Source organism: Amycolatopsis sp. NPDC024027, assembly GCF_040638975.1.
Classification (GTDB): domain Bacteria; phylum Actinomycetota; class Actinomycetes; order Mycobacteriales; family Pseudonocardiaceae; genus Amycolatopsis.
This window is the reverse complement of sequence record NZ_JBEZYY010000001.1, coordinates 443,313-552,742: the sequence shown is the minus strand read 5'-3', so window position 1 is coordinate 552,742 and position 109,430 is coordinate 443,313. Positions and strand designations below refer to the sequence as shown.

Below are 109,430 nucleotides of genomic sequence, written 5' to 3'. Positions count from 1 at the left end.
GTCTGCACGGAACTGCCCACTGTTCATTTTGCGTCCTTCGCATCCTTGCTCAGGCAGGTCAGCGGCAAAGGGGTGACACGCCGGGCACGCAAAGTCACGATCGAGTGGATCAAGAAGGCGGTCGGCGCGGCGGGGCGGGGCGGCGGCCCGGCCGGGCCGAGTTCGGCCGCTGTAGGGCGGGGTTGGGCTGCGCCAGACGAGCTGGGCCGGCTGCGCTGCGCCCGGCGGGCTGCGCCAGGCGGGCTGGGGCAGGCGAGGCGGGGTGCTGGGACTTGGCGTGGTCGGGGTGGGGCCGGCCGGGCTCGGCTTCGGCGCGGTTGGCCCGGGTACGCAAAGTCACGATCGAGTGGATCAAGCAGGCGGCAGCCGGACCGTCACGGTGAGGCCGCCGCGCCGGCCGGGCTGGGCCTCCGCGTAGCCGCCGTGGGCCTGGGCCACCGAGCGGACGATCGACAGCCCCAGCCCCGCGTTGCGCGTGTCCCCGGTCCGCTCCGCGCCGGCCAGGCGCCGGAACGGCTCGAACAGTGTCGGTACCGCCTCGGGGGGCACCGGCGATCCCGAGTTCCGCACCTCCAGGGCCGGGTCGCCGCGGACCTCGACGTACGCCCAGCCGCCCGAAGCGTTGTACGTGATCGCGTTGACCACCAGGTTCGTCAGCAGCCGCTCGAGGAGCACCGGGTCACCCGCCACCGTCCGCGGGCGCAGCCGCGTCTCGACCGTCACCCCCGCCGCCGAAGCCTGGGCCGCGGTGGCCCGGACGACCGAGGCCGCGATCTCGTCGAGGCGCACCGGTGTCCGGGAGTGCAGCCCGCGGTCGCTGCGGGCCAGGACCAGCAGGCCCTCGATCATCCGCTCGCTGCGCTCGTTGGTGTGCAGCAGGTGCGTGCCGAGCTTGCGCAGCTCCGGCGGCACCTCCGGGTCGGCCATCGCCACCTCGATCAGCGTCCGCTGCACCGCCAGGGGCGTCCGGAGCTCGTGGGACGCGTTCGCGACGAACCGCTTCTGGCTGTCGAACGACTCCGCGAGCCGGTCGAGCATGCCGTCGAACGTGTCCGCCAGCTCCTTCAGCTCGTCCGGTGGTCCTTCGAGGTTGATCCGGCGGTCGAGCTTGCCCGCCTCCAGCCGGCGCGCGGCCGAGGTGATGTCGTGCAGCGGCCGCAGCGCGCGGCCCGCCATCAGCCAGCCGAACAGCACCGCCAGCGCCGCCGTCGCCACCAGCGCGATCGCCGAGCCGACCAGCAACGTCGACAGCGTCGAGGAGCGGTACTCGTCGAGCGAGCCGCGGAGCAGCTGCACCGCGACCCCCGGAGATCCTCCGATGGCCGTGCCGCCCTGGACGCCGTAGACGGCGTCGGCCGTCCCGATCGTCGTCAGCGCGGCGCGGGCGGGGTCCGGCAGCGTGCTCTGCACCAGCAGGTAGTTGATCACCACGAGGACCAGCCCGGCGAGCAGGAACAGCCCGCCGTACCAGGCCGTGAGCTTCGTCCGGACGGAAAGGCCGTTCACGGCGTGCCGAACCGGTAGCCGGCGCCCGGCACGGTCTCGATCACCGGCGGGTCGCCCAGCTTGCGCCGCAACGTCATCACCGCGACGCGCACCGCGTTGGTGAACGGGTCCGCGTGCTCGTCCCACGCCTTTTCCAGCAGGTCCTCGGCGCTGACCACGGCACCCTCCGCCCGCATGAGCACCTCCAGCACGGCGAACTCCTTCGGCGAGAGCAGCAGGAACCGCCCGTCGCGGGCGGCCTGGTGCCGCGGCAGGTCGAGCACGACGCCGTCGCGTTCCAGCACCGGCGGCAACGCCGGCCGCGCGCGCCGCGACAGCGCCTGGACCCGGGCGACCAGCTCGGCGAACGCGAACGGCTTCGTCAGGTAGTCGTCGGCGCCGAGGCCCAGGCCGGCGACCCGGTCGGTGACGTCGGCGGACGCGGTCAGCATCAGCACCCGCGCCTCGCCGCCCGCCCGGACCACGGCGGCGCAGACGTCGTCGCCGTGCACCTTCGGCAGGTCGCGGTCGAGCACCACGACGTCGTAGCCGTGCACGCCGACGCGTTCCATGGCCTGCTCGCCGTCGTAACAGACGTCGACGGCCATCGAAAAGCGCCGCAGCCCCTCCGCGACCGAGTCGGCCAGCAACCGCTCGTCCTCCACCACCAGCACCCGCACCCGCCCAGTCTGCGCAGGCGGGCCATAAGGAGCGCATAAGCGACGTCGCTTAGCGCGCCCGAATGCCCCGATCCGTAGACCTGGCACTCATCCGGACGAAAGGAATTCGAGCCATGCGGACACGGATAGCCGTCGCGGCGCTCGGGACGGCCCTGCTGCTCGGCGGTTGCGGCGCGAAGCCCGATGACGGGTCGAAGGTCGCTTCGATCTCGACGCCGCCGAAGTCGGGCGGCCCCGCCGCCGCCGACAACAGCGGCAAGAGCGACGAGGACAAGATGCGGGACTTCGCCAAGTGCATGCGCGAGCACGGCGTCGACATGCCCGACCCGAAGCCGGCCGGCGACGGCGGCGGCATGGCGATCACCTTGGGTAGTAAGGACGGCGACACCGCGAAGCTCGACGCCGCCCAGAACGCGTGCAAGCACTTCATGCCCAACGGCGGCGAGATGAAGCCGCCGAGCGCCGAGGACCTCGACAAGATGCGCAAGGAAGCCAAGTGCATGCGCGAGCACGGCGTCGACATGCCGGATCCCGATCCGAGCGGCAAGGGCGCGATGCGGATCGGCGGGCCGGGCGACGACCCGAAGAAGTTCGAAGAGGCCGCCAAGGCGTGCGGCATGGGCATGGCCGGCCGCTCCGAGGCGGGCAAGTGACCGACGTGACCCACCTCAAGCCGCGCCGCCGTGGCCGGACGCGCTGGTTCGTCGCGATCGCCGTCCTGCTCGTGGTGCTGGGCACCGGCTCCGTCGTGCTCCTGACGCGGGTGTCGGGCGCGACGTCCGTCGCGGAGGCGGCACCGCCCGCGGTCGAGACCGCGGAGGTGACCAAGACCGACCTGAGCGAGGAAGAGGAAGCCGACGGCACCCTCGGGTACGGCGACGAGTCGGTCGTCGGCGGCCGCAAGCCCGGCACCATCACGTCGCTGCCGGACGCCGGCGCCGTCCTGACCCGCTGCAAAGCGGTGTACGGGGTGGACGCGAAGCCGGTGCCGCTGTTCTACGGCACGCTGCCGTTCTACCGCGACCTCGCCACGGGCGTGGACGACGGCGCCGACGTCAAGCAGCTGGAGGAGAACCTCAAGGCGTGCGGCTTCGGCGGGTTCGGCACGCCGGACAAGAAGTTCACCGCGGCGACGGCGGCCGCGCTGAAGAAGTGGCAGAAGTCCCTCGGCCTGGAGCAGACCGGCGGGTTCGGCCAGGGTGACGTCGTGCTGGCCGCGGGCGAGCTGCGGGTGTCGGCCGTCCAGGCCAAGCTCGGCTCGCCGGCCCAGGGCGAGGTGCTCAAGACGACCGGCACCGTCCGGTCGGTGCAGGTGAAGCTCGACGCGGCCAAGCAGAGCCTCGCCCAGCAGGGCGCGAAGGCGTCGGTGACGATCAACGGGAAGACGACGCCGGGCACGATCACCGACGTCGGGCGGACCGCCGTCGAAGGCAAGGACCAGGCGGGCCAGGACGACGGCAAGCCGAAGATCACCGTGACCGTCCGGCTCGACGACCCGGCCGCGGCCGGCAGCCTGGACTCGGCCCCGGCGACCGTCCGGTTCACCAAGGACGTCCACCAGGGCGTGCTCGCGGTCCCGGTCGGCGCGCTGCTCGCCCTCGCCGAGGGCGGGTATGCGGTCGAGGTCGACGAGCACGGGCAACGCCGGCTGATCGCCGTCCGAACCGGACTGTTCAGCGGCGGGAAGGTCGAGGTCACCGGCATCGGCCTGGCCGCCGGCATGCGGGTGGTGACGACGTCGTGACACCCGTGCTGCGCGTGCACGAGGTCACGCGCACCTACCCCGGCGAGGTCGCCGCGCTCGACGGCGTCTCGCTCTCGCTGGAAGACGGCGAGATGGTGGCGATCGTCGGGCCGTCCGGGTCCGGCAAGTCCACCCTGCTGCACCTGATGGGCACGCTGGACCGGCCGTCGTCGGGCCGGGTGGAGCTGCGCGGGCACGACGTCGCCGCGCTGCCCGACCGGAAGGTCTCGGCGCTGCGGTCGCGCTGGATCGGGTTCGTGTTCCAGCAGTTCTTCCTCGACGAAGGGATGAGTGCGGTGGACAACGTGTGCACCGGCCTGCTCTACGCCGGGGTGCCGCGGCAACGGCGGCGCGCGCGGGCGCTGGCGGCGCTCGACCGAGTCAAGCTCGGGCACCGGGCGTGGCACCGCCCCGGCGAGCTCTCCGGCGGTGAACGCCAGCGCGTCGCGATCGCCAGGGCCGTGGTCAACGACCCGGCGATCCTGCTGGCCGACGAGCCGACCGGCAACCTCGACACCGGCACCGGCGCTTCGGTGCTTTCGCTGCTCGGCGAGCTGTCGACCGGCGGCACCACGATCGTCGTGATCACCCACGACCGCGAGATCGCGGCGGGCATGCCCCGCCGGATCGAGCTGCTCGACGGGCGCCTGCGCCTCGACACCGGCCTGGTGGGTGCGCGATGACCAAGGTGGCGCTGCCGGAGCCCGCCCGGCTGAAGCCCCCGGACGTCGTCGCGCTCGGCGCCCACGGCATGCGGACGCGGCCGGTGCGGGCGGTGCTTTCCGCACTGGGCATCGCGATCGGCGTCGCCGCGATGGTGGCGGTGCTGGCGATCCCGGCGTCCGGCGCGCAGGCCCTGCACGACCGGCTGGCCGCGCTCGGCCCCAACCTCCTCACCGCCGGGCCGGGCCAGACGCTGTTCGGCGACAACGCCACGCTGCCGGACGACGCGGTCGCGATGGCCCGGCGGATCGGGCCGGTGCGCGCGGCCGCGGGTACCGGGACGACGTCGGCGAGCGTCCGCCGCAGCGACAAGATCGCCCCGGACGAAACGTCCGGGCTGGCGGTGTACGCGGCGCGGCCGGACCTGCTCGGCGTGCTGGGCGGCAAGGTCCGGACCGGTGCGTTCCTGGCGACGGGGAACCAGGACTACCCGGTGACGGTGCTCGGCTCCCAGGCGGCGGCCCGGCTGGGCATCGACCACGTCGACCCGGCCCGGCCACCGCAGGTGCTGATCGGGACGCAGTGGTTCACCGTGGTGGGCATCCTCGCGCCGATGCCGCTCGCGCCGGAGATCGAGCGTTCGGCGCTGGTCGGCTGGGACGTCGCGAAGCGGCTGCTGGGATTCGACGGCCATCCGTCCACTGTGTACGTCCGAGCGGAAGAGTCCCAAGTGGACGGTGTGCGGACGGTGCTGGCGGCGACGCTGAACCCGCAGGCACCGAACGAGGTCCAGGTGCGGCGCCCGTCGGACGCCCTGGCGGCGCAGAAGCTGACGGACACGACCTACAGTGCGCTGTTCCTCGGGCTCGGCGGCGTCGCGCTGCTGGTCGGCGGGGTCGGGGTGGCGAACACGATGGTGATCTCGGTGCTGGAGCGGCGGCGGGAGATCGGCCTGCGCCGGGCGCTGGGGGCGACGAAACGGCAGATCCGCGGGCAGTTCCTGGCGGAGTCGGTGCTGCTGTCCGGCTTGGGCGGCCTGGCGGGGGTGCTGGCCGGAGTGCTCGTGACGGCGGGGTACGCGCTGAGCCAGGGGTGGCCCGCGGTGCTGCCGGCGGGTGCGCTGGCGGGCGGCGTCGGGGTCGCGGCGCTGGTGGGGGCCGTGGCGGGGGCGTACCCGGCGGTGCGGGCGGCGCGGCTCGCTCCCACGCGGGCGCTGGCCTGAGCGGAAGAGGGTGCACTGGACGCGGGGTGGGAGTTACCCTTTCACCCCGCGTCCAGCAGTTTGGAAGACTTCCCACTGCATCGGACGGGTGTTGGATGGACCGGAGGGAGCCGATCGAAGGGCGGGGCGGCTGTGCGAATCGAGGCGAACCGGCGTGATCTCCTGCGGTGGCTGGCGACAGCGGGCGCGGGGCTCGCCGCCGCCGGGATCGCTCCCGTCGCCTTCGCGCAGGAGGCCGCCGCCGCCGGGACCGATGTCGTGGTCGTCAGCGGGGTCACCGTTGTCGACGGCACCGATGGCCCGGCGCGGCCGGACTTCGCCGTCGTGCTGGTCGGCGACCGGATCGCCTGGGTCGGCCCCGCCGCCGAGGTGCCGCTGGGCGGGAGCGCCCGGATCATCGACGGCCGCGGCCGCTACCTCGTACCCGGCCTGTGGGACATGCACGCCCACGGCATCGACTACGAAGACCTCTGGCCGCCGCTGTTCCTGGCCAACGGCGTCACCGGGATCCGCGAGATGCAGGGCTACGACGAGAACCGGATCACCCGCGACAAGATCGACCGCGGCGAGCTGCTCGGCCCGCGGGTGGTGCTGGCCAGCTCGATCATCGACGGCCCGGTGTCCCTGCTCGGCCCGCCGATCACCAAGGTCGCGAACGCCGAGGAGGCGCGGGCGGCGGTCCGGACCGCCGTCGCCCAGCGCTCGAACTTCGTGAAGGTGTACTTCTACCTGCCGAAAGACGCCTTCGCCGCGATCGCGGACGAGTGCCGCCGCCAGGGCCTGCCCTTCGTCGGGCACTGGCCCTACCGGCTTCGCGTGCTCGACGCGGCCATGTCCGGGCAGCGCAGTTTCGAGCACCTCTTCGGGCTGCCGATCGCCACGTCGAGCTGCCGGGACGAGTTCCTCGCCCGGCTCGACGCGACGCCGTTCGACCCGCAGGCCCCGCGTGACTTCTTCAACCTGGCCCGCGAACTCGACCGGCGGGCCGCGCAGGCCTACGACCCGGCCGCGGCGGCCCGCCACTTCGCCGGGCTCAACGCCTCGGGCAGCCGGCTGAGCCCGACCTTCGCGGTCAACCGGGTCATTTCCCTGCCTGCCGGCACGTTCGCGCACGATCCGCGCAACAAGTACGTCCCGCGGGAGATCCGCGACGTCTGGGCCGACCGGCTGCCGCTGTTCTCGCCGGTCACCCCCGAGCAGATCGCCCAGCAGGAGGTCTACTTCCACGCGCAGCTGCGGCTCGTCGGGGAGGCGCACCGCGCCGGGGTCGGCATCCTCGGCGGGACCGACTGCCAGAACCCGTACGTCTACCCGGGGTTCAGCCTGCACGACGAGCTCGACTTCCTCGTCGAGGCCGGGCTCGGCCCGCGGCAGGCGCTGCAGGCGGTGACCCGCGACGCGGCCGCGTTCCTCGGCCGGGCGGACTCGGCCGGGACCATCACGCCCGGCAAGGTCGCCGACCTGGTGCTGCTCGACGCCGACCCGCTCGCCGACATCCGCGCGGTCCGGCGGATCGACACCGTCGTCACCGCCGGCCGCGTCCTCGACCGGGTCACGCTCGACCGGATGCTCGCCGACGCCGAAAGCGCCGCGAACCGGCCCGCCGAGATGGTGAACGCCCGGTCGGAGCGCTTGCCGCTGCACGGCTGCTGCTGAACGCCCGGTACTGCGGCCGACCGTCGCAGAAAACCCGCGGACCGGCCATAGCCTGCGCAATGATCGGATCCGCGGGATTTCCGGCGTTTATTGAACGGTGGTTCTTCGGGCTAGCACTCGGCCATTCCGGCCGGCGGGTCGTTCTGCGTGTAGACGTACTCCGCGGGGACATTTCCCCAGGCGCCCGCCGGGCTGTCCAGCTGTGCCCAGTACCAGATTTCGTTGCCGCCGTGGTTCGGTATCCCGCGGCCCCAGCAGTTGAAGTCGCTGACCGTCGAGTACAGGTATCCGCGGAAGGACTCGTAGTTCCGGTCGGCATAACCCACGGCCATGTAGGTGTTTCCGCAGATCAGGTGCCTGTTCGAGGCCACGTAGCAGGTGGCGTTCGTTTGTGCGGGATTGGCCGTGGCGGCGCTTGCCGAGCCGGCCAGTATGGTGCTCGACGCGATGACGGCGCCGAGGACCGCAACAACTTTCTTCACTGATTTCCCCTCTGAAATGTTGCAATCAAGAATCCGTTGTTGATCACAGCGATTTCGAGGCTACCGGGATGATCACTGAGGGCTATACCGCCGTCCGGGTGGCGGTGGTGACTTTCGAACCCGACTCGGGGCTATGTCGTAACTTTGGTGAATCGGCACCCGGAACTACGCAAAACGCTCGGCTGGGACATCCCAGCCGAGCGTTTTGTCACCGAGTCTTCGTACCGCGGGTGCTCAGCCGAGCCGCTCGACCACGTACTCGATGGCCTGCGTCAGCTTGGTGACGTCGTCCGGGTCGATGGCCGGGAACAGGCCGACGCGCAGCTGGTTGCGGCCCAGCTTCCGGTACGGCTCGGTGTCGACGATCCCGTTGGCGCGCAGCACCTTCGCGACCGCGGCGGCGTCGACGTCGTCGCTGAAGTCGACCGTGCCGACGACCTGCGAGCGCAGCTCCGGGTCCTTCACGAACGGCGTCGTGTAGCTCGTCTTCTCGGCCCACTCGTACAGCCGCGACGACGAGTCCTTCGTGCGCGAAGTCGTCCAGGCGAGGCCGCCCTGGCCGTTCATCCACTCGATCTGCTCGGCGAGCAGGAACAGCGTGGCCACGGCCGGGGTGTTGTACGTCTGGTCCTTGCGGGAGTTGTCCAGCGCGGTGGTCAGCGAGAGGAACTCGGGGATCCAGCGGTCGCCGCCGCCGATCTCGCCGATCCGCTCGACCGCGGCCGGGGAGGCCAGCGCGATCCAGAGCCCGCCGTCCGCGGCGAACGACTTCTGCGGCGCGAAGTAGTAGACGTCGAAGTCCTCGGCCTCGACCGGGAGACCGCCGGCGCCGGAGGTGGCGTCGATCGCGACCAGGGCGCCCTCGCTGCCCTCCGGGCGGCGGACCGGCACGGCCACGCCGGTGGACGTCTCGTTGTGCGCCCAGCCGACCAGGTCGGCGCCGGCTTCGTAGGCGATGTCCGGCGCGCTGCCCGGCTCGGCCTTGACCACGATCGGGTCGGCCAGGAACGGCGCGCCCTTGGTCACGGTCGCGAACTTCGAGGAGAACTCGCCGTAGGTGAAGTGCTGCGCGCGCTCGCGGACCAGGCCGAAGGCGGCCGCGTCCCAGAACGCCGTGGTGCCGCCGTTGCCGAGGATCACCTCGTAGCCCTCGGGCAGGGAGAACAGCTCGGACAGACCCGCCCGCACGCGCCCGACGAGGGACTTGACCGGCTTCTGCCGGTGCGACGTGCCGAGGTAGGTGGAGCCGGACTCCGCCAGCGCACTCAGCTGCTCGGCGCGGACCTTCGACGGGCCGCAGCCGAAGCGGCCGTCGGCCGGCTTGAGGTCGGCGGGAATGGTCAACTCAGCGTCGGTCATGCGGCCAGTCTCTCAGGTCGGGACGCGGCTGGTGAAGGTGGGATTCGCCGTTCCGGGAAGTGGGACGCCCGCCGGAAACCCGCTCGCCGGCCGCGCGGCTGGTCGGTAGTTTCCCCGGCGAGGGGGAGACGGACATGACCGAAGATCGATGGCGGCCGCGCTGGTGGCTGTTCGTGAGCTGGGGCGCCGTCGTCGTGGTGCACCTGGCCGCGAGCGGCGGCTGGACCACGACGACGACCGTGCTGGCGCCGACCGCGCTCGCGGTCACCCTGGTGCTCGTGTTCGTCCGGCGGCTGCCGTGGTGGCTCACCGGCGACGCGCGACCGGAGGGCCGTCGCGGAGTATTGCGGGCGCTGGTGGTGGTGGCGTGGTTCCTGACGGCGGCGGCGATCGCCGCCGGGCTGGTGGCGCACCCGCCGCACGGTGCCGACATCGTGAACGCCGGGGCGTTCGTCGCGCTCTTCGCCGGCGCTTCGGTGTACGGCCTGACCCGGCTGCTGCCGAAGCGGCCGCCGACGCGGCGGGCGGTTCTGCGGCGGCGGCTCGCGTTCGCCACCGCCTCGGTGTGGTCGGTCGCCGTCTTCGCGCTCGGGGCCGAGGTCTCGGCCATCGTCGCGACCGGTGGCTGGCTGCCGTGGTTCCTGCCGGTGCCGGGCCTGGTCGCCGTGCTCGCGCTCGCCTTGTGGCGCGCGGACCTCGCCCTCCCGGCGCGGCACTTCGCGAGCGGCACCTGGACACCGGTCGCGGCGGCGGCGTTCGACGTGCGGGCGGGCGAGCCGGTCGACGGCTGGGCGGTGCTGCCCGGGGACCACCGGATCCGCTTCCACCTGCCCGTGGTGCCGGCCGACATCGCCGCCGAGCTGCGGGACCGGCGGCGGCTCTGGCTGGCGGGCCTGCCCCTGGAGGACCTCGTCACCGGCCTTCCGGACGGCGACAGCTACGCCGTCGGGCTCATCGGCGAGCACCGCGGTGGGGGTACTGTGTCGATCTTTGCCGATCCGACCGGCAGCCACGGCGGAACACGGCGCCGGTGAGCGGGTTGGCTCCGGCTCGTGTCCGCCTACTTTCGGCCGGACCGGCAAAAATACGGTGACCAGGCCGTCCCGGCCGCCGGTAGCGTCCCGGCCGTGACGACTGTGCAGCAGAGGTTCGCGGTGCCGCCCGATGTGCTGTGGAACGTGCTCCCGGCCGGGGTCGCGGCGATCGGCGGGCAGCAGCCCGTCTACGACGGCCCGCGGGGATTCGCCACCTGCCGCACCGGGATGTCGCTCCTGAGCTGGGGCCAGCACGTCAACGTGACGGTGTCGCCGTCCGATGGCGGCTCGACGCTCACGATCATGACGGTGCTCAAGCTCGGCGTCTGGGACTGGGGCGAGGGCAAGCGCATCGCCAACCGCTTCGCCGCCGCTGTCGCGTACGCGGCCGGCACCGCCGCCCTGACCTGAGGGTCCCGCTCGCCACCCTGGGGGTGCGAGCGGGACCCCGGTCCCGTTCGTCAGCGCCAGTCGTCGACGCCGCCGGGCACCGGCGCGGCCGGGTCGTACGGCGTGCGGGTGAAGACGAACGTCGCCAGGTCCAGGTGGGTGGCGACGCCGTCGGCGTCCCGGCCCACCTCGAGCGTCTCGCCGGCGTAGTAGCCGTCGAGGCCGACGTAGGTGTCCTCGCCGGTGGCGCGGAAGCGCGAGCCGCGGCCGGCGCCTTCGACCGGCGCGAGCAGCAGCAGCCCGTCGCCCTGGACGCGCAGGTGGTACGGCGTCGGGCCCCAGTGCCAGAGCCCGGTCAGCGCGAGCAGCGCCGGGTCGGCGGGCGACGGCAGCCACTCGGCGGGCAGCCGCGGCTCCAGCTCGTCGGTCATGGTGATGAGGTCCAGGCAGAGCTGCGTGATGCCGACGCCGGCCGTCGAGTTGGTGAGCACGAGCGCGCCGGTCCGCGCGGCCGGGTCGACCAGCGTCACGGCCAGGAACCCGGGCATCGAACCGGTGTGGCCGGCGAACCGGCGGCCCTGGTAGCGCACGAGCATCAGGCCGAGGCCGAACCCCATCGTCCAGACGTCGGTGTCGTCGACGGTGACCATGGTCCGCATCTCGGCGACCGTTTCCGGCGCGAGCACACCGCCGGTTTCGCCGCCGAGGAACGCCGTCCAGCGGCCGAGGTCCCGCGCCGTCGACCACAGCTGCCCGGCGGGGGCCATCGCACCGGCGTCCGGGCTCGGTTCCGGCAGCAGGACGTCAGCGAAGGGGTGCACGGCGAAGCCCTCGGCGTGCGCGCCGACCGGGTGCGGGGTGGTGCGGGTCATCCCGAGCGGGCCGAGGACCTCTTCGTCGAGCACGGAGAGCCAGCCCTTGCCGCGGTGGCGGGCGAGGAGCTCGCCGAGGACGCCGTAGCCGACGTTCGAGTAGTGGAACCGCGCGCCCGGCCGGTGCTTGGTCGCGCCCTCGGCGAGGCTGCCGACCAGCGCGTCCCAGTCCGCGCCCGGGGTCCGCTCCCACCACTGGCCGGGCGATTCGGACGTCAGGCCGGAGGTGTGGGACAGCAGCTGGGCGACGGTCGCGGCCCCGAACGGCGTGCCCGGGACGTGCTTCTCGAGCGGGTCGTTGAGGTCGAGGCGGCCTTCGTCGCGCAGCCGCATGACGGCGGTGGCGACGAGGGTCTTGGTGATCGAGCCCAGCCGGTACTGGGTGTCGGTACCGGGTGTCTCGCCGCCGACGCGCCCCCGGCCACCGGACCAGACGATCTCCCCGTCCCGCACGACGGCGGCGACCAGCGACGGAGCCCGGCAGCCGGCCTGCTCATGGGCGATCCGGCGGAGCAGGGCGAGTTCGGTCGAGGCAAGCATGGAGGCATTCTGCCGCGCTCCCGCTCCCGAAGCAGGTCCTGCCCCATCCGCCGCGTGCGGAAAGAGGCATCACCTGTGTCTGGAAGGGCATCACCCGTGATTGGAGGGGCATCACCTGTGTCTGGAGGGGCATCGCGGCGATGCCCGTGGGATCACGCGAGATGCCTGCTGGAGCACGCGAGATGCCTCTCGGATCACGCGAGATGCCCCGGGCCGGTGGGTCAGGTGAGGAGGTTTCGGGCCATCGCCGTGGTGACCGCGGCCGTGCGGTCCGAGACGCCGAGCTTGCCGAACACCCGGAGCAGGTGGGTCTTCACCGTGGCCTCGCTGATGTGCAGGGCGCGGCCGATGTCGGCGTTCGTGCCGCCCTTCGCGACCAGCCGGAGGACCTCCACCTCGCGGGCCGACAGCGGCTGCGGCTCCGGGTTGCGGACGCGGTTGACCAGCTTGCCCGCCACCGACGGCGCCAGCACCGTCTCCCCGCGCGCCGCCGCGCGGATCGCGTTCGCCAGCTCCGCGCGGGACGCGTCCTTCAGCAGGTAGCCCGACGCGCCGGCCTCCACCGCGCGCAGGATGTCGGCGTCCGTCTCGTACGTCGTGAGCACGACGATCCGCCGCCCGGGCTGCTCGCGCAGGATCCGCTTGGTCGCGCCGACGCCGTCGAGGCCGGGCATCCGCAGGTCCATCAGCACGACGTCGGGGACGGCGACCCGGTCGAGCGCGACGGCCTCGTCGCCCGAACCCGCTTCCCCGACGACCGTGAGGTCCGGCTCCGCCTCGAGCATGCCGCGGAGGCCTTCGCGGACGACGGGGTGGTCGTCGACGAGCATGACGCGGATCAAGCCGGCACCTCCAGGGTGAGTTCGGTGCCGCGGGGGCCACTCCGGACGCTCAGTCTGCCACCGACCTGCTCGGCCCGGGACCGCATCCCGCGCAGTCCGAAACCCGTGGCGTGGTCCGGGTCGAAGCCGGCGCCGTCGTCGCGCACCGACAGCCGTACCGAACCGTCCACAGCGGACAGCCGCACCGACACCGCCGACGCGGCCGCGTGCCGGCGCACGTTGTTCAGCGCCTCCTGGGCGCCCCGCAGCAGGACCACTTCGCCCGCCATGCCGATCGGCGGCAGCGCATCGTCCACTTCGTACTCGACGGGCACGCCCGTCTCTTCGGCCAGCCGGTCGGCCTGCCGCCGGACGGCGTCGACGAGCGAGCCCGCCGCGAGGTCCGCCGGGGCCAGCGCGGCGACCATCGCGCGTGCCTCGGTGAGGTTGTCGCGCGCGGTGCGTGCGGCCAGCTCCGCGTGCCGCCGGGCCGCGGCCGGGTCGGTGTCCAGTTCGGACTCGATGGCCTGGGCGAGGGTGACGATGCTGGTGAACCCCTGTGCGAGGGTGTCGTGGATTTCCCGCGCGAGCCGTTCGCGCTCGGCCGCGGTGCCCGCCTCCCGGGAGAGCCGGACGACCTCGGCCTGGCTCTCCTCGAGCCGCGTGATCAGGTCCGCTCGCCCCCGGCTCTCCTCGACGACGTGCAGGATGAACTTGCCCGACAGCACACCGAAGACGACGAGGATCGCCGTCATCGGCAGCAGGATGTGCAGCGTCGGGCCGCGCAGCCCGTTGTTCACGATCGACGACGCCGGGCTCATCAGGATCACCGCCGTGGTGAGCACCGCGGCCGGGCGGAATTCGAGGGTCGAGAACAACAGCGGGCAGACCATGAACAGGATGAAGCTGGTCGTCGTGTTGGCGAGCATCGCGACCGCGACCAAGGCCACGACCACCAGCGCCAGGGTCCAGCGTTGGCGCAGGTGCCCGTCGTCGCGCACGACCCGGCGGCCCCACAGCAGGTAGGTCAGGGACAGCGCGGTCAGCGCCCCGACCGCGACCGCCGTGCGCACCGGATCGCCCTCGTCCAGCAGCACCAGCACGGTCGTGGCCAGGTACGCCACCGCGAAGAGGATCTCCCAGAGCCAGTTGAACCGGTCCCAGGCGTCCTTCACTTCGTGTCGGTCCACCGGAAGGTCAGCCGCGCCAGCACCGCTCCCGCCACGCACCAGATCGCCAGCACCAGCGCCACCCGCGGCAGTTCCCATGTCCCGGCCATCTCCATCCTCACGGCGCCGTCCGGCAGGAAGACCGACCGGAAACCCTGGCAGATCCACTTCAGCGGGAAGAACGACGCGATGTCCACCATAACTTTCGGCAGGTGCGTGATCGGCGAGACGAACACACCGGAGATGAACTGCAGCACCAGGTACAGCATCTGCACGATGGCGACCGCGCCGTTGGTGGACCTCGCCAGCGAGCTGACCGCGATCCCGAGCAGGGTGCACGAGACGATGCCCAGCGCGAACACCCACAGCAGCGTCAGCCACTTCGCCGGGTCGGACGGCAGCTCCAGCCCGAACAGCAGCACGGCGACCCCGGCCATCAGTACCGTCTGGGCCAGGCTGGACACCGCGACCAGCGCCATCTTGCCGATGAAGTACGACGCCGGCGGCATCGGCGTGCCGCGCAGGCGCTTGAGGGCCCCGGTTTCCCGGTCGGCCGTGACGCCGGTCGCGATGCTGTTGAACGACGTCGACACGATGCCGGAGCCGATCATCCCGGCGGCCAGCAGCTGGCCGGAGGTGACGCCGTCGAGCGCCGTCGGACCGTCCAGAATGGACCCGAGCAGGATCATCAGGACCGCGGGCAGGGAGAAGGTGAAGACCACCTGTTCCTTGTTCCGGAAGAACTGCCGCAGCTCGGTGCCGCCGCGGGCCAGGCCGAGGGCCAGCGGGCCGGGCAAGGCCCTGGATGTCGCGGTCGTCATGCCTGGTCTCCGATCAGGTCGAGGTAGATGTCCTCCAGGCTCGGCCTGGTCACGGTCAGCCCGGTGAGCTCCCCACCCCCAGCAGAGAGCTCGGTGACGAGCTTGGTCGGGTACGCGGTCCGTTCGACGTGCTCACCGCGTTCGTCGACCCAGCGCACGGTGGCCTCGGCGGCTGCCCGGCCGCCCAGGTTCCGCGGCGTGTCCTGGGCGACGATCTCGCCGCGCGCGATGACCGCGACGCGGTCGGCGAGCGCTTCGGCCTCGTCGAGGTAGTGCGTGGTGAGCAGGATGGTGGTGCCTTCGGCGGCGAGGTCGCTGATCAGCGCCCAGAACTGCCGCCGCGCCTCGGGGTCGAAGCCGGTGGTCGGCTCGTCGAGGAAGAGCAGTTCGGGGCGCCCGATGATGCCGAGCGCGACGTCGACGCGGCGGCGCTGGCCGCCGGAGAGCGCCTTGATCCGCGTCCCGGCCTTCTCGGTGAGCCCGACCTTTTCGATCACCTCGTCGGGGTCGCGCGGGTCGGGGTAGTACTTCGCGAAGTGCCGGACGGTCTCGGCGACGTTCAGCTCGGCGGCGTCGGTCGCCGTCTGCAGGACGATGCCGAGCCGGGCGCGCCAGGCGCGCCCGGCCTTGCCGGGATCCTCGCCGAGCACGGTGACCTCGCCGGCCGTCCGCCGCCGGTGTCCTTCGAGGATCTCGACGGTCGTGGTCTTGCCGGCGCCGTTCGGGCCGAGCAGGGAGAACACCTCGCCCTGGGCGATCTCCAGATCGAGCCCGGCCACCGCGAGGTGTCCCGGGTACTGCTTGCGCAGGCCGCGCACGCTGACTGCTGTGGTCATGCTCGAAGCTTGGTCGTCCGGGCCGCCGTATCCGACCAACGGCCGACTGAATCCGGCTGTCCACCGATCGGTGGACACGGGCGCTTGGTTTCCCGTGGAACCACGAAAACGCTGTCATACCGGCAAAAACCCGAACATCCGCGCGGACGGAACCGCCGCGCGGGTGAACCCACTGTTGACAACTTGTCTAACATGACAGAATGTCTCACAAGTGGGTGACCGCCAGCGACGGTGTCCGCCTCTCCGTGACCGTCGACGGCCGGGGCGACGGGCCCACGGTCGTGCTCGTGCACGGCTATCCGGACAACAGCTCGATGTGGAGCGGGGTAGCCGCCGGGCTGACCGGGAAACACCGCGTCGTCACCTACGACGTCCGCGGGGCCGGACGGTCGGACAAGCCGCCGGGACGCGCGTCCTACCGGCTGGACCAGCTGGCCGACGACCTGCGTGCCGTAGTCGACGAGGTGCAGCCCACCGGCAAGGTGCACCTGGTCGCCCACGACTGGGGCTCGATCCAGACCTGGCACGCCGTCACCGGGGAGGGCCTGCGCGGGCGGATCGCCTCCTACACGTCCCTCTCCGGGCCGAGCCTCGACCACGCCGGCGCGTGGTTCCGCGCCCAGCTGAGCCGCCCGACGCCGAAGCGGCTGAAGAACGCGCTGAACCAGTTCCTGCACTCGTGGTACATCCTGGCGTTCCAGGTGCCGTTCGTCCCGGACCTGCTGTGGCGCACCGGCTTGCTGGGCAAGCAGATCCAGCGGATGGAACCGGACGCGGCGCCGCCGGAGAAGTCCGACGGCCTGCACGGTCTCCAGCTCTACCGCGCCAACATGTTCACCCGGCTGTCCCGGCCCGCACCCCGGCCCGCCGACATCCCGGTGCAGGTGCTGGCGCCGACCGGCGACGCCTACGTGACGACGCCGCTGCAGACCGAGGTCACCCGCTGGGTGCCCGACCTGCGGATCCGCCGGATCGTCGGCACGCACTGGGTGACCAGGGCGCGGCCGGACGTGGTGGCCGCGGCGGCCGCCGAGCTGATCGACTACGCCGAAACCGGCACCGAAAGCCGCGGGCTGCGCCGGGCCCGCGCCGGCGCCGGGCCCTTCGCGCACAAGCTCGTCGTCGTCACCGGGGCGGGGAGCGGGATCGGCCGCGCCACCGCGCTGGCCTTCGCCGGCCAGGGCGCCGACGTCGTCATCACCGACATCGACGCGGCCAGTGCCGCGGAAACCCGGAAGCTGCTGGGAGAGCACGGCCTCGCCGAGTACACAGTGGACTCCGCGGACGGCGACGCCGTGCACCGCTTCGCCGAGCGGGTCCGCGCCGAGCACGGGGTGCCCGACATCGTGGTGAACAACGCCGGGATCGGGATGTCCGGGCCCTTCCTCGACACGTCGGTCGAGGACTGGGAGCGCGTCATCGACGTCAACCTCTGGGGCGTGATCCACGGCTGCCGCGCGTTCGCGCCGATGCTCGCCGAGCGCGCCGAAGGCGGTCAGATCGTCAACCTCGCTTCGGCGGCCGCGTACCTGCCGTCGAAGATCCTCTCCGCCTACGCGACGACGAAGTCCGCCGTGCTGACGCTGAGCGTCTGCCTTCGGGCCGAGCTGGCCGCGCACCACATCGGCGTCACGGCGGTGTGCCCGGGCATCGTCAAGACGAACATCACCGGCACGACGACGTTCGTCGGGGTGTCCGAAGAGGAACAACGTCGGCGTCAAAAGGAAAGCACGAAACTCTACGCGCGGCGCGGGTTCGGGCCCGAGAGCGTCGCGCGGGACATCCTGCGTGCCGTGGAAAAGGACCTCGCGATCGCACCGTCCACTCCGGAGGCGAAGGCCGCGTTGGTCCTTTCGCGACTCACGCCCGGCCTGCTCCGCAAAGCCGCGAAGCTGGACCTGACGCCGTGAGCCGACCGCGGCGGATGTCGCCGCAGGCCCGCCGCGACGACCTGATCCGCGCCGCGCTCGACCTGTTCGGCTCGCGCGCGCCCGAACTGGTCACCGTGGACGACATCGTCGCGCGCGCCGAGGTTTCGCGGCCGTTGTTCTACCGGTACTTCTCGAACCTGCGGGACCTGCAGGTCGAGGCCCTGCGCACGGTCACCGACGGGCTGATCGACGGCTTGGCTGGGCTCGAAGAAGGGCCGCCGGAGGTGCGGCTGCGCGCGGCCGTCCGCGGCCTGATCGACGTCGCCGACCACTACCGCGCGGGGTACATCGCCCTGCTGCGCAGCGGTTCGGTGATCGCGACGTCCGAGACGGACGCGGCGATCGACGAGGTCCGCAACCGCGCGGTGGCCCTGATCCTGGACGCCCTCGGCGTCGAAGGTCCTTCGCCGCTGCTTTCGCTGACCCTGCGCTGCTGGACGGCCGTCGTCGAGGGTGCGCTGCTGAGCTGGCTGCAGGAACGCAGCGTCGCGCGCGAAGACCTCGACACCTGGCTGGTCGACCAGCTCACGGCCATGCTCGAAGCCACCGCGAAGCACGAACCGGCCGGCGCCGCGGAGGCACCGGCCGGGTCGTGAACGAGCGTCAGTGCTTGGTGACGAGCTCCCAGCCCTCGACGTCCTCGGGGGTGCGCGGCGCCGGGCCGACGTACTTGGCCGACGGCCGCACCAGGCGCCCGGTCCGCTTCTGCTCCAGGATGTGCGCGGCCCAGCCGGCGGTGCGGGCCGAGCTGAACATCGCGGGCATCATGTGCGGCGGGACCTGCGCGAAGTCCAGGATGACCGCGGCCCAGAACTCGACGTTGGTCTCGATCGGGTGATCCGGACGCCGCTCGCGCAGCTCCTTCAGCGCCGCCTGCTCCAGCGCGGCGGCCGCCTCGTAGCGGGTCGCGTCCAGCTCCCGGCAGGTCCGGCGCAGCACGCGCGCCCGCGGGTCCTCGGCGCGGTAGACGCGGTGGCCGAAGCCCATCAGGCGTTCCTTGCGGTCGAGGATGCCCTTGACCAGGCCCTCGGGGTCGCCGGTGCGTTCGACCTCTTCGATCATCGGCAGCACGCGCGCCGGGGCACCGCCGTGCAGCGGGCCCGACATCGCGCCGATGGCGCCGGACATCGCGGCCGCCACGTCCGCGCCGGTGGACGCGATGACGCGGGCGGTGAAGGTCGAGGCGTTCAGGCCATGCTCGGCGGCCGACACCCAGTAGGCGTCGAGGGCCTTGACGTGCGCCGGGTCCGGCTCGCCGCGCCAGCGGATCAGGAACCGCTCGGTGATGGAATGGGCCTCGTCGACGCGGGTCTGCGGCACCGCGGGCTGGCCGATGCCGCGCGCCGACTGGGCGACGTAGGACAGCGCCATCACCGAGGCGCGGGCCAGCTGCTCGCGGGCCTCTTCGTCGGTGATGTCGAGCAGCGGGCGGTACCCCCAGATCGGGGCGAGCATGGCCAGCGCGGCCTGGACGTCCACCCGGACGTCACCGGTGTGCACCGGCAGCGGGAACGGCTCGGCGGGCGGCAGGCCGTGACCGAACCGGCCGTCCACGAGGAGGCCCCAGACGTCGCCGAAGGTCACCTTTCCGGCGAGGTCTTCGATGTCGACGCCGCGGTAGCGCAGGGCACCGCCGTCCCGGTCGGGTTCGGCGATTTCGGTGTGGAAGGCGACGACGCCTTCCAGGCCCGGTCGGAAGCCGTCGTCGGGTTGGCCGGACGGCTGTGGCTTGCTGATCGTGGAGGTAGTCACTGTTTCGCGGAACCTTTCGGTGCGCTTTTCCCCGGCTGGTTGGTGCTGGTCGCGCGGTTGGGAGGAAGCGCACTGAACGCGCGCCACATCGCACGGATGGATAGACCTTGCTCTCTTGACCGGCCACTGGCAATCGAAAGATGTGGTGGTTTCGGTCACGATTACGAGAACGATTCAGTCACCGAACCTCGCCGACCGGAGAATTTCTCGCCACGGAGTGTGACGAAGCCCAGGTAAATCCTGTGTTGCCGAACCAGGCGCTGCCGCGTTTCGGGTGATAGACCTAGCGGATGCACCTCAGCCCGCAGGAGCGCGACAAGCTGCTCATCCACGTGGCGGCCGACGTCGCGCGGAAGCGGCTGGACCGCGGCGTCCGGCTCAACTACCCCGAGGCGGTCGCGCTCATCACCGACCACGTCCTCGAAGGCGCCCGCGACGGCCGCACGGTCAGTGACCTGGTGGCCAGCGGCCGGAGCGTGCTCTCCCGTGCGCAGGTGCTGGACGGCGTGCCCGAAATGGTCGACTCCGTGCAGGTCGAGGCCACGTTCCCGGACGGCACGAAGCTCGTCACCGTGCACGACCCGATCGTGTGAAAGGCGGCAGCTGCATGCGCCCTGGCGAGATCATTCCCGGCGACGAGCCGGTCGAGCTGAACCCCGGCCGCGCACGCGTCCGGCTGCTGGTGCGGAACCTCGGCGACCGGCCGGTGCAGGTCGGCTCGCACTACCACTTCGCGGCCGTGAACCCGGGTCTCGAGTTCGACCGCGACGCCGCCCGCGGCCACCGGCTCGACGTGCCCGCCGGGACGTCGGTGCGGTTCGAACCCGGCGTCGAACGGGAAGTCGATCTCGTTCCCTTGGCCGGAGCGCGCCGCGTCCCCGGTCTGCGGTCCGAATTTTCGGGGGACTTCTGATGCCGCAAATCGACCGCGAGCGCTACGCCGAGCTGTTCGGCCCGACCACCGGCGACCGGATCCGGCTCGCCGACACCGACCTGCTGATCGAGGTCACCGAAGACCGCTCGATGGGCCCCGGCGGCTCCGGCGACGAGGTGCTCTTCGGCGGCGGCAAGGTCATCCGCGAGTCCATGGGCCAGGGGATGGCGACCCGGGCCGAGGGCGCGCCCGACCTGATCATCACCGGCGCGGTGATCCTCGACCACTGGGGTGTCGTCAAGGCCGACGTCGGCGTGCGCGACGGCCGGATCGTCGGCATCGGCAAGGCCGGCAACCCGGACACGATGGACGGTGTGGATCCGGCGCTGGTCATCGGGCCGTCCACCGAGGTGCTGTCCGGCAACGGCAAGATCCTCACCGCGGGCGGCATCGACTGCCACGTCCACTTCATCTGCCCGCAGCTGGTCGACACGGCGCTGGCCGCCGGGCTGACCACTTTGGTCGGTGGCGGCACCGGCCCGAACGAGGGCACCAAGGCCACGACCGTCACGCCCGGCGCGTGGAACCTCGGCCGGATGCTGTCCGCCATGGACGGTTACCCCGTCAACGTCCTGTTGCTGGGCAAGGGGAACACCGTCCGGCACGAGGCGCTGCGCGAGCAGCTGGCGGCGGGTGCGGGCGGGTTCAAGCTCCACGAGGACTGGGGCACCACGCCGGCGGCGATCGACGCCTGCCTGACCGTCGCCGACGAAGCCGGTGTCCAGGTGGCCATCCACACGGACACGCTGAACGAGGCCGGCTTCCTGGAATCCACTGTGGACGCGATCGGCGGCCGCTCGATCAACGCGTACCACACCGAAGGGGCCGGCGGCGGGCACGCGCCGGACATCATCCAGGTCGTCTCGCTGCCGAACGTGCTGCCGTCGTCGACCAACCCGACCCGCCCGCACACGGCCAACACCCTCGACGAGCACCTCGACATGCTGGTGGTCTGCCACCACCTCAACCCGTCGGTGCCCGAGGACCTCGCCTTCGCCGAGAGCCGGATCCGGCCGACCACGATCGCCGCCGAGGACGTGTTGCACGACCTGGGCGCGATCTCGATGATGAGCTCCGACTCGCAGGCGATGGGCCGGATCGGCGAGGTGATCATCCGGACCTGGCAGACCGCGCACGTGATGAAACGCCGTCGCGGCCCGCTGCCGGGCGACGGCGCGGCCGACAACCTGCGCGCGCGTCGCTATGTCGCCAAATACACGATCAACCCGGCCATCGCGCACGGCATGGAGACCGAGATCGGCTCGGTCGAGATCGGCAAGCTCGCGGACCTGGTGCTGTGGGAGCCGAAGTTCTTCGGCGTCCGCCCGCACGTGGTGCTCAAGGGCGGCTTCCCGGCGTGGGCGGCGATGGGCGACGCGAACGCGTCCATCCCGACGCCGCAGCCGGTCATGGCCCGCCCCATGTTCGGGGCGAACATCGGGGCGGCGCTGAGCCTGCACTTCGTCGCGCCGTCCGCTTTGGACAGTGGCTTGCGCGAGACCTTCGGCATCACCCGGCCACTGGTCGCGGTGTCGAACATGCGCGCGCGGACGAAGGCGGACATGGTGCTCAACGACGCCACGCCGGACGTCCGCGTCGAGCCGGACAGCTTCGCGGTGCACGTCGACGGCGAGCTGGTCGAACCGCAGCCGGTGACGGAGCTGCCGATGGCGCAGCGGTACTTCCTCTTCTGATGGACCTCTCGGCGCTGATCCTCGCGGACTCCCGCTTCCCCGGCGGCGGGCACGTCCACAGTGGCGGGCTGGAAGAAGTCGTTTCCCGCCGCCTGGTGACCTCCGTGCGGGATCTGCCGGGATTCCTGTCCGGACGGTTGCGGACGGCGGGATTCCTGGCGGCGGTCTTCGCCGCTGCTTCGGCGCATGCCGCCGCGCGATCTGTCCCACCTGGACATTGGTCGCGGTTGGACGCCGAGCTGGACGCGCGGACGCCGTCGCTCGCGCAGCGGGAAGCGTCGCGGGCGCAGGGCCGGGGAACCGCGCGGGCCGGACGGATCGCTTGGCCTTCGCCCGTGCTGACGGCGTTGCTCGCGGAGACGCCGCGCCCGCACCACCCCGTGGTGCTGGGTGCGTTGACCGGGGTCGCCGGTGGGTCGCCGGAGGACGCGGCGATGGCGGCGGCGTACCTGTCGGTCAGCGGGCCGGCGAGTGCCGCGGTGCGGTTGCTCGGCCTGGACCCGTTTGCCGTCAACGCCGTGGTCGCGCGGCTCGACCTGCGTTCGGTGTGCGAGGCCGCGGCCGCCGTGGCGGGCGACGACCCGGCGGCGCTGCCGTCGCCGGGGTCGCCCGCGTTGGATCTGTTCGCCGAGGCGCATGCCCGGCACCACCAGGAAGAGGTGCGTCTCTTTGCCAGCTGAAGGCCACGGTCACGGGCACATCCACGAGGTCAACTTCGACCCGACGGCCGCCGAACCCGACCACTACGACGCGGCGCCCACCGCGGGCCGCGCGTACCGGATCGGCATCGGCGGCCCGGTCGGCTCGGGCAAGACGGCGCTCACCGCGGCGCTCTGCCGCGCGCTGGGTGACGAGATCAACCTCGCCGTCGTCACGAACGACATCTACACGACCGAGGACGCGGACTTCCTGCGCCGCGCGGGAGTGCTGGACCCGGAGCGGATCGAGGCGGTGCAGACCGGGGCCTGCCCGCACACCGCGATCCGCGACGACATCACCGCGAACCTCGACGCCGTCGAACGGCTCGAGGAGAAGTTCCCGGACCTGGACCTGGTCATCATCGAAAGCGGCGGTGACAACCTGACGGCGGTGTTCAGCCGCGGCCTGGCGGACAGCCAGATCTTCGTGGTCGACGTGGCGGGCGGCGACAAGGTGCCGCGCAAGGGCGGCCCCGGTGTCACGACGGCGGACCTGCTGGTGATCAACAAGATCGACATCGCCCACCTGGTCGGCGCGGACATGGCCGTGATGACGTCGGACGCGCACCGCATGCGGGGCTCGCTGCCGGTGATCACGCAGTCGCTTGTGGACACTCCGGACGCGCCCGACGTGGCCGGCTGGGTCCGTTCCCTGCTGTGAAGGCCCACGCCCGGTTGACCGCGTGCTTCGACGGCTCGCGCACGGTGTTGCGCGAGCTGCGTTCGATGGCGCCGCTGACGCTGTTCCCGCGCCGGCGGTCCGGTGCGACGGCGGTGGTGCACCTGGTCAACTCGGCGACTTCCCCGCTGGGTGGCGACGACCTGCTGCTGTCCATCCACGTCGGTCCGGGGGCCTCGCTGCGCCTTTCCGGCGTCGCGGCGACGCTGGCTTTGCCCGGCCTGCACGGCGAGTCGTCGATGTCTGCTGTGGACGTTGTCGTGGAGCCGGGTGGGTCGCTGAAGTACCTGCCGGAGCCGACGGTGATCACCGCGCGGGCCCGGCACAACGCGGTCTTCCGGGCTTCGCTGGCTTCCGACGCGTACTTGCACACGCGGGAGGTGCTGGTGCTGGGGCGGGCCGGGGAGCGCCCGGGTTCGCTGACGACTTCGTTGTCGGTCACGCGGGGTTCGGTGCCGGTGCTGCGCCAGACGCTTTCGGTGGGGGATGCGGGGTTGGACGGGAGCTTGGCCGTGCTGGCGGGGCGCCGGGTGCTGGCCACGGACCTGGTGGTCGGCGGTCCGGAAGAGCCGGCGGCTTCGGGTGAGTGGTGGTCGCGCAGCCCGCTCGCCGCCGGTGGCTCGCTGGTGACTTCCCTGGCTCCGGACGCCGTCACGGCGATGAAGGGGCTGGCGGAGGCGGGAGCCGAGGCGTTCTGAGCAGCCCCCGTTTTCCACGCTACCGGGAGGTACCGACGGTTTCGGGTGCCCGAGTCCGTGCAGGCCGCCTTGCGGGACTCGAAGTCCCGCAAGGCGGCCTGCACGGATTTTCCGCGACCGCGGGCGGCCCCCTGCGCCGCCCACCGGTGTCAGAACTTCGTGCCCAGCCAGGTCATCGCCGCCGGGCCGCCGATCGAGACGCCGCCGATGTGTTCCAGCAGCGGGAACTCCTGCCACGTCACCGCCGCGCCCAGGGACCGCCAGCGGTCGCGCAACGCCGTTCCGACGCTGAACGGGATCAGCTCGTCCAGCGTCCCGTGGTACAGGTACACCGGCAGCTTCGGCGCCGTCGTGCCCAGGTAGTTCTCCGCCAGCCGGGCCTGCCAGTGCGGCTCGTGGATCGGGTCCGGCACCGTGACGAAGTCCCGCAGGTGCGCGAACGGTGCCGCCGCCCCCAGTTCGACCGTGCACGCCTTCGACACCCGGGCCACCGCCTCGCGGCCGCGGTCGTTGAGGATCGAGGCGAACGGCACGTCCGGGTACGCCGCCGCGAAGCCGGTGGCCGCGCCGAGGACCAGGCCGAACGCCGCGCCGCCGTCGTTGGAGGCGAACACCGCGTTCAGGTCCGCCGGAACCCCACCCGCCGCGACTCCGACCACGTTCAGCGAAGGCGCGTACGTGGCCTGCAGTTCCGCCGCCCACGCCGCGGCCTGGCCGCCCTGCGAGTAGCCGAACACGCCCACCGGGCCGGCCGGGGACAGCCCCGCGCCGGTCACCCGGGAAGCGGCCCGTGCCGCGTCGAGCACCGCCCGGCCTTCGGACTGCCCGACCGCGTACGTGTGCGGTCCCGGCGTGCCGAGCCCTTCGTAGTCGGTGACGACGACGGCCCAGCCCTGCGTCAACGCCTGTGCCAGCAGCGCGCTTTCGTTCTCGACGCCGTGCGCGAGGAGGTTCGAGGGCGCGCACTGGTCGCCGAGGCCGTGCGTGCCCACCGCGTACGTGATCAGGGGCCGCGGGCCGCCGTGCGGCCACGGCGTCGGCGGCACCAGCAGCGTGCCGGAGACGGCGTTCGGTTCGCCGGTCGCCGAGGTCGAGCGGTAGACGAGGTGCCAAGCCTTGACGGGCGCCGGGAACGGACCGACGAACACCGTCGTCGGCCGCTGTTCGAGGAGGACGCCCGGGTCCGCGTGCGCCGAGGGGGCGGCTGTCACGAACAGGAGCGCGACGGCGACCAGTAACCGACGAAGCATCGTTGCCTCCGGTGTTTGGTAATCAAGGTTTTCACAATTTAGCCAGCCCGGTAGGATCCGGCAATCCCTCAGAAGGAGGAGACAACCGTTGGCTCGCACGTACGGCGGCGTCGCACCCGAACAACGTCGCGCCGACCGCCGCGAGCGGCTGCTCACGGCCGGCCTCGAACTGTTCACCACCACCGGCTTCCGGCAGACGAAGATCACCGAGGTCTGCACTCGCGCGGGCGTGTCGACGCGGAACTTCTACGAGGAGTTCACCGGCAAGGAGGACGTGCTGCGCACCCTCCACGACCGGATCAACAGCCTGGCGCTGGAGCACGTCACCGCCGCGCTCGGCAAGGTCGCCGAAGCCGACGCCATGACCCGGATCGCCACGCTGCTCGACGTCTTCATCGACACGGTGACCATGGACCCCCGGCTCCCGCGGCTCAACTACGTCGAGGCCGTCGGCGTCAGCGCGGAGCTCGAGGAGCAGCACCAGGTGTGGGTCGACCGCTGGGCGACCTTCATCGAGACGGAGGCGCGGCACGCGGCCGAGCGCGGCGCCGCGCCCGACCGCGACTACCGGCTGACGGCGATCGCCCTGGTCGGCGCGGCCACCGGGCTGCTGCGTGAGTGGCAGGCGCACGAGCCGCCGCTGCCGGTGGAGGACGTCGGCGCGGAGCTGCGCGCGCTGATGCTGGCCGCCATCATGCGCCCCGTAAAGATCTTGGAAATCCCCGGCAACCCGGGCGCGCTCTCCGGCGTGGAAGAGTCGAGCCGGGTGGGGGAGCAGGGGGGAGCCCGGCGAACGTGAAGGCCCTCTCCCGGCTGCGGAGGCCGGGAGAGGGCCTTCATGGACGTTACGTGGTGCGGGCCGTCGGCAGGCCGAGCGCGACCGGGCCGGTCGTCTGGCACACGTCGTGGCAGGTGTTGTCGAGCGTGCAGCAGAGCGAGCAGATCGGGCCGTCCTGCTTCGCGCAGTCGGCGACGTCCGGCAGTTCGTACGGATCGCCGCAGACCGAGCAGGTGTGCGTGGCACGCAGATCGACGTCGACGTCCGGGCCGGCGACCGTGTTCGGCCGGGCCAGGTAGTACTCGCCGCGGGTCGCCACGGCGAGCACCGGCACCAGCGCGACCGCGATGACCAGCGCGAGCAGCGGGCTGAACGCGGCCAGGAACGGGCCGAACGCGCCGAAGTACGCCGTGATCGACACCGCCGACGCGACCACCATCGAGCCGAACCCGACCGGGTTGATCTTGTGCAGGTAGGCCCGCTTGAACTCGATGTAGCGCGGCGAGAGGCCCAGCGGCTTGGCGATCACCAGGTCGGCGCAGACGGCGCCGATCCACGCGATGGCGACGTTCGAGTAGAAGCCGAGGATCTTGTTCAGGAAGCCGAACGCGCCGAACTCCATCAGCGCGAGCGCGATCCCGCAGTTGACCAGCACGTACCAGACCCGGCCGGGGTGCTTGTGCAGCACGCGCGAGAAGAAGTTCGCGAACGACAGCGAGCCGGAGTAGGCGTTCGTCGTGTTGATCTTGATCTGTGAGACGACCACGAACAGCGCGGCGAACGTCAGCGCCACCGGCCCGAGGGCGGGTTTCACCGCTTCCAGGTAGGGCGCGATCGGCTCGAGCGCGTGCGTCTTCCCGACGACACCGAGGGCGAGGAACGCCAGCAGCGCGCCGCCGATCTGCTTCGCGGCCCCGAGGATCACCCAGCCGGGTCCGGCGGCGAGCACCGCGGCCCACCACGACCGCTTGTTCTCCGCCGTTTTTTCGGGCATGAACCGCAGGTAGTCGGCCTGTTCGCCGATCTGCCCGATCAGCGACAGCGCGACGCCCATGCCGAGACCGAACCCGATCGCGGAGAACCCGGAGCCGGTGCCCTCGGTGCCGCCGAAGTGCGCGAACTCGGCGAACTTGCCGGGCTCCCGGACCAGCACGACGACGAACGGCAGCACCAGCCCGGCGAGCCACAGCGGCTGCGTCCAGGTCTGCATCTTCGCCACCGCGCCCATGCCGTAGAGGGCGAAGGGCAGCACGATGAGCGTCGCCAGCAGGTAGCCGACGGGCAGCGGGATGCCGAGGGCTAGCTCGAAGGCCTGGCCCATGATCGAGCCTTCGAGCGAGAAGAAGATGACGGTGAAGCTCGCGTACACGAGCGACGTCAGCGTCGACCCGAAGTAGCCGAAGCCGGCTCCACGGGTCAGCAGGTCCATGTCCACTCCGGACTTCGCGCAGGCGGCCGCGATGGGCACGCCGGTCACGAAGATGACGACGGCCGCGGCGAGGATCGCCAGGACGCCGGAGGTGAAGCCGTAGGAGAGCACGATGCTGGCACCGATCGCGAAGTCGGCGAGGTAGGCGATGCCGCCCAGCGCCGTCGTCGCGACGACGAACGGGGACCATTTCCGGAACGAATGGGCGGCGAAGCGCAGTGAGTAGTCCTCGCGGTTCTCGTTCGCCGCGAGGGGGGCGTACTGGCGTTTCGGCTGGGAGCTTTCTTCGGCTTCTTCGGCGCTGGACAGGATCTCGGTCATGCCTGCCTCCGGGGGTGGTGGGGAACGCGCCGAAGGTAGGTGCTTGCTGTATCGATCCTGGTCCGGCGGGTAACGCGGGGGTTACAGCTTGTTGTCCTGTGGTTACGGGCAGGTGGCGCGGACGAGGTGGCGGGTGTCACCGTTCAGTGGGTTCCGCTGCCGCTCGTGAGGCCCTAACGTGCGCAGGAGCCGAAGTGACAGCTGCCCCGACCGGGTACGGAGGTTTGGCGATGATGCCGGAGATCGAGGACCAGGTGGAAGACGCCGTAGTGCGCCTGCCGGGAATGCGCGTCGCCTACGACGGCGCGGCGTTCGACGAATCCGCGCTGGCGGCCACCTGGACCGACCAGCTGCAAGGCTGGCTGAACCAGGCCGTGGCCGCCGGTATCGCCGAGCCGAACGCGATGGTGCTGGCGACGGCGGACGCCGAAGGCCGCCCATCGTCCCGGACGGTGTTGTGCAAGGGCCTCGACGACCGCGGCGTGGTGTTCTACACGAACTACACGTCCTCGAAGAGCCACGACCTGACGGCCACGCGGTACGCGTCGGTGACGTTCCCCTGGTACGCGCTCCACCGCCAGGTCCACGTCCGCGGCGAGGTCGAGAAGGTCGGCGTCAAGGAGACGGCGGAGTACTGGGCCCAGCGTCCCCGCGGCTCCCAGCTGGGCGCGTGGGCGTCCCCGCAGTCCCGCGTGGTGGACGGCCGCCGGGCGCTGGAGAACGCGCTGCACGGAATCGAGCGGCGGTTCGCCGACGTCGAGCAGATCCCGGCCCCGCCGCACTGGGGCGGCTGGCGGATCCGCCCGGACCTGGTGGAGTTCTGGCAGGGCCGCGAAGACCGCATGCACGACCGGCTGCGGTACGTCCGCAACGACGACGGCTGGAACATCGAGCGCGTCGCGCCGTGATCTCGACGCCCTGAGGTTGCGGGCTGCGCAACCTCAGGGTCGCACCCCGGGCGACATAAATCACGCGACCCCAGATAGTTAGCCCGGCTAAGCTGATGTGTCGTGACTGGTGAACCGGGGACCCTGCCGCCCCGCTCGGGCTTGCGCAAGGTCCTCGGACGCATCATCGTCGACACCCGGCCGCTCAAGATCCCGGCCTTCCGGCGGCTCTGGCTGTCCACTGTGGTCACCGCCGTCGGGACCCAGCTGACCGCCGTCGCCGTGCCCAAGCAGGTCTTCGACCTCACCGGATCCTCGGCCTACGTCGGTCTCACCGGGCTCGTCGCCCTCGTGCCCCTGCTGATCTTCGGGCTCTGGGGTGGCGCCGTCGCCGATGCCGTCGATCGGCGGAAGCTGCTCTTCGTCACCAACGTCGGCGTCGCGATCACCTCCGCCCTCCTCTGGCTGCAGGCCTTCGCGAACTTCGGCTCCGTCTGGCTCGTGCTCGGCCTGCTCGCGGTCAACCAGGCGTTCTTCGCGATCAACATGCCCACCCGCGGTGCCGTCGTCGCGCGGCTCGTACCCGCCGAACTGCTGCCGTCCGCGAACGCCCTCAACAGCACCATGTCCACCTTCGGCGCCGTCTTCGGGCCGTTGCTCGCCGGTGCGCTGATCCCCGTCCTCGGCCTCTCCACCCTCTACCTGATCGACGTCGTCGCCCTGACGATCACCCTCCTCGCCGTCTGGCGGCTGCCGTCGATCCCGCCGCTCAACGGCCTCTCGCGCCGCGCCGGGCTCCGGGACGTCGTCGACGGCTTCCGGTACCTGGCCGGGCAGAAGATCCTGCTGGCCTCCTTCGTCGCCGACATCATCGCCATGGTCTTCGGGATGCCGCGGGCGCTGATCCCGGAGATGGCCGAGCGGACCTTCGGCGACCCGCCCGGCGGCGGCCCCGCCCTCGGCTGGCTCTACGCCGCCCTCCCGCTGGGAGCGATGCTGATCGGGCTCTTCTCCGGCTGGCTGACGCGCATCCACCGCCAGGGCGTCGCGGTCGTCGTCGCGATCTGCGCGTGGGGTGCCGCCGTGGCCGCGTTCGGGCTCGCGCACTCGCTGTGGCTCGCCGTCGTCTTCATGGCGCTGGCCGGCGCCGCGGACATGGTCAGCGCCGTCTACCGGATGGCGATCCTGCAGGTCGCGACCACCGACGAGATGCGCGGCCGGCTCCAGGGCGTTTTCACGGTCGTCGTCGCCGGCGGTCCCCGGATCGCCGACCTCACCCACGGCTGGGGCGCCGCCGCGTTCGGCACCACGGTCACGGCGAGCGCCGGCGGCCTGCTGGTCATCGTGCTGGTCTGCGCGTCGATGTTCCTGCTCCCGGCCTTCTGGCGATACCGGGCGCCCACGACGTAGGCGGCGCGGGTTATGGTGCGGACATGCGTACCGTAGTTGTCGCTTTTGTCGCCTTTGCCGCGCTGACCGCCTGCTCTTCCGGGGACGAACCGTCGAAGGCTCCGTCGTCCTCCGCGGCCCCGAAGCCGAAGCCGGCGCCGAGTACGAACGCCGCCGCCGGGGCGCTGGACCCGTGCAAGCTGCTGCCCGCGGAGGCCGTGTCGAAGGCGCTGTTCCTCGACAACCTCACGGCGGTGCCGGGCCCGGTCCAGGACAACGCGGCCAGCGGCGGCAAGGCGCGCACCTGCGAGTACCAGCACGACGGCAAGGCCGCGGGCGCGCTCGCGGTGACCCGCTACGAGGGCAAGCAGGGCAAGCCCGCCGAGATGCTGGCGTCGATCAAGAAGGCGAAGCCGGGCGCGCAGGACGTCCCCGGCTTCCCGGACGGCGCGGTCTACTACGTCGACGGGCAGAAGACGGCGACGCTCGCCTCGGCCGAACTCGTGGAGGGCACGCCGGTCCTGGTCAACTACACCGGTCCGGCGAAGATGACGCCGGAGCAGATCGCGCCGCTCGTCAAGCAGGCCCTCGCCGCCGGCTGAGCCTCACCGGCGCAGCGCGGCCAGCTCGATCGGGCTGTGCGCCGAAAACACCGTGACCTCGTCCTGGTGAGTCCGCGCCAGCTCGTGCAGCCGCGCCAGGTTCTCCAGCCGCGGCCCGCGCAGCGTCTGGACGAGGTTCTGGAACGCCGTCATGACCGGCGGGCAGTGCGGGGCCACCGGGTCCAGCTGGCCGTGGAAGAAGTACGCGTCGCCGGCGTGCAGGAGCCAGCCGTCGCCGGTGTCGACCGCCACGCCCGTGTGGCCGCGCGTGTGGCCGGTGAGCGGGACCAGCAGGATCTCCTCCGGCAGGCCCTTGAGCGACCGGACCGCCTCGAAGCCGAACCAGGGCTCGCCCATCTCGTCGTAGGTGCTCCACAGCGGGCGGTGCGCGAACTGCGCCCTGCGGTAGCGGTACTTTTCCCCGGCGTCCGCGGGCGCCGTCGCGGCCCGGTGCTCCTCCGCCCGGACGTGCACGACGGCGTTCGGGAAGTCGGCCAGCCCGCCCGCGTGGTCGACGTCGAGGTGCGTCGCGACGATGTGCCGGACGTCCGCCGGGTCGAGGCCGAGGGCCTTGATCTGCGCGACCGCCGTCTCGGCAGCCACCGGCTTGGCGCCGACCATCGCCATGAACGGCTGTCCGAGCCATTCGGCGGGGCGCGCCACGCCCTGGCTGCCGAACCCGGTGTCGACCAGCACCAGGCTGTCGCCGGTCTCGACCAGCAGGCAGTGCGCGACCAGCTCCGCCCGCCGCAGCAGGCCGGGCTCGCCGTCGAGCAGCTTGCCACCCGCCGGGCGCATCGATCCGCAGTTCAGGTGGTGCACCTTCATACGCTGCTCCTGGTGCTCAGCCGGAGGAATTCGGTCTCGTCGTGCGCGGCGAAGACGGTGACCTCCGCGCCGTGCTCCTGAACAAGCTGACGCAGGCGGCGGTGATTGTCCAGCCGGGCGCGCGGCACCGTCTCCATGCGGCCCTCGAACCACTTCAGCCCCGGCGGGCAGCGCGGGGCGGTGGCATCGACCTGCCCGTGGAAGAAGTACGAGTCGCCGGCGTTGAGCAGCCAGCCGTGGCCGGTGTCGACGGCGACCCCGGCGTGCCCGCGCGTGTGCCCCGACAGCGGGACCAGCAGGATCTCCGGCGGCAGGCCGTCGAGCTGCCGGACGGCGTCGAAGCCGAACCACGGTTCGCCGCTGTCCGCATAGGACGTCCACTGTGGACCGTGGGCGAACTGGATCCGGCGGTAGCGGCCGCGTTCGTCTTTGCGTGGCTCGGTGAACGCCCGCAGCTCTTCGGCGTAGACGTGCACGCGTGCCCACGGGAAGTCGATGAGCCCGCCGGCGTGGTCGAGGTCGAGGTGGGTCAGCACGATGTCCCGGACGTCGGCGGGGTCGAAGCCCAGCGCGCGGATCTGCGCGATCGCCGTCCGCGCCGGGTCCGGGACGGGGTTGGACTGGCGGACGAACCCGGCGCCGAGCCAGGCGGTGCGGTCGACCGCGGCCGGGGTGCCCATGCCCGTCTCGACGAGCACGAGACCGGTGTCGGTTTCGAGCAGCAGGCAGTGGCAGACCATGGTGGCGCGCCGGAACACGCCCGGCCGGCCGTCGATCAGCTTGCCGCCCAGCGGGCGCAGGGTGCCGCAGTTCAGGTGGTGGACGCGCATCAGGCGAACTCCCGGTCGAGGGTGGTGTGCAGGTGGGTGGCGACCGCGCGCAGCGGCGCGAGGTCACGGCGGGTGCGGGCCAGCAGCAGCCCGCCTTCGATCGCGGCGAGCACGATGGTGGCGAGCTCGTCGGCACGCTCGGCGGAAAGTCCTTGTGCGGCAAGGTATCCGCTGAGGACACCGTGCCAGGACGCGTAGCCGTCCGCGCAGGCTTCCCGGATGGGCTCGCTCGCCGCGGCGGCGTCGAGCGCCACCGTCGCCAGGGGACAGCCGCGCTGGAAGTCCGATCCGGTGAGGAAACCCGCGAGCGCGTCGACCGCGCGGTCGATCCCGGTCGCGGGGTCGGGAGCGTCGTCGAGGATGGCTTCGAGGAGAGCGCCGGTGCGCTCGCTCGACAGCCGGACGGCTTCGGTGGCGAGTTGCTCCTTGCCGCCGGGGAAGTGGAAGTAGAGCGACCCCTTCGGAGCGCCGCCGGCCGTGGTCAGCTGGGTCAGGCCGGTGGCGTGGTAACCCTGGGTCTGGAACAGGTCGGCGGCGGTGTCGAGCATCCGCTGCCGCGTGTCGGTGCGGCGAACCATGACCGAACCGTAGCGCAAACTATGACGACCGGTCTAGTGACTTCGCGGATCGGTAAGGTCGTGCGCATGGGCAACCCGACCGGTCAGCAGTTCGAGATCACCCGCGGCAACGCGCGCGCCGTCGTCACCGAAATCGGTGCCGGGCTGCGCGCCTTCGAAGTCGGCGGCGTGCCGTACGTCGAGGAGTTCCCCGAAGACGCGAAGCCGCCGATGGGGGCCGGGCAGGTGCTGCTGCCCTGGCCGAACCGCACCAAGGGCGGCCGGTGGACGTTCCAGGGGGAGACCCAGCAGCTCGAGATCACCGAGGAGGCGCGCGGCAACGCCATCCACGGCCTGACCCGCCACCTCGAGTGGGAGCTGCTGGAGCACGCCGAATCGTCGGTCACCCTGGCCGTCGACGTCGCGGTGCAGCCGGGCTGGCCGGTGCCGCTGCGCGCGACCGTCACGTACGAGGTCGCGCCGCGCGAACTGACCATCACCCACGAGATCCGCAACGAAGGCGAGCAGCCGATCGGCGTCGGCGTCGGCACGCACCCGTACTTCCGGATCGGCGACGTCCCGACCGACGAGCTGACGCTGACGCTGCCCGCGAGCCGGGTCCGGCCCTCCCGGCCCGATGAGCAGATGCCGTACGCCGAGGAACAGGACGTCGAGGGCACGGAGTACGACTTCCGCGCCGGCCGCGTGCTGGCGGGCGTCAACCTGGACACGGCGTTCGGCGGCCTCGCGGCCGCTGACGACGGCCGGCACCACGTCGTCCTGAGCCACGAAGGCCAGGAACTGCTGGTCTGGACGGGTCCCGACTTCCGCTGGGCGCAGGTGTTCACCCCGGACGACCTGGTCGGCCGCGGCCGGGCGGTCGCGATCGAGCCGATGACCTGTCCCGCCGACGCGCTCAACACGGGCACCGACCTGATCGAGCTGGAGCCGTCGGCGTCGTGGTCGGGCAGCTGGGGCATCCGGGTCCGGTGACGCCGCTTCGCCTTGACGTCGCCGACGCGGGTGAAGTGCTGACGCTGCAACGCGCCGCGTACGTCACCGAGGCGCGCGCCCACGGCGACCTGGACCTGCCGCCGCTGCTGGAGACCCTGGACGAGACCCGGGCGGCGCTGACCGGCCTGTCCTGGGGCGTCCGGGAGGCGGGGCGCCTGGTGGCGTCGGTGCGGCTGACGGTGACCGGGCCGGTCGGGGTGATCGGGCGCCTGGTCGTCGCCCCGGACCGGCAGGGGGCCGGGCTCGGCGGCGGGCTGCTGCGGTTCGCGGAGTCGGCGGCACCTGAGGAGGTGACGGTGTTCAGGCTCTTCACCGGCTCGAAGAGCGTGGGGCCGTTGCACCTGTACGCCAAGCACGGCTACCGCGAGACGCACCGGACGCCCGAGAACAACCACGAGCTCGTGCACTTGGAGAAGGCCCGCGTGCACGTCCCCGGACGAGTTCGTTAGCGTGGCGAACTATGGCGAAGGCAATTGTCGGGGGCTATGTCGTCCCCATCGACGGTGATCCCATCGACGGCGGCACGGTCCTGATCGACGGCGGCAAGATCGTCGCGGTCGGCACCGAGGCCGACGTCGACATCCCGGAGGACGCCGAACTGGTCGACGCGGCGGGCACCTGGGTGCTGCCCGGCTTCATCGACGCCCACGCCCACCTCGGTGTCCACGAGGAGGGCGAGGGCTGGTCCGGCAACGACACCAACGAGATGACCGACCCGAACGGCGCCCGCTTCCGCGCCGTCGACGGCATCGACCCCTACGAGCCCGGCTTCGACGACGCGCTCGCGGGCGGCGTCACGAGCGTCGTCATCAAGCCCGGGTCGGGCAACCCGATCGGCGGCCAGACGATCGGCGTCAAGACCTGGGGCCGCAGCATCCTGGACATGATCTTCGCGGAGCACGTCAGCGTGAAGAGCGCGCTCGGCGAAAATCCGAAGCGCGTGTACGGCGAGAAGAAGCAGACGCCGTCGACGCGCCTGGGTGTCGCGGCGATCCTGCGCGAGGCGTTCACGAAGGCCCGCAACTACCAGGCGAAGCGCGCGCACGCGGAGTCCGAGGGCAAGCCGCACGAAGTCGACCTGACGCTGGAGACGCTCTCGAAGGTCCTCGACGGCGAGCTGTTCTGGGACCAGCACGTCCACCGCGCGGACGACATCGTGACGGCGATCCGGCTGGCCGACGAGTTCGGCTACAAGCTGGTGATCAACCACGGCACCGAAGGCCACCTGATCGCGGACCTGCTGGCCGAGCGGGACGTCCCGGTGATCCTCGGCCCGCTGTTCACCACGAAGTCGAAGGTCGAGCTGCGCCACCGCACGCTGCGGTCGGCCGGCATCCTGGCCCGCGCGGGCGTGAAGATCGCGATCACCACCGACCACCCGGTGATCCCGATCAACTTCCTGGTGTACCAGGCGGCCCTCGCGGTGAAGGACGGCCTCGACCCGGCGACGGCGCTGCGTTCGCTGACCGTCAACCCGGCGTCGATGCTCGACCTCGACGGGCAGATCGGTTCGCTGAAGCCGGGCCTGGACGCCGATGTGGTGCTGTGGTCGGGCGACCCCCTCGATGTGATGAACCGCGCGCTGCGCGTTTTCGTCCGGGGTGACGAGGTGTACCACTTCGACGAGTCACTGGGCGAGGGCGTGTCCAAGGACCGCCGGTACCGGGAGACCCGCTGAGTTTCGGGTGGCACGCCGGTAACCGGGCGGTTCCGGCGTGCTGCCCGATCAGTCGAGGAGTGTGGTCAGGTCGAGCTTGACGGGGAACGGGACGTCGGTGGTGAAGGTGCCGGTGACCGCGGCGGCGTCCAGATAGCCGGAACCTGCTCGGTGGCACGCGACCAGCGAGACCGGCTCGGTGAGGTCGACGATCCAGTAGTGCGGGATCCCCGCGTCGGCGTACTCGTCGTGCTTGACGCGGTAGTCGGTGCGCTTCGATCCCGGTGACACGACCTCGACGACCACCGCGACTTCGTCGGCGCGAAGCATCTCCTCGTCACCTCGCGCAAGTGCGGCTTTGTCGAAGATCAGCAGGTCGGGCCGACGCGAGAAGCTGGGTTGATCGCCGGGAGCCAGCTGTAGGTCGAGGTCGACGCCGTGGATGAATGTCAGCTCGGGTGGCCCCTTCAGGGGACCAAGGCATCCAGGTCGATCTTGACCGGGAACGGAACATCCGTGGTGAACGTCCCGGTGACCGCCGGCGCGTCGACGTAGCCCGATGCCCCGCCTCGGTGGCAGGCGACGAGCGAGACCGGCTCGGCGGTGTCCACGATCCAGTAGTGCGGGATCCCGGCGTCGGCGTACTCGTCGTGCTTCACCTGGTAATCGGTGCGCTTCGAGTCCGGTGCCACGATTTCGACGACGATGAGCACCTCGTCGGCCCGGAACAGGCCGGTCCCGCGGGCGAGCGCGGCGCGGCCGACGACCAGCAGGTCCGGCCGCCGGGCGAAGCCGGGTTCGCCGTCCGGTGCCAAGCACAGGTCGAGGTCGTTGCGGACGACGAAGGCGAGCCCGCGCGGCAGCTGCCGTTCGAGCTGGCCGGCCAGCAGGCAGACGGCCACGTCGTGGCTCCGGCCGGAGCCGGGCGAGGTCACCACGCGGCCTTCCACCAGCTCCGTGAAACCGGTGCCGTCGAGCGCCGCGTACTCCTCGATGGTCAGCAGATGACCGGGCATACCACCACGGTATCCGTCCCCAGCACGCGACACGGGTCGCTGGATCGGGCTACGCGTTCTTCAGTTCCCGGGCGATGACGACCCGCTGGATCTGGTTGGTCCCTTCGAAGATCTGCGGCACCTTCGCCTCCCGCATGTACCGCTCCACCGGGAAGTCCCGCGTGTACCCGGCGCCGCCGAGGACCTGGACGGCGTCCGTCGTCACCTTCATCGCGCCGTCGGTCGCGACCAGCTTGGCGATCGACGCCTGCCGGTTGAAGGGCATTCCGCGGTCACGGCGCCGGGCCGCGTCCAGGTACAGCGCCCGGGACGCCTCCACCGTCGCGGCCATGTCCGCCAGCAGGAACTCGACGCCCTGGAAGTCGATGATCGGGCGGCCGAACTGCGAGCGCCCCTTCGCGTACGCCACTGCTTCGTCCAGCGCCGCCTGGGCCAGGCCCACCGCGCACGCCGCGATCCCGAGCCGGCCCGAGCTCAGCGACGACAGCGCGATGCGCAGCCCGGCACCCGGGGCGCCCAGGAGCCGCTCGGCCGGGACTCGGGCGCCGTCGAAGATCATCTGGGCGGTCGGCGAGCCGGTCAGGCCCATCTTCCGTTCGCGCGGAGCCGCCGACAGGCCTTCGGTGGCGCCGTCGACCAGCAGGCACGAGATCTCGTCCGGGCCGGTGCGGACCATCGTCGTGTAGAAGTCCGCCACCCCCGCGTGGGTGATCCACGCCTTGGTCCCGTTGACGACGTAGTCCGAGCCGTCGAGACGCGCGCGCGTCGACAGCGCCGCCGCGTCCGAGCCCGCCTGCGTCTCCGACAGCGCGTACGCGCCCAGGAGCGAGCCTTCGAGCATGTCCGGGAGCCACCGGTCGCGCTGCTCGTCGGTGCCGTACTGCGTGAGCGCGTAGCAGGACATCGTGTGCACCGACAGCCCGACGCCGACCGTCATCCACGCCGTCGCGATCTCCTCCAGGACCTGGAGGTAGACCTCGTACGGCACGTCGCCGCCGCCCCAGCGTTCGCTGTAGGGCAGGCCCAGCAGCCCGGACTTGCCCAGCAGGCGGAACTGCTCGCGGGGGAACTGCTCCGCTTCCTCGGCCGCCGCCGCCCGCGGGGCGAGCTCGTCACGCGCGATCTCGGTGGCCAGGGCGACCAAGGCCTCGGCGTCCGAGTTGGGCAGCAAGCGTTCGGCGGGCATCGTTGTCCTCCAAAGCGGTACTGAAAACAGTACTGTGGATCAATCCAGAGTACAGTACGACAGGTCTGGGGTAGCCGGAAGACGTAGGAGATAGTGAGCCGATGCGCCCCGAACCCCGCCGACGGCCGACCGCCCGCCAGCAGGCGCTGCTCGGCGACCTCGAGGCGTTGTTCCTGGCCGAGGGCTTCGCCGTCTTCACGCTGGACGACCTCGCCGGCCGCCTGCGCTGCTCGAAGTCGACGCTCTACGCGCTCGCGCCGAGCAAGGAACAGCTCGCCGTCAGGGTCGTCACCGGGTTCTTCCGGGGCGCGGCGGAGCGGATCGAGGAGCGCATCGACGGCATCGACGACGCCCCCAAGCTCATCGGGGAGTACCTGGCCGGCGTCGCCGAGCATCTCAACCGGGCGTCGGCGGCCTTCATGCGGGACCTCGCCGAATTCGGCCCGGCCCGGGAGGCCTACCAGCTCAACAGCCGGTTCGCCGCGAACCGGCTCCGGCAGTTCATCGACAAGGGTGTCGCCGACGGGGTGTTCCGCGACGTCCACGCCCGGCTGGTGGCCGAGATGACCGGGCTGATCATCGAGGGCATCCAGACCGGCGTGCTCGCTCAGCGGACCGACGTGTCCGACGCCGACGCGTTCACCGCTTTGGGTGAGCTGCTGCTCGGCGGCTTGAACAAATAGCGGACAGGAATTGTCAGCCGGAACTCCATTAAACTGCGCGACGTGATCGTCGTAGGCGGAGAAGCTCTGGTCGACCTGGTTCCCGGCGACCCCCTGGATTCCACTGTGGACGGTGGGTTGCGCGCGCTGCTGCCCCGCCTGGGCGGCGGGCCGTACAACGTCGCGCTGGCCGCCGGCCGGCTCGGGGTGCCGGCGGCGTTCCTCTCCCGCGTGTCCACCGACCGCTTCGGCGAAGCGATGATCGAGCGGCTGCACGCCTCCGCCGTCGACACCTCGCTGCTGCAGCGCGGCGACGAGCCGACGACGCTGGCCGTCGTGGCGCTCGACGCGAAGGGGGCCGCGCGCTACAGCTTCTACGTCGAGGGCACCGCCGACCGGCTGGTCGCGGATCCGGGTCCGCTGGCCGAAGGTGTGACAGCGCTCTCACTCGGCACGCTCGGCATGGTCCTCGAGCCCGGCGCCTCGGCGTACGAGGCGATGCTGCGGCGTGAAGCGGCCCGCGGCGTGCTGACCGTCCTCGACCCCAACATCCGCGAGGCGCTCATCACCGACCCGGCCGCCTACCGGGCCCGGTTCGCGTCCTGGCTGCCGGACGTCCGGCTGCTGAAGATCTCCGACGACGACGCCGCGTGGCTCACCGAAGGCGCCGATCCGGTCGCCGCCGCGAAGACGTGGATCGAGTCCGGTGTGGACGCCGTGGTGCTCACCCGGGGGGCCGACGGGCTCTCGGTGATCACCGCCGCAGGTGAGCTGGCCCACGTGCCGTCGCGAAAAGTCACCGTCGTGGACACCATCGGCGCGGGCGACACCGTGCACGGTGCGCTGCTGGCCTGGCTGCACACCCGCCAGGCCGCCGACCTGGCCTCCCTCGACGCCGGCGCGTGGCGCGAGGCTCTGGAGTTCGCGGCGAAAGCGGCGTCGATCACGGTCTCCCGCAGCGGCGCCGAACCGCCCACGTCCGCCGACATGGCGGCCACCGTGTGAACCTGGTCCCAAAGGGGCCCCCGGGAGCAACGTCACCGCTGCGCGAAGGCGGGTTTCTCGACTAGCGTAGAGGGGCATTCTTCATACCCCAGCGGGGCGGTGTGCAGCGAGGCGCCAGTGTTTCCTCGCGTGAACACGTGGCTACCTGTGGAACGTACAGGCGCCGCCGGCCCGTGCCCAACGTGAGAGGGACTTGCATGTCCGACGCGACGACTGCGGGGCAGTCCGGCGGAGAAACCGCGAAGCTGACCCTGCCGAGTGGCGAGCACGAGTTCAAGATCGTCCACCCGGTCGAAGGCGCGCCGGGGATCGAACTGGGCAAGCTGCTGGCGCAGACGGGGTACATCACCTACGACCCCGGTTTCGTCAACACCGGTGCCGCGTCGTCCGCCATCGCCTACATCGACGGTGACGCCGGCATCCTCCGCTACCGCGGGTACCCGATCGAGCAGCTGGCCGAGAAGTCGACCTTCGTCGAGGTCTCCTACCTGCTGATCTACGGCGAGCTGCCGACCGAGACCCAGCTGGCCGACTTCACCGGGAAGATCCAGCGGCACACGCTGCTGCACGAAGACCTCAAGGCGTTCTTCAGCGGCTTCCCGCGCGACGCGCACCCGATGCCGGTCCTGTCCAGCGCGGTGTCGGCGCTGTCGACGTTCTACCAGGACTCGCTCGACCCGTTCGACGAGCCGAACGTGGAGCTGTCCACGATCCGGCTGCTCGCCAAGGTTCCGACGCTGGCCGCCTACGCGTACAAGAAGTCCGTGGGCCAGCCGCTGCTGTACCCGGACAACTCGCTCGGCCTGGTCGAGAACTTCCTGCGGATGACGTTCGGCTTCCCGGCCGAGCCGTACGAGGTCGACCCGGACGTCGCGAAGGCGCTCGACCTGCTGTTCATCCTGCACGCCGACCACGAGCAGAACTGCTCGACCTCGACCGTGCGCCTGGTCGGCTCGTCGGAGGCGAACCTGTTCGCCTCGATTTCGGCGGGCATCAACGCGCTGTTCGGCCCGCTGCACGGTGGCGCGAACGCCGCGGTGCTCGACATGCTCGAAGGCATCAAGAACGACGGCGGCGACGTCGCCAAGTTCGTCGAGCGGGTGAAGAACAAGGAAAAGGGCGTGAAGCTGATGGGCTTCGGGCACCGGGTCTACAAGAACTACGACCCGCGCGCGAAGATCATCAAGAACACCGCGGACGAGATCCTCGGCAAGCTCAAGGGCGGCGACCAGCTGCTGGAGATCGCCAAGAAGCTCGAGGAGACGGCGCTCTCCGACGACTACTTCATCGAGCGCAAGCTGTACCCGAACGTGGACTTCTACACCGGCCTGATCTACCGGGCACTGGGCTTCCCGACGAAGTTCTTCACGGTGCTGTTCGCGCTCGGCCGGCTCCCGGGCTGGATCGCGCACTGGCGCGAGATGATCAACGACCCGGCCACCAAGATCGGCCGCCCGCGGCAGATCTACACCGGCCACGCTTCGCGGGACTACACCCCGATGTCGGAGCGCTGATTCGTTTCACGCGAACGTCCCGCCGTGCACCCGCACGGCGGGACGTTTACGTTTACCGTCGTGACTCGAGAAGCGCCGGTCGTCCTTTGGTTTCGCCGTGACCTGCGGCTGGGTGACCACGCAGCCTTGCTGGAGGCGTCCAAGCACAGCAAGCACGTGCTCGCGCTGTACGTCCTCGACGACGCGCTGCTCAAGCCGGGCGGTGCGCCGCGTGAGGCCTTCATGTACGGCTGCTTGGAGAAGCTGAACGAGCAACTCGGCGGCCGGCTGATGCTGGTCCGCGGCGAACCGGCGGCCGAGGTCGTGAAGGCCGCGAAGAAGATCGGCGCGGCCGCGGTGCACGTCAGCGCCGACACCGGGCCCTACGGTCGCCGCCGGGATGCTTCGGTGGCGGAAGCGTTGGCGGAGCACAACATCGAGTGGGTCGAGACGGGCTCGCCGTACGCTGTGACGCCGGGCCGCGTCACCAAGCCGGACGGCGATCCCTACCGCGTCTTCACTCCCTTTTACCGGGCGTGGACCGCGCGCGGGTGGCACTCGCCTGCCGACACTGGACCGTCCCTTGTGGACTGGGTCGAACCGCCGCGGTCGCTGAAGATCCCGAAGGCGCCCGCGGTTTCCGCGACGCTGCCCGAACCCGGCGAGCAGGCCGCGCTCGACGTCTGGCACGAATTCCTGGACGACGGCATCGAAACCTACGACGAGGATCGCGACCGGCCGGACCGCGAAGGCACCACCCGGCTTTCGCCGTACCTGCGCTGGGGCTGCCTCCACCCGCGGACGATCTTGGCGGACCTTGACGGCGACGACCGCGCCGGCGCGAAGTCGTTGCGCAGCGAGATCTGCTGGCGCGAATTCCACGCCGACGTCCTGTGGCACCGCCCGGAAACGGCGCGCGAGAACTACGACCGGCGCTTCGACGGGATGAAGTACGACGACGACCGCGAGGCCTTCGAGCGGTGGTGCGCGGGCCGCACCGGTTACCCGATCGTGGACGCCGGGATGCGGCAGCTGCTCGCCGAGGGCTGGATGCACAACCGGGTGCGGATGGTCGTCGCGAGCTTCCTGGTGAAGGACCTGCACCTGCCGTGGTGGCTGGGCGCCCGCCACTTCATGAAACACCTGGTGGACGGCGACCTGGCGTCGAACCAGCTGAACTGGCAGTGGGTCGCGGGCTGCGGCACCGACGCGGCACCGTACTTCCGCGTCTTCAACCCGACGACCCAGGGCGAGAAGTTCGATCCGGCCGGCGACTACGTGCGCAAGTACGTGCCGGAGCTGCGTTCCGTCGAGGGGAAGGCGGTGCACAAGCTGAAGGACCGCCCCGAGGAGTACCCGGAACCCATGGTCGACCACGCCCACGAGCGCCAGGTGTCCTTGGAGCGGTACGGCAAGATCACGTCGTGAGTGGCAATGAGGTTCTAACCCTCATCACCACTCACGACCGGGTCAGCCACGCAGTGCTTCCGACAGCTTGATCCGGCTGCCGATCCGCAGCACGCTGTTGCCGTAGATCTTCCCGCCGATCCAGGTCAGCACGGCGACGAGGGCGATGGTCAGCGCCAGTGACAGCCCGATCTCCCAGCCCGCCGCCGCGCCCGTCGAGATGCGGGCCGGCATCAGGATCGGCGACAGCAGGGGGATCAGCGAGACGATCTTCGTCGCCGAGCTCGCGGGGTTCTGGACCAGCAGGTTGAAGCCGGCGATGAACCCGACGACCAGGATGATGTTGAGCGGCCCGACCACCGACTGGGTGTCCTCCTGCCGCGACACCAGCGACCCCAGCGCGCCGTAGATGGTGGCGTACAACAGGAAGCCCAGCAGGTACCAGAGCAGGCCCCACAGCACCGCGCCCGTCGCGAAGCCGGACAGGGTGAACACGCCGGTCGCCGCCGCGGCCCCCAGCCCGACCACCGCGAGGATGACCAGCTGGGTCAGGCCGACCAAGCCGAGCCCGATCACCTTGCCCAGCAACAGCTGCCACGGCCGCACGCTGGCGAGCAGGATCTCCACGACCCGGCTCGACTTCTCCTCGACGACGCCCTGCGCGACCATCATCCCGTAGGTGATGATGCTCATGTACAGCAGGAACGCCACGACCAGCCCGACGACCAGCCGCTGCGTCTGGTCGGCCGGCTCCGGCGAGAGGGCGTCGTCCTGGACGTGGGTGCCGTTGACCCTGGCCATCACCTCGGCCGGTTCCAGCTGCGCGGACGACAGCACGCCGTCGAGCACCTGCCGCTGGGCGACCTGGTCGAGCACCCGGCGCAGCCCGCTGTCCAAAGAGGACTTGTAGGTGGCGGTCAGTTGTGCGGCGCTGCCCGAGACGAGCGCGTCGACGTCGCCGTCTTCGACCTTCTTCCGGCCTTCCGCCGCGTCGGTGACGACGACCGTGCTGATCTCGCGGCCGGAAAGCGCCGCTTCGGCCTGCAGCTGGCGGGCGATCCCGATCGCCTGGCCGGTCAGCCCGACGGTCTTCTTGTCCGACGAACCGGCCAGCGACGTCTGGAACAGGACGTACCCCAGCAGCAGCACCAGCAGTACGCCGGTGCCGACGACGAACGACCGCGTGCGCAGCCGGGTGTTGAGCTCGCGCTTCATCACGAGCCAGACGGCGCGGCGGCCACTCAACGTCCTCATCGCGGTTCCCCCTTCTCGGACACGGCGTCGCGGAACAGCTCGGTGAGCGAGCGGCGACGGCGGCTGAACTCGGTGACCGGCCCGGTCGCCAGTGCGGCCGCGAGCACGGCCTGGTCGTCCGCGCCCGGTTCGAGGTCGAGCACGGTGGTGGTGCCGTGGTGTTCCAGCACGCGCACGCCGGGCAGGTCCGCGGCCCAGCCGTTGCTCGCGGCCGGCGCCGTCACGACGAGCTTGCTGCGGGCGCCCGAGGTCAGCTCGTCGACCGTGCCGACGGCGACCATCCGGCCGCCGCGGATGATCCCGACCCGGTCGCACAGCCGCTCGACGAGGTCGAGCTGGTGGCTGGAGAACACGACCGGCACCCCCGCGGCGGCCTTCTCCCGCAGGACGCCGCTCATCACGTCGACGGCGAGCGGGTCGAGGCCGGAGAACGGCTCGTCGAGCACCAGCACCGCGGGGTCGTGCACCAGTGCGGCGGCCAGCTGGACGCGCTGCTGGTTGCCGAGGCTGAGCTTCTGCACCTCGTCCTTGCGGCGCTCGGCGAGCCCGAGCCGGGTGATCCAGTTCTCGGCGTTGCGGTGCGCTTCGCCGGCGCTCAGCCCGTGCAGCTCGGCCAGGTAGACGAGCTGGTCGAGCACCTTCATCTTCGGGTACAGCCCGCGTTCTTCCGGCATGTAGCCGATGTGCGTCCGGGTTTCGTGCGTGACAGGCCGGCCGTCGAAGCGGACTTCACCGCCGTCGGCGGCCAGCACCCCCAGCGCGATCCGCATGGTGGTGGTCTTGCCGGCGCCGTTGCTGCCGACGAAGCCGAACAGCTCGCCGGCGCGGACGTCGAACGAGACGCCGTCCAGCGCGACCTTGGCGCCGTAGCGCTTGGAGATCCGGTCGATCTCCAGTGTCCCCTCAGGCATTCCCCATCCCCTCCTCGAAGTCTTCGGGGTCGTCGTCCGGCAGCGACCAGCCCAGCACGATGGCCGGGATGGTCGTGCCGGTGAGCAGCAGCGCGGACAGCATCATCGCGCCGCCTGCCGCGGTGTCGGCGACGACCAGGCCGTAGAACATCGCGATCAGCATCAAGTAGCTGAGCGCCTGGTAGCCGATGTAGGTGACGCGGTGGCGCCACTCGCGCTCGCGTTCGTCCAGCAGGCGTGAAAAGCTGCCGCTCATCCGGCCGGTCAGGACGCGCAGCGTGATGAACGCGAACCCGCCCACGACCAGCCCGGTCAGCCAGAAGGCCGGGAAGACCCAGCTCGGTTGTGCTTTGAACTGGGTGGCCCCGGCGACCAGGGCGAGGTCGGCGAGCACGAGGACGACGACGAGCGTCCGGCGGTGCTTCCGGGTGCGCCAGCCCGGCAGCTTCCGGGCGCGTTTCCGTTCGGCCTCTTCCATCTTGTCGAGCTGGCGATCCCAGTAAGCCGCGAGGCGGCCCGGCTGCTCGGTCATGCTCCCCCCTCGCGGTAGACCTGGGTGGAAAGCGGCGTGAACGGCTCGCGGCTGAAGACCGCCTCGACGGGCAGGTCGAACACCGCACAGATCCGGAACGCCAGATCCAGGCTCGGATAGTGGTCACCCCGCTCGAGCGCGCCGATGGTCTGCGGGTTGACATCGACGGCACCGGCAAGCGTGGCTCGGGTCATCCCGCGCTCCGCCCGGAGCACGGGAAGCCGGTTGTAGATCGGCAGCTCTTTGCCGCGTCTGACCGGACTCATGGCACTAACTGTTGCAAAAACCCAACGGGAGGTCAACTCAATAGAACATCAAGCCCGATTGTGCACATGGGTGGCGGGTTGTGGATGAGGGGGTGGGGTGTGCGGCTGAGCGGCGGCTTTGTCGGTAGGGGCCGATGGACTGGACTTGGGCACGCCCCCTAGGGGAGGGTGGGGGTGCTGTGCCGGCGGGGGTGCTGTGTCCGTGACGTCAGGCCAGCCCTGCCAGCGACTTGTCGACAAGTTCCGCGACTCGCGCCCGCGCCGCCTCGGCGTCCGACGGGATCAACGACAGCCGCGTCCGGCGCTCCAGTACGTCCTCCACGTCCAACGCGCCCTCGTTCCGGACCGCCCACACCACCTCGGCCGCCGTGATCTCCGTTCCCGGGGCCACCGGGGCCGCGAACTCCGCGTCCACCTCGCCCAGCGCCGCCACGCGCGATGCCTCCGTGCCGTACCGGGCCACCAGCCGGGGTGCCGCGTCCACAAGGGACAATTCCGGCCGGGGTGCCGCTCCCAGCAACGGCAACCGGGCCGTGCGGCACGATGTGGCCGGGAGGCCGGCGAGGCGGACCGCCGCGTCGACCGCGTCCTCGGCCATCCGGCGGTACGTCGTCAGCTTGCCGCCCACCACGGTCAGCAAGCCGTCCGGTCCGGCCAGGACCGCGTGCTTGCGGGAAAGATCCGCCGACCGGCCGCTCGTTCCCTCGACCAACGGGCGTAGCCCCGCATAAGATCCGGCGACGTCCGCCCGGGTCAGCGGCCGGGCGAGCACCGAGGAAGCCAGCGACAGCAAGAAGTCCACATCGGACTCGGGAACCACCGGCACGGACGGGATCGGGCCCGACACGGGCTCATCGGTGAGTCCCAAGTAGACTCGCCCGTCCGGCTGGGGGAGCAGGAAGACGAACCGGTTGGTCTCCCCGGGCACACCGATGTTCACCGACGTCGTCCCCATCGGCACCGTCCCCGGCGCCAGCACCAGGTGCGAACCGAGCGACGGCCGCAACCGCACCGAACCCGTCAGCGTTCCCGCCCAGACCCCCGTCGCGTTGATCACCTGCCGCGCGTGGATGTCCATTGTGGAGCCAGAAATACCGTCGCGCACCTGAACGCGGTCCGCTGCGAGCGAAATGGCCGACAGCCGCGTGAGGATGCGCGCACCGAACGATGCCGCCGTCCGGGCGAGGGAAACCACCAGCCGCGCGTCGTCGACCAACGCGCCGTCGTAGGCCAGCCAGGCGCCGCGCAGGCCGTCGGCGGACAGGCCCGGCGCCAGAGCCAACGCCAGCGGTGCCGGGATCGACCGAGGCCGTGGCAGCACCGACGACGGCGTGCGGGCGGCCCGGCGCAGCACGTCCCCGGCGCGCAAGCCGGCCGCGACCACCCTCTCCTGCGCGCGGGAAGTGCTGGGGTACCACGGAAACAGCTGCGGCGTCGCGCGGGTGAGGTGCGGTGCCGTGCGCGTCATCAGGATCCCGCGCTCCACCGCGCTTTCGTGCGCCAAGCCGAGTTCGCCGTGCGCCAGGTACCGCAGGCCGCCGTGGACCAGCTTCGACGACCAGCGCGACGTCCCGAACGCCAGGTCGTGCGCCTCCACCAGCGCGACCGACAGACCCCGCGAAGCCGCGTCCAGCGCGATACCCGTGCCGGTGACGCCGCCGCCGACCACGACGATGTCGACGCGCTCGCCCGACGCCAGCTCCGCGAGCTCGCGTTCGCGGCGCCGCGCGTTGAGCGAGCCGGACGTCATGGCCGCAAAGCCGCGTCGAGCACGTGGGTGAACTCCGCCATCAGCGCCACCTCGTCGACGTCCACGGTGGCCGGCCGCAGGGAGAAGGCGAACGACTGCACCACCAGCAGCACCGAACGGGACTGCACCGCGACCGGCGCCCGCCGGATCGAGCCGTCCTGGTGGCCGGCCTCCAGCAGCCCGTGCAGCGCCTGCTCGGCGAACTTCTGCGTCGCGCCGAGCCGCTCCACGATGTACGGGAGGACGAGCTCGGGGTCGACGTCGAGCAGGGTGCGGAACAGCGGGTCGGTCGACAGCGCGCGCACGCCGGCCGCGGCGATGAGCACGAGCCGGTCGCGGCTGTGCGCGGCATCCGCGCCGCCTTCGCTCGCCGTGCGCAGCAACCCGCTGAACTCGCGGGTCATCAGGGCGGCGAGCACGCTGCGGACGTCGGGGAAGCGGCGGTAGACCGTCATCCGGCTGACGCGGGCGGTGCGGGCGATTTCGGCGAGTGTGGTGCGGCGCACACCGACGGCCAGCACGCACGAGCGCGCGGCGTCGAGCAGCACGTCATCGGCCACCCGCGTCGCCGTCTGGCGGTTGCGGGTGTCCGCGAGCGCGGAGGAACCTGCCGTCTGCGTGGTGTGACGTTTTACGTCCATGTGTCACACTGTAGTCGTGAACGCTCTCATTGACCACCGCCTCCGCCGGTCCTGGACCGAGGAAGCCGCCGGCGCCGCCCCGCTGCCCGCGCGGGCGGCCAAGTGGCTTGAACAGCGTATCGGCCAGACGGCCCCCAGTGCTGCTCCGACGGGCGATTTGCCGGTGGAAATACCGTCACCGAAACTGGCGAAACCTGCTGGGGAAGCGCTTGCGGAAGTGGTCGGCGCGGAGAACGTGCTGGTCGACGCCGCGGCCCGGCTGGCGAGGGCGACCGGACTGTCCTACCTCGACCTCCTGCGGCGCCGTTCGCCGTCGGCGGAGTTCCCGGTGCCCGACGCGGTCGTGCTCCCCGCCGATCCGGACGAGGTCCAGGCGGTCCTCGACGTGTGCGTCCGGCACGACGTCGGAGTGGTGCCCTTCGGCGGCGGAACGTCGGTGGTCGGCGGTGTCGCCGCACTGCGCGGCGAAAAGACGTCGGTGATCGCGCTGGACCTCGTCCGGCTCGACGCGCTGGTGTCGGTGGACGCCGAGTCGCGCATCGCCGTCCTGCAGGCCGGCGTCCGCGGGCCCGAAGCCGAGCGGCTGCTCGCCGGGCACGGCCTGACGCTCGGGCACGTCCCGCAGTCGTTCGAGCGCGCCACGATCGGCGGCTTCGCGGCGACGCGCTCGGCCGGCCAGGCGTCCTCGGGCTACGGGCGGTTCGAGGACATGGTCACCGGCGTGCGGCTGGCCACCCCGCGCGGCCCGTGGAAGCTCGGCGTCGCCCCGGCGTCCGCGGCCGGGCCGGACCTGCGCCAGCTCGCGATCGGCAGCGAGGGCACGCTCGGCGTGATCACCGAAGTCGCGCTGCGGGTGCGGCCGGCGCCGCCGGTCCGGCGTTACGAGGGCTACGCGCTGCCGGGCTGGGCGGCCGGCGCCGAAGCGGTGCGGGACCTCGCGCAGCACCACGCGCTCGCCGACGTCACCCGGCTGTCCGATGTGGACGAGACCGAGGTGTCACTCGCGCTGAACGCCGGGGTGAAGACGGCGGCGCTGCGCCGCTACCTCGCCGCGCGGGGCGTGCGACGGCCGTGTTTCCTCATCGTGGGCTGGGAAGGCACCGCGCACGACGTGGCGCTGCGCCGCCGTGAGACGGCCCGGCGGTTGAAGGCCTCGGGTGCCGTGCGCGTCGGCAAGTCGCTCGGCGAGTCGTGGCGGCACGGCCGGTTCGCCGGGCCCCGGCAGCGGGACACGTTGCTGGACATGGGCATCTGCGTCGAGACGCTCGAAACGGCCGCCTACTGGTCCAATGTGGACGAGCTGCGCGACGACGTCCGCGCGGCGCTGACGGCCGCGCTGGGCCGGGCGATCATCATGTGCCACATTTCGCACGCGTACGAAACGGGTGCGTCGCTGTACTTCACCGTGCTGACGGCCCGCGACGAAGCCGACCCCGCCGGCCAGTGGCAGCGCGCGAAGGCGGCGGCCTGCGAGGCGGTCACCGGACTGGGCACGATCTCGCACCACCACGCCGTCGGCGTCGATCACGCGCCTTACCTGAGCGCGGAAATCGGTGCGCTGGGGGTCGAGGTGCTGCGGGCGGCCAAGTCCGCGGTGGACCCGACCGGGATCCTCAACCCCGGAAAGCTGGTGTGACGACTTCGCAGGGCACGCCGTGGCCGTCGGCCGCGACACCCTGCAGCCGCGCCGCTTCGGTCTGCGGGACGGCGGAGGTGCGCACCGGCGCGCCGTCGACCAGCAGGGGGTAGCGGATCGGCGCGGCGCCGACGTACGTGTGGACGCCGGTCAGGCGCGTGCCGTCCTCGAGGGTGATGTCGGGGTCGGTGAGCCGGGCCAGGTGGTAGCGGGTGCCGCGGCCTTCGCAGCGGTCCAGGACCGCGAGCTGGTCCGGCGTAACGAACCAGATGGCGTGCTCTTCGACGCCCGGCAGCGCGGTGAGGGTGGCCGGGCGCTGGTCGTCGACCACGCGGAAGCCGGCCGCCCACACCGCGGCGAGCCCGGCGCAGCGCGCGTGCGCCACGACGACCGGGCCTTCGAGGCCGAGCCGGGCGCGCAGCCAGGTGATCTTCGACGGGTTCGCGTTCGAGCCGTAGGCCAGCACGGCCATCCGGTCGCGCCAGCCTTCGGGGGCGGCGTCGAGCGGGTGCCCGACGCCGTCGACGTGCACGAACGAGCGACCCGGCCGGGTGCCCGGGTAGGGCTCGGCCGGGTACTCGTCGTCGGTGAAGAGGGTCAGAACGTCACCACGCTGCGCAGCACGTCACCGTGGTGCATGCGCTCGAAGGCCTGCTCGACGCCGTCGACGCCGATGCGCTCGGTGACGAACTTGTCGAGCGGCAGCCGGCCCTGCAGGTAGAGGTCGACGAGCATCGGGAAGTCCCGGCTGGGCAGGCAGTCGCCGTACCAGGACGACTTGAGCGAGCCGCCGCGCGAGAAGAAGTCGATCAGCGGCAGGTCGTTCAGCCGCATCTCCGGCGTCGGCACGCCGACGAGCACGACCGTGCCGGCCAGGTCGCGCCCGTAGAACGCCTGCCGCCAGGTTTCGGGGCGGCCGACCGCGTCGATGACGACGTCGGGGCCGAACCCGCTGGTGGCGTCCTGCATGGCCTCGACGACCTGCTCTTCGCTGAGGCCCTTGCTGTTGACGGTGTGCGTCGCGCCGAAGTCCTTCGCCCAGGTGAGCTTCCGGTCGTCCATGTCGATCGCGACGATCGTGGTGGCGCCGGCCAGCTTCGCGCCGGCGATGGCGGCGTCCCCGACCCCACCGCAGCCGATGACGGCGACCGAGTCACCACGCGTGACGGCGCCGGTGTTGATGGCCGCGCCGAGCCCGGCCATGACACCGCAGCCGAGCAGCCCGGCGACCGCGGGTTCGGCCTCGCGGTTGACCTTCGTGCACTGTCCGCTGTGGACGAGCGTCTTCTCGAGGAAGGCGCCGACGCCGAGGGCGGGCGACAGCTTGGTGCCGTCCTGGAGCGTCATCGGCTGGGTGGCGTTGAAGGTCGAGAAGCAGTACCACGGCTTGCCGCGCTTGCAGGCCCGGCAGGTGCCGCAGACGGCGCGCCAGTTGAGGATGACGTAGTCGCCCGGCTCGAGATCGGTGACGCCTTCGCCGACGGCTTCGACGACACCGGCGGCCTCGTGGCCGAGCAGGAACGGGAACTCGTCGTTGATGCCGCCTTCGCGGTAGTGCAGGTCGGTGTGGCAGACCCCGCAGGCCTGGACGTTCACGACGGCCTCGCCGGGACCGGGATCGGGCACGAGGACGGTCTCCAGCGAGACGGGCTCGCCCTTCGCCCGCGAAACGACCCCCTGGACCTCGTACGGCATTCGAATCACCTTCCGGCTGCGCTGCTGGTCGACCGCAGCTAATCACGGATCATGCGGAGATGGCGACATCCGCAGGAGTGAGGTTTTGCGCAACATGTTGCGTATTACACAACTGTGGTCAGCCAGGTGGCGATGATCGCGAGGTCTTGGCCGGTGAGGCCCGTGCTCGCCTCGACGGTGTGCAGCAGGGCCGGGCCCGGGTGGTGGCTCGCGACCCAGCTCCGGTCGGCGTCGGTGGTTTCGTCGTCGATCCAGGCGAACGGGCGGCCCGCGGCCGCCTCGACGATCGGCCCGGTCTTCCAGTGCAGCCCGGGGATGCCGTCGTCGGGGAAATCGAGCACCGGGAGCGGCGGCAGGCCCAGCAGCGGGGCGACGCACTCGTTGGCGTCCGCCAGCCACGTCGTGGCCCAGACGAGGTCACACCCGAGCCGCAGCAGCTTCGGGCCGAGGCGCGGGTCGGCTCGCGACAGCAAGGGATTGCCCAGGTCGGCGTCCGTGAAGACTTCGTACTCCCCGGAACTCCGCCCGAACGGGATCAGCGGACCGTCGACGTCGAGGAACAGCAGCGGGCGGGACATGATCTCCGCAGTCTGGCAGGGCGGCGGCTAGGTTGGTGGCATGGCGTATGTGATCGCACTTCCGTGTGTCGACGTGACGGACCGCGCGTGCGTGGCCGAATGTCCCATGGACTGCATCTACGAAGGCGCCCGCAGCCTCTACATCCATCCGGGCGAGTGCATGGACTGCGGCGGCTGCGAAGTGGTCTGCCCGGTCGGGGCGGTCTACTACGCGGAAGACCTCCCCTCCGCGCTGCAGGAGTACGCCCCGGACAATGGCCGGTTCTTCACCGAGGTTCTCCCCGGGCGCGACGCGCCGCTGGGTTCTCCGGGCGGTGCGGCCGCGGTCGGCCCGTTGAACGTGGACACGCCGATGATCGCGGCGCTGCCGCCGCAGAGCCCACCCGAGCAGCAGCGGCGCAGGGAGCCGCGGGGTGGCGGCAGTTGCTGCGCGGGCGATCGGCACGATTGAGGCCGAAACCGGCTCGGCGCCGGTGCGGGCGCGGGCCTCCGGCCCCCCGGTTTCCAGCTTACCGAGCACCACCGACAGTTCCCGGCGGCTCCGGCAGGTCCATCGACGCCAGCTTCACCGGATCCGCCACCGCCGCGATGTTCGTGATCCGCCCGTCGACCACCGTGAACGCCACCACCGACAGCGGCGTCCCGTCCTCGCGCCACGCCACCACGCCCGGCAGGCCGCCCACCAGCACGCGCCGGCCGTCCCTGGCCGCTCCGAAGCGGGCGCCCGTGGCGACGTTCGTGGCGCCCAGGACCACCACCAGGCCGTCCGGCGTATCGACGGTCAGGCGGACGTCCGGGTCGAGGACGCGCAGCAGCCGCTCGAAGTCGCCGTCGCGGGCCGCCGTGAGGAATGCCTGGACCACCTCCCTCTGCAACGACCCGGCCGGCGGTGAAGGCGTGCGCACTTTGCGGCGGGCCCGGCTCGCCAGCATCTTGGCCGCCGCCGTGGACTTGCCCAAGATGCGGGCGATCTCCTCGAACGGCACCGCGAACAGGTCGTGCAGCACGAACGCCAGCCGCTCGCTCGGGCCCAGGGACTCCAACACCACGAGCAGCGCCAGCCCGACCGAATCCGCCAGCTCCGCGTCCTCGTGCGGGGAGGCGCCGTCGTCGACCGTCACGATGATCTCGTCGTACGGTGCCTCGGGGCGGGACTTTCGCGCGCGCAGCACGTCCAGGCTGATCCGGCCGACCACCGTCGTCAGCCAGCCCTCGAGGTTCTCGATCGTCGCCGCGTCCTGGCGCGACAGCCGCAGCCAGGCCTCCTGCACCACGTCCTCGGCGTCGGCGTGCGAACCGAGCACGCGGTGGGCCACCGCGCGCAGCCGGTCGCGCTGCGCTTCGAACGTCTCGGCCAGCGTGTCGGACATGGTCGTTACCTTCCTCGGTTCGGCTCCGTCGTGGACATGACGGGCCCGGAGGGGCACAGGTAACCGATGGAGGAACGATGGAACCACGGCTGAAGACCCGGAGCGATCCCGAGGTGACCGGCGCGGTCCAGCAGCTGTTCAAGGTGGTGCACGCCGCCGGCGTCGATCCGCTGCTGCTGGAGCTGGTCCACCTGCGGGCCAGCCAGATCAACGGCTGCGCCCCGTGCACCTACGCCGGTGTCCAGGCGGCGAAGCGGCAGGGGGAGACCGACGACCGGCTGCACAGCGTCGTCACCTGGCGCGAGACGCCGTTCTTCACCGAGCCGGAGCGGGCCGCGCTCGCGCTGACCGAAGCCGCGACCCGGATCGAGGACGGCCAGCCGGGCGTGACCGACGAGGTCTGGGCCGCCGCGGCCGGGCACTTCGACGAGCAGCAGCTGTCCGCGATCGTCACGCACATCGCGCTCAGTGGCTTCTTCAACCGGATCAACCGCGCGATCCGGGAGCAGGCCGGCAAGACCTGGTGAGTCCGGCGGGGCGCCGGCGAGGCGCCCCGCCGAACCCCGTCAAGCCGGGGTGATGATGTACGCGACGCCGCCGGGGCCGCCGGCGACGGTGCCGTCCGCGCGGTAGCGCTTGGTCCGCTGCCAGATCTTCTCGAACTGGTCCCGCTTGTAGACGTTGCGCACGCGGTCGTTGCTGCTCGACGCCGGGTCGTTCGCGATCACGTCGCCGTCCTTCGTGAAGCCGACGACGACCATGATGTGGCCCGACGTCCCGTAGCCGGCGCCGTCGAGCTCCGACGACAGGAACGACTGCGACGTGATCACCGGGATGCCACGCGCGATGTAGGTCTCCAGCTCGTTCAGCGAATGCAGCCGCGTGATGTGGCCGCGCAGCCCGCGCGACGCCGCATAGGCCGTGTTGAACGGCCAGTTCCCGGTGCCGTCGTAGGCGTGGTCGTAGGTGTAGCGCGCCGCGAACGCCACCTGCGGGTCGACGTAGTCCGCCGGGATCCACGCCATCTCCGCCGCGGACGGCTTCTTGCCCCAGTACTCGGCCACCATCTCGGTCGACGTCGGGCTGCACCAGGCTTCGCCGCCCCCGCCGTACTGCGGGAACTGTCCCTTGTGGAGGTTCTGCGCGTACGCGGGCACCTTCAGCTCGATCCCGGTGGCCCGCCCGGGCTTCGTCGGCTGCACCTCGAAACGGTCCGGGACGGCCGAAGTCATCGCGCCCAGCAGGCTCACCGACGGTGTCGCGCCCGAGCCGGCTTCGCGGTAGAGGCTGACCCGCAGGTGGTACGACTTCAGCGTCACGTCCGGCTTCATGACCAGCGTGTCGACGTCGACCAGCGCGTTCGCGTCGTCCTGGCCGTCGACGCTGGTGCGCAGGATGTCGGCGTCGCCGCTGGCCCAGTGGCCCAGCACGTACCACGCGGTTTCGGCGCCCGCCGACGTCCGGCCCTGCGCCTCGACCTGCAGCCAGGTCTTCGCGGGCGTCTTCGCGTTCCACGACGCGACCAGCTGCGTCGCGCCGAAGCCCGGCCGGTACGCCGGTGACGTCCATTGGCCGTACTCGTACGTTCTCGTCGTGCCCAGCTCCGGCTCGGTGTGCGCCACCGTCCCGATCGGGCGGGTCAGGCGCAGGCCGTCGCGGGTGAGCGCCAGGCCGGCGAAGCCGCCTTCGTGGAAACGGCCGCCGGTCCACTCGTGGTAGTCGATCGCCTCGTCGTCGCGCGGGCGGACGGGCCCGGCCTCGGCGGCTTGCGCGGTTACCGCGGACAACACAACCACTGACAATAAGGTGAACAGCTCGCGTATGCGCATCCCGGCTCCCTGATCGGCCCACCCAGTAGCCAGGAATTTTCGCCGCTCCGGCCCGGTCTGTAAACAGGTACCTAGAGGACGGCCTGCGTCTGTGTCACTTTCGCGACCAACTTGCCGTCGTCGTCGTGGATTTCGGTCTCCACCACGACGAACTTGCGGCCGGCGTGCAGTGGTCTGGACGACGCAACGGCGTAGCCCGAACGCACCGCGCGCAGGAAGTTCGTCTTCGATTCGACGGTCGTGGTGCCCTGGCCGCCCTCGGGCAGGTTGAGGAACGCGCACACGGCGCCGGTCGAGTCGGCCAGCGCCATGAGCGCGCCCCCGTGCAGCGCGCCGCCGAGCGTGCAGAGGCTTTCGTCCCACTTCAGCCGGCTGCGGACGAGTTCGCGCCCGTGCTCCAGCACCTCGACGCCGAGGCGTTCGGAAAACGGCATGGAACGGTGGAAGAGCTGGGTGCCCTCGGGATCGGTCATGCTCCGCAGCTTGCCCGAAGATCGGCGGCCGGGCGATTACCTCCGGCGTAACCTCAGCTCAGCGGATTGACGAGCAGCAGCTCCGTGTTGTGGTCCTCCGCCGCGCCGACCCGGCCCAGGTCGGTGTGGATGTCGTTGTACGACAGCTCGCGGTACAGCGACGCAAGCGCTTGCGGCGTCCGGGCGCCGTAGTCCACGGCGTACGGCGCTTCCGCTTCGATCAGCGTCGTGAACAGCGACAACGTGCCGTCGGCGTTGTCCGCGACCTCGACGATCCGCGCGTGCTGCGGGAAGTCGACGTGCGACGCGGTGTTGATCTCCCAGAAGCCTTGCTGCGGCGTGTTCCCGGCGTGCGGCGTGATCTTGTTGAGGTGCGTGTGGCCGTTGACCCAGGCCAGCACGTTCGGGAACCGCTTGAGCAGCGCGACGAAGGCGTTGCCGTCCAGCCGCGGGTCGAGCAGGTGGCGCGAGTCGGGCAGCAGGTTGCCCATCGAGCCGCTGGTGTGGTGGCTGAAGAGGAGGAACAGCTCGTCGGTGACGGCGTGGGTGACCTTGCGGCCGAAGAAGTCGTAGTACGTCGAGCTGCTGCGCTTCAGCGTCGACTCGACCCAGGAGTACTGCGCGAGCCCGATCGAGCCGTCGGCGAGCCCGGCGTCGGTGGTGGTGTCGAGGCTGATCCCGGTGATGCCGGGCGCGATCCGGAAGGTGTAGTAGACGTTCTGGCCGTCGGCGTTGGCGCTGGTGAAGCCGTGCCCCACCGGGCCGGGGCCGGTGTTGGCGGTGTCGAGGTGGGCGCGGACGAACTCGCCGGTGCCGAACGGGTGCCGCCGCGCGTCCGGCGTGATCTCGCGGATGGTGCCGCTGCCGCCGAACAGTTCCGCGACCGGGACGCCGGCGCCCTTCTTGATCGCGTCGGCGAGCTTCTTCGCGGTGGTCTCGTCCTTGCCGATCACCTTGTACTTCCCGGTGTACCAGGCGTCGATGCCGGGGATCTGCGCCGGCAGCGAGCCGACGACGCTGTCGTCGTGGTTGCCGAAGGTGCAGAACCACGGGACGTCGAGGCCGGGTGCGGTGAAGGGCTTCATGCCCGCTTCGAGCAGGCCGGGCAGCTGCGGGAAGCCCTTCGCCGAGTACTTGTCGCCCACGCCGGGGATCGAGGGGTTCCAGTACTCGTCGTTGCCGGAGCTCTGGACGCCTTCGTACGCGTTCGCGTCGCCGGAGTTCGGGGTGACGGTGCCGCCGTTGAGGACCTTGAGGAACCAGTCGAGCTCGATCAGCTCGTGGTTGTCGGTGTTGTCGCCGGTGGTGACCATGAGGTCGAACGGCCGCCCGGTGAACGGGCCTTGCCGCACGCTGTTGACCCGTTCGACCAGCGCGCTGGTGGCGACCGTCCCGAGCGCCTCCTGCGGCCGGTGCGCGGAGCCGATGAACGGGTGCAGGTACTCGAACCGCGCGGGGCTTTCGGCGTCGGTGATGTGCAGGTCGGTGAACTGGACGAAGGCGGACAGCGCCCGGCGCCGGTCGTCGCGCCCGCTCTTCGGGGTGGCGAGATCGCTCCGGACGACCAGCGGCCAGCCGGGGCCCGCGGACAGGCGCGAGTAGGTGCTGGTGTCCCCGCCGGTGGCGACCTGTTCGAGCGTGGTGCCGGTGGTGGTGACCGAGCGGGTGCTCGTGAGCCGGAGGGCGCGGTCGAGGGCGTTCGCGGTGGGCGTGCAGAGCAGGAGCCCGACACCGGCGGCGCTCGCGGTGGCGAAGGTGCGCCGGGTGAGTTCGGCCATGAGTTTCGCTCCCCAGTCTTTTCGGTTGCCCTGCACCGTGCCGGACGTCGGTGACCGGCCGGTGAACGTGACATTTCGAGCTACCCTGTCACGGGCGTCGGAGTGGGTGTACCGCCGAAGGTTGTGGTCATTTCCGCCGCTGGGGGTGCGGCCACGCCGACCGCGACCAGGCCGAGGAACACGTTGCCGATGGGCATCCAGAAGCCGATCAGGGCCAGGATGCCGACCAGTCTCCTGGCGGCGGCTGGTCTGGCGACATGAATGACTCATTCCTGTCGTCGGATGCCATGAATGAGTCATTCACTGCATCGCCGCGGCCGGAAGTCCGCACTGACCGGGCCGGGTCATGGCGCACCTGCTTCCTGAGAGGCGTCCCCGAGTCGCCGCGTGTTACGAGCCGCCCAAGCCGGACTCGGCCACCCCGCGCACCAGGTACCGCTGCAGGAACGCGAACAGCAGCACGATCGGCAGGATCGACACCGCCGCCGCCAGGAACAGCAGGTTCAGCTGCGGGTTCTGCGCCGTCAGCAGCCCCGACAGCGCCACCTGGACCGTCCACGAATCCGGGGACTGGGCGATGATCAGCGGCCACAGGAACGCGTTCCAGCTGCCGATCACCGTGATGACCGCGATCGCCGCGAAGAAGCCCTTCGAATTCGGCACCACGATCCGCCAGAACACGCCCCAGCGGCTCAGCCCGTCGACCCGCCCGGCCTCCTCCAGCTCGCGCGGGAAGTCGAGGAAGTACTGGCGGAACAGGAACACGCTGAACGCGCTGAACAGCCCGGGGATCACCAGGCCGCGGAAGTCCGACAGCCAGCCCAGCGACGAGACCACCACGAAACTCGGCACGAACGTCACCGACGTCGGGATCATCAGCGTCGCCAGCACCGTGTAGAAGACCGGGCGGGCGTGCCGGTAGGGGATCCTGGCCAGGCCGTAGCCCGCCAGGGAACAGAGCACCAGCAGGCCGGTCGTCTGCAGGGTCGCGACCAGCAGCGAGTTCAGCAGGCTCCGGGCGAACGGTACGTCCGAAAGCGAGAACAGCCGCGAGAAGTTCTCCCAGTGCACTGAGGACGGAAAGAACGTCCACTGTGGAGACGTCAGGTCCGCTCGCGACGCCAGGCCGTTGCGCAGGAGCAGGTAGAACGGCAACAGGAAGAGCACTGCCGCCACCGACAGGCATGCCCACCGCAGGACCGCCCTCATGCCGCCCGCCCGAAGCGCAGCACCCGGCCCTGCAGCAGGGTCACCAGCGCGATGATCAGCGCCAGGATCACCGCACCGGCACTGCCGCGGCCGAGGTCCTGGCCGCCCGAACCCAGCGACGTGTAGTACAGGTAGACCAGCGGCGGCCGGGCGAAGGGCGGGTAGCCGCGGGCGTCGCCCATGATGTTGTAGAACTCGTCGAACGCCTGGTAGGCGTTGATCAGGTTCAGCAGCAACACCGCCACCGCCGTCGCGCGCAGCTGCGGCAGCGTGATGTGGCGGAACACCGGCCAGCCCGGTTTGGCGCCGTCGAGCCACGCCGCTTCGTAGAGCTGCACCGGGATCCGCTGCAGGGCGGCGATGAAGAGGATCATGTAGAACCCCAGCTGCAGCCACAGCCGCGCCGTCACCAGCACCACCCAGTACAGCGGCGGGTGCACCGTCCCGGTCCAGGCGACCGGATCGACGCCGAAGACCGCGAGCACCGAGTTCGCCAGTCCATATCGGACACCCGAGAACAGCGACGTCTTCCAGATCAGCGACGCCACCACGTACGAGCAGGCGAACGGCAGGAAGAACACCGACCGGAAGAACGCCCGCGCGAACCGCAGCCGGTTGACGCCGAGCGCCAGCGCCAGCGACAACACGAACGTCAGCGGCACGATGAACACCGCGAAGACGCTGAACGTCCCCAGGCTCGACAGGAACGGCTCGTCGGTGAGCATGTGCCCGTAGTTGTCCAGCCCGACGAACTCGGTCGGCGTCACCGTGTTGCGCGCGTCGAAGAACGAAAGGTACGCGCTCCAGCCGATCGGCAGGTACGCGAAGACCGCCAGCCCGAGCAGGAACGGCCCGACGAACAGCCAGAACGCGCGCGCGTCCCGCCGCTTCACGCCCTGGGTCATCCAAACAGGCGCTTCAGCTCGGCGCGAGCCACCTCGACCGCGGTCTTGACCTGCGCGACCGGGTCCGCGCCCTCCTTGGCGATCTTCGCGACCGCGTCGGACAGCGCCGTGTTCGACGGCTGCGTCCACACCGGTCCGCCGACGAGGTGGCTGTTCTCCTGGACGAACCGGGCCGCGTCGGCGGCCGGGCCGGACTTGAGGTTGTCCGCACGGCCGATCAGGCTCTGCCGGGCCGGCACGTGGAAGCCGAACTTCGTCGCGAACTCCAGCTGGTCCTGCGTCTGGTCGATCCACAGCCACTTCACGAACGCCTTGGCTTCGGTGACGTGCGCGCTCTTGGCGTTCACCATCGCGCCGTACGCGCCGACCGGCACCGACGGCGCGCCGCTGCCGTCCAGTTTCGGGAAGGGCAGGACGCCGAAGTCGTCGTCGAACGCCTGGCGGATCTTCGGCACGTTCCACAGCCCGGTCCACTGCATCGCCGTGAGCCCGTCGATGAACGCACCCGGGTCCGACCAGTCCGCCGGCGCGCCGAGCAGCAGGGAACCGTTGGCGTTCAACGTGTGCAGCTTCGCCAGGGCGGTCGCCGCGCGCGGGTCGTCGAAGCCGACCTCACGGTTGCCGTTCTTGAGGTAGTCGAGCCCGGCCGACCACAGCAGCGGGCCGGTGAGCACGCCGACGCCGCCGTCGTTGCCCGCGAAGAAGCCCTTGACGCCGTCCTTCGTCAGCTTCGCGGCCGCGTCGACGAGCTCGTCGACCGTCTGCGGCGGTTGCACGCCCGCGGCCTGCAGCAGGCTCTTGCGGTAGAAGAGCACCTGCGTGTCGGTGGCCTGCGGGATGCCGTAGACCCGGCCCTCGACGGTCTGCGCGGCCAGCACCGCCGGGCTGAAGTCGCCCTTCACCGGCCCGATGACGTCGTCGAGCGGGAGAACCTGCTTCTGCCGCACCCAGTCGATCTTGACCTGTGCCTCGAAGACGTCCGGCACCTTGCTGTTCTGCAGCGCGGTGACGATCTTCGAGTCGTAGTCGCCGGGGTTCCACTGCACGGTCACGGCCGCGCCGGGGTAGCTCGACGCGTACCGCTTGACGGCGTCCTGGACACCTTCCTCGCCGTACGCGTGGTACCACTGCTGGAGCGCGACCTTCGGGGCGTTTGACGGCGGCGGCCCCGCCGAGTACGCCGTCGAGGGGGGCGGGTCACCCTGCCGCCCGGTGTTGGACCCGCAGGCCGTCGCCAGCGCGCCCATGCCCGCCAGTGCGAGGAAACTCCGCCTGTTCCGCTGCATCCCCAGAACCCCTCCGACGTGCTCCGAAGGCCACCATAAGGGCGCAAGGGTCCCTTATGGTGACCGCCAGAGGCATGAGACTCGCCGGAGATTTACCCGTTAGAGCTGTGAGATGTCGAGCTTTCCCTCGGAGTAGGACGCGCGGATCCGCTTCTTGTCGAACTTGCCGACGCTGGTCTTGGGCACCTCGTCGACGAACGTCCAGTTCTCCGGCAGCTGCCACTTCGCGACCTTGTCGCTGAGGTAGTCCCGCAGCTCCTCGGGTGTGACGCTCTGACCTTCCTTGAGCACGACGGCGACCAGCGGCCGCTCGTCCCACTTCTCGTCCGGGATGCCGACGACCGCGGCCTCGGCCACCGCCGGGTGGCCCATCACCTGGTTCTCCAGGTCGACCGAAGAGATCCACTCGCCGCCGGACTTGATGACGTCCTTGGCGCGGTCGGTCAGCGTCAGGAAGCCGTCCGGGCTGATCTTGCCGACGTCGCCGGTGCGCAGCCAGCCGTCGTGGAACTTGTCGGGGTCGATTTCGGCGCCGCCGTAGTACGACGCGGCGATCCACGGGCCCTGGACCTCGAGCTCGCCGACGGCTTCGTTGTCCCACGGCAGTACCGCGCCGTCGTCGTCGATCAGCCGGGCCCGCACGGAGGCCGGGAAGCGGCCCTGCGTGTAGCGGTAGCGCCAGGCCTCGTCGCCGGTCGCGTCGGCGGGCGGCCTGGCCACGCTGCCCAGCGGTGACGTTTCGGTCATGCCCCAGGCGTGCAGGATCGGGACGTCGTGCCGCTCCTGGAAGGCGTGCATCAGCGACGGCGGCACCGCGGACCCGCCGACGACGACCTCGCGCAGGTGCGAGATGTCCTGCGGGTGGGCTTCGAGGTGGGCGAGCAGGCCCTGCCAGACGGTGGGCACCGCGCCGGCGAACGTCGGCTTCTCCGCGGCGAGCATCGCCGCGATCGGCGCCGGCTGGAGGAACCGGTCCGGCATCAGCAGCGACGCGCCGACCATCAGCGACGCGTACGGCAGGCCCCACGCCATGGCGTGGAACATCGGCACGATGGCCAGGGCCTTGTCGTGCTGCGCGAGCCGCATGCTGTCGGTCATGCAGACCTGCATCGAATGCAGCCAGATCGACCGGTGTGAATACGCGACACCCTTGGGGTCACCCGTCGTGCCCGAGGTGTAACACATCGCGGCGGCGGAGCGCTCGTCGACGTCCGGCCAGTCGAAGGTGCCGGGCTGGGCGGCCAGCAGCTCGGCGTAGGAGTGCACCTCGACGCCGTCGGGTGCTTCGAGCGTCGCGGCGTCGCCGTTGGCCACGATGACGTGCCGGACCGTCTTGAACTGCGGCAACTGCTTCGCCAGGAGCGGCACGAGGGTGCCGTCGACGATGACGACGTGGTCCTCGGCGTGGTTGGCGACGAAGACGAGCTGCTCCGGGAACAGCCGGATGTTCAGCGTGTGCAGCACGGCGCCCATGGCCGGAACGGCGAGGTAGGCGGCCAGGTGCTCGGCGTTGTTCCACATGAACGTGCCGACGCGCTGGTCACCGGTCACGCCGAGGCTCTTGAGGGCGTTCGCGAGCCGCGCGGCGTTGCGGCCGAGCTCGCCATAGCTCTCGCGACGGGCTTCTGAACCGGTCCAGGTGATGACTTCGCTCGCCGAGTGCACCGACGTGCCGTGGCGGAGCAGGTTCGCCAGCGACAGCTGGCCGTCCTGCATGGTGCTCAACATGGTCGCTCCCGGGGGTCGCTCGCCGGTGAACTGGGGTTGCGCCGACTCTAGTGCGGATCGGGTGAAGCGGGCATGGTCAACTACGGCTCCGTTCGGTCACGGTCCGTCGCGCGATCGGGCGACGACCGGACGATGATCAAGATCATCAATTTTTCGGCTTTTCCTTATGTGCACGGAAATGTGCACGAGAACAGTGTGTAACGGCGGCTCCACTTCCGGGTGAGAGAGGCCACTCGGCCCACTTCTTGGGAGCGTTTCCGCAGGCCGGAGCGGGTTGCCCGGTATCACCTCCGGGGGTAATAAGTGCGTGTCGGTTGCACGGCCATGAAGCGGGTGGCGTTTACTGGGCCCGTGGCAAGAGACGGCTGAGCAGCGCTTGCAGGAGCAAGCACTCGTAAAAGCTGTCGGCCGCGAAAGCGGAGACCTGAGAGGAAAGGACACTACGTTGGCTCTGCCCACGTTGACTCCGGAGCAGCGCGCCGATGCCTTGGCCAAGGCCGCCGAGGCTCGCAAGGCGCGTTCGGAACTGCTTGCGTCGATCAAGTCCGGCCAGGAGAGCATCGAAAAGGTGCTCAAGCAGGCCAAGGAGAACAAGACCATCGGGAAGACGAAGGTCACCCAGCTGCTGAAGGCCGTCCCCGGCCTCGGCGCGGTGAAGGTCGCCGCCCTGCTCGAGCAGGCCGGCATCGACCCGGACCGGCGTGCGGCCGGCCTGGGCGAGCGTCAGCGCGAGGCGCTCATCGACGCGCTCAAGTAGCGCGTCACCAGGAGCTGCCCGCGAGGGGAGTGTCGCTCGTGACACTCCCCTCGCGGATCTCCCGGAGCCTGGGACGCTGGTCTTGTGAGTTCTCCTGATCCGGCAACCCCGGCTGACCTCGCCGCCCGCTACCAGCGAGGCGACTTCCTCTTCACGACGGCCGAGCGTGCACTCCTCGCGCAGGGCACCATCCGGACCGTCACCGAGACGGACCCGCGACGGCTCGCCTCGGCGATCCCGGGTGTCCTGGCCGAGACGGGCGCCCCGCTGGCCGTCGGCGTCCTCCCGTTCGACACCGGGCCCGACACGAAGGTGCCGGGCCACCTCGTCGTGCCCCGAACCGTCCACCGGTCCGAAGGGGCGCCATCGCCGGCGCGTGCGGCTCTCCCGGCGCCCTCCCGGGTGCGTGCGGTGCCGTCACCCGCGTTGCACATGGCGGCCGTGCGGTCCGCGGTCGCCGCCTTGGCCGAGCGTGACCTGCGCAAAGCCGTCCTGGCGCGGGCGCTGGACCTCGAGTTCGCCGCGCCGGTGCCCGCCGAGAGCATCGTGCGCAACCTGGCCGTGGGCAATCCCCGGCACTTCACGTACGCGGCCGAGCTGCCGGGCGGCCGGTCGCTCGTCGGCGCCACGCCCGAGCTGCTGCTGCGCCGGACCGGCCGGACGGTGTTCTCCTCACCGCACGCCGGATCGATGCCGCGCTCAGCGGACCCGGTCGCCGACCGCGCGAACGGCGAGGCGCTGCGGACGTCCCGCAAGGACCAGATCGAGCACGCGGTGGTGATCGACTACCTGGTCGAGGCCTTGCGGCCGTTTTGCCGGACGCTGACCGTCCCGGCCGGCCCGGAGCTGGTCACCACACCCGCGATCTGGCACCTGCGGACGCCCATCACGGGCGAGCTGGCGGACCCGGACATCACGGCGTTGGACCTGGCGGCGGCGTTGCACCCGACCCCGGCGGTCTGCGGCACCCCGACCGAGGGCGCCCGCGACCTGGTGAAGGAGCTGGAGCCGTTCGACCGCGACTACTACGCGGGAGCGGTCGGCTGGGTGGACGCGGCGGGCGACGGAGAGTGGGCGGTGGGGATCCGCTGCGCGGAGATCGCGACGACGTCGATGCGGCTGTACGCCGGCGGCGGGATCGTGGCGGCCTCGGACCCGCAGTCGGAGCTCGACGAGACGACAGCGAAGTTCCGCACGCTGCTGACGGCGATGGGCCTGGCGGACCTGCCGGTCTGAGCCGGCCTACGGAACCCAGTGCTCCTCGGTGACCGCCAGTTCCTCGGTGGTCAGCACCGCGATGGCCGCCCGGTAGCCGTCGGCGGCCTTCAGGTCCGCCAACCGGGTCGTCGCCGGGTCCAGGGCCGGGTCGCCCGAGGCGGTCAGGCGGGGCGGCTCGTCGTAGCGGGAGAACGTGATGCTCTGCAGCGGGATGCGCAGGCCCTTGCCCGTGGCCTTCATCACCGCCTCCTTGCGGGTCCAGTAGACGAAGAACGCCGCCGCCTTCTCCGCCGGGTCCAGGCCCGCCAGGTGCTCCGCCTCCGCCGGGCTCAGTGCGTACTCGATCAGGCCGTCGTCCGCTCGGCGGGTGGCCGTCTCGACGTCGAGGCCCACCGGGACCGATGGGGTCGCCGCGATGCCGATCAGGTCGCCCGAATGCGAGATCGACAGCGTCAGGTTCGCGCCCGGGATGCGGGGCCTGCCGTGGGGCTTGCCGCAGTCCTCGCAGGTCGCGTCGAACTTCACCGTCTCCAGCGCCAGGCCGAGCCGCTCGGCCGCGACCGTCTTCGCCAGGACGCGGCCGGTGAGGAACCGCCGCTTGTCCGCCTCCTGCCGGTACGCCTCGAACCGGCCTTGCTCGGTCTCGTCGAGCAGGCGCAGGAAGCGCTCTTCGGCGGGCAACGGCGACGACCAGCGAACCTCGATCTCCATCACCCCTCCGATCCTTCCGGGCCCGGAAGCCGTTGTCACGATTTCCGGGCCAACGGTGGCCTTGAGACCGGTGTCAGACGTGGGCGTGCCCGGTGACGGCCGGGGCGGGAGCGGTCCGCCAAGCCGCGCGGTCGGCGGTCACCACGCCGAAGGCGATCAGGCACCACAACGCACCGGTGAGCCAGTCCATCCGGTCGGCGTCGGCACCGCCGAACCCGAGCGCGGCGTAGCCGATCGTGCCTTGGGCCACGTGGAAGACCAGTGCCATCAGGGCACTTCCGCCGGTGCGGTTGACCAGCCACACGTAGACCAGGGTGATCGCGAAGGTCACGACGAGGCCGAACGGGGCGAGCAGGCCCGAGGTGACCAGCGGCAGGTGCCACAGCGCCACCACCACGCCGAGGGTGGTGCCGGCGCGCAGCGGCGACCACTTCTCCTGCAGGCGCGGCAGCGCGTAGGCCCGCCAGCCCGGCTCCTCGCCGAGCGGCCCGTCGAGCGGGTTGACGAACCGGATCGCGGCGACCAGCCCGAGGTCGGTCCAGGCGAGGGTGCCGAGGCTGGGCGCGGGAGCACCCCAGAGCGTCACGTTGGCCAGCGACGCGACCGCCAGCACGGCCAGGGGCATCGCGATGGCGACGGCCCACCAGGTCCAGCCGACCCGCCAGTGCGTCAGCCGTGCGAAGAGGTCGCGGTAGCCGGCCCGGCCGTCGGCGACGCCGATGACGACGATCGCCGCGACCACGGGGCCGCAGGCGAAGAACGGCGTCGCCGAGATGCCGGCGACGTAGAACGGCCAGGCCCACCAGGAAACGGCGAAGGCGAGACCGAAGAACACGGTGAGGCGGTGGCGGCGGGTCCACGCGGTGATCGGCATCGGTGCCTCCTGGTGTCGGCGTGCGGTTCCCCTCGACGATGCGCCGGGCCGGGTCCGGGCGGCAGCGGGCGGGCCCCGGCGTCCGGTGAGGGTTTTCCCCGTGGCCGCCAGGGTTTTCCCGCTGCCGGCGCGGCGGGGCCGGCGGCCACAGTGGCTTCTCGACAGCGCCACGAGGAGGAACTCATGATCGAAACCCGCGGACTCACCAAGCGCTACGGCCCGACGCTCGCCGTCGACGACCTGTCCTTCACCGTCCGGCCCGGCCGGGTCACCGGCTTCCTCGGCCCGAACGGTGCCGGCAAGTCGACGACCATGCGCATGGTCCTCGGGCTGGACCGGCCGACGTCGGGGCACGCCCTGATCGGCGGCAGACCGTACGAGGACCTGCCGCACCCGCTGCGGGAGGTCGGTGCGCTGCTCGACGCGAAGTGGGTGCACCCCAACCGGTCGGCCCGTGCCCACCTGCGCTGGCTCGCCCGGTCGAACCGGTTGCCGGCCGCCCGGGTGGACGAGGTGCTCGACCAGGTCGGGCTGACCGCGGTCGCCGACCGCCGCGCCGGCACCTTCTCGCTGGGCATGTCCCAGCGGCTCGGCATCGCCGGCGCGCTGCTGGGCGACCCGGGGGTGCTGCTGTTCGACGAGCCGGTCAACGGGCTGGACCCGGAAGGCATCGTCTGGATCCGCCGGTTCATGCGGGACCTCGCCGCCGAAGGACGCAGCGTGCTGGTGTCCAGCCACCTCCTGCCCGAGATGGCCCTCACCGCGACCGACCTGGTCGTCATCGGGCGGGGCAGGCTGATCGCCGAGAGCTCGACCGCCGAGTTCGTCGACGGCGCCGTCACCTCGACCGTGCGGGTGCGCAGCCCCCAGCTGCTCGAACTCGCGGAAGTCCTGCTGCGGGACGGAATCGACGTGCAGGCCGAGCCCGGCGACGACGAGGCACTGGTCGTCGCCGGGACGGACATCGCCCGGATCGGCGAGCTGGCCGCGGGCGCCGGGGTGGTGCTGCACGAGCTGGCCCTGCAGCGGGCCTCGCTCGAAGAGGCGTTCATGCACATCACCGGGCACGACGTCGAGTACAGCGCCGGCGCACCCGCCGGCGACCGGAACGACTCCGCGGTGCTCGCCGCGGCAGGAAGGTGACCACGATGTCCCTCATCGCAGCCGAACGGATCAAGCTGACGTCGATCAGGTCGCCGTGGTGGTGCGCCGCGTTCGGGGTCGTGGCCACCGTCGGCGTGGGCTCGATTTCCATGGCGGGCAACGAAGACACCGGCTTCTCCGGTGTTCCGTCGACCCAGCTCGGCTACGGCCTGGGCATGGCCGTGGTCATGGTGATGGCGACGCTCGCGGTGACCACCGAGTACTCCGTGGGCATGATCAGGACGACGTTCCTGGCCGCGCCGGCCCGCAGTTCGGTGCTGCTGGCCAAGACGCTGGTCGTCGCGCTCGCCGCCGGGCTGGTCGGGCTGCTCTCCGCGTTCGGCAGCTGGGCGCTGGGCCTGGTCCTGATGCCGGGCCGCGACCTCGCGTTGCACGGGCCGGCCGAATGGCGTCAGGTCGGCGGGGTCGGCCTGGTCTACCTGGTGGCCGCGGTGTTCGCCGTCGCGGTGGGGATCCTGATCCGGCACACCGCGGGGGCGGTGGCGCTGGTGCTGACCTGGGCGCTGATGGCCGAGTCGCTGCTCGCGATGATCCCCGGGTTCGAGTCGGGCGCCCGCTGGCTGCCGTTCCAGGCCGCCAAGCAGTTCCTGCTCAGCGGCCCGCCCGCCGACGGCGCGGCGCTGACCGAACAGCCGTGGGTGGCGATGGGCTACTTCGCGGCGGTGAGCGGCGGTCTGCTCGCGATCGCGATCGCGGTGGCCAAGCGCAGGGACGCCTGAGGCGAGCCCAGGTGGCCGGATCCGGGAACCGGGTCCGGCCACTTCCGCGTGCGCTCAGCCGCGCAAGTAGGTCAGCACCGCGAGGACCCGCCGGTTGTCGTCCGCGCCCTGGTGCAGCCCGAGCTTGGTGAACACCGAGCGCACGTAGGCCTCCACCGTCTTCTGGCTCAGGTAGAGCCGCTGGCAGATGGCCTGGTTGGACCGTCCTTCGGCCATCACCTTCAGCACGTCCCGCTCGCGGTCGGTCAGCTGGTCGAGCGGGCTGCGGGTGCGCCGGCGCCCGACCAGCTGCGCGACCACGGACGGGTCGATGACCAGCCCGCCGGCCGCGACCCGGCGGATGGCCTCGGTCAGCTCGTCCAGGTCGGCCACGCGTTCCTTGAGCAGGTAACCGGCGCCGCGCGCGCCGGATTCGATCAGCTGCAGCGCGTAGTGCGGCTCGACGTGGGCCGACAGCACCAGCACGCCGACCGACGGGTGCCGTTCCTGCAGGTCCCGGGCCGCGTCCAGGCCCTCGGTGGTGTGCGTCGGCGGCATCCGGATGTCGACGACGACGGCGTCCGGCGGGTCCTGACGCACCCGGTGCAGCAGCGCCGCGGCGTCGCCGACCTGCGCCACGACGTCGAACCCGGCTTCGGTCAGCACCCGCGCCACGCCTTCGCGGAAGAGGACCGCGTCGTCCGCGATCATCACCCGCATGGCACGTCGGCCCGCACTCGAGTGCCGGTGCCGCGGGGACTCACGACCCGCAGCCGGCCCCCGCGGGCGGCCACGCGGTCGGCCAGCCCGCTCAGTCCCGGGCCGCCCGGGTCGGCGCCGCCGACCCCGTCGTCGCTCACTTCGACGTTCACCTGACCTCCTTGCGCGCGGACCACGACTTCGGCCCGGCCGGCGTGCGAGTGCCCGGCCACGTTCTTCAACGCCTCGAACACCACGAAATAGCAGGTCCGTTCCACCGGCCCGGGGAGCCGCCCGCCGGGCACGGCCGAGACCACGGTGGGCACCGGGCACCGGTCGGTGAGCGAGGCGAGCGCCGGCCCCAAGCCGGCTTCGGCCAGCAGCACCGGGTAGATGTCGCGGGCCAGTTCCCGCAACTCTGCCATGGCCAGGCCCAGTTCTTCCCGCGCTTCGGTGACGAGTGCGGCGGCGTCGCCGGTGAGCGTCCGGGCGGCCAGGCTCAAGGCCAGCACGGCGGAAGCGAGCCGCTGCTGGGCGCCGTCGTGCAGCTGCCGTTCGAGCCGGCGCCGGAATTCGTCCGCGGCGTCGACGATCCGGGCGCTTTCCGGCTCGGGCGTCGTCACGTCTTCGGCTCCAGGAGCCGCCGGACGAGGTCGCCGCTCAGCGCGGACTTCGCGATGAACCCGACGGCGCTGCTGGCGTCGACGAGCGACCCGTAGTCGTCCCGGGAGCGGCTGGACACCAGGACCACGGCGGGCGCTTCGTCCTGCGCACCCAGCGCCGCGGCGACGGCGAAGCCGTCCATGTCGGGCAGGCCCACGTCCAGCAGGACCACGTCGGGACGCAGCCGGGGCGCGGCCGCGATCGCCGCCGCGCCGTCGGCCACCTCGCCGACCACGACCAGCCCGTCGGCCACCAGGACACGGTGGGCGAACGACCGGAACGCGGCGTGGTCGTCCACGATCAGGACCCGGGGAACCATCCCCTCATCGTCGCAGCGCCGCCGGGCGGCAACTACCGGGACAACCCTGGGGATCCGCGGCGGTTCAGCGGTACCGGCCGGGGCCGTCCTGGATTACCGTGCGGCTGCCAGGGGGACCCGTCGACCGCAGCAGGACAGGTCATGGCTTCGGAAACGGCGTTCGCCGGCGGGCAGGCCCGCACCACCACCCACCGGTTCGCCCGCTCCGGGCACGGACCGGGCTTCTGGCTGCTGCTCTGGGCCGGGACGCTCGCGGCCGAGTTCGGCGCGCTGGTCCCGATGCTGTTCCCGAACGGGGCACCGGTCGAGGCGATCGACGTCGCGTTCCGGCTGATCGGCGGCTCCTTCGCCGCCTGCGGGCTGATCGCCTGGCGCCGCCGGCCGGACAACCACAGCGGGCTGCTGATGACCATCACCGGCTTCGCCTTCTTCGTCAGTCCCTTGGTGAGCCAGCTCGCGTGGCCGCCGGCGCAGGTCGTCGGCCTGTGGCTGCCGGACCTGTGGGTGCTGTTCTTCGTCGTGCTCGTGCTGACCTTCCTCACCGGTGGGCGGGTGCGGACGACGGCGGACCGGGTGCTCGCCGGTGCGGTCCTGCTGGAACTGCTCGTCCTCGCACCGCTGTTCCTGCTGTTCTCCGGGGTGCCGGGCAACCCGATCGCGATCTGGCCGCACGAGCGGCTCGCGGAGATCGTCGACGTCGCCCAGCGCGGCACGCTGCTGGCCGCCGTGGCCGGCACCGCCGCCGTCGTCGCGGTGCGCTGGCGCTCGGCGTCCGCGCCCGGCCGGCGGGCGCTGGCGCCGGGGGCCGCCGGCGCCGCCTGCCTGCTCCTGTTCGGGTGGCTGCTCGTGGCGCAGTTCCTGACCGGCGAGAAGTCGATGGTGCTGCTCTGGATCGGCGTGTGCTCGCTGCTCACGGTGCCCGTCGCGTTCCTGGCCGGGCTGTTGCGTTCCCGGCTGGCCCGAGGCGGGCTGGCCGGCCTGTTCCGCGGGCTGCGCACCCTGCGGCCCGACGACCTGCGCGGTGCGCTGGCGAAGGCACTCGGCGACCCCGAGCTGGTGGTCGGCTACGTCACCACCCCAGGTGCCTACGCCGATCTGGACGGCAACCCGGTCACCCTGCCCGGCGCCGGTACGTCCCGGTCGGTGGCCGGTGTCGAGCGCGACGGCAGCCGGGTCGCCGTCCTCGTCTACGACCGGTCCCTCGACGACGATCCCGAGCTGGTCGAAGCGGTCACCGCCGCGGCGACGATCGCGCTCGAGAACCAGCACCTGCACACCGAGGCGCGGCGGCGGCTGGCCGAGGTCGAGCACTCCCGCGAACGGATCATCGCCGCCGGGGACGCCGAACGCCGTCGCATCGAACGCAACCTGCACGACGGCGCCCAGCAGGGCCTGGTGACGCTCGCGATGCAGCTGTCGCTGATCCAGCGGCAGATCCGGCGCGATCCCACGGACGCCGAACAGCTCGTCACCTCGGCCAGTGACCAGCTGGCCCGCTCGCTGGCCGAACTGCGCGAACTCGCCCGCGGCATCCACCCGGCCGCGCTCGACCAGGGCCTGGACGTCGCCCTCGAGGCGCTCGCCACCCGCTCGCCGGTGCCCACCACGGTGTCGTACGCCCCCGGCCCGCGGCTGCCCCAGCCGATCGAGTTCGCCGCGTACTTCGTCGCGTCCGAGGCGCTGGCCAACGTCGCCAAGCACGCGCGGGCCGGCGTCGTGACCGTGCGCGTCCTGCGCGACGGCCCCACGGCGGTCATCGAAATCGCCGACGACGGCATCGGCGGGGTGGACCCCGCCGCGGGCTCCGGGCTGCGTGGCCTCACCGACCGCGTCGAGGCGCTCCGCGGCCGGTTGACCGTGGTGAGCCCGGCGGGCGGCGGAACCGTGGTCCGGGCGGAACTGCCCGCGTAGGCCAGGGTTAACCCCCGGCGCCGGCGGGGCTGGCCCGGTGACCGGCCGCGAACATCCGGCGGATGCTGGGCCCGTAGTCGCCCGTCCGACGCAGTGAATGACTCATTCATGGCGTCAGACGCCATGAATGAGTCATTCACTGCACCCAGGTGCCTGAGGAGACAGCGATGAGCAGCTCGCGAACACTCACCGAGCCCGTGACCGCTGCGGCGGCGGCGCCGGTACGCGTCCACGCGGTGGCCACGGTGCTGCGCCGGCGGCTGCCCTTCACGACCGGCGTGCTGATCGCGATCATCGTCGCCGGTATCGCGACCGGCACGCTGTGGGACGCCGCGAGCGACCGGACGTGGTTCGAGCACGTCGGCTACGGCCTGCCCGCGCTGGCCGACGGCGGGTGGTGGACGCCGGTGACCGGTTCGTTCCTCGCCCTGACGCCGGTTTTCTACCTGCCGGTGCTGCTCTCGTTCGCCGTCTTCGCCGGCGGCGCGGAATGGCGGCTGGGCACCGGGCGGACCGTGGTGATCTGCGGGCTCGGCCAGCTGGCCGGCGTGCTCGGTGCCGCGCTGACGCTCCTGGTCTTCCGGGACACCGGGTGGCCGTGGGCGCACAGCCTCGCCGCCCACGTCGACGCGGGTTTCTCCGCGGGCGCGCTCGCCTGCGCGGCGGCGGTGTCGGCGACGCTGCGCTCGCCGTGGCGGCTGCGGCTGCGCGCCGGCCTGTGGGTCTACGTCGGCGTGTCCTTCCTGTTCCTCGGCGGGCTCGCCGACCTCGAACACCTGTGGGCCGTCGCGATCGCCCTTCCGCTGAGCCGCCGCCTGGCCGATGGCCGCCACGTCGGCCCGCCGGGCCGGGTGCGGGCCGGCCGCCGCGAATGGCGCCTGTTCGCCGCCACCGGCCTCGCCCTGATCGCCGTCGCCGAACTGGTGCTCTGGCTGGTCCCGGCGGACAGCCCGCTGGGCAGCACCGGCGGCGAGGACACCGGCTGGGGCATCGCCGTCAACATCGCCTTCGTCGCGCTCCTGGCGAACGGGCTGCGCAGCGGCCGGCGCGTGGCGTGGTGGGGTGCGGTGACGCTCGCCGCGATCAACGTGCTCGCCGGTGCGGTGGCCGTGCTCGGGTTCGCTTTCGGCCAGGAGTCCACGGCGGAGAAGGCCCTCACCATGACGGGTGCCGTGCTGTGGGCGGCCGAGCTGGCCCTGCTCGTCCTGACCCGCTGGGCGTTCCGGGCCCCGCTGCGCCGCGGGTTCGGGGTGTCCGCCGGGATCGGCGGGGCCGACGCGGCCGCCGTCCGCGACCTGCTCGGCCGGCACGGGGGCAGCACGCTGTCCTGGATGGCCACCTGGCCGGACAACGCGCACTTCCGCGGCCAGGACGGGCAGTCCGTCCTCGCGTACCGGCGCCACGCCGGGGTGGCCGTCGGCCTCGGCGACCCGATCGGCCCGGCCGGCTCCGCGGCCGGTGCGGTCCGCGCGTTCGCCGTCGCCTGCGAGCACGCCGGCGTCGTGCCGTGCTTGTTCTCCGTCACCCGGCCGGTCGCCGACGCCGCCGCGCGACTGGGCTGGAGCCGGGTGCAGATCGCCGAAGACACGCTGGTCGACCTCGAGGGCCTCGAGCTACGGGGCCGGAAGTGGCAGAACGTGCGCTCGGCGCTCAACCGCGCCGCGAAGGAAGGGATGAGCTACCGCCACGTCGTGCTGGCCGACGAGCCGTGGGGCGTCCGGAGCCAGGTCCGCGCCATCTGCGACGAATGGGTCGGCGACAAAGGCATGCCGGAAATGGGTTTCACGCTCGGCGGCATGGAGGAGGCGCTGGACCCGGCGACCCGGGTCGGCCTGGCCGTCGACGCCGACGGCAGTGTGCACGGCGTCACCTCGTGGCTGCCGGTGCACGGGCCGGGCGGCGAGGTCCACGGCTGGACCCTGGATCTCATGCGTCGCCGCGGCGACGGGTTCCGGCCCGCGATGGAGTTCCTGATCGGTTCCGCCATGCTGACCTTCCAGGCGGCGGGGATGCGGTTCGTGTCGCTGTCGGGCGCACCGCTGGCCCGCTCCGGTCCGGACACCGAAGCGGCGCCGGTCGAGCGGCTGCTGGCGGTGCTGAGCCGGGAGCTGGAACCGGTGTACGGCTTCCGGTCGCTGCACGCGTTCAAGGCGAAGTTCAACCCGCGCCACGAGCCGATGTACCTGGCCTACCGCGACGAAGGCGACCTGCCGCGGATCGGCGTGGCGCTCACCCGCGCGTACCTGCCGGACACGAGCCTGCGCACGTTGGTGAAGTTGGCCACCACACACGCCTGACGCCCGTGGGCGGCGAGTTCTTGCGCGGGCGCGGAGTGGCGCGCACAATGAGGAGTAAGCAAGCGCTTAGCCAGTGCAGTGTCTTCTGGGGCCGGGCCCCAGCCCCCGGCCGGGGGCGAGCCCCCTGGACCCCCGAAAGCGTCGGAGGAGCAGCTCACCCATGGATTTCTCACTCAGCACCGAAGAACGTGAAGTGCGCGACTGGGTCCGCACGTTCGTCCAGCGGGAGCTGATCCCGCTCGAGCAGGAAGTCCTCCGGCGCGAGCGCGCCCACCAGCCCGGCCTCACCGGCGAGGAGCTCAAGGACCTCCAGCTCAAGGCGAAGGAGTCCGGCTTCTGGGGCGTGCTGACCCCGGAGGAGTACGGCGGCATGGGCTTGTCCGCCGTCATGGCCGCGCTGCTGGAGGCCGAGCTCGGCCGGACCTTCGTGCCGTTCCGCTTCGGCGGGGCCGCCGACAACATCCTGTTCCACGCCAACGAGGAGCAGAAGCAGACCTACCTGCTGCCGACCATCTCGGGCGAGCGCAAGTCCTGCTTCGCGATCACCGAGCCGGGCGCCGGGTCGGACGCCAAGGCCATCCGGACCACCGCCCGCAAGGACGGCAGCGACTGGATCATCAACGGCGAGAAGACCTTCATCACCGGCGGCAACGAGGCCGACTTCACCATGGTCTTCGCGATCACCGACCCGGAGAAGGGCGCGAACGGCGGCGTCACCTGCTTCCTCGTCGACCGCGAGGCCGGCTGGAAGTCCGAATACATCGACACCATGGGCGAGTGGGGCCCGGCGTCGCTGATCTTCCAGGACGTCCGCGTCCCGGAGACGCAGATCCTCGGCGAGGAGGGCCGCGGCTTCGAGCTCGCCATGCAGTGGATCGGCCAGGGCCGCTACCTGCTGCCCGCCCGCGCGATCGGCTCGTGCGAACGGCTGATCTCGATGGCCATCGAGCACGCCAACACCCGCGAGACGTTCGGGCAGAAGATCGCCGAGCGGCAGGCCATCCAGTGGATGATCGCCGACTCCGGCGTCGAGCTGGAAGCGCTGCGGTGGCTGGTGCTGCACGCCGCCTGGCAGGTCGACCAGGGCGTGGATTCGCGGCACGCGCAGTCGATGGCGAAGCTGTACGGCGGCCAGAAGGCCAACGAGATCGTCGACCGCGTCCTCCAGATCCACGGCGGCATGGGCTACACGCGGGAGCTGCCGGTCGAGCGGTGGTACCGCGAGCTGCGGCTGCTGCGCATCTACGAGGGCACCGACGAGATCCAGCGCCGCACCATCGCGCGCAACCTGCTCAAGGGGCACGTCAAGGTCGGTGGAACTCTCGGCTGAGAACGCGACCAGCTTCTTTTCGGGGGTTCCGGGTGGCGAAGCCCCGGGATGACACAGCCGTCAGGGCCGCCTTCCTTCGGCGGCCCTGACGGCGCTTCGGCTTGCTTACTTCTTGTTGCGGATGGCGATCGGGACGCCCGCGAGGTCCTCTTCGTTGCACAGGAGCTTCACGTCGTAGTACGGCGAACCTTGACGGTCGTCGTAGTCGAGGTGGATGGCCAGGACGTCGAGTGGCTCGCCCAGCCACTCCTGGGCCTGCCGTAGCCACGCGGCGCACCGTGCCAGGGCGGTGGGGAGATCGTCATCGCGGAACTCGACGGGGCGATAGGGCACATCCTGCACCTGATCGCGGGGGTTTTCCGGCGCCGGGAGGCCCGGCGCGAGACCCGAGTCGTCCAGTTCCAGTTGGATCGTTTCCTCAGTCACCCTTCGAGCGTCCCCCACGCACGCCGTCTGGGCAAGGCGTACACAGGTAAAAGCGCCGCTAAACGGACACGCCCCACTCTTTCGCGACGATTTCCCGGCACCGCCGCAAGTCGGTCACACCGGGCACGGACGTGCAGCCCAGCGCCCTGGACGCCAGTTCCGCGTAGTGCTCCGCCAGCTCGTCCAGCGCCAGCGGGCCGCGTGGGGAATACCACCTCGCGACGCCGCTGCACATCTCGAGCAGAGCGAGCCGGGTCACCGCCGGGTGCTCCACACGGAACACCCCCGCCGCCACGCCTTCGTCGATCGCGGCCGCCCACAGCCGTTCGTAGGCGTCCCGCAGGGCGACCACCGGTTCGCGCGCGGCCGGGGACAGGACGTCGACTTCGTTGTCCACCACCCGGGTTTCCGCCGGTCCGACGGCGTGCGCGAGGACGTGCAGCACGACCAGCGTGCGCAGCCGGTGCACCGGGTCGCCGCCGCCCGCGGTCGCCTCGCGGGCCGCGTCGAGCAGCCGGTTCAGCGCGGTGTGCATGATCTCGGCGAGCAGATCCTCCTTGGTGCCCATGTAGTGGTACAGGCTGGCCGAGGAGAGTTCCGCCTCCTGCGCCAGATCCCGGATCCCGGTGCCGTGGAAGCCCTTGGTGGCGAACAGCTTCACCGCCGCCGCGCGCACCCGCTCCCGGCTGCTCACAGCCATGCTTCCGCCTTCGCGTCCCAGGAACCGGCGCGCGGGTCGGCGACCTTCCGCAGCTCGCCCTTGGCCACCCGCTCCGACGGGGTCATCGGCAGCGCGTCCGCGAACGCCCAGAACCGCGGAACCTTGAAGTAGGCCAGTTTCCCGGCGCAGAACGCGGCCAGCTCGGCGGGGTCCGGCCGGTCGCCGTCGCAGACGACGTACGCCTTGATCTCCTCGCCGCGCAGCTCGTCCGGCACCGCGACGACGGCCGCCAGCCGGATCGCCGGGTGCAGCAGCAGCGCGCGCTCGACCTCGTCGGCGGAGACGTTTTCGCCGCTGCGGCGGATCATGTCCTTCGTCCGGCCGACGTAGTAGACGCGGCCGGCGGCGTCCATCCGGGCGAGGTCGCCGGTGTGGAACCAGCCGTTTTCGAACGCTTTCGCCGTCGCGTCCGGATCGTCGTGGTAGCCGTGCATCAGCCCGATCCCGCGGATCAGCAGCTGCCCGGTTTCCCCGCGCGGCACCGGCTTGCCGTCGTCGCCGGCGATCAGCACCTCGCGGTCACGGCTGGGCCGCCCGATGCAGCCGGTGCCGACGGTCGCGTCGTGGTCGGCGGCGGTCATCCGGATGTCGCCGCCGGTTTCGGTCATCCCGAACGCCTCGTACCACGGCACGCCCCAGCGCCGTTCCAGTTCGGCGTGCAGGTCGTGGGGGATCGCCGACGCGCAGATCGCGCGGACGCGGTGCTCGCGGTCGGTCTCGGCCGGTTCCTGCCGCAGCAGCAGCGTCGGCATCAGGCCGAGGCAGTAGAACCAGGTGACGCCGTGTTCGCGGACCTTCGCCCAGAACGTGCTCGGGTGGAAGCGGTCCAGGACGACGAGGGTGGCCCCGCCCGCGAGTCCCAACGCGACATTCCACTGTGGATCGATGTAGTGGAACGGCTGGGCGGTCAGGATGACGTCGTCCGCGCCGACGGCCGGGAAGTCGGTGGCCAGGCTCACCGCGAGGGTTGTCCAGTAGCGGTTCGGCAGGACGCAGCCCTTGGGGGTGCCGGTGGTGCCGGAGGTGTACTGGATGTTGACCGGCAGCTCGGGCACGGGCGTGAACTCCGGCGGCTCGGCGCCGGAGCGGAGCTCGTCCGGGGTGATCACCTCGGTCAGGCCGATCCGGCCGAGCAGCTCGGTGAATTCGGGCGCGGCGACGGCCAGTTTCGCGCCGGAGTGGCGGAGGACGTGGGCGCCGTCGAACTCCTGGTAGTTCGTGTTGACCGGCACCAGCTGCGCGCCGATCTTCGCCAGCGCCAGCCAGGTCAGCGGGAACGCGGGCACGTTCCGCAGCATCACCGCCACCCGGTCGCCGGGGCCGATGCCGCGCTCGGCCAGCGCCGCGGCGATCCGGTCGCTTTCACGATCGACCTCGGCAAAGGTGAACGTCCGCTCCAGGTCGTCGAACACCCAGGCCGTGCGTCCGGGCCACAGCGCGGCGGCCCGCGTGACGAGCTGCGCGAGGGTCCCGATTTCGGCGAGGGGCGTCACGCCCGGCTCCGGAAGGCTTCGGTGGACGCGGCGACCGCCGCCGAGTGCTCGGTGATCAGGGCGTGGCTGACCTCGAGTTCGAGGGCCGGCTCGAGGTCCGTGCTCGCGTCGAGGACGCGCTTCGCCATGGCCGCCGCCGCGGGCGGGTGCTCGGCGATCCGCTTGGCCCAGCTCAGCGCTTCGGCCTGGAGCTGCTCGGCCGGGACGGCGGCGTTGACCATGCCCAGCTCGGCGGCCTTCCGGCCGTCGAACCGCTCGCCCAGCAGCAGGAGCTCCTTCGCCTTGAGCGGGCCGACCAGCAGCGGGAGCAGCCGGGACGCCGCGCCGGTGACGCTCAGGCCGAGCGAGACCTCGGGGAAGGCGAACACGGCGTCCTCGGCGGCCAGGATCAGGTCGCAGCCGAGCGCGAACTCCGCGCCGGCGCCGATCGCGTAGCCGTGCACCGCCGCGATCACCGGCTGGCGCAGCCCGCGCAACCGCCGCGTGACGTCCTGGAGCCGGTCCAGCCGCGCCCGCGAGTCACCCGCGGGGGTTGGCTCCTTGAGGTCGTGGCCGGCGCAGAAGGCCCGGCCGTTGCCGAAGAGTACGACGACGCGGGCGTCGCTGCGGGCGGCCGCGTCGAGGGCGGCGAGGAAGTCGTCGACCAGGACGGCGGCGACCGCGTTCAGCCGCTCGGGGCGGTTCAGCCGGATCTGCGCGATGCCGTTCTCGACGGCGAACTCCACGGTGGGCATGAGGGCGATGCTAGACGTTCGATCGATCGATCGATAGCCTCTGGACTTATGCAGGTCGACACGGTCTACGAGAACGCCACGGTGTGGACGGGCGCGGGCGTCACCAGCGCACTCGCCGTCCTGCACGGCCGGGTGGTCGCGCTGGGGGACGACGCTCTCGAGCTGTCCGCGCGCTCGCGGGTCGACCTCGCCGGCGGGTTCGTCGTGCCCGGCTTCCACGACGCGCACAACCACATGGCGTGGTTCGGGATGGGCCTCGACGACGTCGCGCTGGGCGGCTGCCGCAGCGTCGAGGAGGTCTACGACGCCGTCGCCGCGCGAGCCGCGACGCTGCCGCCCGGGAGCTGGGTGGTGGGCAGCGGCTACGACCAAAACAAGCTCGCCGGCGGGCACCCCGACCGGCACGGCCTCGACCGCGCGGCGCCGGGGATGCTCGTGCGGCTCAAGCACACGTCCGGGCACATGACCGTGGTCAACTCGGCCGTGCTCGACCAGCTCGACCTGGCGAACGTGCCGGTCGGCGGCGACGTCGTGCCGGACGCCGGCGGCTCGCCGACCGGGCTGCTGCGCGAGCAGGCCCAGCTGCTGCTGCGGCCGCTCACGTACCCGACGCCGGTTTCGCGCCTGGTCCGCGGGCTCGACCGGGCGTCCGAGCGGTACCTCTCGGAGGGCATCACCAGCGTCCAGGAGGCCGGGATCGGCGGCGGCCTGGTCGGCGAGACCCCCGCCGAACTGGCCGCCTACCAGGAGGCGCGCGACCGCGGCGTGCTGCGCGTGCGCAGCACGGTGATGGTCGCCGCGAGCGTGCTGCACGACCTGCCCGACGACGTCGGCTTCGGCCTCGACCTCGGCCTGCGCACCGGCCTCGGCGACGAGTGGCTGCGCGTCGGCCCGATGAAGTTGTTCGCCGACGGCTCCCTGGTCGGGCGCACCTGCGCGATGCACGACCCGTTCGACGGCGAGCCGGACAACCGCGGCTACTTCCAGGTGCCCGAGGACGAGCTGGCCCGCACGATCCGCCGCGCGCACGAGGCGGGCTGGCAGATCGCGACGCACGCGATCGGCGACCGTGCGATCACCGTCGTCCTCGACGCCTACGAAGCCGCGTTGGCCGCTTCGCCGCGCACGGATCACCGGCACCGCATCGAGCACTGCGCGGTGCTCCAGCCCGCGGAGCTGACCCGGCTCGCCTCGCTCGGGCTCATCCCGTCACCGCAGGGCCGGTTCGTCAACGAGCTCGGCGACGGCATGCGCGCCGCGCTCGGCGAGTCACGCGTGCCCTGGTGCTACCGGCTGCGCAGCGTCCTCGACGCGGGGTGCGTGCTTCCCGCGTCCTCGGACCGGCCCGTCGTGAACGGCGCGCCTCTGCTCGCGCTGGCCGACATGGTGCGCCGGCGCGCGGCCTCCGGCGCGCCCTTCGCACCCGAAGAGGCGCTGACGCCGGAGCAGGCGTTGCGCGCGTACACGTACGGATCGGCGTACGCGACCTTCGCCGAGCGTGACCTGGGCACGCTCGAACCCGGGAAGCTCGCCGACTTCGCCGTGCTGTCCGGTTCGCCCCTGGACGAGTCCGCTTTGGACGCGCTCAGCGTGCAAGGCACCGCCGTCGGCGGCGAACTGCGTTACCAAGCCTGATGACTCACTTCCTTCCCACGAACTCGAGTGCTTCCTCGGCCAGCTCGGCCCAGGGGTGTGGCGACCCCGTGTCCAGCGCCAGCCATTCCTTCATCGGCGTGCCCTTGTTGGCGTCGAAGCGCACCCCATGTCCACCCTCGACCAGCTCGTCCACCCGGCCCTTGGGCAGCTTGAGCACCAGCCGCCCGCGGACGAACATCGCGAAGATCCGGCCGTGCGCGCGCAGTGCCGAGCGCCCGAACCCCCGGGTCGCCCCGGGTGGCGTGATGCCCGGGCGTCCGGTGAACTCGTCGACCAGGCCCTCGAACTTCTCCTCCGGTGACATCGACCACCTCCGAGCACGACAGTAGCGACCACCACCGACAAAAAAGGGAGGCGAGATGCCCGTCCGCGACGCCGTCTTCGAAGACATCGAAGAGATCTGTGCGCTCATCGAGGAGCACGCCGTCTACGAAGACAACCACGACCTGAAGCTCGACCGCGCCGAGATGAGCGGGCACCTGTTCGGGCCGGACCCGAAGGCGTGGGTGCTCATCGCGACCCCGCCCGGCGAGCCGGGGACGGTGGCCGGCTTCGCCTTCTGCAGCTGGAACTTCTCCACCTGGGAAGCCCGGCCGGGGATCTGGCTGGACGACCTGTTCGTCCGGCCCGCGTACCGCCGCCACGGCCTCGGCGGCGAGCTGCTGGACGAGCTGCGCACCCGCACGACCGGCCGCGTGGAGTGGGACATGCAGGAGGGCAACGAAAAAGGCGAGGCGTTCTACGCCCAGCTCGGCGCCGAACCGGTTCCGGGCTGGATCCGCTACCGCTGGCGGCCGTGAACTTTCACGAGAAAGTACCCGGCCCCGTATCGTATGCGGTATGGGAGACGGTTCGGTCCGGAGGTCCTCGTCGGTCGAGGACTACGTCCGGGTGATCTACGGCCTGGTCGAGCGGGGTGAGGCGGTCACCAACGCGTCGCTCGCCGGCCGGCTGGAGGTCAGCCCGTCCTCGGCGTCGGGGATGGTCACGAAGCTGTCCCAGCTGGGCCTGGTCACCCACGTGCCGTACCGCGGCATCGAGCTCACGGCCGACGGCAGGCTCCTGGCGCGGTCGGTGCTCCGGCGCCACCGGCTGATCGAGACGTACCTGGTGTCGGAGCTCGGCTACACGTGGGACGAGGTCCACGCGGAGGCGGACGCGCTGGAGCACGCGGTGTCCGACAGGCTGGTCGAGCGCATCGCGGCGAAGCTCGGCAACCCGGTCCGCGACCCCCACGGCGACCCGATCCCGGCCCCGGACGGCAGCGTCGAGGAGCTGCCGGTCCGCATCCTCGACGACCTCCCGCCGGGCGCCGTCGGCGAGATCGTCCGGGTCTGGGACACGGACCCGGAGCTGCTCAGGTACCTGACGGAACACGCGATCAACCTGGGCGAGCGCATCGAGGTCGTGGAGCGGCAGCCGTTCGGGGGGCCGATGGTGGTGAAGGTGGGATCGCCGCCGGATGCCGCTACGCACGCCATCGGCAAGGAGATCGCGCAGGCGTTGTCGGTCACCCTGCGCTGAGCGGTCGCGAACGTCATGAATGACTCATTCCTGACCTCCGACGTCATGAATGACTCATTCCTGACGTCGGGCGAAACGCGTACGCGCGGGTGACGTCGTGAAGCGGATGTGGTGACCGGCCCCCGCCCGCGACGATGGCCCGCATGAAACCCTTCCGCTTCGGCGTCGTCGCCGGTTACTCGCCCAACCTCACCTCGTGGACCGCCCAGGCCGAGCGCGTCGAGAAGCTCGGGTTCGACACCTTGCTCGCCACCGATCCCGTCGGGACCGCCGATCCCTTCGTGCTGCTCGGGGCCGCCGCCGCGGTCACCCTCGACCTCACCGTCGGCACCTTCGTGCTCGCCGACCCCTTCCGCGACGCCAGGGCGCTCGGCTGGCAGGCGCAGACCCTCCACCGGCAGACCCGCGGCCGGTTCGAGCTCGGGCTGGGCGTCGGACGGCCCGGTGCCGAAGGGCACGCCGCGACGCTGGGGCGGGAATTCCCCTCACCGGGTGAGCGCATCACACGGATGGCCGCCACGATCGCGCACCTCAAGCGGGACGCCGACCGGCCACGGTTGATGCTGGCCGGCGGTGGGCCGAAAATGCTGGCGCTCGCCGCGCAAGAAGCCGACACCGTCACGTTCACCTGGGCGCCGACGACGACCGAAGCCGAAGCGACGTCCATTGTGGATCGATTCCGCGTTCTCGCCGGGCCGCGGCTGCCGGAGATCGAGCTCGGCCTGAACCTGATGGCGCTCGGGACGGAACCGTCGCCCGCGATCGCGCGGTGGGCCGGGGTGGACGTGCCCGAGCTCGCCGCCGGCGGTGCGGTGACCGTCCTTCCCGAGGATCCCGGCGAGGCCGCGGAAAAGCTTCTCGGCTGGCGGGAGCGGTGGGGGATTTCCTACGTCACGATCAACTCCGGCTACGCGGAACCGTTCGCCGCGATCGCCGACGAGACGCGCAAGGCAGGTGGGTGAGGACCCTTCCGATCTTGCGAATCGGCGCCTACGCTCCAATCTTCGTAATCGGGAGTGCTTCGGAGCGTTGTGATGACCGGTCAGCGAACACGCACCATCGACCGGGGGGAACAGGCGGAGCTGAGCCGGCTGCTGGCAGCCGGACCGTTCGACGTGGCCCTGCGGGCGGCGATCCGGGCCCGCGGCCTCGGCCTCGAGCGGATCCGCTATCGCTTGCGTGGCAGGGGAACCACGGTCAGCCTGGCCACCCTCAGCCACTGGCAATCGGGACGGTGCCGGCCGGAGCGGCCGGAATCGTTGGAGGCCCTGCGGAATCTCGAGGACATCCTGAACGTGCCGGACGGCTCGCTCAGCAAGCTCCTCGGCCCGCCGCGGAGCAGGACGAGGTTCCACGCGCTCACTTGAGCGGTGTCCACGGCAGTTAGGCTCGTGCCGTGCGAGCTGTGGTGATGGAGGAGTTCTGCGTCCCGCCCGTGGTGCGGGACGTGCCGGAGCCGGTCGCCGCACCGGGTGGTGCGGTGATCGAGGTCGACGCCACCGGCGTCTGCCGCAGCGACTGGCACACCTGGCAGGGGCACGACGCCGCCGTCACGCTGCCGCACGTCGCCGGGCACGAGCTCGCCGGCCGGGTCGTCGCGCTCGGCGAAGGCGTCCGCGGCTGGGAGCTCGGCGCGCGCGTCACCGTGCCCTTCGTCTGCGCCTGCGGCACGTGCGCCCAGTGCGCCCGCGGCGACCAGCAGATCTGCGACCGCGAGTTTCAGCCCGGCGCCACGCACTGGGGGTCGTTCGCCGAGCGCGTGGCCATCGAGCACGCCGAGACGAACCTGGTCGCGCTGCCGGACTCGCTCGGCGCCGCCGAGGCCGCGGCCCTCGGCTGCCGGTTCGGCACGGCGTTCCGCGCGGTGCTGCGGCAGGGGCGCGTCACCGCGGGCCAGTGGGTCTCGGTGTACGGCTGCGGCGGCGTCGGGATCTCCGCGGTGCTGCTGGCCGTCGCGGCAGGCGCCAAAGTCGTCGCCGTCGACGTCTCGGCAGCCGCCCTCCAGCTGGCCGCGAAGTCGGGTGCCGCCGTCACGGTCGATTCCTCGGCCTTCGACGGCCCGGAAGCCGTCGCCGCGCACGTCCGCGAGCTGACCGGCGGCGGCACGCACGTCTCGCTCGACTGCCTCGGCTCGCCGTCGACCTGCGCGGCGTCGGTCGGCAGCCTGCGCAAGCGCGGCCGGCACGTCCAGGCCGGGCTGATGCCGCCCGCGCAGGGCGTCGCCCCGATCCCGATGCACCGCGTCATCGGCGGCGAGCTGGAGCTCGTCGGCATCCACGGGCTCCAGGCCCACGAGTACCCGGAGCTGCTGCGCGTCGTCGAGACGGCGGGCATCGACCTCGCCGCGCTGATCGGCCGCCGCATCGGGCTCGACGACGTCCCGGCCGCGCTGGCGGCGATGAACGACCCCGTGCCGGCGCACGCGGGCGTCACGGTCGTGACGTTCCGTGCCTGATCGGCGGCACCGCGGTCAAGAGACCCGTTCGTAGCTGATCCACGCTGGCATGTGACATTCAGGTGTGGGAACGTCTCTTCATGGTGGCCCAAAGCGAGGGGACGCGGCCGCAGGACCGTCCCGCTGGTCCATGGGGACGGCTCCTGCGGCTGTGTGTGGTCCCCTCGACGATCACCGACCGTGTGCGGCGGGAGTCTCCGGCACAATCGAGGTGATGGACGCCCTCCTGCCGCGCCCGCGCGCCGAGATCGCGCCCGGCGCCGTGCACCTGCCCGACTGGCTCGGCTTCGACGAACAGCGCGAACTCGTCGCGGCCTGCCGCGGCTGGTCCGGCTACCGCCACACCCGGCTGCCCAACGGCGGCGTGATGTCGGTGAAGTCGGTCTGCCTCGGCTGGCACTGGTACCCGTACGGCTACTCGCGCACGACCGGCGAGGGGACGCCGGTGCTGCCGTTCCCGGACTGGCTCGGCGATCTCGGCCGCCGCGCGGTGGCGGCCGCGTACGGCGAGCCGGCCGAGACCTACGCACCGGACATCGCGCTGGTCAACTTCTACGACGCCACCGCGAAAATGGGGCTGCACCAGGACAAGGACGAGCGCAGTCTCGAGCCGGTGGTGTCGTTCAGCCTCGGGGACGCCTGCGTGTTCCGCTTCGGCAACACCGAGACCCGCGGCCGGCCGTACACCGACGTCGAACTCCGCTCCGGTGACGTGTTCGTGTTCGGCGGCCCGTCCCGGCTCGCCTACCACGGCGTGCCGAAGACGCTGCCGGGCACGGCGGACCCGGCGCTGGGCCTGGCCGGTCGGCTGAACATCACGCTCCGGGTGTCCGGGCTCTAGTCCTCAGCGGACTCCTCTTCGTCCGGCACCACGATGAACCGGACGGCCACCGACCGCGAGCCTTCGGGGTGCTGTCCCGGCTCGGTGGCGTACTTCCACACCAGGTTCTGGTACTCCTCGACGAAGGACGTCACCTGGTCCCTCGTCAGGTGCAGCCCGGCGCGGTAGATCTGGTTCCAGCCCTCGGCGCTGTCGTAACCCGCGTAGGCCCGGGTGACCAGGCCCAGGTCGTGACTCATCTTCAGCGCGCCGAGCTTGAGCATCGCTTCGCGCTCGTCCGGCGCGAGGTCGAGGCCGGGCGGGGTGTAGATGTCCTTCGACCGCGACTTCCACCAGCGTTCGCGGCCGTCCCCGCGGTCCTCGAGCTCCTCGATCAGCTCCAGGTCAGCGAGCTTGCGGAGGTGGTAGCTGGTCGTCCCGGTGCTCTCGCCCAGAGCTCTCGCGACGCTCGTCGAGTTCGCCTCGCCGTGTTTGCCCAGGTAGCTGAGGATGTCCCGGCGCACGGGGTTGGCCAGCGCCTTGTAGAAGGCCTTGAGATCCGCGCCGGTCAGGACGCGCTTTTCGGGACGGTTGACCATGCCGGCAGCCTACTACAGAGGTTGTTTGCAAAGAATCTCTGCAATCGCTACCTTGGGTCGGGAGAGAACTCGGGGGTTCGCATGAAGAAGCTCTTCTGGGCGGCCGGGCTGTGCCTGCTGCCGTGGATCGCGGTACTGGGGACGACGTTGCCGGAGGTCGTGCAGGCACAGCACTGGCGGCTGGCCTGGACGGGCTTCGACACGGCGGAGGCGGCCGGCCTGCTGCTCACGGCCTGGCTGCTGAGCCGCGGCGACGCGCGGACGCCGCTGGTCGCGACGGCCACGGCGACGCTCTTGCTCGCCGACGCCTGGTTCGACGTGGTCACGGCCGGCGACGACGTCGTGTTTTCGCTGCTCATGGCCGGTCTGGAGGTGCCGCTGGCGCTGGCGTGCCTGTCCATCGCCGTGCCGCGGCCGGCGCCGGCGCATGTCTGAGCTGGACCCGCGGCTGCGCGACGAGATCGACGACCAGGTCGCCGAGGCCTTGGACGCCTACCTCGCCGAGCGGCGGCCGCGCCGGCGGTGGCGCGCGTGGCCCGTGGTGGTGACGGTGGCACTGGGGGTCGTCACCACCTGGCTGTCCCCGGGCGCGGCCTGGGCGGCGTGGCTCGCGATCGGGGTCACGAACGCCGCCTGGCTGGTGGTCGTGAGCGGCAGGCGGGCGTGAGGCCCGCGCTGCCGCTCACGACGCTGGAGGAAAGTCCTGCGCCGCCCGGAAGCGCACGGTCTGGCCCGGCCGCAGCTGGGCCGCCAGGTCCAGGTCCGCCTCCTCGACGACCGCGATCACCGGGTACCCGCCCGTCGTCGGGTGGTCGGCGTGGAACAGGATCGGCCGGCCCGACGGCGGCACCTGCAGCGATCCCGGGACACAAGCCTCCGACGGCAGCTCGTCGTGGCGTGCCCGGGCCAGTGCCGGCCCGGTCAGGCGGATGCCGACGCGGTCCGAATCCGGCGAGACCGTGTACACAGTGGACAAGAGTTCGTCCGGCGCGGTGAACCAGTCGCGACGCGGACCCGGTGTCACGCGCAGCACCGGTTCGGCCGGCCACGCCGCCCGGGGCGCGAGGTCCACCACGGGGAACGCCCGCGGAGCCGGGCCGATCGGCAGCAGCATCCCGGCCGCCACCGGCGGCGGGCCCAGCTTCCCGAGCGTGTCCGTCGCCCGGGAACCCAGCACCGGCGGTACGTCGATCCCGCCGCGCACCGCGACGTAACACCGCAACCCCGACACCGCCGTGCCCAGTGCCAGTTCTTCCCCGGGCCACAACGTGATCGGCCCGTTCGGCCCGCCCTTCGAGAGCGGGCAGGAAGCGCCGGTGACCGCCAGCGTCGTCACGCCGGTCGCGCGCAGCACCAGCCCGCCGAGCGTGACCTCCAGGGCCGCCGCGCCGGCCGGGTTCCCGACGAGCCGGTTGGCCAGCCGGAACGACTCGCGGTCCGCCGCGCCGGAGCGGCCGACGCCGAGCGCCGCGTGGCCCGGGCGGCCGAGGTCCTGCACCGTCGTCGCGAACCCGGGCCGGACGACTTCGAGCTTCACGACGGCACCGCCGTGAACCGGACCCGGGTGCCCGGCGGCAGCAGGTTCGGTGGGTCGCGCTCGACCTCCCACACCGGCACCTCCGTCCGGCCCAGCAACCGCCAGCCGCCCGGTGACGCGCTCGGGTAGACCGCGCTGTACTCGCCGGCGATCGCCACCGAGCCCGCCGGGATGCGGGTGCGCGGCGACGACCGCCGGGGCACGTGCAGCGCGGGGTCCGACCCGGCCAGGTAGGCGAAGCCCGGCGCGAAGCCGCAGAACGCCGAAACGTAAGTCCCCGCGGTGTGCCGGGAAATCAGCGAAGCCACGCTCAACCCCGTCTCCGCGGCGACGTCGGCCAGGTCTTCGCCGTCGTACACCACCGGGATCACCACCTCGCCCGCGTCGGCCGCGACACTGTCCACAGGGGACACTTGACGCAGCAGCGCCCCCAGCCGTTCCGCGTTCGTCACCGACGGGTCGAAGCGGACCAGCAGCGTCCGGGCCGCCGGGACGAGCTCCACGACCCCGTCCGGCGGCGACTGCGTCAACGCCGCCTGGAAGCCCAGCACGTCGTCCAGCTCCACCAGGACCGCGCGCCGCCCGCACGGCAGCAGCCGGACGGTCATCCGGTGAACGCGGTGAGGGGGACGTCCGCGGCGGTCAGGCCGGCGCGGATCCGGCGGGCCAGCTCGACCGCGCCCGGCGTGTCGCCGTGCACGCACAGGGAATCCGGGCGCAGGTCGAGCTTGCCGCCGTCGGCCGTCACGACACCGCCGCCGGTCGCCATCGCCACCGCCCGGTCGGCCACGGCCCCGGCGTCGTGCAGGACGGCACCCGGTCGCTTGCGCGACACGAGCCGGCCTTCCGCGGTGTACGCCCGGTCCGCGAACGCCTCCGCGTACGCGACGACGCCGGCTTTCTCCGCCTCCCGCTGCATTTCCGAGTCCGGCAGGCAGAGCAGCGCCAGCGCGGGGTCGTACCGGCGCAGGCCCTCGACGATCGCCGCCGCCTGCTCGGCGTCGCCCGCCGCGGTGTTGTACAACGCGCCGTGCGGCTTCACGTACGTCACGCGGCTGCCCGCCGCGCGGGCGAACGCGTCGAGCGCGCCGACCTGGTAGAGCACTTCGTCCGCCAGGTCGTCCGGCGCGATGTCGAGGGCGCGCCTGCCGAAGCCGGCCAGGTCGCGGTAGCCGACGTGCGCGCCGATCGCGACGCCGCGCCCGGCCGCCAGTTCGCACACCCGCCGCATCACCGACGGGTCGCCGGCGTGGAAGCCGCAGGCGACGTTCGCGCTGGTCACGATGTCGAGCATGGCTTCGTCGTCGCCCATCGTCCAGGCGCCGAAGCCCTCGCCGAGATCGCTGTTCAGATCCATTTCAGCCCACCCGGTATTCGCTGTCGTACCGATCGGTGATGAACATGTACCCCGGCGCGTGGGTGATCGCAAAGGGGGGCCGCGACGCCATCAGCGCCGCCTGCGGGGTGACCCCGCAGGCCCAGAACACCGGGACGTCACCCGGTTCCGCGTCCACCGGGTCGCCGAAGTCCGGCCGGGCGAGGTCGTCGATGCCCAGCGCGCGCGGGTCGCCGATGTGCACCGGGGCGCCGTGCACCGCGGGCATCGCGCGGGTCACCCGGATGGCGTCGTCGACGCGGTCCTCCGGGATCTGGCGCATCGACACCACCATCGGCCCGAACAGCCGCCCGGCGGGCTCGCACGGCCGGTTCGTCACGTACATGGCGACGTTGCGGCCCTGGTCGACGTGCCGCAGCGGGACGCCCTCGGCGGCCAGCGCCGTCTCGAACGTGAAGCTGCAGCCGATCGAGAAGGCGACCATGTCGCTGCGCCACAGGCCGGTCGCGTCCGACACCTCGCCGGCGAGGACGCCGTTCTGCCAGATCCGGTAGCGCGGCAGGTCGGTGCGCAGGTCCGCGTCCTCGGCGAGCCGGGTGGCCGGGTCGCCGGGGTCGGTGACGTCGAGCAGCGGGCACGCCTGCGGGTTGCGGGTGCAGAACAGCAGGACGTCGTAGGCCCAGTCCTCGGGCACGGCGATCAGGTTGGTCTGGGTGAAGCCGTTGGCCCAGCCCGTCGTGGGGTGGGCGGTGCCGCGGCGGAACGCTTCGCGCGCTTGCGCGGGGGTGAACGTCGCGGGTTCGTCGAAGGTCGTCATGAGTTCCCCCTCAATCAACGAGTTCGATGCCTCGGGTTTCCGGGAGGCCGAGCAGGGCCAGCACGGCGATGCCGTAGCCCAGCGCGCCGAAGACGATCGCGCCGCCCGCGCCCAGGAAACCGACCACAGTCGGGAAGATCGCCCCGACCGCGCGGCCGAAGTTGTACGTGAAGCCCTGCCCGGTGCCGCGCAGCGCGGTCGGGTACAGCTCGGCGAGGAACGCGCCGAACCCGCTGAAGATCGCGGACATCGAGAAACCGAGCGGGAAGCCGAGCACCAGCACGAGCCCGTTGGCACCCGTGGGGATCTGCGTGTACGCGACGATCAGCGCGGCCGAGAGCAGCGCGAAGGTCAGGAAGGTCTTCTTGCGCCCCATCAGGTCGGTCAGGTAGCCGCCGCAGATGTACCCGGCGAAGGCGCCGGTGATGAGGAAGGCGAGGTAGCCGCCGGTGCCGATCACGGTCAGCTCGCGCGTCTTCTTCAGGTAGGACGGCAGCCACGTCGAGATCGTGTAGTACCCGCCCTGGACGCCGGTGGCCAGCAGCGCGGCGAAGAACGTCGTGCGCAGGAGATCGCCCTTGAAGATCTGGACGAGGGTGCCCTTCGGGCGTTCGGCCTTCAGGCGCTCTTCGGCGCGCGGCGCGTCCTTGACGCTCTTGCGGACCCACAGCACGAGCAGGGCGGGGATGACGCCGGTCCAGAACATGATCCGCCAGGCGATGTCGTCGCTCGCGACGCTGAACACCACGGTGTAGACGACCACCGACAGGCCCCAGCCGACCGCCCACGCGCTCTGCACGAACGCCACGGTCCGGCCGCGGTACTTCGCCCGCGAATACTCGGCGACCAGCGCCGCGCCGGCCGCCCACTCGCCGCCGAAGCCCAGGCCCTGCAGCGCGCGGAAGATCAGCAGCGTCTCGAAGTTGGGCGCGAACCCGCAGAGCACGGTGAAGATCGTGTACATCGCGATGGTGATCTGCAGCGTCCGGACGCGGCCGATCCGGTCGGCCAGCATGCCGGCCCCGACGCCGCCGACGGCCGACACGACCAGCGTCGTCGTGCCGAGCAGGCCGGCTTCACCGCTCGAGATGCCGAAGTACGCGGTGATCGCGGCCAGGCCGAGCGGCAGGGTCTGGTAGTCGAACGAGTCCAGGCCGTACCCGCCGAACGCGCCCACGAAGGCGCGGCGGCCACGTTTTCCCAGCGTGCGGAACCAGTCGAACGGCCGGGCCTCGGTAGCGGTAGTGGCAGTCATGGGGCACCTCCTGGCCAGTGTCTCTCATCGTGGCGTACCTCACACGGTAGGGATTGTTGAACAATTCCACAAGAGCCTAGTTGGATCGTCCTCTGGGTGCCGGGTACTCTCGGTGGCGTGGTCATCGAAGACGGCGTCGTCCCGGGCCTGGAGGCCGACCGCGGCCTGGTCACGCGCAAGAGCACCGCCGAGCGGGTCGCCGGGGTCCTCCGCAAGCGCATCGCGGAAGGGTTCTTCCTGCCGGGCGGCCGGCTGTCGGAGCAGGACATCGGCAACGCGCTCGGCGTCTCCCGCAACACGCTCCGCGAGGCGTTCCGGCTGCTCACGCACGAGCGGCTGCTCGCCCACGAGCTCAACCGCGGGGTCTTCGTCCGCATCCCGAGCGTCGAGGACGTCGTCGACATCTACCGGGTCCGCAAGATCATCGAATGCGCCGCGGTCCGCGGGGTGCGGGCCAAGCCGGCGTCCTTCGCGCGGATCAAGGAGAAGGTCGACATCGGGGACGAGGCCGCCCGCACCGGCAACTGGAAGGACCTCGGCACCGCGAACGTCTGGTTCCACCAGGAGCTCGCCGCGCTGTCCGGCAGCGAGCGGGTGAACGAGCTGGTCGGCAGGCTGACCGCCGAGCTGCGGCTGGTGTTCCACATCATGGCCGAGCCGCGCCGCTTCCACGAGCGCTACCTGCCGCGCAACCACGAAATCCTGGACCGCATCGAGGCCGGCGACGGCCCGGGCGCGGAGCAGCTGCTGCTGAAGTACCTCGACGACGCCGAGGAACAGCTGGTGGACGCGTACGCCGACCGCGCCGAGGCGGCCCGGGCGGCCAGCGCGGCGGAGTAGCCGAAGCGCACCCGTGTGGCCTTCGGTGCGTGGGGGCGTTCGGGCAGGGTTGGCGTCCGGACGGTCCGAGCACGCGCCGCGCGCGGCACGCGGTCGATAACCTCGGGGCGGTTCCGCCGCCGGAGACCCCCAGCGGCCGGCGGGACCCCACGCTGCCGGGTCGCCGCTTCCCCAGGGCCGCGGCCCGGCAGCCCAACGCCGTGAAGGCCACCTCGCGATGGCCTTCACGGACTTGTCGAGCAGCCGGGATCAGCCGGCGTAGCGGGCGAAGATCCTCGTGAAGTCCCACGCCTGCTGGGAAACCCCGGAGCAGGTGTCGTTGTTCGGGTACCCGCCGGGGCACGGGCGGTCGCGGTTCGCCGACCAGAACGTCAACCGGGCCAGGTGGTGCGCGTTCGCGTAGCCCAGGATGGTGGTGAAGTCGTTGAGCGTGACCGTCTCGCTGTTGTCGGTGATGCCGTTCATCGACGAGATGCCCATGTGCCGGTAGGCCGTGTCGTCGTCATAGCCGTACGCGTTCTTGACCACGTTCTTCAAGCCTTCGGCCGCCCGCTGCGTCAACGTGCCCATGTTCTGGCCCGCGCCGCCGAAGTCGAACGGCATGATGACCCAGCCGTCGACCGTGAGGCCCGCCTGCGCAGCCCGGTTGACCAGGCTGCTGTCCGGGCCGGACTGGTCCGTGCCGAAGGTGACGTACAGCTTGATGCCCGGGTTGTTCGCCCGGACCGTCTTCAGCGCGTCGACCGTGCGCTGCTGCACCGTCGGGTTGCTGTAGGCGTCGGCCTCGATGTCGATGTCGATCGCCTTGAGGCCGTAGGCGTTGATCACCTTCTGGTAGCCCGCCGCCAGCTCGCCCGCGCTGCCGCAGGACGACTCCAGCTTGTTGCCGGAGTAGCCGCCGAACGACGGGATGACGTCGCCGCCGCCCGCGCGGATGGTGTTGATCGTGTTCTGGTCGACGCCGCCGGTCAGCGCGCGTCCGCCGTCCCACTGCGGGTTGCAGTAGCCGTTGGACAGGATGAACGCCAGCGTGAACCACTTGACGCCGGTGGCGCTCATGATCGTCGCGGGGTTCGGCGGGTCGCCCCAGCCGTTGTAGAGGTAGGGCGCGACGGCCATCGCCCCCGGCCCGGGCGGCGGGGTGGTGCCGCCGCTGGGCAGCGTCCACTGCTGGTTGGCCGTGCTCGCGCACGTCCAGATCTGCAGCCGCGTCCCGTTGGCGCTGGAGTTGCCGGTGGCGTCGAGGCACTTCCCGGACCCGGCGTTGACCAGGTTCTTCGCCGCGTTCGCCGACCACTTCTGGGCGCCCGACCCGTTGCAGTCCCAGAGCTGGGTCGTCGTGCCGTTCGCCGTGCCCGCGCTCGTGACGTCGAGGCACTTGCCCAGCGCCTGCAGGGAACCGTCGCTGCCGACCGTCCACTGTTGAGCGTTCGTGCCGTTGCAGTCGTAGAGCTGGACGGCGGTGCCGTTGGCGTTGCTCGCGCCGGCGACGTCGGCGCACTTGCCGCCGAGGCCGGTGATCGGGCCGGTCGCCGCCTGCGCGACGCCCGGCACGAGCACCATCGCCGACGCGGCGACGAGCACGCCCAGTGCTGCCTTGAGTTTCACGTGGTGCTCCTTAAGCGGGAATGGTCCACTTCTGGTTGGCCGCGCCGGTGCAGGTCCAGATCTGCAGCCGGGTGCCGTTGGCGCTGGAGTTGCCGGTCGCGTCGACGCACTTGTTCGACCCCGCGCCGACCAGGTCCTTGGCCGCGGTGGCCGCCCACCGCTGGTTGGCCGTGCCGCCGCAGTCCCAGAGCTGGAGCTGGGCGCCGTCCGTTGTGGACTGCCCGGTGACGTCGAGGCACTTGCCGAGCGCCTTCAGGGTTCCGTCGGTCCCGACGGTCCACTGCTGGGCGCCGGAGCCGTTGCAGTCGTAGAGCTGGACCGCGGTGCCGTTGGCGCTGCTCGCGCCGGCGACGTCGATGCACTTGCCGCCGAGACCGGTGATCGGGCCGGTCTTGCCGGTGCCGCCGCCGGTGCCCTGGGTGCCGTTCCAGGTGAACGTCGCCGACGTACGGCCGGGCAGGGTGTAGGTGAACGAAGAGTTGCCCCAGTTCACCCGCACGCTCTGGTTGCCCGTGCCGGAGTTGTACGCGATCAGCGCCTTCGAGCCGTCCGGGTTCTTCCAGGCGACGTTGCGCACGGCCGAGCTGTCGTTCGAGTCGATCCGGTACGCGCCCGGCTTCACGAACTTCGTCAGGTGACCCATCGTGTAGTACTCGACGGTGTAGTCGACCTGCCCGCTGCGCGAGTCTCCGTTGTGGACGGTGATCAGGCCGGTGCACTTGTCGCAGCCGCCGTTGTGCGGGCCCATGTTCTGGTCGACGCCGAGGCTCCACTTGACGAAGCTCTTCGACCAGTTCCGGGTGTAGTCCACGATGTTGTTCATGTCCTCGGCTTGCTGGTTCGAGATCCAGGTGCCGCCGGAGTGCTCGGTCGAGTAGGCGTTGACGTTCGGGTACTGGTTGTGCGTGGTCGTCTGCTGGGCGATGTCGCCGCCGTAGCCGTGCCAGGCCACACCCCCGAAGTTCGGGTGGTTCCGGATCGCCGCGTCGTCCAGGGTCGGTGCGCCGTAGGACGCGTAGGTGTCCCAGTTCCAGTCGAGCGCGAGGACCTTGGTGGACAGACCGGCGCCCTGCAGGGCGGGCAGCAGGTTGTTCTTCGCGAAGTACGCCAGACCGGCGCCGTTCCAGTTGGTCGACGGGTAGCTCGCGCAGCACGTCGGCTCGTTCTGCATCGAGACGTAGTCGATCGGCACGCCCGCGTCCCGGTAGGACTGGAGGTACTTGACGAAGTACTGGGCGTAGGCCGGGTAGTACTGCGATTCGACCCAGCCGAGCAGGTAGCTGTCGTTGTCCTTCATCCACGGCGGCGCGCTCCACGGCGACGCCATGATCTTGGCCTGCGGGTTGAGCTGCTTGGCCTGCTTGGTCAGCGGCAGCACGTCGGCCTGGTCGTGGGCGATGGAGAAGTGCGTCAGGTTCGGGTCGGTCTGGCCGACCGGCACGTCGTCGAAGGTGTAGCTGTAGCGGGCCAGGTCGGACGCGCCGAGCGGGTTGCGGATGAAGCTGAGGCCGATGCCGCTGTTCGGGTCGAACAGCTTGCGCATGGTGTCGTCGCGGGTGGCCTGGGACAGCGCCCCGCTGGAGTTCATCAGCCACGCCGCGGTATCCGTAAAGGATGCCCCGCCGCCTTCAAACTGCTGGTACGTGGTGTTTTCGTTGACGTTGATGGTGACGCCGCCGCTGCCGGTGCCGGCCGCGAACGTGACCGGCGTCTGCTGCTGGAGACCGCGGGTGACCGTCCGGCCGCCGGCGTCGCTGGTCGTGGTGAGCCAGACGTTGACCGTTTCGCCGGCGGCCTGCGCGGGCCCGGCGAAGGTGGCCGCGGCGACCGCGGTCACCCCGATCAACGCCGTGAGAGAGCGTTTTCTCATGGCAGAGTCCACTTCTGGTTCGTGCCGGCCCCGCAGGTCCAGATCTGGAGCCGGGTCCCGTTGGCGCTGGAGTTGCCGGTGGCGTCGAGGCACTTGCCGGAGCCGGCGTTCACGAGGTTCTGCGAGCCGTTCGCGGACCACTTCTGAGCGTTGCTCCCGTTGCAGTCCCAGAGCTGCGTCGGGGTGCCGTTGGCGGTGCCGGCGCTCGTGACGTCGAGGCACTTGCCGAGCGCCTTCAGGGTTCCGTCGGTGCCCACTGTCCACTGTTGAGCGCCTGAGCCGTTGCAGTCGTAGAGCTGGACGGCGGTGCCGTTGGCGTTGTTCGCGCCGGCGACGTCGGCACACTTGCCGCCGATGCCGGTGATCGGGCCAGCGTTGCCGGTGGGCGGCGTCGTCGTGCCGCCCGCGAACTGCGTCGCCACCTGTTCGCCGAGGCTGACGGCGTTGGCGTGGTTCTCGATCGGGTTGACGTGCGTGTTGGGGAACACGATGTACGTCACCGGGCCTTCGGTGCCGCCGTTCTTCGGGTCGGGGTTGATGCCGAGGCTGACGGCGGTGGCGTAGGACGCCTCGCCGATGATGCTCGTCGGGCCGGTGTCACCGACCACGGCGTAGCTGACCTGGTTGTTGTAGATCACCGCCACGACCGAACCGCCGTCGATGCCGTAGTTCCGGTAGTCCCAGGTGGACGTCGGTTGTGGAAGGACGATGTACGGCAGCTGCGCCGCGTTGAGCGGCTGGTCGGCCGAGGTGTGGAACGCGGTGTCGGGGTAGAAGCAGCAGTCGGTGTTCTCGTTGCACTGCGTGGTGCGGACGCCGTCGCAGTCGACGTCCATGTCGGCCTTGAAGAACACCGCGCCGTTCGCCTGGCAGACGGGCACGGTGGCCGCGCCGCCTTCGTCGTAGGAATACTTCCCGTTCGAAATCTGCTGGCAGGACTGGGTCTTGGCGAGCAACTGGCTCGCGGACGGACCGGCTTCGACCGCCGCCTGAGCTGAGCTGGCTGTCAGGAAGGAAAGCGCTAACAGGGCACACCCCATTAGCGCGACGAGGATTCGCCGCACTGGGTTCTCCTTATGGGGAAGGTCAGGGAGTGGTCCACTTCTGGTTCGCGCCGCCGCCGCAGGTCCAGATCTGCAGGCGGGTGCCGTTCGCACTCGAATTGCCGGTGGCGTCGAGGCACTTGTTCGCGTTCGGGTTCACGATGTCTTTCGCGCCGGTCACCACCCATTGCTGGGCGCCGGTTCCGTTGCAGTCGTAGAGCTGCACCGCTGTCCCGTCCGCGGTACCGGCGCCGCTGACGTCCATGCACTTGCCGAGGGCGCGGATCGTGCCGTCGGTGCCGACGGTCCAGTTCTGCGCGGCGTTGCCGTTGCAGTCGGTGATCTGGATCGGCGTGCTGTTGGCGGTGCTGGCGCCGGCGACGTCGACGCACTTGCCGCCGATGCCGGTGATCGTGCCGGTCCGGCCGCCGCCGCTGCTGGAGGTGTTGGTGACGTGCACGTAGTCGACGACCAGCTGCTGCGGGAACTGCGTGCTGCTGTTGGGATCGCCGGGCCAGTACCCGCCGACAGCGAGGTTGAGGATGATGAAGAAGTTGTGGTCGTACACCCAGCGGTTGCCGTTCAGGTCCGACGGCGTGCGCGTCTGGTAGAGGTTGCCGTCGACGTACCACTTGATCTGGTTGGGCGCCCAGTCGACCGCGTAGGTGTGGAAGTCGTCGGAGAAGTTCGGTCCGTTGTAGGCGGCGCCGATGCCGCCGGAGCCGGAGTAGCCGGGGCCGTGGATGGTGCCGTGCACGGTGTTCGGTTCGAACCCGACGTTTTCCATGATGTCGATTTCGCCGTCGGTGGGCCAGTTCGCGCCACCGAGCATCCAGAACGCCGGCCACATGCCTTGCCCGCGCGGGAGTTTCATGCGCGTTTCGAAGTGGCCGTAGGCCTGGCTGAACTTGCCGGCGGTGTTGAGCCGCGCGGAGGTGTATTCGCAGCGGCCGTACCAGCAGTTGTAGTTGCCGGGGTTTTCCCTCTTGGCGGTGATGACGAGGTGACCTTGGCCGTCGAGCTGGGCGTTGTTGGTGCCGGACGTGTAGTACTGCCGCTCGTGGTTGTTGACGTTGTCGCCGGTTTCGAGCTGCCACTTCGACCCGTCGACCCCGGCGCCGGCGGCGCCGTTGAAGTCATCGGTGAAGGTGGCCGCCGCTTCTGCCGGGGCCGTCGTGATGGCTTGCTGCCCGAGGACGAGCAGTGAACAGGCGGCGAGGAGTGCCGCCCAGCGGTTCTTCGTGGAGGTGGACATCGTTGTCGCCTCTCTCACCGTGGGGGACCGGCGAACCGCGCGCAGCACGGAACGCGGGGAGGGGGAGGTGGCCGCGCCTGCCGGGGCGGCGGCAGGTGTGACCGTGCGTGCCCGCGGGCCGCGGGCGGAGGTATCGGCCGGACTTTGTTGTGTCTGGCAACAAAGTATGCATGGTCCAGACAAGCCGGGCAACCGTCGGGCAGTCATTTTTTTTCAACCCGAATTAAGGGGGTGTTGAGGTGGGGATGGTGGGGGTGAGCTGCGAGATGCGGGGTTCCGGTGAGCGGGGCATGGGGGCTCGCTGGGGTGGTTCCCGCTCAGTGGGGCGTGGTGGTTGGCGTGATCCGCTTCGGGGCGGTGGCGGTGGCGGTGGCGGTGGCGATGGCGATGGTGGTGGCGGCGGCGGTGGTGGGTCCGGGTTTGGTGGCCGCTGGCTTGGCAGTTGCGTTCCTCCGGCACCCCGAAGCTGGCATTGTGACTACGGCCGGCAACACCGCGTCAAGGCGGGAAAGCGTGCCTTGACCCGGTGCTGCCGGCCGTGTTTTGGCTTCGGATCGGGGTGCGGGGGGTCTGGGTTCTCGTCGGTTCCTGTTTGCGTGCTGGCTGCACGTTGGGCGTCTGGTGGGCGGCTTGCGCCGCCCGGCTGCGGGCCTGGTCGGCGGGTCTGGTCTGCGGTGGGCCGGGGGCCTCGCCCGTGTGCGGCGGTGGGCCGCCGCTGATCAAGCCGCGTCGGAGTTCGGGGCCCCTGGCTTGGCCAGCCTCGATGTTGCCCCCTGCTCCAGCAGGTCCGCCACCGGGAGGGTTGCCGCTCCGGTGGCCACCGCGTCCAGGCCCAGGGAGCCCAGCTGGATCGATGTCTGGCTGAACGGGTGGCGTAGGGCGTGCTCGCCCGCCGCCTCTCGGATCTTCGGCAGGAGTTGCTCGCCCAGGGCCAGGCCGGCCCAGCCGCCGATCACTATGCGCTCCGGGTTGAACAAGTTGATCAAGTTCGCGATGCCCGCTCCGAGGTAGCCCGCCGTTTCGTCGAGCACCCGCGAAGCCGTCTTGGACCTCGAAGCCGCCGAAAGCAGGGCCGAAAACTGGGCCTGCTCGTCCTCGCCGGAAATTTCCTTGCCGCGCGCCCGGCGGTACCGCGCCAGCACCGCGCCCGCGCCGATGTACGCCTCCAGGCATCCGCGTGAGCCGCAGCGGCACTCCTGGCCGCCGTACGCGATCGTCGTGTGGCCCCACTCGCCCGCGCTGCTCGTCGAGCCGCGGTACGTCGTTCCGTCCGTCACCACCGCCGCGCCCACGCCCGAGCCGATCAGCGCGATCACCGCGTGGCGGGCTCCGCGGCCCGCGCCGAACCACATCTCCGCCTGGCCCTGCGTCTTCGCGCCGTTGTCGACGAACAGCGGCAACCCGACGCCCGCCTCCCGCAGCATCGCCTCGAACGGCACCGCGTCCCAGCCGACCGTCGGGGCGTGCACCAGCACCCGGGCGCCCTGCTCGACCGTCCCCGGCACGCCGATGCCGACGCCCAGCACGCCCGATTCGTCGAGGCCCGCGCTCGCGAACACCTCCCGGAGGCCGGACGTCACCTGCTCGACCGCCGTCGCCGCGTCGGGGGCCTTCGGGAGCGGGTGCTCGACCGTCGCCAGGCGGTTCATCGCCAGGTCGAACAGCTCGACCTTGACGCCCGTTTCGCCGATGTCGACGCCCGCGACGTGCCCGTACGCCGGGTCCACGCGCAGCAGCACCCGGGGCCGGCCGCCGTCCGATTCGACCTGGCCGGCTTCGGTGATCAGGCGTTCTTCGCCCAGTTCGGCGGTCACGTTGCTCACCGTGGCGGCACTCAATCCGGTCAGCTGGCTGAGCTCGTGCCTCGACAGCGGGCCGTCGAAGTACAGTTTCGACAGCAGCAGGGATCGGTTGTGCCGCCGCAGATCGCGGACGGTGGTGCGCTTGCTCGCCATGGGCAACCCATCTGAACTTCTTACCGGCTCACTGACAGGATGCCCGATCACCGTAAGTTGTGGCTATGTATTAAGTGGTGAACTAAGTCCCGAACCCATGGTCGCGGTGCCGTCGTCTGGCAGAATCCTCCCGGTGACCCAGGTGGTGCGCCAGACGACCCGTGACCTCAGGCGGCACAACCGCGCGGCACTGCTCTCCTCGCTCTACCTCCGCGGTCCCGTCAGCAGACTGGAACTGGTAGCTGAATCGGGACTATCGGCCGCCACCGTTACCAACGTCGTTTCCGAGCTCATCGCGGACGGCGTCGTGGCCGAGGCCGGATCGGTCGAATCGGACGGCGGGCGGCCGCGGACGCTGCTGGCCGTCCGGGCCGGGTTCGGGCAGGTCGTGGGCGTGGACGTCAGCGAGACGCACGTCGAGGTCGGCCTGTTCGACTGGGCGCTCGGCACCCTCGGCACGGTGCGCCACCCGCTGGTCGGCACCCGCCTCGACCCGGACGAAGTGGCCGGGCTGGTGCGCACGGGCATCGCCGAAGTGCTCGAAGGGAGCGATCCGGACGCGGTGTTCGGCGTCGGCATCGGCGTGCCGGGCGCGGTCCGCGACGGCGGGATCGTGCACGCGCCGACCCTCGGCTGGAGCGGGGTGAACTTCGCCGACCTGCTCCACCCGCACATCGAAGCGCCCCTCCACCTGGACAACCGGGCCCGGACCCTCGGCCAGGCCGAGACCTGGCGGGGCGCCGGCCGCGGTGCCGAACGCGCCATCGTCGCCCTGCTCGGCGTGGGCGTCGGTGCCGCCGTCGCGACGGCCGGGCGCTCGCACCCCGGCATCACCACCAGCGAGTGGGGCCACACCGTCGTCAAGGCGGCCGGGGCGGCCTGCCGGTGCGGCTCCCACGGCTGCCTGGAGGCCTACGTCGGTGTCGAGGCGGTCGTCCGCCGCTACGCCGCCCTCGCCGGCAAGGAACCGGTCACCGGGGACGAAAGCGACGTCGAACTGGCGCGGATCGTGGCCGAAGCCCAGGGTGGTGGCCCGGCCGCCGACGTACTCGCCGAGACCGGCGAGTACCTGGGCATCGGCATCGCGAACCTGATCAACCTGCTCAGCCCCGATCGGGTGGTGCTTTCCGGTTCGGCCGGGGCGATCATGGGACCGGCGATCCTGCCCGCGGTGCGCGACGCCGTGAGCCGGCACGCGCTCGGCTACCTCGTCGAGCGCACCGAAGTCGTCCTCGGCCGGCTCGGACCGGAGGCGGTCGCGCTCGGCGCGGCGACCCTGCCGATCGCCGAACTGCTGGCGAACGGTGGCCGGACCGGCTGAAACCCTTGCGGCGCAAGGAGCAACCCTGGAAACAGGTCCAGACCGCCAGTTCTTTCAGTACTTAAACTTAGGTACAAAACGTTACCGCCGTGTTATTGACGTGACCCGAGTCACCCGGGTTGACTTCGGGACGTCGTTCGGTCGCCGGCGGTCGGGGCTCGCTACCAGTCGACAGCAAGCAAGTCGTCGATGACCAGGAGGAACCGATGCGAGTCAAGCGCTCCATCGTCGCAGCGCTAGTAGCCATGACGGCCCTGAGCGGGCTCACGGCGTGCTCGGGTGGCAGCTCCAACGCCGCCCAGAGCAACCCGGACGCCGTGCTCAGCGTCGGCAAGCCGGACGGCCCGCAGGCGGAGAACAACAACCCGTTCCTGGAGACGTCCGCCCTGTCGAACATGGGCTACCGGTGGATGATCTACGAGCCCCTCGTCATGCTCAACCGCGTCAAGCCGCAGGAGCCGGGCAAGCCCTGGCTGGCGACGAAGTGGGACTGGTCGGACAACTACAAGAAGCTGGTCCTGACCGTCCGTGACGGCGTCAAGTTCTCCGACGGCCAGCCGATGACCGCCGAGGACGTCGCTTACACCTTCCAGTTGCTGCGCGACAACAAGGCGCTGAACGTCGACGCCGTCCCGTACAAGGACATCACCGCGGCCGGCAACCAGGTCACCCTGGGCTTCGACGGCTCGCAGTTCGTCAACCAGGTCAAGATCCTGCAGACCCTGGTCGTGCCGAAGCACGCCTGGCAGGGCGTCAAGGACCCGGCGCTCGACCTCGTGAAGAACCCGATCGGCACCGGGCCGTACACGCTGAAGTCGGCCACCCCGCAGACGATGATCGTCACGCGGCGCGAAAGCGGCTACTGGCAGGAAGCGCCGAAGGTCAAGGAGATCCGCTACACCTCCTACACCGACAACAACGCGCAGGTCAGCGCGCTGGTCAACGGGGCGGCCGAGTGGAGCTTCGTGTTCATCCCGAACTACAAGGCCGTCTACACCAACAAGGACCCGCAGCACTACAAGCTGTGGTTCCCCGCGCAGCTGGCCGTCCACGGCCTGTGGTTCAACACGGAAAAGGCACCGTGGAACGACCCGAAGCTGCGCCAGGCCATCAACAAGGTGATCAACCGCGACGACATCTTCAACCAGGGTGAGGCCGGCTACTTCTACCCGAAGAACGACCAGGTCACCGGCATCCCGACGCCGGCGGGCGACCCGTTCATCGCGCCGCAGTACCAGGGCCAGAGCGTCAAGGTCGACGTCCCGGGTGCGAAGGCGCTGCTGACCGGCGCGGGTTACAAGTTCAACGGGGACAAGCTGGCCGACCCGAGCGGCAAGCCGGTCACCATCAAGCTCACCGTGCCGTCGGGCTGGTCGGACTACATCACCGACCTGGAGATCATCAAGGACAACCTGGCGCAGATCGGCATTACCGCCACGGTCGACAAGATGAACCAGGACGCCTGGATGAAGTCGGTGGACACCGGTGACTTCGAGGGCCTGATGCACTGGACCAACGACGGGCAGACGCCGTACGACATGTACCGCGACGTCATGGACGGCAACCGCTACAAGCCGACCGGCCAGGGGGGCATCAACGGCAACTACGGCCGCTACAAGAACGACGAGGCGACCAAGGCGCTCGAGACCTACGCCAACGCCGAGGACGACGCCGCCCGCACCGCCGCCATGGCGACGCTGCAGAAGATCATGATCGAGCAGCAGCCGATGATCCCCACGTCGGCGGCCAACTCCGGCGGCGAGTACAGCACGAAGAACTGGGTCGGCTGGCCCGACGACGCCAACCCGTACGCGCCGGCCCAGCCGACGCTGCGCAACGCGCTCGACATCGTCCTGCACCTCAAGCCCGCGGCCTGACGATGGCGGATTCAGCTGTGACGACCGAGCAGTCCCCCTCCGACCCCGTCGCCGTCGGGTCGGAGGGGGACCTCCCCGTGGTTCTCGAAGCCGCGGGACTCACGAAACACTTCCCAGTGCGCCGCAAAGGCCGGGCCGCGCTGACCGGGCCGCGCCGCGCCATCCAGGCCGTCGACGACGTGAGCCTGACGCTCCGGCGCGGCCGCGTCACCGCGCTGGTCGGCGAGTCCGGCTCGGGCAAGTCGACGGTCGCCCGCCTGCTCGCGGGCCTCTACCCCCGCACCGGCGGTGACATCCGGCTGCACGGCGAGACCGTGAACGTCAAGCACGGCAAGGCGTTCCGGGCCTACGCCCGCCGGGTGCAGATGATCTTCCAGGACCCGTTCGCGTCGCTGAACCCGGTGCACACCGTGCGCTACCACCTGACGCGGGCGCTGAAGATCCACGGCCGGGCGGGTGAAGACCTCGAGAAGGCGCTGCACGAGCTGCTCACCCGCGTCCAGATGACGCCGCCCGAGCGGTACATCGACAAGTTCCCCCACGAGCTGTCCGGCGGCCAGCGCCAGCGCGTCGCGATCGCGCGGGCGCTCGGCGCCGACCCGGAAGCGCTGCTGGCCGACGAGCCGGTGTCCATGTTGGACGTCTCGATCCGGCTCGGGGTGCTGAACCTGCTGCGCGACCTCAAGGAACGCCTGCACCTGGCCATCCTGTACATCACGCACGACATCGCTTCGGCGCGCTACTTCGCCGACGAGACCATGGTGATGTACGCGGGCCGGATGGTCGAAGGCGGCGACAGCGAAACCATCACGCAGCGGCCGGCGCACCCCTACACCCGGCTGCTCATCGAATCCGCCCCCGACCCGGACCGGATCGCGGGCGGCGGTGGCCCGGGTGGGGTGCCGGCCGAACGCGGGTCCGGCGAACCGCCGAGCCTGCTCGACCCGCCGCCGGGCTGCCGGTTCCACCCGCGCTGCCCGGTCGCGATGGAGCGGTGCAAGACCGACCTGCCGCCGCGGTTCGACGTCGGCGACGCACCCGGGCACTGGGCCGCGTGCTGGCTCTACGACGGAGCCGCCCGATGAGGTTCCTGCTGCAACGGTTCGCCTTCTACGTCTTCACCGCGTGGGCCGCCGTCACCATCAACTTCTTCATCCCGAGGCTGATCCCCGGCGATCCGGTGCAGTCGCTGATCGCCAAGAACCAGGGCATGATCAGCGCCGAAGCGATGCAGTCGCTGTACGTCCTGTTCGGACTCGACAAGAACGAAAGCCTGATCTCCCAGTACTTCGACTACTGGGGCCAGCTCTTCCGCGGCGACCTCGGGATCTCGTTCACGTTCTTCCCGACGCCGGTGTCCGACCTGCTCACCGACAGTCTGCCGTGGACGATCATCCTGGTCGGCATCACCACGATCGTCGGCTTCGCGATCGGTACCGGGCTCGGAGTGGTCGCCGGCTGGAAGCGCGGCTCGTGGGTCGACGGCCTGCTGCCGGTGACGACGTTCCTCTCCTCGATCCCGTACTTCTGGCTCGGCCTGATCGCACTCACGCTGCTGGCCGGCCCGGGCAGCTTCTTCCCGTCGTCCGGCGGCTACGACCCGGGCACCATCCCGGGCTGGGACCCCGGCTTCATCGGCAGCGCGATCCAGCACAGCCTGCTGCCCGCGCTCACCATCCTGATCAGCTCGATGGGCAGCTGGATCCTGGGCATGCGCAACATGATGGTCACCGTCGCGTCGGAGGACTACGTGACCGTCGCGCACGCCAAGGGCCTGCCGGAACGCCGGGTGATGGTCGGCTACGCCGCGCGCAACGCGCTGCTGCCGAGCGTGTCCGGCTTCGCGCTCGCCCTGGGCTTCATCGTCGGCGGCACGCTGCTGGTGGAGATCGTCTTCTCCTACCCGGGCGTCGGCTACCAGCTGTTCCAGGCCGTCGGCTCGCAGGACTACCCGCTGATGCAGGGCATCTTCCTGATCATCACGCTGTCGGTGCTGGTGGCGAACCTGTTCGCCGACGTCGCCTACCTGGCGCTCGACCCGCGCACCCGGAAGGAGGGCTGACATGGCCGTACCCGCGGCGGACGTCAAGGCCGCCCAGGCCCTCCCCGTCGACGTGATCGCCGGCCGCGCGAAGCGGCGCCGCTTCCGGTTCCTCACCAGCGGCAAGACGGCCACCGGCCTCGCCGTCATCGTCTTCTTCCTGGTGATCGCGGTCATCGGCGAGTGGATCGCGCCGTACGACCCGTCGGCGCGCAGCAGCGACCTGCTGGAATCACCGTCGGGCCGGCACTGGTTCGGCACCACCCACCTCGGCCAGGACATCTTCAGCCAGGTCCTGGTCGGCACGCGCAGCGTCATGCTGGTCGGGCTGGCCGCCGGGATCGTGGCGACGATCCTCGCGGTGATCGTCGGCGTGACGTCCGGGTACCTCGGCGGCACGCCGGGGGAAGGCCTTTCCGCACTGTCCAATGTGTTCCTGGTGATCCCGGCGCTGCCGCTGATCATCATCATCGGCAGCGCGGTGCCCACCGGCGGCGACATCCTGGTCGCGGTGATCATCGGCTTCACGTCGTGGGCGTGGGGTGCGCGAGTCCTCAGAGCACAGACGCTTTCGTTGCGGGGACGCGAGTACGTCGAAGCCGCCCGGGCGACCGGCGAGTCGACGTGGCGGATCATCTTCTTCGAAATCCTGCCGAACCTGACGGCGGTGATCGCGTCCAGCTTCGTCGGCACGGTGATCTTCGCGGTGATGTCGGAGATCACCCTCGCGTTCGTCGGCGTCTCCGGTCTGTCCAACTGGAACTGGGGCACGATCCTGTTCTGGGCGCAGAGCCAGCAGGCCCTCGCCCAGGGCGCGTGGTGGTGGTTCGTGCCGGCCGGGCTGGCGATCGCGATCCTCGGCACGGCGTTGTCCCTGCTCAACTTCGGCATCGACGAGTTCGTCAGCCCGCGGCTGCGCGGCAGCGGCAAGGCGCGCGTGCGCGGCGCGGACGGACGGGTGCATCGGATGCGCGTGGGCTTCACGCCCGTGCTCGGGCGGGAGGAACGACCATGATGGACCCGGTGCTGGAGATCAAGGGCCTGGACGTCGACTACGGCGTCGGCACCGAGGCCGTCCGCGCGGTCCGGGACGTGCACCTGACGCTGCACCGCGGCGAAGTCCTCGGTCTCGCCGGGGAAAGCGGCAGCGGGAAGTCCACATTGGCCTATGGGCTGACAAGGCTGCTGGCGCCACCGGGTGTGATCCGCGGCGGCGAGGTGATCTACCACCCCGCGGACGGTGAGCCCTACGACGTCCTGAAGCTGACGGACAAGCAGCTGCGGGACTTCCGCTGGGCGGAGACGTCCATCGTGTTCCAGGGCGCGATGAACTCGCTGAACCCGGTGCACAAGGTGGTCACGCAGCTGGTCGACGTCATCAAGACCCACGAGCCGCGGTCGACGAAAGCGGGCCGCGTCGCGCGGGCTCGCGATCTGCTGAAGCTGGTGGGAATTTCGGCCGACCGGCTCGAGGCGTACCCGCACCAGCTGTCCGGCGGGATGCGGCAGCGCGTGATGATCGCGATGGCGCTCGCGCTCGAACCGCGGGTCGTCATCATGGACGAGCCGACCACCGCGCTCGACGTCGTGATGCAGCGGCAGATCCTCGGCCAGCTCGTGGAACTGCGGGAACGGCTGGGCTTCTCGGTCCTGTTCATCACGCACGACCTTTCCCTGCTGGTGGAGTTCTCGGACCGGATCGCGATCATGTACGGCGGCCGGATCGTCGAGCAGGCACCGGCGGCCGACCTCTACCGGGACGCGCTGCACCCGTACAGCCACGGCCTGCTGAACTCGTTCCCGGCGCTGCGGGGGCCGCGGCGCGAGCTGGCCGGGATCCCCGGATCGCCGCCGGACACGCGCGGGATGCCGGCCGGCTGCGCGTTCCACCCGCGGTGTCCCAAGGCTTTCGAGCCGTGCCCCGACCGTGTGCCGCTGCTGGGAACGCCCGGCGACCCGGCGCGCGAGGTGGCGTGCTGGCTGCATCCCGTTGGGACCGGTACCGCGCCCTGAACGCCGTCCATCCTGTCCGGTACCACTGGAGGAGTGCTGCCTTGACCGAGACCACCGCCGCGACCGCCGAACAGCAGGCGCTGATCGACACGCTGCCACCGGACTTCCGCTGGGGTGTGGCCACCGCCGCGTACCAGATCGAAGGGGCGGTCGCCGAAGACGGGCGCACACCGTCCATTTGGGACACCTTCTGCCAGGTGCCGTGGGCGATCGACAACAACGACACCGGTGACGTGGCGTGCGACCACTACCACCGGATGCCCTCCGACATCGAGCTGGTCGGCGAGCTGGGCGCGGACACGTACCGGTTTTCCGTGGCGTGGCCCCGGGTCCAGCCGCGCGGCCGCGGCGGTGTCAACGAGGCGGGCATCGGGTTCTACGACCGGCTCGTCGACGAGACGCTGAGCCGCGGGATCACGCCGTGGCTGACGCTGTACCACTGGGACCTTCCGCAGGAGCTGGAGGACGCGGGCGGCTGGCCGGCGCGCGACACGGCGTACCGGTTCGCGGACTACGCGATGCTGGTGTTCGACCGGCTTTCCGACCGGGTCCGCCATTGGACGACGCTGAACGAGCCGTGGTGCTCGGCGATGCACGGGTACGTGCACGGCGTGATGGCGCCGGGCCGGCGTGACTACGCGGCCGGGATGCACGCGGTGCACCACCTCCTGCTCGGCCACGGGCTGGCGGTGCAGCGCATGCGCGAGGCGGCACCGGCGGACACGCAGTTCGGCATCACGCTCAACATGTGCACGGCCGACCCGGCGACGGACTCCCCGGAGGACGTCCGCGCGGCCCGCCAGGCGGACGGCCTCGGCGTCCGGATCTACCTGGACCCGCTGGTCCACGGCCGCTACCCGGAGGACGTGGTGGACGACCTGGCTTCGCGCGGCGTGAAGCTGCCGATCCAGGACGGCGACCTCGACGTGATTTCGACGCCGCTGGACTTCCTGGGCGTGAACTACTACTTCGGCCAGCAGTTCTCGGGCGTGGACGAGCAGGGCGCCACCGTGGACGCGGACGGCGTCCCGGCGTCCCGGGTGGTCCCGTTCGGCGAGCCGACGACGGCGATGGGCTGGGAGATCCTGCCGGGCAAGTTCACGGAGCTGCTGACGCGCCTGGGCCGCGATTACCCGGGTCTCCCGATGTACATCACGGAGAACGGCTCGGCCTTCGACGACGACCCGGACTCGACGGGCTTCGTCCGCGACGACTCCCGCACGGCCTACCTGGCCTCGCACATCGCCGCGGTGGCAGCGGCCCGCAATGCTGGTGCCGACGTCCGGGGGTACTTCGCGTGGTCCCTTCTGGACAACTTCGAGTGGGCGTACGGGTACGCGAAGCGGTTCGGGCTCATCCGGGTGGACTACGAGACGCAAGCGCGAACGATCAAGCAGAGCGGCTACTTCTACCGCGACACCGTCCGGCGGGTGCGCGGCAGCTGAGCTTTCGGCGGTAGGGCCGGCCCCACCAGGGTGGCGGTGGTGTACCCCATGGCTCGGCTCCGGGCACTTCCCTAGCGTCGGCCGGGCGAAATCCCGACCGGCGACTGGGGGAGCCATGACCGTCCGAACGGAGAACAGACCCTTACCGGCCGAGGTGGCACCGCGGTGGTGGCGACGACCCTGGGTGGCGCCGCTCGCCCTCGTCGTCGCCGTTTTCCTCGCCTACTCGGTGCCGCCCTACCTCACCCTCGATCCCGCGCAGTCACGCGTTCCCGCGCCGCCGGGGTTCGCCGCGCACTACTGGTTGCTCGTCGCGCACATCTCCTTCGGGACCGTCGCCATCGTCGGCGTCATCCTGCAGATCTGGCCGTGGCTGCGCCAAAATCACCCGGTCGCGCACCGGCGGATCGGGCGGGTCTACGTCTTCGCCGGCGCGATTCCCGCCGCCGTCATGGCGGCCACCATCGGTGCCGTCAGCCCGTTCGGACCGGTCATCGCCGCGATCGACGTCGTGGCCGCGCTGCTGTGGCTCGGCTTCACCGTCGCCGGCTGGCGGGCGGTGCGGCAACGGCGGTTCGCCGACCACCGGAAGTGGATGATCCGCAGTTTCGCGATGACCATGCACACGCTGATGGCGCGGGCTCTCTCGCCGCTCGGTTTCCTGCTCGTCATGCCGCGGATCAGCGACAAAACGGAACTGATCCTGAATGCCGCCACGGTTTCCGGCGTGCTGAGCGTCCTGTCGTTGCTGCTGCTCAGCCAGTGGTGGCTCGACCGGAAGCCGAAGAAGCCAGCCAGCGCGCGATGATCGTCCGCTGGATCTCCGACGCGCCTTCGTAGATGCGGGGCGCCCGGACCTCCCGGTACAGGTGCTCCAGCAGGTGCCCGCGCCGCAACGCGCGGGCGCCGTGGAGCTGGACCGCCGAGTCGACGACGAACTGCGCCGCCTCGGTGGCGAACAGCTTCGCCATCGCCGCGCGGCCGCCGAGGTTCGGCTCGCCCGCGTCGTACGCCCCCGCCGCCGCGTAGACCAGCAGCCGGGCCGCTTCCGTGCGGGTGGCCATCTCGGCGAGGGCGTGCGCCACCGCTTGCTGCTGGATCAACGGCCCGCCGAAGGCCTCGCGCGAGCTCGTGTGGGACACCGTGGCGTCCAGCGCCGCCCGGGCCATGCCGACGGCGAACGCGCCGACGCTCGGGCGGAACAGGTCCAGCGTCCGCATCGCGACGGCGAAGCCGCGGTTCTCCTCGCCGAGCAGTTCCTCGCGCCGGACCTCGACGCCGTCGAACGTCACCGTGCCGATCGGGTGCGGGCTGACCAGGTCCAGGTGCTCGCCGCCCAGGCCCGGGCGGTCGGCGGGGACGACGAACGCACTCACCCCGCGCGAGCCCGCGTCCGGTGTCGTGCGGGCGAACACCGTGTAGAAGTCGGCTTCCGGTGCGTTGGAGATCCACATCTTCTCGCCCGTGAGGCGCCAGCCGTCGCCGTCGGCCTCCGCCGCGAGGGACAGCGCCGCCGCGTCCGAGCCGGCGTCCGGTTCGGTCAGCGCGAACGCCGCCACCGCGTCGCCGGCCGCCACCGCGGGCAGCCACTTCGCGACCTGTTCGTCCTTTCCGGACTGCAAGACCGGGTAACTTCCCAGTCCTTGCAAGGCCAGCGCGGTCTCGGCTTCCGTGCTGACCGTGGCGAGGTTCTCGCGCAGGATGCACAGGTCCGTCGCCGCTGCCTGCCTCGACGGCGTGCCCGACGCGACGCCGGGGAAGAGCCGCGCGAGCAGGCCGAGCGCGCCCATGGCCTTGAGCAGCGGCCGGTTGACCGCACCCTCCACACCGGACTCG

110 protein-coding genes and 1 pseudogene (1 of these 111 only partly in view) are annotated in these 109,430 nt (G+C 71.1%); 54 read left to right on the top strand and 57 right to left on the bottom strand.

Features of this window, described 5'->3' with window-relative positions; genetic code table 11:
• Positions 1-351: 351 nt before the first annotated feature.
• Both AB0F52_RS02660 and AB0F52_RS02655 read right to left on the bottom strand, forming a co-directional pair.
• Complete coding sequence (locus AB0F52_RS02660; protein WP_360163806.1) at positions 352-1,506, bottom strand: ATP-binding protein; 1,155 nt, start codon at positions 1,504-1,506, stop codon at positions 352-354.
• Positions 1,503-2,165 (bottom strand): response regulator transcription factor, encoded by a 663-nt coding sequence (locus AB0F52_RS02655; protein ID WP_103336683.1) that lies wholly within the window; start codon positions 2,163-2,165, stop codon positions 1,503-1,505. The genes AB0F52_RS02660 and AB0F52_RS02655 overlap by 4 nt, the downstream gene beginning before the upstream one ends.
• A gap of 113 nt (positions 2,166-2,278) precedes the next feature.
• Here AB0F52_RS02655 and AB0F52_RS02650 point away from each other — a divergent pair, with 113 nt between their 5' ends.
• The 5 genes from AB0F52_RS02650 (at position 2,279) to AB0F52_RS02630 (ending at position 7,450) form a co-directional block, all read left to right on the top strand.
• Positions 2,279-2,818, top strand: coding sequence for a hypothetical protein (locus AB0F52_RS02650; protein WP_360163803.1), 540 nt, complete (start codon positions 2,279-2,281; stop codon positions 2,816-2,818).
• Entirely contained in the window at positions 2,815-3,909 is a 1,095-nt protein-coding gene (locus AB0F52_RS02645; RefSeq protein ID WP_360163801.1) for a peptidoglycan-binding protein, read from the top strand. Before AB0F52_RS02650 ends, AB0F52_RS02645 begins: the two co-directional genes overlap by 4 nt.
• Positions 3,906-4,592 carry an ABC transporter ATP-binding protein gene (locus tag AB0F52_RS02640; protein WP_360163799.1) on the top strand — a complete coding sequence of 229 codons (687 nt, stop codon included), beginning with the start codon at positions 3,906-3,908 and terminating at the stop codon, positions 4,590-4,592. Before AB0F52_RS02645 ends, AB0F52_RS02640 begins: the two co-directional genes overlap by 4 nt.
• Positions 4,589-5,794 (top strand): ABC transporter permease, encoded by a 1,206-nt coding sequence (locus tag AB0F52_RS02635; RefSeq protein WP_360163797.1) that lies wholly within the window; start codon positions 4,589-4,591, stop codon positions 5,792-5,794. Before AB0F52_RS02640 ends, AB0F52_RS02635 begins: the two co-directional genes overlap by 4 nt.
• A 132-nt stretch (positions 5,795-5,926) precedes the next feature.
• Positions 5,927-7,450: an amidohydrolase family protein gene (locus AB0F52_RS02630; RefSeq protein WP_360163795.1), complete on the top strand. Its 1,524-nt coding sequence runs from the start codon at positions 5,927-5,929 to the stop codon at positions 7,448-7,450.
• A gap of 110 nt (positions 7,451-7,560) precedes the next feature.
• On the opposite strand, the gene AB0F52_RS02625 is transcribed toward AB0F52_RS02630, so the two are convergent.
• Together AB0F52_RS02625 and serC are read right to left on the bottom strand one after the other, a co-directional pair.
• Positions 7,561-7,932, bottom strand: a complete 372-nt coding sequence (locus AB0F52_RS02625) for a hypothetical protein (protein WP_360163793.1) — start codon at positions 7,930-7,932, stop codon at positions 7,561-7,563.
• 234 nt (positions 7,933-8,166) lie between these two features.
• Positions 8,167-9,291: a phosphoserine transaminase gene (gene serC, locus AB0F52_RS02620; protein ID WP_360163791.1), complete on the bottom strand. Its 1,125-nt coding sequence runs from the start codon at positions 9,289-9,291 to the stop codon at positions 8,167-8,169.
• A gap of 134 nt (positions 9,292-9,425) precedes the next feature.
• Here serC and AB0F52_RS02615 point away from each other — a divergent pair, with 134 nt between their 5' ends.
• The gene (locus AB0F52_RS02615) at positions 9,426-10,325 is read left to right on the top strand and encodes a hypothetical protein (RefSeq protein ID WP_360163789.1); all 900 of its coding nucleotides are present in this window, start codon (positions 9,426-9,428) and stop codon (positions 10,323-10,325) included.
• A 93-nt stretch (positions 10,326-10,418) separates the two neighbouring features.
• A complete protein-coding gene (locus AB0F52_RS02610) occupies positions 10,419-10,736 on the top strand; it encodes a hypothetical protein (protein ID WP_360163787.1) in 318 nt (105 codons plus the stop codon).
• 50 nt (positions 10,737-10,786) lie between these two features.
• Here AB0F52_RS02610 and AB0F52_RS02605 read toward each other — a convergent pair whose 3' ends face one another.
• From AB0F52_RS02605 to AB0F52_RS02585, 5 genes are all read right to left on the bottom strand, one after another.
• Entirely contained in the window at positions 10,787-12,127 is a 1,341-nt protein-coding gene (locus AB0F52_RS02605; protein WP_360163785.1) for a serine hydrolase domain-containing protein, read from the bottom strand.
• Positions 12,128-12,348: 221 nt separating this feature from the next.
• Entirely contained in the window at positions 12,349-12,969 is a 621-nt protein-coding gene (locus AB0F52_RS02600; protein ID WP_360163783.1) for a response regulator transcription factor, read from the bottom strand.
• The gene (locus AB0F52_RS02595) at positions 12,966-14,123 is read right to left on the bottom strand and encodes a sensor histidine kinase (RefSeq protein WP_360164593.1); all 1,158 of its coding nucleotides are present in this window, start codon (positions 14,121-14,123) and stop codon (positions 12,966-12,968) included. The genes AB0F52_RS02600 and AB0F52_RS02595 overlap by 4 nt, the downstream gene beginning before the upstream one ends.
• The gene (locus AB0F52_RS02590; RefSeq protein ID WP_360163781.1) at positions 14,120-14,938 is read right to left on the bottom strand and encodes an ABC transporter permease; all 819 of its coding nucleotides are present in this window, start codon (positions 14,936-14,938) and stop codon (positions 14,120-14,122) included. Before AB0F52_RS02590 ends, AB0F52_RS02595 begins: the two co-directional genes overlap by 4 nt.
• Positions 14,935-15,774: an ABC transporter ATP-binding protein gene (locus AB0F52_RS02585; protein WP_360163779.1), complete on the bottom strand. Its 840-nt coding sequence runs from the start codon at positions 15,772-15,774 to the stop codon at positions 14,935-14,937. The genes AB0F52_RS02590 and AB0F52_RS02585 overlap by 4 nt, the downstream gene beginning before the upstream one ends.
• A 215-nt stretch (positions 15,775-15,989) precedes the next feature.
• Here AB0F52_RS02585 and AB0F52_RS02580 point away from each other — a divergent pair, with 215 nt between their 5' ends.
• Together AB0F52_RS02580 and AB0F52_RS02575 are read left to right on the top strand one after the other, a co-directional pair.
• Positions 15,990-17,684, top strand: coding sequence for an SDR family oxidoreductase (locus tag AB0F52_RS02580; RefSeq protein ID WP_360164591.1), 1,695 nt, complete (start codon positions 15,990-15,992; stop codon positions 17,682-17,684).
• Positions 17,685-17,698: 14 nt separating this feature from the next.
• A complete protein-coding gene (locus tag AB0F52_RS02575; protein ID WP_360164589.1) occupies positions 17,699-18,301 on the top strand; it encodes a TetR/AcrR family transcriptional regulator in 603 nt (200 codons plus the stop codon).
• A 7-nt stretch (positions 18,302-18,308) separates the two neighbouring features.
• Here AB0F52_RS02575 and AB0F52_RS02570 read toward each other — a convergent pair whose 3' ends face one another.
• Positions 18,309-19,457, bottom strand: coding sequence for a citrate synthase 2 (locus AB0F52_RS02570; RefSeq protein WP_360163777.1), 1,149 nt, complete (start codon positions 19,455-19,457; stop codon positions 18,309-18,311).
• Between the two features lie 290 nt (positions 19,458-19,747).
• On the opposite strand from AB0F52_RS02570, the gene AB0F52_RS02565 reads away from it, so the two are divergent.
• Genes AB0F52_RS02565 through AB0F52_RS02540 form a run of 6 tightly spaced genes read left to right on the top strand, consistent with a single transcriptional unit; the run spans position 19,748 to position 24,160 of the window.
• Entirely contained in the window at positions 19,748-20,050 is a 303-nt protein-coding gene (locus AB0F52_RS02565) for an urease subunit gamma (protein WP_103336696.1), read from the top strand.
• Between the two features lie 14 nt (positions 20,051-20,064).
• The gene (locus tag AB0F52_RS02560; RefSeq protein ID WP_360163774.1) at positions 20,065-20,370 is read left to right on the top strand and encodes an urease subunit beta; all 306 of its coding nucleotides are present in this window, start codon (positions 20,065-20,067) and stop codon (positions 20,368-20,370) included.
• Positions 20,370-22,085, top strand: coding sequence for an urease subunit alpha (locus AB0F52_RS02555; protein WP_360163772.1), 1,716 nt, complete (start codon positions 20,370-20,372; stop codon positions 22,083-22,085). The genes AB0F52_RS02560 and AB0F52_RS02555 overlap by 1 nt, the downstream gene beginning before the upstream one ends.
• Complete coding sequence (locus AB0F52_RS02550; protein WP_360163770.1) at positions 22,085-22,765, top strand: urease accessory UreF family protein; 681 nt, start codon at positions 22,085-22,087, stop codon at positions 22,763-22,765. The genes AB0F52_RS02555 and AB0F52_RS02550 overlap by 1 nt, the downstream gene beginning before the upstream one ends.
• Positions 22,722-23,444, top strand: a complete 723-nt coding sequence (gene ureG, locus AB0F52_RS02545; RefSeq protein WP_360163768.1) for an urease accessory protein UreG — start codon at positions 22,722-22,724, stop codon at positions 23,442-23,444. The genes AB0F52_RS02550 and ureG overlap by 44 nt, the downstream gene beginning before the upstream one ends.
• Complete coding sequence (locus AB0F52_RS02540; protein WP_360163766.1) at positions 23,441-24,160, top strand: urease accessory protein UreD; 720 nt, start codon at positions 23,441-23,443, stop codon at positions 24,158-24,160. Before ureG ends, AB0F52_RS02540 begins: the two co-directional genes overlap by 4 nt.
• Before the next feature lie 149 nt (positions 24,161-24,309).
• On the opposite strand, the gene AB0F52_RS02535 is transcribed toward AB0F52_RS02540, so the two are convergent.
• Entirely contained in the window at positions 24,310-25,410 is a 1,101-nt protein-coding gene (locus tag AB0F52_RS02535) for a lipase family protein (protein ID WP_360163764.1), read from the bottom strand.
• An 88-nt stretch (positions 25,411-25,498) separates the two neighbouring features.
• Between AB0F52_RS02535 and AB0F52_RS02530 the strand changes: the two genes are divergently transcribed.
• Positions 25,499-26,209: a TetR/AcrR family transcriptional regulator gene (locus AB0F52_RS02530; RefSeq protein WP_360163762.1), complete on the top strand. Its 711-nt coding sequence runs from the start codon at positions 25,499-25,501 to the stop codon at positions 26,207-26,209.
• A 46-nt stretch (positions 26,210-26,255) separates the two neighbouring features.
• Here the strand turns inward: AB0F52_RS02530 and AB0F52_RS02525 are convergent, their stop codons facing one another.
• Complete coding sequence (locus AB0F52_RS02525) at positions 26,256-27,938, bottom strand: hypothetical protein (protein ID WP_360163760.1); 1,683 nt, start codon at positions 27,936-27,938, stop codon at positions 26,256-26,258.
• Between the two features lie 230 nt (positions 27,939-28,168).
• Between AB0F52_RS02525 and pdxH the strand changes: the two genes are divergently transcribed.
• The 3 genes from pdxH to AB0F52_RS02510 all read left to right on the top strand — a co-directional run bounded on the left by pdxH (position 28,169) and on the right by AB0F52_RS02510 (position 30,816).
• Positions 28,169-28,846, top strand: a complete 678-nt coding sequence (gene pdxH / locus AB0F52_RS02520) for a pyridoxamine 5'-phosphate oxidase (RefSeq protein ID WP_103336704.1) — start codon at positions 28,169-28,171, stop codon at positions 28,844-28,846.
• A 102-nt stretch (positions 28,847-28,948) separates the two neighbouring features.
• A complete protein-coding gene (locus AB0F52_RS02515) occupies positions 28,949-30,235 on the top strand; it encodes an MFS transporter (RefSeq protein WP_360163758.1) in 1,287 nt (428 codons plus the stop codon).
• Positions 30,236-30,258: 23 nt separating this feature from the next.
• The gene (locus tag AB0F52_RS02510; RefSeq protein WP_360163756.1) at positions 30,259-30,816 is read left to right on the top strand and encodes a DUF3558 family protein; all 558 of its coding nucleotides are present in this window, start codon (positions 30,259-30,261) and stop codon (positions 30,814-30,816) included.
• A 3-nt stretch (positions 30,817-30,819) separates the two neighbouring features.
• On the opposite strand, the gene AB0F52_RS02505 is transcribed toward AB0F52_RS02510, so the two are convergent.
• From AB0F52_RS02505 to AB0F52_RS02495, 3 genes are read right to left on the bottom strand one after another with little or no spacing between them, the layout of a single operon-like run.
• Positions 30,820-31,644 carry an MBL fold metallo-hydrolase gene (locus AB0F52_RS02505; protein ID WP_360163754.1) on the bottom strand — a complete coding sequence of 275 codons (825 nt, stop codon included), beginning with the start codon at positions 31,642-31,644 and terminating at the stop codon, positions 30,820-30,822.
• Positions 31,641-32,474: an MBL fold metallo-hydrolase gene (locus tag AB0F52_RS02500; protein ID WP_360163752.1), complete on the bottom strand. Its 834-nt coding sequence runs from the start codon at positions 32,472-32,474 to the stop codon at positions 31,641-31,643. The genes AB0F52_RS02505 and AB0F52_RS02500 overlap by 4 nt, the downstream gene beginning before the upstream one ends.
• Positions 32,474-33,052, bottom strand: coding sequence for a TetR/AcrR family transcriptional regulator (locus AB0F52_RS02495; RefSeq protein WP_360163750.1), 579 nt, complete (start codon positions 33,050-33,052; stop codon positions 32,474-32,476). The genes AB0F52_RS02500 and AB0F52_RS02495 overlap by 1 nt, the downstream gene beginning before the upstream one ends.
• A 66-nt stretch (positions 33,053-33,118) precedes the next feature.
• On the opposite strand from AB0F52_RS02495, the gene AB0F52_RS02490 reads away from it, so the two are divergent.
• The 3 genes from AB0F52_RS02490 to AB0F52_RS02480 are packed head-to-tail and all read left to right on the top strand — an operon-like array spanning position 33,119 to position 35,723.
• Entirely contained in the window at positions 33,119-34,024 is a 906-nt protein-coding gene (locus AB0F52_RS02490) for an aldose 1-epimerase family protein (RefSeq protein WP_360163748.1), read from the top strand.
• Entirely contained in the window at positions 33,991-34,494 is a 504-nt protein-coding gene (locus AB0F52_RS02485; RefSeq protein WP_360163746.1) for a GNAT family N-acetyltransferase, read from the top strand. Before AB0F52_RS02490 ends, AB0F52_RS02485 begins: the two co-directional genes overlap by 34 nt.
• Positions 34,495-34,505: 11 nt before the next feature.
• Positions 34,506-35,723, top strand: a complete 1,218-nt coding sequence (locus tag AB0F52_RS02480; RefSeq protein WP_360163744.1) for an amidohydrolase — start codon at positions 34,506-34,508, stop codon at positions 35,721-35,723.
• 48 nt (positions 35,724-35,771) lie between these two features.
• Here AB0F52_RS02480 and AB0F52_RS02475 read toward each other — a convergent pair.
• The 3 genes and pseudogenes from AB0F52_RS02475 to AB0F52_RS02465 all read right to left on the bottom strand — a co-directional run.
• Positions 35,772-36,134 (bottom strand): annotated as a pseudogene (locus tag AB0F52_RS02475) (Uma2 family endonuclease); the annotation flags it as partial.
• Between the two features lie 35 nt (positions 36,135-36,169).
• The gene (locus tag AB0F52_RS02470; RefSeq protein ID WP_360163742.1) at positions 36,170-36,718 is read right to left on the bottom strand and encodes a Uma2 family endonuclease; all 549 of its coding nucleotides are present in this window, start codon (positions 36,716-36,718) and stop codon (positions 36,170-36,172) included.
• 49 nt (positions 36,719-36,767) lie between these two features.
• Entirely contained in the window at positions 36,768-37,904 is a 1,137-nt protein-coding gene (locus AB0F52_RS02465; RefSeq protein WP_360163740.1) for an acyl-CoA dehydrogenase family protein, read from the bottom strand.
• A 101-nt stretch (positions 37,905-38,005) separates the two neighbouring features.
• Here AB0F52_RS02465 and AB0F52_RS02460 point away from each other — a divergent pair, with 101 nt between their 5' ends.
• From AB0F52_RS02460 to AB0F52_RS02445, 4 genes are all read left to right on the top strand, one after another.
• The gene (locus AB0F52_RS02460; RefSeq protein ID WP_360163738.1) at positions 38,006-38,587 is read left to right on the top strand and encodes a TetR/AcrR family transcriptional regulator; all 582 of its coding nucleotides are present in this window, start codon (positions 38,006-38,008) and stop codon (positions 38,585-38,587) included.
• 42 nt (positions 38,588-38,629) lie between these two features.
• Positions 38,630-39,571 (top strand): carbohydrate kinase, encoded by a 942-nt coding sequence (locus AB0F52_RS02455; protein WP_360163736.1) that lies wholly within the window; start codon positions 38,630-38,632, stop codon positions 39,569-39,571.
• Positions 39,572-39,768: 197 nt separating this feature from the next.
• Positions 39,769-41,085 carry a citrate synthase gene (locus tag AB0F52_RS02450; protein WP_103336718.1) on the top strand — a complete coding sequence of 439 codons (1,317 nt, stop codon included), beginning with the start codon at positions 39,769-39,771 and terminating at the stop codon, positions 41,083-41,085.
• Between the two features lie 60 nt (positions 41,086-41,145).
• Positions 41,146-42,492 (top strand): deoxyribodipyrimidine photo-lyase, encoded by a 1,347-nt coding sequence (locus AB0F52_RS02445; protein ID WP_360163733.1) that lies wholly within the window; start codon positions 41,146-41,148, stop codon positions 42,490-42,492.
• A 42-nt stretch (positions 42,493-42,534) separates the two neighbouring features.
• Here AB0F52_RS02445 and AB0F52_RS02440 read toward each other — a convergent pair whose 3' ends face one another.
• The 6 genes from AB0F52_RS02440 to AB0F52_RS02415 form a co-directional block, all read right to left on the bottom strand.
• A complete protein-coding gene (locus tag AB0F52_RS02440; protein ID WP_360163731.1) occupies positions 42,535-43,725 on the bottom strand; it encodes an ABC transporter permease in 1,191 nt (396 codons plus the stop codon).
• On the bottom strand, positions 43,722-44,636 hold the full coding sequence (locus AB0F52_RS02435; protein WP_360163729.1) for an ATP-binding cassette domain-containing protein: 915 nt from the start codon (positions 44,634-44,636) through the stop codon (positions 43,722-43,724). Before AB0F52_RS02435 ends, AB0F52_RS02440 begins: the two co-directional genes overlap by 4 nt.
• Complete coding sequence (locus tag AB0F52_RS02430) at positions 44,629-45,168, bottom strand: DUF6498-containing protein (RefSeq protein WP_360163727.1); 540 nt, start codon at positions 45,166-45,168, stop codon at positions 44,629-44,631. The genes AB0F52_RS02435 and AB0F52_RS02430 overlap by 8 nt, the downstream gene beginning before the upstream one ends.
• A complete protein-coding gene (locus tag AB0F52_RS02425; RefSeq protein ID WP_013230147.1) occupies positions 45,165-45,434 on the bottom strand; it encodes a helix-turn-helix transcriptional regulator in 270 nt (89 codons plus the stop codon). Before AB0F52_RS02425 ends, AB0F52_RS02430 begins: the two co-directional genes overlap by 4 nt.
• Before the next feature lie 208 nt (positions 45,435-45,642).
• On the bottom strand, positions 45,643-47,184 hold the full coding sequence (locus AB0F52_RS02420; RefSeq protein ID WP_360163725.1) for a glycerol-3-phosphate dehydrogenase/oxidase: 1,542 nt from the start codon (positions 47,182-47,184) through the stop codon (positions 45,643-45,645).
• The gene (locus AB0F52_RS02415) at positions 47,181-47,744 is read right to left on the bottom strand and encodes a helix-turn-helix domain-containing protein (RefSeq protein ID WP_360164587.1); all 564 of its coding nucleotides are present in this window, start codon (positions 47,742-47,744) and stop codon (positions 47,181-47,183) included. Before AB0F52_RS02415 ends, AB0F52_RS02420 begins: the two co-directional genes overlap by 4 nt.
• Positions 47,745-48,042: 298 nt before the next feature.
• Here AB0F52_RS02415 and AB0F52_RS02410 point away from each other — a divergent pair, with 298 nt between their 5' ends.
• Positions 48,043-49,461: an FAD-binding oxidoreductase gene (locus tag AB0F52_RS02410; protein WP_360164585.1), complete on the top strand. Its 1,419-nt coding sequence runs from the start codon at positions 48,043-48,045 to the stop codon at positions 49,459-49,461.
• Here AB0F52_RS02410 and AB0F52_RS02405 read toward each other — a convergent pair.
• The 3 genes from AB0F52_RS02405 to AB0F52_RS02395 all read right to left on the bottom strand — a co-directional run bounded on the left by AB0F52_RS02405 (position 49,439) and on the right by AB0F52_RS02395 (position 51,734).
• Entirely contained in the window at positions 49,439-49,993 is a 555-nt protein-coding gene (locus AB0F52_RS02405) for a gamma-glutamylcyclotransferase family protein (protein WP_360163723.1), read from the bottom strand. The genes AB0F52_RS02410 and AB0F52_RS02405 overlap by 23 nt on opposite strands.
• A gap of 65 nt (positions 49,994-50,058) precedes the next feature.
• Positions 50,059-51,156 (bottom strand): S-(hydroxymethyl)mycothiol dehydrogenase, encoded by a 1,098-nt coding sequence (locus AB0F52_RS02400; protein ID WP_360163721.1) that lies wholly within the window; start codon positions 51,154-51,156, stop codon positions 50,059-50,061.
• A gap of 104 nt (positions 51,157-51,260) precedes the next feature.
• Entirely contained in the window at positions 51,261-51,734 is a 474-nt protein-coding gene (locus AB0F52_RS02395; protein ID WP_360163719.1) for a hypothetical protein, read from the bottom strand.
• Between the two features lie 40 nt (positions 51,735-51,774).
• Between AB0F52_RS02395 and fdxA the strand changes: the two genes are divergently transcribed.
• On the top strand, positions 51,775-52,185 hold the full coding sequence (fdxA, locus tag AB0F52_RS02390) for a ferredoxin (RefSeq protein ID WP_360163717.1): 411 nt from the start codon (positions 51,775-51,777) through the stop codon (positions 52,183-52,185).
• Positions 52,186-52,243: 58 nt separating this feature from the next.
• On the opposite strand, the gene AB0F52_RS02385 is transcribed toward fdxA, so the two are convergent.
• Positions 52,244-53,104, bottom strand: coding sequence for a sigma-70 family RNA polymerase sigma factor (locus AB0F52_RS02385; RefSeq protein WP_360163715.1), 861 nt, complete (start codon positions 53,102-53,104; stop codon positions 52,244-52,246).
• Between the two features lie 77 nt (positions 53,105-53,181).
• Between AB0F52_RS02385 and AB0F52_RS02380 the strand changes: the two genes are divergently transcribed.
• Positions 53,182-53,631: a carboxymuconolactone decarboxylase family protein gene (locus AB0F52_RS02380; protein ID WP_360163713.1), complete on the top strand. Its 450-nt coding sequence runs from the start codon at positions 53,182-53,184 to the stop codon at positions 53,629-53,631.
• A 39-nt stretch (positions 53,632-53,670) separates the two neighbouring features.
• Here the strand turns inward: AB0F52_RS02380 and AB0F52_RS02375 are convergent, their stop codons facing one another.
• The 7 genes from AB0F52_RS02375 to AB0F52_RS02345 all read right to left on the bottom strand — a co-directional run bounded on the left by AB0F52_RS02375 (position 53,671) and on the right by AB0F52_RS02345 (position 62,312).
• The gene (locus AB0F52_RS02375) at positions 53,671-54,933 is read right to left on the bottom strand and encodes a peptidase C39 family protein (RefSeq protein ID WP_360163711.1); all 1,263 of its coding nucleotides are present in this window, start codon (positions 54,931-54,933) and stop codon (positions 53,671-53,673) included.
• A 71-nt stretch (positions 54,934-55,004) separates the two neighbouring features.
• The gene (locus AB0F52_RS02370) at positions 55,005-55,406 is read right to left on the bottom strand and encodes a PaaI family thioesterase (RefSeq protein WP_013230138.1); all 402 of its coding nucleotides are present in this window, start codon (positions 55,404-55,406) and stop codon (positions 55,005-55,007) included.
• Positions 55,407-55,459: 53 nt separating this feature from the next.
• Entirely contained in the window at positions 55,460-57,184 is a 1,725-nt protein-coding gene (locus AB0F52_RS02365; protein WP_360163709.1) for a TIGR03767 family metallophosphoesterase, read from the bottom strand.
• Between the two features lie 390 nt (positions 57,185-57,574).
• Positions 57,575-58,393, bottom strand: a complete 819-nt coding sequence (locus tag AB0F52_RS02360) for a carbohydrate ABC transporter permease (protein WP_360163707.1) — start codon at positions 58,391-58,393, stop codon at positions 57,575-57,577.
• Positions 58,390-59,298, bottom strand: coding sequence for a sugar ABC transporter permease (locus AB0F52_RS02355; protein WP_360163705.1), 909 nt, complete (start codon positions 59,296-59,298; stop codon positions 58,390-58,392). Before AB0F52_RS02355 ends, AB0F52_RS02360 begins: the two co-directional genes overlap by 4 nt.
• On the bottom strand, positions 59,295-60,584 hold the full coding sequence (locus AB0F52_RS02350) for a sugar ABC transporter substrate-binding protein (RefSeq protein ID WP_360163703.1): 1,290 nt from the start codon (positions 60,582-60,584) through the stop codon (positions 59,295-59,297). Before AB0F52_RS02350 ends, AB0F52_RS02355 begins: the two co-directional genes overlap by 4 nt.
• A gap of 99 nt (positions 60,585-60,683) precedes the next feature.
• Positions 60,684-62,312, bottom strand: a complete 1,629-nt coding sequence (locus AB0F52_RS02345; RefSeq protein WP_360163701.1) for a long-chain fatty acid--CoA ligase — start codon at positions 62,310-62,312, stop codon at positions 60,684-60,686.
• 445 nt (positions 62,313-62,757) lie between these two features.
• On the opposite strand from AB0F52_RS02345, the gene mihF reads away from it, so the two are divergent.
• Both mihF and AB0F52_RS02335 read left to right on the top strand, forming a co-directional pair.
• Positions 62,758-63,069, top strand: coding sequence for an integration host factor, actinobacterial type (mihF, locus tag AB0F52_RS02340; RefSeq protein WP_158264088.1), 312 nt, complete (start codon positions 62,758-62,760; stop codon positions 63,067-63,069).
• 84 nt (positions 63,070-63,153) lie between these two features.
• Positions 63,154-64,305 carry an isochorismate synthase gene (locus tag AB0F52_RS02335; RefSeq protein WP_360163698.1) on the top strand — a complete coding sequence of 384 codons (1,152 nt, stop codon included), beginning with the start codon at positions 63,154-63,156 and terminating at the stop codon, positions 64,303-64,305.
• 6 nt (positions 64,306-64,311) lie between these two features.
• Here AB0F52_RS02335 and AB0F52_RS02330 read toward each other — a convergent pair whose 3' ends face one another.
• The gene (locus tag AB0F52_RS02330) at positions 64,312-64,998 is read right to left on the bottom strand and encodes a 4'-phosphopantetheinyl transferase superfamily protein (protein WP_360163696.1); all 687 of its coding nucleotides are present in this window, start codon (positions 64,996-64,998) and stop codon (positions 64,312-64,314) included.
• A 73-nt stretch (positions 64,999-65,071) separates the two neighbouring features.
• On the bottom strand, positions 65,072-65,872 hold the full coding sequence (locus tag AB0F52_RS02325) for a lysostaphin resistance A-like protein (RefSeq protein WP_360163694.1): 801 nt from the start codon (positions 65,870-65,872) through the stop codon (positions 65,072-65,074).
• Positions 65,873-66,055: 183 nt separating this feature from the next.
• Here AB0F52_RS02325 and AB0F52_RS02320 point away from each other — a divergent pair, with 183 nt between their 5' ends.
• The gene (locus AB0F52_RS02320; RefSeq protein WP_360163692.1) at positions 66,056-67,015 is read left to right on the top strand and encodes an ATP-binding cassette domain-containing protein; all 960 of its coding nucleotides are present in this window, start codon (positions 66,056-66,058) and stop codon (positions 67,013-67,015) included.
• A 5-nt stretch (positions 67,016-67,020) separates the two neighbouring features.
• Positions 67,021-67,755: a hypothetical protein gene (locus tag AB0F52_RS02315; RefSeq protein WP_360163690.1), complete on the top strand. Its 735-nt coding sequence runs from the start codon at positions 67,021-67,023 to the stop codon at positions 67,753-67,755.
• Between the two features lie 54 nt (positions 67,756-67,809).
• Here AB0F52_RS02315 and AB0F52_RS02310 read toward each other — a convergent pair whose 3' ends face one another.
• From AB0F52_RS02310 to AB0F52_RS02300, 3 genes are read right to left on the bottom strand one after another with little or no spacing between them, the layout of a single operon-like run.
• A complete protein-coding gene (locus AB0F52_RS02310) occupies positions 67,810-68,454 on the bottom strand; it encodes a response regulator transcription factor (protein ID WP_360163688.1) in 645 nt (214 codons plus the stop codon).
• A complete protein-coding gene (locus tag AB0F52_RS02305) occupies positions 68,445-69,056 on the bottom strand; it encodes a histidine kinase (RefSeq protein WP_285986654.1) in 612 nt (203 codons plus the stop codon). Before AB0F52_RS02305 ends, AB0F52_RS02310 begins: the two co-directional genes overlap by 10 nt.
• A complete protein-coding gene (locus tag AB0F52_RS02300; RefSeq protein ID WP_360163686.1) occupies positions 69,053-69,415 on the bottom strand; it encodes a response regulator in 363 nt (120 codons plus the stop codon). The genes AB0F52_RS02305 and AB0F52_RS02300 overlap by 4 nt, the downstream gene beginning before the upstream one ends.
• A gap of 141 nt (positions 69,416-69,556) precedes the next feature.
• On the opposite strand from AB0F52_RS02300, the gene AB0F52_RS02295 reads away from it, so the two are divergent.
• The 3 genes from AB0F52_RS02295 to AB0F52_RS02285 all read left to right on the top strand — a co-directional run bounded on the left by AB0F52_RS02295 (position 69,557) and on the right by AB0F52_RS02285 (position 74,953).
• On the top strand, positions 69,557-71,326 hold the full coding sequence (locus AB0F52_RS02295; RefSeq protein ID WP_360163684.1) for a histidine kinase: 1,770 nt from the start codon (positions 69,557-69,559) through the stop codon (positions 71,324-71,326).
• 167 nt (positions 71,327-71,493) lie between these two features.
• Positions 71,494-73,623, top strand: a complete 2,130-nt coding sequence (locus tag AB0F52_RS02290) for a phosphatidylglycerol lysyltransferase domain-containing protein (RefSeq protein WP_360163682.1) — start codon at positions 71,494-71,496, stop codon at positions 73,621-73,623.
• 160 nt (positions 73,624-73,783) lie between these two features.
• Positions 73,784-74,953: an acyl-CoA dehydrogenase family protein gene (locus AB0F52_RS02285; protein WP_013230129.1), complete on the top strand. Its 1,170-nt coding sequence runs from the start codon at positions 73,784-73,786 to the stop codon at positions 74,951-74,953.
• A 105-nt stretch (positions 74,954-75,058) separates the two neighbouring features.
• Here AB0F52_RS02285 and AB0F52_RS02280 read toward each other — a convergent pair whose 3' ends face one another.
• From AB0F52_RS02280 to AB0F52_RS02265, 4 genes are read right to left on the bottom strand one after another with little or no spacing between them, the layout of a single operon-like run.
• Positions 75,059-75,379, bottom strand: coding sequence for a hypothetical protein (locus AB0F52_RS02280; protein WP_360163680.1), 321 nt, complete (start codon positions 75,377-75,379; stop codon positions 75,059-75,061).
• A 58-nt stretch (positions 75,380-75,437) separates the two neighbouring features.
• Positions 75,438-76,073: a TetR/AcrR family transcriptional regulator gene (locus tag AB0F52_RS02275; protein WP_360164583.1), complete on the bottom strand. Its 636-nt coding sequence runs from the start codon at positions 76,071-76,073 to the stop codon at positions 75,438-75,440.
• A complete protein-coding gene (locus AB0F52_RS02270) occupies positions 76,070-77,593 on the bottom strand; it encodes an ATP-dependent acyl-CoA ligase (RefSeq protein WP_360163678.1) in 1,524 nt (507 codons plus the stop codon). Before AB0F52_RS02270 ends, AB0F52_RS02275 begins: the two co-directional genes overlap by 4 nt.
• Positions 77,590-78,327 carry an enoyl-CoA hydratase/isomerase family protein gene (locus AB0F52_RS02265; protein WP_360163676.1) on the bottom strand — a complete coding sequence of 246 codons (738 nt, stop codon included), beginning with the start codon at positions 78,325-78,327 and terminating at the stop codon, positions 77,590-77,592. Before AB0F52_RS02265 ends, AB0F52_RS02270 begins: the two co-directional genes overlap by 4 nt.
• Before the next feature lie 48 nt (positions 78,328-78,375).
• Here AB0F52_RS02265 and AB0F52_RS02260 point away from each other — a divergent pair, with 48 nt between their 5' ends.
• Positions 78,376-79,962 (top strand): amidohydrolase, encoded by a 1,587-nt coding sequence (locus AB0F52_RS02260; RefSeq protein ID WP_360163674.1) that lies wholly within the window; start codon positions 78,376-78,378, stop codon positions 79,960-79,962.
• Positions 79,963-79,966: 4 nt separating this feature from the next.
• On the opposite strand, the gene AB0F52_RS02255 is transcribed toward AB0F52_RS02260, so the two are convergent.
• Positions 79,967-80,287, bottom strand: a complete 321-nt coding sequence (locus AB0F52_RS02255; RefSeq protein ID WP_360163672.1) for a hypothetical protein — start codon at positions 80,285-80,287, stop codon at positions 79,967-79,969.
• Between the two features lie 55 nt (positions 80,288-80,342).
• Here AB0F52_RS02255 and AB0F52_RS02250 point away from each other — a divergent pair, with 55 nt between their 5' ends.
• From AB0F52_RS02250 to AB0F52_RS02225, 6 genes are all read left to right on the top strand, one after another.
• Complete coding sequence (locus AB0F52_RS02250) at positions 80,343-80,783, top strand: GNAT family N-acetyltransferase (RefSeq protein WP_103336747.1); 441 nt, start codon at positions 80,343-80,345, stop codon at positions 80,781-80,783.
• A gap of 40 nt (positions 80,784-80,823) precedes the next feature.
• Positions 80,824-81,507: a metal-dependent transcriptional regulator gene (locus AB0F52_RS02245; RefSeq protein ID WP_013230121.1), complete on the top strand. Its 684-nt coding sequence runs from the start codon at positions 80,824-80,826 to the stop codon at positions 81,505-81,507.
• Between the two features lie 143 nt (positions 81,508-81,650).
• The gene (locus tag AB0F52_RS02240) at positions 81,651-82,469 is read left to right on the top strand and encodes an LLM class flavin-dependent oxidoreductase (protein ID WP_360163669.1); all 819 of its coding nucleotides are present in this window, start codon (positions 81,651-81,653) and stop codon (positions 82,467-82,469) included.
• 72 nt (positions 82,470-82,541) lie between these two features.
• Entirely contained in the window at positions 82,542-82,874 is a 333-nt protein-coding gene (locus AB0F52_RS02235; RefSeq protein WP_199191141.1) for a transcriptional regulator, read from the top strand.
• Between the two features lie 29 nt (positions 82,875-82,903).
• Positions 82,904-83,962, top strand: a complete 1,059-nt coding sequence (locus tag AB0F52_RS02230) for an alcohol dehydrogenase catalytic domain-containing protein (RefSeq protein ID WP_360163667.1) — start codon at positions 82,904-82,906, stop codon at positions 83,960-83,962.
• Between the two features lie 214 nt (positions 83,963-84,176).
• Positions 84,177-84,803 carry an alpha-ketoglutarate-dependent dioxygenase AlkB gene (locus AB0F52_RS02225; protein WP_360163665.1) on the top strand — a complete coding sequence of 209 codons (627 nt, stop codon included), beginning with the start codon at positions 84,177-84,179 and terminating at the stop codon, positions 84,801-84,803.
• On the opposite strand, the gene AB0F52_RS02220 is transcribed toward AB0F52_RS02225, so the two are convergent.
• Positions 84,800-85,381 carry a helix-turn-helix domain-containing protein gene (locus AB0F52_RS02220; RefSeq protein ID WP_360163663.1) on the bottom strand — a complete coding sequence of 194 codons (582 nt, stop codon included), beginning with the start codon at positions 85,379-85,381 and terminating at the stop codon, positions 84,800-84,802. The genes AB0F52_RS02225 and AB0F52_RS02220 overlap by 4 nt on opposite strands.
• Before the next feature lie 81 nt (positions 85,382-85,462).
• Here AB0F52_RS02220 and AB0F52_RS02215 point away from each other — a divergent pair, with 81 nt between their 5' ends.
• Both AB0F52_RS02215 and AB0F52_RS02210 read left to right on the top strand, forming a co-directional pair.
• Positions 85,463-85,816, top strand: a complete 354-nt coding sequence (locus tag AB0F52_RS02215; RefSeq protein ID WP_360163661.1) for a hypothetical protein — start codon at positions 85,463-85,465, stop codon at positions 85,814-85,816.
• Positions 85,809-86,048 carry a hypothetical protein gene (locus AB0F52_RS02210; protein WP_360163659.1) on the top strand — a complete coding sequence of 80 codons (240 nt, stop codon included), beginning with the start codon at positions 85,809-85,811 and terminating at the stop codon, positions 86,046-86,048. Before AB0F52_RS02215 ends, AB0F52_RS02210 begins: the two co-directional genes overlap by 8 nt.
• 15 nt (positions 86,049-86,063) lie before the next feature.
• Here AB0F52_RS02210 and AB0F52_RS02205 read toward each other — a convergent pair whose 3' ends face one another.
• From AB0F52_RS02205 to AB0F52_RS02185, 5 genes are read right to left on the bottom strand one after another with little or no spacing between them, the layout of a single operon-like run.
• Positions 86,064-86,918: a biotin-dependent carboxyltransferase family protein gene (locus AB0F52_RS02205; RefSeq protein WP_360163657.1), complete on the bottom strand. Its 855-nt coding sequence runs from the start codon at positions 86,916-86,918 to the stop codon at positions 86,064-86,066.
• Positions 86,915-87,526, bottom strand: coding sequence for an allophanate hydrolase subunit 1 (locus AB0F52_RS02200; protein WP_360163655.1), 612 nt, complete (start codon positions 87,524-87,526; stop codon positions 86,915-86,917). Before AB0F52_RS02200 ends, AB0F52_RS02205 begins: the two co-directional genes overlap by 4 nt.
• A complete protein-coding gene (locus AB0F52_RS02195) occupies positions 87,523-88,275 on the bottom strand; it encodes a 5-oxoprolinase subunit PxpA (protein WP_360163653.1) in 753 nt (250 codons plus the stop codon). The genes AB0F52_RS02200 and AB0F52_RS02195 overlap by 4 nt, the downstream gene beginning before the upstream one ends.
• Before the next feature lies 1 nt (position 88,276).
• Positions 88,277-89,071 carry a putative hydro-lyase gene (locus AB0F52_RS02190; RefSeq protein WP_360163651.1) on the bottom strand — a complete coding sequence of 265 codons (795 nt, stop codon included), beginning with the start codon at positions 89,069-89,071 and terminating at the stop codon, positions 88,277-88,279.
• 10 nt (positions 89,072-89,081) lie between these two features.
• Positions 89,082-90,326 (bottom strand): MFS transporter, encoded by a 1,245-nt coding sequence (locus AB0F52_RS02185; RefSeq protein ID WP_360163649.1) that lies wholly within the window; start codon positions 90,324-90,326, stop codon positions 89,082-89,084.
• Between the two features lie 117 nt (positions 90,327-90,443).
• Here AB0F52_RS02185 and AB0F52_RS02180 point away from each other — a divergent pair, with 117 nt between their 5' ends.
• Positions 90,444-91,166, top strand: a complete 723-nt coding sequence (locus AB0F52_RS02180; protein WP_285986630.1) for a GntR family transcriptional regulator — start codon at positions 90,444-90,446, stop codon at positions 91,164-91,166.
• A 249-nt stretch (positions 91,167-91,415) separates the two neighbouring features.
• On the opposite strand, the gene AB0F52_RS02175 is transcribed toward AB0F52_RS02180, so the two are convergent.
• The 5 genes from AB0F52_RS02175 to AB0F52_RS02155 all read right to left on the bottom strand — a co-directional run bounded on the left by AB0F52_RS02175 (position 91,416) and on the right by AB0F52_RS02155 (position 98,897).
• Entirely contained in the window at positions 91,416-92,774 is a 1,359-nt protein-coding gene (locus tag AB0F52_RS02175) for a ricin-type beta-trefoil lectin domain protein (RefSeq protein ID WP_360163647.1), read from the bottom strand.
• A 10-nt stretch (positions 92,775-92,784) separates the two neighbouring features.
• Entirely contained in the window at positions 92,785-94,644 is a 1,860-nt protein-coding gene (locus tag AB0F52_RS02170; protein ID WP_360163645.1) for a ricin-type beta-trefoil lectin domain protein, read from the bottom strand.
• Positions 94,641-95,600 (bottom strand): ricin-type beta-trefoil lectin domain protein, encoded by a 960-nt coding sequence (locus tag AB0F52_RS02165; protein ID WP_360163643.1) that lies wholly within the window; start codon positions 95,598-95,600, stop codon positions 94,641-94,643. Before AB0F52_RS02165 ends, AB0F52_RS02170 begins: the two co-directional genes overlap by 4 nt.
• 130 nt (positions 95,601-95,730) lie before the next feature.
• Positions 95,731-96,942, bottom strand: a complete 1,212-nt coding sequence (locus tag AB0F52_RS02160; RefSeq protein ID WP_360163641.1) for a family 16 glycosylhydrolase — start codon at positions 96,940-96,942, stop codon at positions 95,731-95,733.
• A gap of 719 nt (positions 96,943-97,661) precedes the next feature.
• On the bottom strand, positions 97,662-98,897 hold the full coding sequence (locus tag AB0F52_RS02155; protein ID WP_360163639.1) for an ROK family transcriptional regulator: 1,236 nt from the start codon (positions 98,895-98,897) through the stop codon (positions 97,662-97,664).
• 133 nt (positions 98,898-99,030) lie between these two features.
• Between AB0F52_RS02155 and AB0F52_RS02150 the strand changes: the two genes are divergently transcribed.
• From AB0F52_RS02150 to AB0F52_RS02115, 8 genes are all read left to right on the top strand, one after another.
• The gene (locus AB0F52_RS02150; protein ID WP_360163637.1) at positions 99,031-100,218 is read left to right on the top strand and encodes an ROK family transcriptional regulator; all 1,188 of its coding nucleotides are present in this window, start codon (positions 99,031-99,033) and stop codon (positions 100,216-100,218) included.
• Between the two features lie 206 nt (positions 100,219-100,424).
• Positions 100,425-102,095, top strand: coding sequence for an ABC transporter substrate-binding protein (locus AB0F52_RS02145; protein WP_360163635.1), 1,671 nt, complete (start codon positions 100,425-100,427; stop codon positions 102,093-102,095).
• A 17-nt stretch (positions 102,096-102,112) separates the two neighbouring features.
• Positions 102,113-103,180: an ABC transporter ATP-binding protein gene (locus AB0F52_RS02140; protein WP_360163633.1), complete on the top strand. Its 1,068-nt coding sequence runs from the start codon at positions 102,113-102,115 to the stop codon at positions 103,178-103,180.
• Complete coding sequence (locus AB0F52_RS02135; protein ID WP_360163631.1) at positions 103,177-104,157, top strand: ABC transporter permease; 981 nt, start codon at positions 103,177-103,179, stop codon at positions 104,155-104,157. The genes AB0F52_RS02140 and AB0F52_RS02135 overlap by 4 nt, the downstream gene beginning before the upstream one ends.
• 1 nt (position 104,158) lies before the next feature.
• Positions 104,159-105,151, top strand: a complete 993-nt coding sequence (locus AB0F52_RS02130; protein ID WP_360163629.1) for an ABC transporter permease — start codon at positions 104,159-104,161, stop codon at positions 105,149-105,151.
• Positions 105,148-106,149: an ABC transporter ATP-binding protein gene (locus AB0F52_RS02125; protein ID WP_360163627.1), complete on the top strand. Its 1,002-nt coding sequence runs from the start codon at positions 105,148-105,150 to the stop codon at positions 106,147-106,149. The genes AB0F52_RS02130 and AB0F52_RS02125 overlap by 4 nt, the downstream gene beginning before the upstream one ends.
• Positions 106,150-106,190: 41 nt before the next feature.
• Positions 106,191-107,594 (top strand): GH1 family beta-glucosidase, encoded by a 1,404-nt coding sequence (locus AB0F52_RS02120; protein WP_360163625.1) that lies wholly within the window; start codon positions 106,191-106,193, stop codon positions 107,592-107,594.
• Positions 107,595-107,778: 184 nt separating this feature from the next.
• Entirely contained in the window at positions 107,779-108,402 is a 624-nt protein-coding gene (locus AB0F52_RS02115; protein WP_360163623.1) for a DUF2306 domain-containing protein, read from the top strand.
• On the opposite strand, the gene AB0F52_RS02110 is transcribed toward AB0F52_RS02115, so the two are convergent.
• Positions 108,350-109,430: the 3' portion of an acyl-CoA dehydrogenase family protein gene (locus AB0F52_RS02110; RefSeq protein ID WP_360163621.1), read on the bottom strand. The gene runs 83 nt beyond the window's last position; the window shows 1,081 of its 1,164 coding nt (coding positions 84-1,164); the start codon falls outside the window, past its right edge; the stop codon is at positions 108,350-108,352. The genes AB0F52_RS02115 and AB0F52_RS02110 overlap by 53 nt on opposite strands.

Excerpts from the sequence above, each read along its gene's own strand:
- AB0F52_RS02650 (WP_360163803.1), top strand. The coding sequence starts at position 2,279 with ATGCGGACACGGATAGCCGTCGCGGCGCTCGGGACGGCCCTGCTGCTC.
- AB0F52_RS02635 (WP_360163797.1), top strand. The coding sequence starts at position 4,589 with ATGACCAAGGTGGCGCTGCCGGAGCCCGCCCGGCTGAAGCCCCCGGAC.
- serC (WP_360163791.1), bottom strand. The coding sequence starts at position 9,291 with ATGACCGACGCTGAGTTGACCATTCCCGCCGACCTCAAGCCGGCCGAC.
- AB0F52_RS02615 (WP_360163789.1), top strand. The coding sequence starts at position 9,426 with ATGACCGAAGATCGATGGCGGCCGCGCTGGTGGCTGTTCGTGAGCTGG.
- AB0F52_RS02605 (WP_360163785.1), bottom strand. The coding sequence starts at position 12,127 with ATGCTTGCCTCGACCGAACTCGCCCTGCTCCGCCGGATCGCCCATGAG.
- AB0F52_RS02590 (WP_360163781.1), bottom strand. The coding sequence starts at position 14,938 with ATGACGACCGCGACATCCAGGGCCTTGCCCGGCCCGCTGGCCCTCGGC.
- AB0F52_RS02585 (WP_360163779.1), bottom strand. The coding sequence starts at position 15,774 with ATGACCACAGCAGTCAGCGTGCGCGGCCTGCGCAAGCAGTACCCGGGA.
- AB0F52_RS02575 (WP_360164589.1), top strand. The coding sequence starts at position 17,699 with ATGTCGCCGCAGGCCCGCCGCGACGACCTGATCCGCGCCGCGCTCGAC.
- AB0F52_RS02565 (WP_103336696.1), top strand. The coding sequence starts at position 19,748 with ATGCACCTCAGCCCGCAGGAGCGCGACAAGCTGCTCATCCACGTGGCG.
- AB0F52_RS02560 (WP_360163774.1), top strand. The coding sequence starts at position 20,065 with ATGCGCCCTGGCGAGATCATTCCCGGCGACGAGCCGGTCGAGCTGAAC.
- AB0F52_RS02555 (WP_360163772.1), top strand. The coding sequence starts at position 20,370 with ATGCCGCAAATCGACCGCGAGCGCTACGCCGAGCTGTTCGGCCCGACC.
- AB0F52_RS02550 (WP_360163770.1), top strand. The coding sequence starts at position 22,085 with ATGGACCTCTCGGCGCTGATCCTCGCGGACTCCCGCTTCCCCGGCGGC.
- ureG (WP_360163768.1), top strand. The coding sequence starts at position 22,722 with ATGCCCGGCACCACCAGGAAGAGGTGCGTCTCTTTGCCAGCTGAAGGC.
- AB0F52_RS02535 (WP_360163764.1), bottom strand. The coding sequence starts at position 25,410 with ATGCTTCGTCGGTTACTGGTCGCCGTCGCGCTCCTGTTCGTGACAGCC.
- AB0F52_RS02525 (WP_360163760.1), bottom strand. The coding sequence starts at position 27,938 with ATGACCGAGATCCTGTCCAGCGCCGAAGAAGCCGAAGAAAGCTCCCAG.
- pdxH (WP_103336704.1), top strand. The coding sequence starts at position 28,169 with ATGATGCCGGAGATCGAGGACCAGGTGGAAGACGCCGTAGTGCGCCTG.
- AB0F52_RS02510 (WP_360163756.1), top strand. The coding sequence starts at position 30,259 with ATGCGTACCGTAGTTGTCGCTTTTGTCGCCTTTGCCGCGCTGACCGCC.
- AB0F52_RS02505 (WP_360163754.1), bottom strand. The coding sequence starts at position 31,644 with ATGAAGGTGCACCACCTGAACTGCGGATCGATGCGCCCGGCGGGTGGC.
- AB0F52_RS02500 (WP_360163752.1), bottom strand. The coding sequence starts at position 32,474 with ATGCGCGTCCACCACCTGAACTGCGGCACCCTGCGCCCGCTGGGCGGC.
- AB0F52_RS02495 (WP_360163750.1), bottom strand. The coding sequence starts at position 33,052 with ATGGTTCGCCGCACCGACACGCGGCAGCGGATGCTCGACACCGCCGCC.
- AB0F52_RS02490 (WP_360163748.1), top strand. The coding sequence starts at position 33,119 with ATGGGCAACCCGACCGGTCAGCAGTTCGAGATCACCCGCGGCAACGCG.
- AB0F52_RS02480 (WP_360163744.1), top strand. The coding sequence starts at position 34,506 with ATGGCGAAGGCAATTGTCGGGGGCTATGTCGTCCCCATCGACGGTGAT.
- AB0F52_RS02470 (WP_360163742.1), bottom strand. The coding sequence starts at position 36,718 with ATGCCCGGTCATCTGCTGACCATCGAGGAGTACGCGGCGCTCGACGGC.
- AB0F52_RS02465 (WP_360163740.1), bottom strand. The coding sequence starts at position 37,904 with ATGCCCGCCGAACGCTTGCTGCCCAACTCGGACGCCGAGGCCTTGGTC.
- AB0F52_RS02460 (WP_360163738.1), top strand. The coding sequence starts at position 38,006 with ATGCGCCCCGAACCCCGCCGACGGCCGACCGCCCGCCAGCAGGCGCTG.
- AB0F52_RS02450 (WP_103336718.1), top strand. The coding sequence starts at position 39,769 with ATGTCCGACGCGACGACTGCGGGGCAGTCCGGCGGAGAAACCGCGAAG.
- AB0F52_RS02440 (WP_360163731.1), bottom strand. The coding sequence starts at position 43,725 with ATGAGGACGTTGAGTGGCCGCCGCGCCGTCTGGCTCGTGATGAAGCGC.
- AB0F52_RS02435 (WP_360163729.1), bottom strand. The coding sequence starts at position 44,636 with ATGCCTGAGGGGACACTGGAGATCGACCGGATCTCCAAGCGCTACGGC.
- AB0F52_RS02430 (WP_360163727.1), bottom strand. The coding sequence starts at position 45,168 with ATGACCGAGCAGCCGGGCCGCCTCGCGGCTTACTGGGATCGCCAGCTC.
- AB0F52_RS02425 (WP_013230147.1), bottom strand. The coding sequence starts at position 45,434 with ATGAGTCCGGTCAGACGCGGCAAAGAGCTGCCGATCTACAACCGGCTT.
- AB0F52_RS02420 (WP_360163725.1), bottom strand. The coding sequence starts at position 47,184 with ATGACGTCCGGCTCGCTCAACGCGCGGCGCCGCGAACGCGAGCTCGCG.
- AB0F52_RS02400 (WP_360163721.1), bottom strand. The coding sequence starts at position 51,156 with ATGCCGTACGAGGTCCAGGGGGTCGTTTCGCGGGCGAAGGGCGAGCCC.
- AB0F52_RS02395 (WP_360163719.1), bottom strand. The coding sequence starts at position 51,734 with ATGTCCCGCCCGCTGCTGTTCCTCGACGTCGACGGTCCGCTGATCCCG.
- fdxA (WP_360163717.1), top strand. The coding sequence starts at position 51,775 with ATGGCGTATGTGATCGCACTTCCGTGTGTCGACGTGACGGACCGCGCG.
- AB0F52_RS02385 (WP_360163715.1), bottom strand. The coding sequence starts at position 53,104 with ATGTCCGACACGCTGGCCGAGACGTTCGAAGCGCAGCGCGACCGGCTG.
- AB0F52_RS02380 (WP_360163713.1), top strand. The coding sequence starts at position 53,182 with ATGGAACCACGGCTGAAGACCCGGAGCGATCCCGAGGTGACCGGCGCG.
- AB0F52_RS02375 (WP_360163711.1), bottom strand. The coding sequence starts at position 54,933 with ATGCGCATACGCGAGCTGTTCACCTTATTGTCAGTGGTTGTGTTGTCC.
- AB0F52_RS02370 (WP_013230138.1), bottom strand. The coding sequence starts at position 55,406 with ATGACCGATCCCGAGGGCACCCAGCTCTTCCACCGTTCCATGCCGTTT.
- AB0F52_RS02365 (WP_360163709.1), bottom strand. The coding sequence starts at position 57,184 with ATGGCCGAACTCACCCGGCGCACCTTCGCCACCGCGAGCGCCGCCGGT.
- AB0F52_RS02360 (WP_360163707.1), bottom strand. The coding sequence starts at position 58,393 with ATGAGGGCGGTCCTGCGGTGGGCATGCCTGTCGGTGGCGGCAGTGCTC.
- AB0F52_RS02355 (WP_360163705.1), bottom strand. The coding sequence starts at position 59,298 with ATGACCCAGGGCGTGAAGCGGCGGGACGCGCGCGCGTTCTGGCTGTTC.
- AB0F52_RS02350 (WP_360163703.1), bottom strand. The coding sequence starts at position 60,584 with ATGCAGCGGAACAGGCGGAGTTTCCTCGCACTGGCGGGCATGGGCGCG.
- AB0F52_RS02345 (WP_360163701.1), bottom strand. The coding sequence starts at position 62,312 with ATGTTGAGCACCATGCAGGACGGCCAGCTGTCGCTGGCGAACCTGCTC.
- AB0F52_RS02330 (WP_360163696.1), bottom strand. The coding sequence starts at position 64,998 with ATGGAGATCGAGGTTCGCTGGTCGTCGCCGTTGCCCGCCGAAGAGCGC.
- AB0F52_RS02325 (WP_360163694.1), bottom strand. The coding sequence starts at position 65,872 with ATGCCGATCACCGCGTGGACCCGCCGCCACCGCCTCACCGTGTTCTTC.
- AB0F52_RS02320 (WP_360163692.1), top strand. The coding sequence starts at position 66,056 with ATGATCGAAACCCGCGGACTCACCAAGCGCTACGGCCCGACGCTCGCC.
- AB0F52_RS02315 (WP_360163690.1), top strand. The coding sequence starts at position 67,021 with ATGTCCCTCATCGCAGCCGAACGGATCAAGCTGACGTCGATCAGGTCG.
- AB0F52_RS02310 (WP_360163688.1), bottom strand. The coding sequence starts at position 68,454 with ATGCGGGTGATGATCGCGGACGACGCGGTCCTCTTCCGCGAAGGCGTG.
- AB0F52_RS02300 (WP_360163686.1), bottom strand. The coding sequence starts at position 69,415 with ATGGTTCCCCGGGTCCTGATCGTGGACGACCACGCCGCGTTCCGGTCG.
- AB0F52_RS02295 (WP_360163684.1), top strand. The coding sequence starts at position 69,557 with ATGGCTTCGGAAACGGCGTTCGCCGGCGGGCAGGCCCGCACCACCACC.
- AB0F52_RS02290 (WP_360163682.1), top strand. The coding sequence starts at position 71,494 with ATGAGCAGCTCGCGAACACTCACCGAGCCCGTGACCGCTGCGGCGGCG.
- AB0F52_RS02285 (WP_013230129.1), top strand. The coding sequence starts at position 73,784 with ATGGATTTCTCACTCAGCACCGAAGAACGTGAAGTGCGCGACTGGGTC.
- AB0F52_RS02265 (WP_360163676.1), bottom strand. The coding sequence starts at position 78,327 with ATGCCCACCGTGGAGTTCGCCGTCGAGAACGGCATCGCGCAGATCCGG.
- AB0F52_RS02260 (WP_360163674.1), top strand. The coding sequence starts at position 78,376 with ATGCAGGTCGACACGGTCTACGAGAACGCCACGGTGTGGACGGGCGCG.
- AB0F52_RS02255 (WP_360163672.1), bottom strand. The coding sequence starts at position 80,287 with ATGTCACCGGAGGAGAAGTTCGAGGGCCTGGTCGACGAGTTCACCGGA.
- AB0F52_RS02250 (WP_103336747.1), top strand. The coding sequence starts at position 80,343 with ATGCCCGTCCGCGACGCCGTCTTCGAAGACATCGAAGAGATCTGTGCG.
- AB0F52_RS02245 (WP_013230121.1), top strand. The coding sequence starts at position 80,824 with ATGGGAGACGGTTCGGTCCGGAGGTCCTCGTCGGTCGAGGACTACGTC.
- AB0F52_RS02240 (WP_360163669.1), top strand. The coding sequence starts at position 81,651 with ATGAAACCCTTCCGCTTCGGCGTCGTCGCCGGTTACTCGCCCAACCTC.
- AB0F52_RS02235 (WP_199191141.1), top strand. The coding sequence starts at position 82,542 with ATGACCGGTCAGCGAACACGCACCATCGACCGGGGGGAACAGGCGGAG.
- AB0F52_RS02225 (WP_360163665.1), top strand. The coding sequence starts at position 84,177 with ATGGACGCCCTCCTGCCGCGCCCGCGCGCCGAGATCGCGCCCGGCGCC.
- AB0F52_RS02220 (WP_360163663.1), bottom strand. The coding sequence starts at position 85,381 with ATGGTCAACCGTCCCGAAAAGCGCGTCCTGACCGGCGCGGATCTCAAG.
- AB0F52_RS02215 (WP_360163661.1), top strand. The coding sequence starts at position 85,463 with ATGAAGAAGCTCTTCTGGGCGGCCGGGCTGTGCCTGCTGCCGTGGATC.
- AB0F52_RS02210 (WP_360163659.1), top strand. The coding sequence starts at position 85,809 with ATGTCTGAGCTGGACCCGCGGCTGCGCGACGAGATCGACGACCAGGTC.
- AB0F52_RS02200 (WP_360163655.1), bottom strand. The coding sequence starts at position 87,526 with ATGACCGTCCGGCTGCTGCCGTGCGGGCGGCGCGCGGTCCTGGTGGAG.
- AB0F52_RS02195 (WP_360163653.1), bottom strand. The coding sequence starts at position 88,275 with ATGGATCTGAACAGCGATCTCGGCGAGGGCTTCGGCGCCTGGACGATG.
- AB0F52_RS02190 (WP_360163651.1), bottom strand. The coding sequence starts at position 89,071 with ATGACGACCTTCGACGAACCCGCGACGTTCACCCCCGCGCAAGCGCGC.
- AB0F52_RS02185 (WP_360163649.1), bottom strand. The coding sequence starts at position 90,326 with ATGACTGCCACTACCGCTACCGAGGCCCGGCCGTTCGACTGGTTCCGC.
- AB0F52_RS02170 (WP_360163645.1), bottom strand. The coding sequence starts at position 94,644 with ATGAGAAAACGCTCTCTCACGGCGTTGATCGGGGTGACCGCGGTCGCC.
- AB0F52_RS02160 (WP_360163641.1), bottom strand. The coding sequence starts at position 96,942 with ATGTCCACCTCCACGAAGAACCGCTGGGCGGCACTCCTCGCCGCCTGT.
- AB0F52_RS02155 (WP_360163639.1), bottom strand. The coding sequence starts at position 98,897 with ATGGCGAGCAAGCGCACCACCGTCCGCGATCTGCGGCGGCACAACCGA.
- AB0F52_RS02145 (WP_360163635.1), top strand. The coding sequence starts at position 100,425 with ATGCGAGTCAAGCGCTCCATCGTCGCAGCGCTAGTAGCCATGACGGCC.
- AB0F52_RS02135 (WP_360163631.1), top strand. The coding sequence starts at position 103,177 with ATGAGGTTCCTGCTGCAACGGTTCGCCTTCTACGTCTTCACCGCGTGG.
- AB0F52_RS02130 (WP_360163629.1), top strand. The coding sequence starts at position 104,159 with ATGGCCGTACCCGCGGCGGACGTCAAGGCCGCCCAGGCCCTCCCCGTC.
- AB0F52_RS02125 (WP_360163627.1), top strand. The coding sequence starts at position 105,148 with ATGATGGACCCGGTGCTGGAGATCAAGGGCCTGGACGTCGACTACGGC.